This window comes from Maricaulis sp. MIT060901 (genome assembly GCF_047123815.1).
GTDB lineage: Bacteria > Pseudomonadota > Alphaproteobacteria > Caulobacterales > Maricaulaceae > Maricaulis.
The window spans coordinates 1,766,761-1,880,206 of sequence record NZ_CP138920.1; the positions used below are offsets into that span (position 1 = coordinate 1,766,761).

Annotated in this window: 109 protein-coding genes, 3 tRNA genes and 2 pseudogenes (1 of these 114 cut by a window edge); 57 read left to right on the plus strand and 57 right to left on the minus strand. The window is 60.5% G+C overall.

The genetic code is table 11. The features are described 5' to 3' along the window. Positions 1-41 precede the first annotated feature (41 nt). Entirely contained in the window at positions 42-371 is a 330-nt protein-coding gene (locus tag SIC17_RS08745; protein WP_412545115.1) for a GIY-YIG nuclease family protein, read from the minus strand. Between the two features lie 219 nt (positions 372-590). Between SIC17_RS08745 and trmD the strand changes: the two genes are divergently transcribed. Then, complete coding sequence (gene trmD / locus SIC17_RS08750; RefSeq protein ID WP_412545116.1) at positions 591-1,328, plus strand: tRNA (guanosine(37)-N1)-methyltransferase TrmD; 738 nt, start codon at positions 591-593, stop codon at positions 1,326-1,328. Next, positions 1,325-1,720 (plus strand): 50S ribosomal protein L19, encoded by a 396-nt coding sequence (gene rplS / locus SIC17_RS08755; protein WP_291891049.1) that lies wholly within the window; start codon positions 1,325-1,327, stop codon positions 1,718-1,720. Before trmD ends, rplS begins: the two co-directional genes overlap by 4 nt. 67 nt (positions 1,721-1,787) lie before the next feature. Here rplS and SIC17_RS08760 read toward each other — a convergent pair whose 3' ends face one another. Continuing rightward, the gene (locus tag SIC17_RS08760) at positions 1,788-2,357 is read right to left on the minus strand and encodes a hypothetical protein (protein WP_412545117.1); all 570 of its coding nucleotides are present in this window, start codon (positions 2,355-2,357) and stop codon (positions 1,788-1,790) included. Between the two features lie 227 nt (positions 2,358-2,584). Between SIC17_RS08760 and SIC17_RS08765 the strand changes: the two genes are divergently transcribed. Beyond that, positions 2,585-3,289 (plus strand): NAD-dependent deacylase, encoded by a 705-nt coding sequence (locus SIC17_RS08765; RefSeq protein WP_412545118.1) that lies wholly within the window; start codon positions 2,585-2,587, stop codon positions 3,287-3,289. Between the two features lie 133 nt (positions 3,290-3,422). Here the strand turns inward: SIC17_RS08765 and SIC17_RS08770 are convergent, their stop codons facing one another. Next, a complete protein-coding gene (locus SIC17_RS08770) occupies positions 3,423-3,839 on the minus strand; it encodes a metallopeptidase family protein (RefSeq protein WP_412545119.1) in 417 nt (138 codons plus the stop codon). 78 nt (positions 3,840-3,917) lie between these two features. Between SIC17_RS08770 and SIC17_RS08775 the strand changes: the two genes are divergently transcribed. Next, positions 3,918-4,370, plus strand: coding sequence for an MmcB family DNA repair protein (locus SIC17_RS08775; protein WP_291891052.1), 453 nt, complete (start codon positions 3,918-3,920; stop codon positions 4,368-4,370). Here SIC17_RS08775 and SIC17_RS08780 read toward each other — a convergent pair. Next, the gene (locus tag SIC17_RS08780; RefSeq protein WP_291891053.1) at positions 4,367-5,050 is read right to left on the minus strand and encodes a DJ-1/PfpI family protein; all 684 of its coding nucleotides are present in this window, start codon (positions 5,048-5,050) and stop codon (positions 4,367-4,369) included. The two genes, SIC17_RS08775 and SIC17_RS08780, sit on opposite strands and share 4 nt — an antisense overlap. Then, entirely contained in the window at positions 5,047-6,036 is a 990-nt protein-coding gene (locus SIC17_RS08785; protein ID WP_291891054.1) for a GlxA family transcriptional regulator, read from the minus strand. The genes SIC17_RS08780 and SIC17_RS08785 overlap by 4 nt, the downstream gene beginning before the upstream one ends. 412 nt (positions 6,037-6,448) lie before the next feature. Here SIC17_RS08785 and SIC17_RS08790 point away from each other — a divergent pair, with 412 nt between their 5' ends. Further along, entirely contained in the window at positions 6,449-7,090 is a 642-nt protein-coding gene (locus tag SIC17_RS08790; RefSeq protein ID WP_291891055.1) for a TetR/AcrR family transcriptional regulator, read from the plus strand. A gap of 6 nt (positions 7,091-7,096) precedes the next feature. Here the strand turns inward: SIC17_RS08790 and SIC17_RS08795 are convergent, their stop codons facing one another. The 10 genes from SIC17_RS08795 to SIC17_RS08840 form a co-directional block, all read right to left on the minus strand. Continuing rightward, positions 7,097-8,239: an SO2930 family diheme c-type cytochrome gene (locus tag SIC17_RS08795; protein WP_412545120.1), complete on the minus strand. Its 1,143-nt coding sequence runs from the start codon at positions 8,237-8,239 to the stop codon at positions 7,097-7,099. A 9-nt stretch (positions 8,240-8,248) separates the two neighbouring features. After that, on the minus strand, positions 8,249-9,481 hold the full coding sequence (locus SIC17_RS08800; RefSeq protein ID WP_412545121.1) for a parallel beta-helix domain-containing protein: 1,233 nt from the start codon (positions 9,479-9,481) through the stop codon (positions 8,249-8,251). A 163-nt stretch (positions 9,482-9,644) separates the two neighbouring features. Further along, a complete protein-coding gene (locus SIC17_RS08805; protein ID WP_412545122.1) occupies positions 9,645-10,823 on the minus strand; it encodes a hypothetical protein in 1,179 nt (392 codons plus the stop codon). Between the two features lie 235 nt (positions 10,824-11,058). Continuing rightward, positions 11,059-11,616, minus strand: coding sequence for a hypothetical protein (locus tag SIC17_RS08810; protein WP_291891059.1), 558 nt, complete (start codon positions 11,614-11,616; stop codon positions 11,059-11,061). Then, the gene (locus SIC17_RS08815) at positions 11,606-12,889 is read right to left on the minus strand and encodes an O-antigen ligase family protein (RefSeq protein WP_412545123.1); all 1,284 of its coding nucleotides are present in this window, start codon (positions 12,887-12,889) and stop codon (positions 11,606-11,608) included. Before SIC17_RS08815 ends, SIC17_RS08810 begins: the two co-directional genes overlap by 11 nt. A 23-nt stretch (positions 12,890-12,912) precedes the next feature. Beyond that, complete coding sequence (locus SIC17_RS08820; RefSeq protein ID WP_291891061.1) at positions 12,913-13,470, minus strand: polysaccharide biosynthesis/export family protein; 558 nt, start codon at positions 13,468-13,470, stop codon at positions 12,913-12,915. A 42-nt stretch (positions 13,471-13,512) separates the two neighbouring features. Next, positions 13,513-14,727, minus strand: coding sequence for a hypothetical protein (locus SIC17_RS08825; RefSeq protein ID WP_412545124.1), 1,215 nt, complete (start codon positions 14,725-14,727; stop codon positions 13,513-13,515). After that, a complete protein-coding gene (locus SIC17_RS08830) occupies positions 14,724-15,998 on the minus strand; it encodes a lipopolysaccharide biosynthesis protein (RefSeq protein ID WP_412545125.1) in 1,275 nt (424 codons plus the stop codon). The genes SIC17_RS08825 and SIC17_RS08830 overlap by 4 nt, the downstream gene beginning before the upstream one ends. Positions 15,999-16,011: 13 nt before the next feature. Next, positions 16,012-16,845 carry a WecB/TagA/CpsF family glycosyltransferase gene (locus SIC17_RS08835; RefSeq protein ID WP_412545126.1) on the minus strand — a complete coding sequence of 278 codons (834 nt, stop codon included), beginning with the start codon at positions 16,843-16,845 and terminating at the stop codon, positions 16,012-16,014. A gap of 118 nt (positions 16,846-16,963) precedes the next feature. Then, on the minus strand, positions 16,964-17,707 hold the full coding sequence (locus SIC17_RS08840; protein WP_412545127.1) for a metallophosphoesterase family protein: 744 nt from the start codon (positions 17,705-17,707) through the stop codon (positions 16,964-16,966). Between the two features lie 277 nt (positions 17,708-17,984). On the opposite strand from SIC17_RS08840, the gene SIC17_RS08845 reads away from it, so the two are divergent. The 6 genes from SIC17_RS08845 to SIC17_RS08870 all read left to right on the plus strand — a co-directional run bounded on the left by SIC17_RS08845 (position 17,985) and on the right by SIC17_RS08870 (position 36,365). Further along, positions 17,985-18,929, plus strand: a complete 945-nt coding sequence (locus SIC17_RS08845) for a hypothetical protein (protein ID WP_291891066.1) — start codon at positions 17,985-17,987, stop codon at positions 18,927-18,929. Between the two features lie 48 nt (positions 18,930-18,977). Next, on the plus strand, positions 18,978-20,261 hold the full coding sequence (locus tag SIC17_RS08850) for an outer membrane beta-barrel protein (RefSeq protein ID WP_291891067.1): 1,284 nt from the start codon (positions 18,978-18,980) through the stop codon (positions 20,259-20,261). A gap of 75 nt (positions 20,262-20,336) precedes the next feature. Then, positions 20,337-22,568: a GumC family protein gene (locus tag SIC17_RS08855; RefSeq protein ID WP_412545128.1), complete on the plus strand. Its 2,232-nt coding sequence runs from the start codon at positions 20,337-20,339 to the stop codon at positions 22,566-22,568. Between the two features lie 71 nt (positions 22,569-22,639). Then, the gene (locus tag SIC17_RS08860; RefSeq protein WP_412545129.1) at positions 22,640-23,377 is read left to right on the plus strand and encodes a sugar transferase; all 738 of its coding nucleotides are present in this window, start codon (positions 22,640-22,642) and stop codon (positions 23,375-23,377) included. A 293-nt stretch (positions 23,378-23,670) separates the two neighbouring features. Then, a complete protein-coding gene (locus SIC17_RS08865; protein WP_412545130.1) occupies positions 23,671-29,766 on the plus strand; it encodes a hypothetical protein in 6,096 nt (2,031 codons plus the stop codon). A 6,035-nt stretch (positions 29,767-35,801) separates the two neighbouring features. Beyond that, positions 35,802-36,365, plus strand: coding sequence for a hypothetical protein (locus SIC17_RS08870; protein ID WP_412545131.1), 564 nt, complete (start codon positions 35,802-35,804; stop codon positions 36,363-36,365). Between the two features lie 380 nt (positions 36,366-36,745). On the opposite strand, the gene SIC17_RS08875 is transcribed toward SIC17_RS08870, so the two are convergent. From SIC17_RS08875 to SIC17_RS08885, 3 genes are read right to left on the minus strand one after another with little or no spacing between them, the layout of a single operon-like run. Continuing rightward, positions 36,746-37,825: a lipocalin-like domain-containing protein gene (locus tag SIC17_RS08875; RefSeq protein ID WP_291891072.1), complete on the minus strand. Its 1,080-nt coding sequence runs from the start codon at positions 37,823-37,825 to the stop codon at positions 36,746-36,748. A gap of 3 nt (positions 37,826-37,828) precedes the next feature. After that, on the minus strand, positions 37,829-40,225 hold the full coding sequence (locus tag SIC17_RS08880; protein WP_412545132.1) for an ABC transporter permease: 2,397 nt from the start codon (positions 40,223-40,225) through the stop codon (positions 37,829-37,831). Between the two features lie 14 nt (positions 40,226-40,239). Further along, positions 40,240-40,896 carry an ABC transporter ATP-binding protein gene (locus SIC17_RS08885; RefSeq protein WP_412545133.1) on the minus strand — a complete coding sequence of 219 codons (657 nt, stop codon included), beginning with the start codon at positions 40,894-40,896 and terminating at the stop codon, positions 40,240-40,242. 139 nt (positions 40,897-41,035) lie between these two features. Here SIC17_RS08885 and SIC17_RS08890 point away from each other — a divergent pair, with 139 nt between their 5' ends. The 6 genes and pseudogenes from SIC17_RS08890 to SIC17_RS08915 all read left to right on the plus strand — a co-directional run bounded on the left by SIC17_RS08890 (position 41,036) and on the right by SIC17_RS08915 (position 45,529). After that, on the plus strand, positions 41,036-41,419 hold the full coding sequence (locus SIC17_RS08890; protein ID WP_412545134.1) for a dihydroneopterin aldolase: 384 nt from the start codon (positions 41,036-41,038) through the stop codon (positions 41,417-41,419). Positions 41,420-41,442: 23 nt separating this feature from the next. After that, a pseudogene (locus SIC17_RS08895) lies at positions 41,443-41,640 on the plus strand (IS6 family transposase); the annotation flags it as partial. 289 nt (positions 41,641-41,929) lie between these two features. After that, a complete protein-coding gene (locus SIC17_RS08900; protein ID WP_412545135.1) occupies positions 41,930-42,859 on the plus strand; it encodes an SGNH/GDSL hydrolase family protein in 930 nt (309 codons plus the stop codon). Beyond that, positions 42,856-43,737 (plus strand): autotransporter outer membrane beta-barrel domain-containing protein, encoded by an 882-nt coding sequence (locus SIC17_RS08905; RefSeq protein ID WP_412545136.1) that lies wholly within the window; start codon positions 42,856-42,858, stop codon positions 43,735-43,737. Before SIC17_RS08900 ends, SIC17_RS08905 begins: the two co-directional genes overlap by 4 nt. A gap of 838 nt (positions 43,738-44,575) precedes the next feature. After that, on the plus strand, positions 44,576-44,794 hold the full coding sequence (locus SIC17_RS08910) for a hypothetical protein (RefSeq protein ID WP_412545137.1): 219 nt from the start codon (positions 44,576-44,578) through the stop codon (positions 44,792-44,794). Between the two features lie 201 nt (positions 44,795-44,995). Beyond that, a complete protein-coding gene (locus tag SIC17_RS08915) occupies positions 44,996-45,529 on the plus strand; it encodes a sensor histidine kinase (RefSeq protein ID WP_412545138.1) in 534 nt (177 codons plus the stop codon). 333 nt (positions 45,530-45,862) lie between these two features. Here SIC17_RS08915 and SIC17_RS08920 read toward each other — a convergent pair whose 3' ends face one another. The 3 genes from SIC17_RS08920 to SIC17_RS08930 all read right to left on the minus strand — a co-directional run bounded on the left by SIC17_RS08920 (position 45,863) and on the right by SIC17_RS08930 (position 50,482). Further along, positions 45,863-48,106: a DVUA0089 family protein gene (locus SIC17_RS08920; protein ID WP_412545139.1), complete on the minus strand. Its 2,244-nt coding sequence runs from the start codon at positions 48,104-48,106 to the stop codon at positions 45,863-45,865. Positions 48,107-48,301: 195 nt separating this feature from the next. After that, a complete protein-coding gene (locus tag SIC17_RS08925) occupies positions 48,302-50,209 on the minus strand; it encodes a sodium:solute symporter family protein (protein ID WP_291891095.1) in 1,908 nt (635 codons plus the stop codon). 9 nt (positions 50,210-50,218) lie between these two features. Then, positions 50,219-50,482: a DUF4212 domain-containing protein gene (locus tag SIC17_RS08930; protein WP_412546914.1), complete on the minus strand. Its 264-nt coding sequence runs from the start codon at positions 50,480-50,482 to the stop codon at positions 50,219-50,221. 257 nt (positions 50,483-50,739) lie between these two features. Here SIC17_RS08930 and SIC17_RS08935 point away from each other — a divergent pair, with 257 nt between their 5' ends. After that, positions 50,740-51,564 (plus strand): flagellin, encoded by an 825-nt coding sequence (locus tag SIC17_RS08935; protein ID WP_291891097.1) that lies wholly within the window; start codon positions 50,740-50,742, stop codon positions 51,562-51,564. A gap of 69 nt (positions 51,565-51,633) precedes the next feature. Here the strand turns inward: SIC17_RS08935 and SIC17_RS08940 are convergent, their stop codons facing one another. The 4 genes from SIC17_RS08940 to SIC17_RS08955 all read right to left on the minus strand — a co-directional run bounded on the left by SIC17_RS08940 (position 51,634) and on the right by SIC17_RS08955 (position 55,943). Beyond that, entirely contained in the window at positions 51,634-52,797 is a 1,164-nt protein-coding gene (locus SIC17_RS08940; RefSeq protein ID WP_412545140.1) for an iron-containing alcohol dehydrogenase, read from the minus strand. A 3-nt stretch (positions 52,798-52,800) separates the two neighbouring features. Continuing rightward, positions 52,801-53,973 carry a saccharopine dehydrogenase family protein gene (locus SIC17_RS08945; protein ID WP_412545141.1) on the minus strand — a complete coding sequence of 391 codons (1,173 nt, stop codon included), beginning with the start codon at positions 53,971-53,973 and terminating at the stop codon, positions 52,801-52,803. 120 nt (positions 53,974-54,093) lie between these two features. Beyond that, positions 54,094-54,726, minus strand: coding sequence for a DUF1826 domain-containing protein (locus SIC17_RS08950; RefSeq protein WP_412545142.1), 633 nt, complete (start codon positions 54,724-54,726; stop codon positions 54,094-54,096). After that, positions 54,723-55,943, minus strand: a complete 1,221-nt coding sequence (locus SIC17_RS08955) for a GTP-binding protein (protein WP_412545143.1) — start codon at positions 55,941-55,943, stop codon at positions 54,723-54,725. Before SIC17_RS08955 ends, SIC17_RS08950 begins: the two co-directional genes overlap by 4 nt. Before the next feature lie 314 nt (positions 55,944-56,257). Here SIC17_RS08955 and pepF point away from each other — a divergent pair, with 314 nt between their 5' ends. After that, positions 56,258-58,156, plus strand: coding sequence for an oligoendopeptidase F (gene pepF, locus SIC17_RS08960; RefSeq protein WP_412545144.1), 1,899 nt, complete (start codon positions 56,258-56,260; stop codon positions 58,154-58,156). Between the two features lie 110 nt (positions 58,157-58,266). Here pepF and SIC17_RS08965 read toward each other — a convergent pair whose 3' ends face one another. The 3 genes from SIC17_RS08965 to SIC17_RS08975 all read right to left on the minus strand — a co-directional run bounded on the left by SIC17_RS08965 (position 58,267) and on the right by SIC17_RS08975 (position 60,468). Beyond that, the gene (locus SIC17_RS08965) at positions 58,267-59,685 is read right to left on the minus strand and encodes a serine hydrolase domain-containing protein (RefSeq protein WP_412545145.1); all 1,419 of its coding nucleotides are present in this window, start codon (positions 59,683-59,685) and stop codon (positions 58,267-58,269) included. A 163-nt stretch (positions 59,686-59,848) separates the two neighbouring features. Then, a tRNA-Ser gene (locus SIC17_RS08970) sits at positions 59,849-59,938 on the minus strand. A 224-nt stretch (positions 59,939-60,162) separates the two neighbouring features. Then, positions 60,163-60,468 carry a hypothetical protein gene (locus tag SIC17_RS08975; RefSeq protein WP_412545146.1) on the minus strand — a complete coding sequence of 102 codons (306 nt, stop codon included), beginning with the start codon at positions 60,466-60,468 and terminating at the stop codon, positions 60,163-60,165. On the opposite strand from SIC17_RS08975, the gene SIC17_RS08980 reads away from it, so the two are divergent. The 15 genes from SIC17_RS08980 to SIC17_RS09050 all read left to right on the plus strand — a co-directional run bounded on the left by SIC17_RS08980 (position 60,467) and on the right by SIC17_RS09050 (position 73,642). Then, on the plus strand, positions 60,467-61,114 hold the full coding sequence (locus tag SIC17_RS08980) for a 50S ribosomal protein L21 (protein ID WP_412545147.1): 648 nt from the start codon (positions 60,467-60,469) through the stop codon (positions 61,112-61,114). The two genes, SIC17_RS08975 and SIC17_RS08980, sit on opposite strands and share 2 nt — an antisense overlap. Before the next feature lie 12 nt (positions 61,115-61,126). After that, on the plus strand, positions 61,127-61,396 hold the full coding sequence (rpmA, locus tag SIC17_RS08985; protein WP_291891105.1) for a 50S ribosomal protein L27: 270 nt from the start codon (positions 61,127-61,129) through the stop codon (positions 61,394-61,396). 156 nt (positions 61,397-61,552) lie between these two features. Next, a complete protein-coding gene (locus SIC17_RS08990; RefSeq protein WP_412545148.1) occupies positions 61,553-62,062 on the plus strand; it encodes a GNAT family N-acetyltransferase in 510 nt (169 codons plus the stop codon). Between the two features lie 57 nt (positions 62,063-62,119). Continuing rightward, positions 62,120-63,181, plus strand: coding sequence for a GTPase ObgE (gene obgE / locus SIC17_RS08995; RefSeq protein WP_291891107.1), 1,062 nt, complete (start codon positions 62,120-62,122; stop codon positions 63,179-63,181). Beyond that, complete coding sequence (gene proB / locus SIC17_RS09000; protein WP_366940049.1) at positions 63,169-64,284, plus strand: glutamate 5-kinase; 1,116 nt, start codon at positions 63,169-63,171, stop codon at positions 64,282-64,284. Before obgE ends, proB begins: the two co-directional genes overlap by 13 nt. Positions 64,285-64,323: 39 nt before the next feature. Continuing rightward, positions 64,324-65,556: a glutamate-5-semialdehyde dehydrogenase gene (locus SIC17_RS09005; protein WP_412546915.1), complete on the plus strand. Its 1,233-nt coding sequence runs from the start codon at positions 64,324-64,326 to the stop codon at positions 65,554-65,556. After that, positions 65,549-66,202 carry a nicotinate-nucleotide adenylyltransferase gene (locus tag SIC17_RS09010; protein WP_291891110.1) on the plus strand — a complete coding sequence of 218 codons (654 nt, stop codon included), beginning with the start codon at positions 65,549-65,551 and terminating at the stop codon, positions 66,200-66,202. Before SIC17_RS09005 ends, SIC17_RS09010 begins: the two co-directional genes overlap by 8 nt. 37 nt (positions 66,203-66,239) lie before the next feature. Then, positions 66,240-67,244, plus strand: a complete 1,005-nt coding sequence (egtD, locus tag SIC17_RS09015) for an L-histidine N(alpha)-methyltransferase (RefSeq protein ID WP_291891111.1) — start codon at positions 66,240-66,242, stop codon at positions 67,242-67,244. A gap of 47 nt (positions 67,245-67,291) precedes the next feature. Continuing rightward, on the plus strand, positions 67,292-67,696 hold the full coding sequence (gene rsfS / locus SIC17_RS09020; protein ID WP_291891113.1) for a ribosome silencing factor: 405 nt from the start codon (positions 67,292-67,294) through the stop codon (positions 67,694-67,696). Next, complete coding sequence (rlmH, locus tag SIC17_RS09025; RefSeq protein ID WP_291891115.1) at positions 67,697-68,167, plus strand: 23S rRNA (pseudouridine(1915)-N(3))-methyltransferase RlmH; 471 nt, start codon at positions 67,697-67,699, stop codon at positions 68,165-68,167. 31 nt (positions 68,168-68,198) lie between these two features. After that, positions 68,199-69,416, plus strand: coding sequence for a murein hydrolase activator EnvC family protein (locus tag SIC17_RS09030; protein WP_291891117.1), 1,218 nt, complete (start codon positions 68,199-68,201; stop codon positions 69,414-69,416). A 37-nt stretch (positions 69,417-69,453) separates the two neighbouring features. Next, complete coding sequence (locus SIC17_RS09035; RefSeq protein WP_291891119.1) at positions 69,454-70,755, plus strand: S41 family peptidase; 1,302 nt, start codon at positions 69,454-69,456, stop codon at positions 70,753-70,755. Between the two features lie 120 nt (positions 70,756-70,875). Beyond that, positions 70,876-72,186: a divergent polysaccharide deacetylase family protein gene (locus SIC17_RS09040; protein ID WP_291891121.1), complete on the plus strand. Its 1,311-nt coding sequence runs from the start codon at positions 70,876-70,878 to the stop codon at positions 72,184-72,186. A 2-nt stretch (positions 72,187-72,188) separates the two neighbouring features. Then, entirely contained in the window at positions 72,189-72,704 is a 516-nt protein-coding gene (locus SIC17_RS09045) for an RNA pyrophosphohydrolase (RefSeq protein ID WP_291891123.1), read from the plus strand. A 53-nt stretch (positions 72,705-72,757) separates the two neighbouring features. Next, complete coding sequence (locus SIC17_RS09050; RefSeq protein ID WP_412545149.1) at positions 72,758-73,642, plus strand: alpha/beta fold hydrolase; 885 nt, start codon at positions 72,758-72,760, stop codon at positions 73,640-73,642. Here the strand turns inward: SIC17_RS09050 and SIC17_RS09055 are convergent. Further along, complete coding sequence (locus SIC17_RS09055) at positions 73,639-75,141, minus strand: amidohydrolase family protein (protein WP_412545150.1); 1,503 nt, start codon at positions 75,139-75,141, stop codon at positions 73,639-73,641. The two genes, SIC17_RS09050 and SIC17_RS09055, sit on opposite strands and share 4 nt — an antisense overlap. Next, on the minus strand, positions 75,138-76,631 hold the full coding sequence (locus tag SIC17_RS09060; RefSeq protein WP_412545151.1) for an amidohydrolase family protein: 1,494 nt from the start codon (positions 76,629-76,631) through the stop codon (positions 75,138-75,140). The genes SIC17_RS09055 and SIC17_RS09060 overlap by 4 nt, the downstream gene beginning before the upstream one ends. Before the next feature lie 114 nt (positions 76,632-76,745). Between SIC17_RS09060 and SIC17_RS09065 the strand changes: the two genes are divergently transcribed. Then, a complete protein-coding gene (locus tag SIC17_RS09065) occupies positions 76,746-77,774 on the plus strand; it encodes a helix-turn-helix domain-containing protein (RefSeq protein ID WP_412545152.1) in 1,029 nt (342 codons plus the stop codon). Here the strand turns inward: SIC17_RS09065 and SIC17_RS09070 are convergent. Further along, positions 77,765-78,523, minus strand: a complete 759-nt coding sequence (locus tag SIC17_RS09070; RefSeq protein WP_412545153.1) for a hypothetical protein — start codon at positions 78,521-78,523, stop codon at positions 77,765-77,767. The genes SIC17_RS09065 and SIC17_RS09070 overlap by 10 nt on opposite strands. A gap of 25 nt (positions 78,524-78,548) precedes the next feature. Then, positions 78,549-79,166: pseudogene (locus SIC17_RS09075) on the minus strand (serine hydrolase domain-containing protein); the annotation flags it as partial. On the opposite strand from SIC17_RS09075, the gene SIC17_RS09080 reads away from it, so the two are divergent. After that, positions 79,075-79,857 carry a hypothetical protein gene (locus SIC17_RS09080; protein ID WP_412545154.1) on the plus strand — a complete coding sequence of 261 codons (783 nt, stop codon included), beginning with the start codon at positions 79,075-79,077 and terminating at the stop codon, positions 79,855-79,857. The pseudogene SIC17_RS09075 and the gene SIC17_RS09080 sit on opposite strands and share 92 nt — an antisense overlap. A 51-nt stretch (positions 79,858-79,908) precedes the next feature. On the opposite strand, the gene SIC17_RS09085 is transcribed toward SIC17_RS09080, so the two are convergent. From SIC17_RS09085 to SIC17_RS09105, 5 genes are read right to left on the minus strand one after another with little or no spacing between them, the layout of a single operon-like run. Then, positions 79,909-80,310 (minus strand): F0F1 ATP synthase subunit epsilon, encoded by a 402-nt coding sequence (locus SIC17_RS09085; RefSeq protein WP_291891131.1) that lies wholly within the window; start codon positions 80,308-80,310, stop codon positions 79,909-79,911. Between the two features lie 35 nt (positions 80,311-80,345). After that, on the minus strand, positions 80,346-81,785 hold the full coding sequence (gene atpD / locus SIC17_RS09090) for a F0F1 ATP synthase subunit beta (RefSeq protein ID WP_291891132.1): 1,440 nt from the start codon (positions 81,783-81,785) through the stop codon (positions 80,346-80,348). Between the two features lie 16 nt (positions 81,786-81,801). Then, positions 81,802-82,689, minus strand: a complete 888-nt coding sequence (locus SIC17_RS09095; protein WP_291901786.1) for a F0F1 ATP synthase subunit gamma — start codon at positions 82,687-82,689, stop codon at positions 81,802-81,804. A 29-nt stretch (positions 82,690-82,718) separates the two neighbouring features. Further along, positions 82,719-84,254 (minus strand): F0F1 ATP synthase subunit alpha, encoded by a 1,536-nt coding sequence (gene atpA, locus SIC17_RS09100; protein WP_291891134.1) that lies wholly within the window; start codon positions 84,252-84,254, stop codon positions 82,719-82,721. A gap of 4 nt (positions 84,255-84,258) precedes the next feature. Then, the gene (locus SIC17_RS09105) at positions 84,259-84,879 is read right to left on the minus strand and encodes a F0F1 ATP synthase subunit delta (protein WP_291893143.1); all 621 of its coding nucleotides are present in this window, start codon (positions 84,877-84,879) and stop codon (positions 84,259-84,261) included. A gap of 122 nt (positions 84,880-85,001) precedes the next feature. On the opposite strand from SIC17_RS09105, the gene solA reads away from it, so the two are divergent. Continuing rightward, entirely contained in the window at positions 85,002-86,162 is a 1,161-nt protein-coding gene (gene solA / locus SIC17_RS09110; RefSeq protein ID WP_412545155.1) for an N-methyl-L-tryptophan oxidase, read from the plus strand. Here the strand turns inward: solA and SIC17_RS09115 are convergent. Together SIC17_RS09115 and SIC17_RS09120 are read right to left on the minus strand one after the other, a co-directional pair. After that, complete coding sequence (locus tag SIC17_RS09115; protein WP_412545156.1) at positions 86,159-87,649, minus strand: SLC13 family permease; 1,491 nt, start codon at positions 87,647-87,649, stop codon at positions 86,159-86,161. The two genes, solA and SIC17_RS09115, sit on opposite strands and share 4 nt — an antisense overlap. 44 nt (positions 87,650-87,693) lie before the next feature. Continuing rightward, entirely contained in the window at positions 87,694-87,891 is a 198-nt protein-coding gene (locus SIC17_RS09120; protein ID WP_412545157.1) for a zinc-finger domain-containing protein, read from the minus strand. 78 nt (positions 87,892-87,969) lie between these two features. On the opposite strand from SIC17_RS09120, the gene SIC17_RS09125 reads away from it, so the two are divergent. Next, a complete protein-coding gene (locus SIC17_RS09125; RefSeq protein WP_291891138.1) occupies positions 87,970-88,929 on the plus strand; it encodes an ABC transporter ATP-binding protein in 960 nt (319 codons plus the stop codon). Here SIC17_RS09125 and SIC17_RS09130 read toward each other — a convergent pair. Then, positions 88,908-89,150 (minus strand): hypothetical protein, encoded by a 243-nt coding sequence (locus SIC17_RS09130; protein ID WP_412545158.1) that lies wholly within the window; start codon positions 89,148-89,150, stop codon positions 88,908-88,910. The two genes, SIC17_RS09125 and SIC17_RS09130, sit on opposite strands and share 22 nt — an antisense overlap. A gap of 173 nt (positions 89,151-89,323) precedes the next feature. Here SIC17_RS09130 and SIC17_RS09135 point away from each other — a divergent pair, with 173 nt between their 5' ends. From SIC17_RS09135 to SIC17_RS09145, 3 genes are all read left to right on the plus strand, one after another. Next, entirely contained in the window at positions 89,324-89,704 is a 381-nt protein-coding gene (locus tag SIC17_RS09135) for a hypothetical protein (protein ID WP_291891140.1), read from the plus strand. Between the two features lie 82 nt (positions 89,705-89,786). Next, a tRNA-Arg gene (locus SIC17_RS09140) sits at positions 89,787-89,863 on the plus strand. 288 nt (positions 89,864-90,151) lie between these two features. Further along, complete coding sequence (locus SIC17_RS09145) at positions 90,152-90,496, plus strand: energy transducer TonB (protein ID WP_291891141.1); 345 nt, start codon at positions 90,152-90,154, stop codon at positions 90,494-90,496. Positions 90,497-90,571: 75 nt separating this feature from the next. Here the strand turns inward: SIC17_RS09145 and SIC17_RS09150 are convergent, their stop codons facing one another. Then, positions 90,572-90,904, minus strand: coding sequence for a hypothetical protein (locus SIC17_RS09150; RefSeq protein WP_412545159.1), 333 nt, complete (start codon positions 90,902-90,904; stop codon positions 90,572-90,574). Positions 90,905-90,955: 51 nt separating this feature from the next. Then, positions 90,956-91,552: a serine hydrolase domain-containing protein gene (locus SIC17_RS09155; protein ID WP_412545160.1), complete on the minus strand. Its 597-nt coding sequence runs from the start codon at positions 91,550-91,552 to the stop codon at positions 90,956-90,958. A gap of 17 nt (positions 91,553-91,569) precedes the next feature. Here SIC17_RS09155 and SIC17_RS09160 point away from each other — a divergent pair, with 17 nt between their 5' ends. Beyond that, complete coding sequence (locus SIC17_RS09160) at positions 91,570-92,751, plus strand: LytTR family DNA-binding domain-containing protein (protein WP_412545161.1); 1,182 nt, start codon at positions 91,570-91,572, stop codon at positions 92,749-92,751. Here the strand turns inward: SIC17_RS09160 and SIC17_RS09165 are convergent. Beyond that, complete coding sequence (locus SIC17_RS09165; protein WP_291891145.1) at positions 92,748-92,933, minus strand: hypothetical protein; 186 nt, start codon at positions 92,931-92,933, stop codon at positions 92,748-92,750. The two genes, SIC17_RS09160 and SIC17_RS09165, sit on opposite strands and share 4 nt — an antisense overlap. A gap of 42 nt (positions 92,934-92,975) precedes the next feature. Between SIC17_RS09165 and SIC17_RS09170 the strand changes: the two genes are divergently transcribed. Beyond that, positions 92,976-93,899: a lipid II:glycine glycyltransferase FemX gene (locus tag SIC17_RS09170; RefSeq protein WP_412545162.1), complete on the plus strand. Its 924-nt coding sequence runs from the start codon at positions 92,976-92,978 to the stop codon at positions 93,897-93,899. A gap of 8 nt (positions 93,900-93,907) precedes the next feature. Beyond that, the gene (locus tag SIC17_RS09175) at positions 93,908-94,456 is read left to right on the plus strand and encodes a molybdopterin-dependent oxidoreductase (RefSeq protein WP_412545163.1); all 549 of its coding nucleotides are present in this window, start codon (positions 93,908-93,910) and stop codon (positions 94,454-94,456) included. Here SIC17_RS09175 and SIC17_RS09180 read toward each other — a convergent pair. Both SIC17_RS09180 and SIC17_RS09185 read right to left on the minus strand, forming a co-directional pair. After that, entirely contained in the window at positions 94,453-94,737 is a 285-nt protein-coding gene (locus tag SIC17_RS09180; RefSeq protein WP_412545164.1) for a hypothetical protein, read from the minus strand. The two genes, SIC17_RS09175 and SIC17_RS09180, sit on opposite strands and share 4 nt — an antisense overlap. A 9-nt stretch (positions 94,738-94,746) precedes the next feature. After that, the gene (locus SIC17_RS09185; RefSeq protein ID WP_412545165.1) at positions 94,747-95,799 is read right to left on the minus strand and encodes a S41 family peptidase; all 1,053 of its coding nucleotides are present in this window, start codon (positions 95,797-95,799) and stop codon (positions 94,747-94,749) included. A 249-nt stretch (positions 95,800-96,048) separates the two neighbouring features. On the opposite strand from SIC17_RS09185, the gene SIC17_RS09190 reads away from it, so the two are divergent. Then, a complete protein-coding gene (locus SIC17_RS09190) occupies positions 96,049-97,587 on the plus strand; it encodes an alanine/glycine:cation symporter family protein (protein ID WP_412545166.1) in 1,539 nt (512 codons plus the stop codon). Between the two features lie 48 nt (positions 97,588-97,635). Here SIC17_RS09190 and SIC17_RS09195 read toward each other — a convergent pair whose 3' ends face one another. Next, entirely contained in the window at positions 97,636-97,953 is a 318-nt protein-coding gene (locus tag SIC17_RS09195) for a VanZ family protein (protein WP_291891155.1), read from the minus strand. An 88-nt stretch (positions 97,954-98,041) separates the two neighbouring features. Here SIC17_RS09195 and bioB point away from each other — a divergent pair, with 88 nt between their 5' ends. Then, complete coding sequence (gene bioB, locus SIC17_RS09200; protein ID WP_291891157.1) at positions 98,042-99,031, plus strand: biotin synthase BioB; 990 nt, start codon at positions 98,042-98,044, stop codon at positions 99,029-99,031. 9 nt (positions 99,032-99,040) lie between these two features. Continuing rightward, the gene (locus tag SIC17_RS09205; RefSeq protein WP_291891159.1) at positions 99,041-99,316 is read left to right on the plus strand and encodes a 4a-hydroxytetrahydrobiopterin dehydratase; all 276 of its coding nucleotides are present in this window, start codon (positions 99,041-99,043) and stop codon (positions 99,314-99,316) included. A 6-nt stretch (positions 99,317-99,322) separates the two neighbouring features. On the opposite strand, the gene SIC17_RS09210 is transcribed toward SIC17_RS09205, so the two are convergent. Together SIC17_RS09210 and SIC17_RS09215 are read right to left on the minus strand one after the other, a co-directional pair. Then, positions 99,323-99,793, minus strand: a complete 471-nt coding sequence (locus tag SIC17_RS09210) for a hypothetical protein (RefSeq protein ID WP_291891161.1) — start codon at positions 99,791-99,793, stop codon at positions 99,323-99,325. A 50-nt stretch (positions 99,794-99,843) separates the two neighbouring features. Beyond that, positions 99,844-100,443: a helix-turn-helix domain-containing protein gene (locus SIC17_RS09215; protein ID WP_291891163.1), complete on the minus strand. Its 600-nt coding sequence runs from the start codon at positions 100,441-100,443 to the stop codon at positions 99,844-99,846. A 284-nt stretch (positions 100,444-100,727) separates the two neighbouring features. On the opposite strand from SIC17_RS09215, the gene SIC17_RS09220 reads away from it, so the two are divergent. The 9 genes from SIC17_RS09220 to SIC17_RS09260 all read left to right on the plus strand — a co-directional run bounded on the left by SIC17_RS09220 (position 100,728) and on the right by SIC17_RS09260 (position 107,042). After that, the gene (locus tag SIC17_RS09220) at positions 100,728-101,009 is read left to right on the plus strand and encodes a YggT family protein (protein ID WP_412545167.1); all 282 of its coding nucleotides are present in this window, start codon (positions 100,728-100,730) and stop codon (positions 101,007-101,009) included. 81 nt (positions 101,010-101,090) lie between these two features. Then, entirely contained in the window at positions 101,091-101,330 is a 240-nt protein-coding gene (locus SIC17_RS09225; RefSeq protein ID WP_412546916.1) for a DUF167 family protein, read from the plus strand. Then, positions 101,320-102,198, plus strand: coding sequence for a bifunctional methylenetetrahydrofolate dehydrogenase/methenyltetrahydrofolate cyclohydrolase FolD (gene folD / locus SIC17_RS09230; RefSeq protein ID WP_412545168.1), 879 nt, complete (start codon positions 101,320-101,322; stop codon positions 102,196-102,198). The genes SIC17_RS09225 and folD overlap by 11 nt, the downstream gene beginning before the upstream one ends. A gap of 148 nt (positions 102,199-102,346) precedes the next feature. Further along, positions 102,347-102,712: a response regulator gene (locus tag SIC17_RS09235; protein ID WP_412545169.1), complete on the plus strand. Its 366-nt coding sequence runs from the start codon at positions 102,347-102,349 to the stop codon at positions 102,710-102,712. Positions 102,713-102,781: 69 nt separating this feature from the next. After that, entirely contained in the window at positions 102,782-103,573 is a 792-nt protein-coding gene (locus SIC17_RS09240) for a TIGR00266 family protein (RefSeq protein WP_291891171.1), read from the plus strand. 86 nt (positions 103,574-103,659) lie between these two features. Further along, complete coding sequence (locus SIC17_RS09245) at positions 103,660-103,854, plus strand: bacterioferritin-associated ferredoxin (RefSeq protein ID WP_366940027.1); 195 nt, start codon at positions 103,660-103,662, stop codon at positions 103,852-103,854. An 89-nt stretch (positions 103,855-103,943) separates the two neighbouring features. Continuing rightward, on the plus strand, positions 103,944-104,423 hold the full coding sequence (gene bfr, locus SIC17_RS09250) for a bacterioferritin (protein WP_291891173.1): 480 nt from the start codon (positions 103,944-103,946) through the stop codon (positions 104,421-104,423). A gap of 123 nt (positions 104,424-104,546) precedes the next feature. Then, positions 104,547-105,227, plus strand: coding sequence for a DUF305 domain-containing protein (locus SIC17_RS09255; protein WP_412545170.1), 681 nt, complete (start codon positions 104,547-104,549; stop codon positions 105,225-105,227). Between the two features lie 9 nt (positions 105,228-105,236). Continuing rightward, entirely contained in the window at positions 105,237-107,042 is a 1,806-nt protein-coding gene (locus tag SIC17_RS09260) for an LVIVD repeat-containing protein (RefSeq protein ID WP_412545171.1), read from the plus strand. 87 nt (positions 107,043-107,129) lie between these two features. Here the strand turns inward: SIC17_RS09260 and yghU are convergent, their stop codons facing one another. Then, entirely contained in the window at positions 107,130-107,969 is an 840-nt protein-coding gene (gene yghU / locus SIC17_RS09265; RefSeq protein ID WP_412545172.1) for a glutathione-dependent disulfide-bond oxidoreductase, read from the minus strand. A gap of 158 nt (positions 107,970-108,127) precedes the next feature. Here yghU and SIC17_RS09270 point away from each other — a divergent pair, with 158 nt between their 5' ends. Beyond that, positions 108,128-108,856 (plus strand): hypothetical protein, encoded by a 729-nt coding sequence (locus SIC17_RS09270; protein ID WP_412545173.1) that lies wholly within the window; start codon positions 108,128-108,130, stop codon positions 108,854-108,856. Between the two features lie 153 nt (positions 108,857-109,009). On the opposite strand, the gene SIC17_RS09275 is transcribed toward SIC17_RS09270, so the two are convergent. The 8 genes from SIC17_RS09275 to SIC17_RS09310 all read right to left on the minus strand — a co-directional run. Further along, a tRNA-Thr gene (locus SIC17_RS09275) sits at positions 109,010-109,085 on the minus strand. An 81-nt stretch (positions 109,086-109,166) separates the two neighbouring features. Next, entirely contained in the window at positions 109,167-109,910 is a 744-nt protein-coding gene (locus tag SIC17_RS09280) for a LytR/AlgR family response regulator transcription factor (protein WP_412545174.1), read from the minus strand. Further along, on the minus strand, positions 109,907-110,173 hold the full coding sequence (locus SIC17_RS09285; protein WP_412545175.1) for a hypothetical protein: 267 nt from the start codon (positions 110,171-110,173) through the stop codon (positions 109,907-109,909). The genes SIC17_RS09280 and SIC17_RS09285 overlap by 4 nt, the downstream gene beginning before the upstream one ends. 75 nt (positions 110,174-110,248) lie before the next feature. Further along, positions 110,249-110,833, minus strand: a complete 585-nt coding sequence (locus SIC17_RS09290; RefSeq protein ID WP_412545176.1) for a histidine kinase — start codon at positions 110,831-110,833, stop codon at positions 110,249-110,251. A 30-nt stretch (positions 110,834-110,863) separates the two neighbouring features. Further along, complete coding sequence (locus tag SIC17_RS09295; protein ID WP_412545177.1) at positions 110,864-111,007, minus strand: hypothetical protein; 144 nt, start codon at positions 111,005-111,007, stop codon at positions 110,864-110,866. 77 nt (positions 111,008-111,084) lie between these two features. Further along, positions 111,085-111,699, minus strand: a complete 615-nt coding sequence (gene udk / locus SIC17_RS09300) for a uridine kinase (protein WP_291891190.1) — start codon at positions 111,697-111,699, stop codon at positions 111,085-111,087. Then, a complete protein-coding gene (locus SIC17_RS09305; RefSeq protein WP_412545178.1) occupies positions 111,696-113,180 on the minus strand; it encodes a heme biosynthesis protein HemY in 1,485 nt (494 codons plus the stop codon). Before SIC17_RS09305 ends, udk begins: the two co-directional genes overlap by 4 nt. After that, positions 113,177-113,446: the final stretch of a COG4223 family protein gene (locus SIC17_RS09310; protein ID WP_412545179.1), read on the minus strand. 1,041 nt of this gene lie beyond the right edge of the window; the window shows 270 of its 1,311 coding nt (coding positions 1,042-1,311); the start codon falls outside the window, past its right edge; it ends in the stop codon at positions 113,177-113,179. Before SIC17_RS09310 ends, SIC17_RS09305 begins: the two co-directional genes overlap by 4 nt.

Consider the following 113,446-nt stretch of genomic DNA (forward strand, 5'->3'; position numbering starts at 1 on the left):
CCGCATGCCAGATCCCGGGACAAGCCCGGGAGAAAATGACGTTAGTTGATCGGCGGAAATAGTATCTCGGAACTGTCTGTGATCTCGAACCGTAGATCCTTCCAGCCTGGGTTCCCGTCTTCGATCAGGTTGAACTTCCAGGCTCGCCGATAGCGTTTGATCTGTTGCTCTCGTCGCCAGGCCGCTTCCCATCCGTCATGCCATTCGAAATAGACCAGCTTGGTGATCCTGTAGCGCTGTGTATGGCCAGTGAGGAGGCAGTTTCTGTGCTGCCGCCTTCGATAGACGAGGTCCTTCGTGCGTCCTATGTACAGCGCGCCACGCGGCCGGCTGGCCATAATGTAAACCGCTTCCGGGTGCTCCAAGGTCATTATGCTATTTATGATTGAATCTACTTCAAGATCAACTTCCCCCGGAGGAGCGTAGCGAATTCCGTGGTCTGGCATTATTGTGAGGCCAATCGCCTCCTGATGCCGGGCCCCGGCACAAGGCCAGGGTAAGGACAGAGTAAAAGTTGTCGGATAGCGGCCGGTGGTCTCGGGGGTTCCCCTCATTCCCAACCGCCTCCATCCCTGCTAAACCCGCGCGCCATGACTGATCAAGCGCCGCAAAATCCCTGGACCGCATCGGTTCTTACCCTCTTCCCGGGCGCCTTTCCGGGACCCCTGGGTGTATCAATTATTCAGACAGCTGCGAATCATGGGCTATGGGCGCTAGAAACTGTGGACATTCGGGATTTTTCCCGTCATAAGCACCGCTCCGTGGACGACACCCCGGCCGGCGGAGGCGCTGGTATGGTGCTCAGGCCGGATGTCGCAGCGGAAGCGATCGATGCGGTACAGTCTCGCTGGCAAGGTGAGAAACGGCCGTTGATCTATTTGACACCGCGGGGCAAGCCGCTCACCCAGGCCCGGGTTCGGGAATGGGCGGACGGTCCGGGTGTTGTTGTATTTTGCGGACGTTTTGAGGGCCTGGATGAACGGGTCATCGAGGCCCGTGAAATGGAAGAGGTCAGTGTTGGCGATGCCGTACTGGCCGGGGGCGAGGCGCCCGCGCAGCTTCTGATCGAAGCTTGTGTGAGACTGCTCCCCGGCGTGCTTGGCGACCCGGCATCGGCCGAGGATGAAAGTTTCGAGGGTGATCTCCTCGAATATCCTCACTACACCCGTCCGCGGGTTTGGGAGGACAGGGAGATCCCGGAAGTACTGCTCTCGGGGCACCATGGTCGGATTGAGGCCTGGCGTCGGGAACAGTCGGAAGAGATTACGAAGGCGCGTCGGCCGGACCTGTACGAGAGGTTCAAGGGACGCAAGGAGAATGCACGATGAACATGATCGAGCAGCTGGAAAAAGAAGAAGCCGCCCGCGTCCTGGGTGACAAGGAACTGCCGAAGTTCGACGCTGGTGATACCCTGCGCGTACATGTCCGCATTAAAGAGGGCAGCCGCGAGCGTATCCAGGTCTTCGAAGGCGTTTGCATCGCGAAAAACGGCGGTGGCGTGAACGAGAGCTACACGGTTCGCAAGATCTCCTTCGGTGAAGGTGTCGAGCGTGTATTCCCGGTCTACTCGCCGCTGATCGAGCAGATCGAAGTCAAGCGTCGCGGCAAGGTCCGTCGCGCCAAGCTCTACTATCTGCGCGACCGCCGCGGCAAGTCCGCTCGTATCGCTGAGCGTACGACCGGCCACGACATCGAAAAGCGCGCTCCGAAGAAGAAGTAAGCGCCTTTCGCGTCACGCGATTACAAGAACCCGCTGGCTCTGGCCGGCGGGTTTTTTGTGTTTGGCTTTACGAACACTGGCTGGCCAGGCGGGCGGCAACGACACTGCGGGCACCGGACATGGTTGAACGTGCGTCTTCAAAACCGGTGCGCGGGTCATTGTTGTAATCCTGCATGCGGTGCGCATAGTCCCGGCCCTCGGCCTGTTCGGCGATGATGTAGCGGACTTCCTGCAGGGCGGTGCGGCGGTGTTCATAACCTCCGGTCACATCAACCGACGCCAGTGCCAGTGCACAGAAGATCGAGAAGCGCTCATCATCCAGGTCGCAGTCACGATCATCCTCGCGGTCCCAGACATCTTCCGAGGAAAAGCGTTCCAGGGCGCAATCAAGAATATCCAGATCGGTTTGGTTCACCGGCCGTTTGCGATCCCCCAGCAGGGCGAATGTCTCTTCCACCAACGCGCGCTGCTCATCGGTTCGGTCCGTTTCCACCACACTTCGAAAGACCCGCATGCCGTCGCTGATGGTTTCCAGTTCGGCTGCGATCTGCCGGTCGATCTCGCCCTGACAGTCTGCCATGGCTGTCGAGCCCAATGCTGCCAGACCGAGGCTTGCCGAGATGATGTGTCGTTTCATGGCCATCTGCTCCAACTGAACCGCCGGGCAGAAGCCTAGCAGCGAGGTGTTTGGCGGCAAGTTACGGATGGTTTGAGGGCTCTTTAGGGTGTCTCGGCCCGTCTAGGGAAAGGACGACCGAAGAGCTCTCCTCGGGGAAAGGTTGAGCTTCGCGAGGGCGAGGTGCGCAAAGCGAACCGGAACACGCCGTCTTGACGTCTCTGCCAACGCAAGCCCCAACTGGCGGCATGACCCAATCTCTCTTCATACTGACCGGATCCGGCGTCTCTGCTGAATCCGGGCTGGGCACGTTTCGCGATACAGATGGCCTGTGGGCGAAGTTTGACTGGCGAGAACTGGCGACGCCGGAAGCCTTTGCCAGCAAGCCTGAGCAGGTGCATGCGTTTTACAATGCGCGCCGCGCGGGTCTGAAGAAGGCCAGTCCGAATGCGGCGCATCTTGCCCTGGCTGATCTGGAGAGAGCCTGGCTGGCGCGGGGTGGCGAGTTCTTGCTGGTGACCCAGAATGTGGATGACCTGCACGAACAGGCTGGGTCCGAACGTGTTGTGCACATGCATGGCGAGCTGAAAAAGATGCGTTGTGAGCTTTGCGGCGAGGTGCATGAAGCCTTCGACGAGATCACAATGGACCTGCCCTGTCTCAATTGTCGCGAGGCGGGCGGGCTGAGGCCTCATATTGTCTGGTTCGGCGAAATGCCGATGGAGATGGACCTGATCTACGACCAGCTTGAGGCATGTGACCTGTTTGTCGCGATCGGAACCTCGGGAACGGTCTATCCAGCCGCCGGATTCAGCCAGGTCGCGAAACAGGCCGGCGCGCGCTGCCTGGAGATCAATCTGGAGGAAACCGACACCTCTCCCCTGTTTGATGAGGCCCGGAAAGGTCTTGCTTCACAGGCTGTTCCAGCCTGGGTGGCAGACATGGTGGGCTGAGTCCTTAATAGAGGGTTAACGTATTTCGCAGGATTTTCCCGAAAATCCTGGCAGGGGAGTCCGGATATGCGTGTGATTTCACCAGGAACGCGAATCCCCGTTCTCCCTGGAGGGGAGTTGGGGTCTGGTCTCATCAACTCTCCGCACGGTTCTCGATCCGGTGCATGTCTTCGTCCGACAGACCGAAATGATGGCCGATCTCGTGGATGAGGACGTGCTGGATCAGATGGTCCAGCCGCTCGTCACCGCGCTGCACCCATTCAGCCAGAATGGGCAGGCGATAGAGGAAAATGCGATCCGGGAAAGGTTGTGCCCAGCTGATGGATTTCTGCCCCATATCAATGCCCTGGTAGAGGCCGGAGAGCTGATAGGGGTCGCTCATGCCGAAATGGTCGAGAACTTCCTGTTCGGCGAAATCGGAGATGAAAATCGTGATGTCGCTGGCGTTCAGCCTGAACACCTCGGGCAATGCGTCATAGGCCCGTTGGGCCATGATCTCGAAATCGGCGGCACTGATCGCGCGTGGGTCGGAGACTTGGTGCGGGTACATGAGATTCACATAGGGATAGGGGCGCCGGGTTCCAAGAGTGAACTTGTTTTGCGAACAAAGGTAGAACATACTGGCGAGATGGATCTCAACGACGTCGCCTCCGCCTCCAATCCCGATATCGATGACGCCCAGGCCCTGGCACGTGGCGCGGCGCGCCTGTTCTGGCAGCTGGGCTATAGCGCCATTCCCGAATTCATCCTTCCGGACGGACGCCGGGCGGATCTCTTCTGCGTCGGCCGCAAGGGCGAAATCGCCATCCTGGAAATCAAGTCCGGCGTTGCCGACTTTCGTGCCGACAACAAGTGGACGGATTATTCCGAGTATTGCGACAGCTTCTATTTCGCCGTTTCGCAGCGCTTCCCGCACGACCTCATCCCGCCACAATGCGGGCTGGTGATCGCGGACGGTTTTGGCGGCGCGATTGTGCGGGAAAGCCCGCTCGACAAACTCGCCGCCGCCCGGCGCAAGGCCATCACGCTTCGATTTGCGCGTGCAGCCGCTGATCGCGTGATGCGGTCCGGAGAGGACTAGGCCTCCGCCATTGCCTCGTTAAGCGCCGTGTCGAAATCGGCCAGGCGCGGTTCGAAACGCTGGTTCAGCAGTTTCACGATGGCAGGTGGCGCCTTGTGCGGCGAACCGGCATCAACGGGCGGGTGAGGATCATATTCCAGTCCGAGCTGGATGGCCTGGGCCATGCTCTCCCCCGCAATTTCGCGCACAATCGTCAGTGCGAAATCAATGCCGGCGGTTACGCCGCCACCCGTGAAGAGATTGCCATCACGGACCACACGTCCCTCTGTCGGTGTCGCCCCGACCCGGGCCAGCTCGTCATGATAGCTCCAGTGTGTGGTCGCTCGCTTGCCCTGCAAGAGACCGGCGGCGCCCAGGACAAAAGCTCCGGTACAGACCGAGGTGACATATTGGGCCTGGACGGCCTGGCGGCGCACGAAATCGATCAATTCGCGGTCGCGCATGGCATCATCAATCCCGAACCCGCCGGGAATGCAGATCAGATCGAGCCCCGGACAGTCGTCTATGCTGGTGGATGGCATGATGAAGGGGCCGCAGTCGGTCTGGACCGGCTGCATGGTCTTGGCGACCAGATGCACCTCGGCACCGGGCAGCCGGTGCAGCACCTGCAGCGGGCCGGTGAAGTCCAGCTGGGTGAGGTTGTCAAACAGGACAAAGCCGATGCGGAAGGGAGAGGTCATGGCGCGACTCCGGAATAGGGGGAACGAAAACGTTCGCGGAAACGAACAGGACTGACGCCGAGCTGGCGTGCAAAGGCGCGATCGAGGCGTTGGCAGGAACCGAAACCGGCCTCATTCGCGATCAGGGTGACAGACTGGTCGGTTTCAACCAGGGCGCGGCGCGCGGTGTCGATCCGCAGGCGTTCGACCAGTGCCGCGGGACTGATGTTCAGTTCTTCTCGGCACAGGCGCGAGAGGGTGCGCCTCGATATGCCGGCAGTCTCGCTCATGGTGTCGACAGACCAGGCTAGCGACGGTGCCCGGCGAATGGCCTCGCAGAGCTTGCCCAGGCGCGTGCCCGGGCGCATTTGCAGATCAAGCTCGGTGGAGAATTGCGATTGCCCGCCCGAACGCATGCGCGGAACGACCAGGTGCCGGGCGATGGTCAGGGCAATGTCCCGGCCGTGATCCAGTTCCACCAGCGCCAGGGCGAGGTCGATACCCGCCGTGACACCGGCAGACGTCCAGATCTTGCCGCTCTGGATATAGATTGCGTCAGTATCGACAGCGATGTCCGGATGCCGGTTGGCGAGTTTCTGACTGTCCCACCAGTGTGTCGTCACCCGATGCCCGGCCAGAATATCTGCTGCGGCAAGGATGAAGGCGCCGGTGCACACAGAACCAACCCGGCTTGCCTGCGACAGGGATGATTTCACGCGGGCGGTGAGCTGAACATCTTCCAGAGCCAGGTCGATTTCAGGCACCTCGCCTCCGATGGCCAGCAAGGTGTGACCTTCGGGCAGGGCGCAGGAATAGTCACCATCGGCTTCGACGGCGAGACCGGCGGAACTGGTCACTGGGCCGACCTTGCCGGAAAGAATACGCAACGCATAGGCGTCCCGGCCAAGGGCGCGGTTGGCGCCTGCAAACACGCTCACCGGTCCGGCAAGGTCCAGGAGCTGGAAGCCGGGGTAGATCAGAAAGGCAATGGTTTGCGAGCTCGACATGTTGGCAGGTTATCGTGCCGGCGATTTGGCCGAAAGTGCCAGTGACGGTCAATTTGGGCCAACAGGAATGCCTGGGCGCTGCCCCGAAAAAGTGAAGGGCGGCCTGCGTTCGGACCGCCCCTCTCTTGGTCTGTCTGCTTCGTTTCGGGTCGTTCAGACCCGCAGCCCCGGCTTTGTCTCCCCGTCGGGAGAGAGCCGTGATGCTCAAATCCTTGCTGTTGAACGCCTAATGAGATGTTAACGGGGTCGGGTTTGCCCGGTGAAGGGATCGCTACCCGGCATAAGCGGACCCTTTCCACTCATCGTGGCGGGCCAGTTGGTGCAGGACGATCTCGCGATACGGAGAAACTGTGTCACACTTGCCTCGCAGCTGCCGTGCCGACAGATTGCGGGTGATGGAACGAGGTAGAGCGTGAACGAGCGTGCTCCGATAGAGGGTGTAAACCTGCAACGGCGGGTGGCGCCCCAACAGAAACGGTCCCAGCAGCGGATCCGCGAAATCGTCGAGGCAACCAAACGCCTGCTTGAACGCGGCGAAGGGGAGTCGATCACGACCAGCGTTGTCGCGGCTGAAGCCGGCGTGCCTGTCAGTTCCGTCTATCGCTACTTTCCCAATATCTACTCGATCCACCAGACCCTGCTGGAGGAGTACAAGTCCGCGACCGATGACATCATCGGCGAGCGCCTGAATGATCCGGAAGAGACGGAATGGCAGGTCAGCCTAACCGGTATGATTTCGGGGTTGCGAACGCTGGTTGATGAAAACCCGTCCTATGGCGCGGTTTTGCGCCTCACCCTGACAACACACGAGCTGCGCTCGGTGCGGGAGGAATGGAATCTGCGTCTTGCAGACCAGCTCGCCAGCCGTTGGCGTGATGGTGCTGACGGGTTCTCCGGCGGAGATCCGGACCTGGTCGCCCGCATGACTGTCGAGATTTATTCGGCCGCAGAAATCCTGATGTTTGAAAATCGGGAAAACGAGAAGAAGGCAGAAGCCATCTTCAACGAGGCGCTCATCGCGCTCCGGCGTTATCTCGGCAATTACCTGGAATAGCTCAGGTCAGATCTCGCAGGATCCGGTCATCTCCGTGATCCAGCGCTCGACGAGTTCGAGCCCCTCTGCGTGCACGGTTGAGCGGCCGAGTTCCGGCATCATTTCATCCGGTTCCACATTGTCGATACGATAGACCAGGATGGAGTTTTCCGGCTCTCCGGGAACGATGTCATAGGGGCGATTGCCTGTGCCGCTACCCGCCGCGATAGGCAGTTTGCAGACCCCCAGATTCGGGCCGAAAGGTGTATCCGGTTCTAGGAACAGACCGGAGGTATCGGCTGGACCAACCTCGCTGTGGCAATGGGAGCAGTTCACGTCGAGATAGGAGCGGGCCAGCTCATCGAGGCTGGCATGCTCATCTCCCCAGGCTGCATTTCGGGGCACCTGGGCCAAATCTGGAAGGCCTTCCAGGAAACCGACGGTTTCAAGCCGTTCCAGCTGGTTTTGTGGAATGTTCGTATAGGCAAAATCCCGATTGATATGCCGCGGTTTCGGGCCGATGGGCGAGATCGCCCGCGAATTGGAATCTGGTGCATGACAGCCGGCACACTGATTGGTGTTGGGCATCACATAGTTGAAGGCTTCCTCGCCGCCGTCCTCGGCCACCAGAGTCATCGGAATCACTGCACCTACACGATGCAGGCGCGCTTCGGTCTGGTCCTCGTTCCAGCGGTAGGGCAAGGCGACCCAACCGTTCTCGCGGTGCACCAGAATGCGGGTCTCAACCAGGCGAACCTTGTCCATAGCCATGCGCCCATCCTGGAAGTCAGCGCTGGTATCCTCGGTACGAGCAACACGTTCGCCCAGCTCCCCATCTATGCGAGGATAGTAAAAGGTCTTGGTGATCACCGTTCCAACCGGAAAATCCAGTGTATCGCCCTCGCGATAATGGGCCGTGGTTCCATCGGGCATCCAGATCGTGCGCAGCTTGTGTGCATAGTCGGTGAAGAGGGCGGTATTCATGTCATAGGCGACGACATTTCCACCCAGAACCAGATCGCCACCGGACAGACCGACTTGCCCCCAATCCGACAATAGCGGCGGATTGCCCTCTGCAATGTAGCGCGCTTCCGGTTGGCCAGTGCCGCCACAGGCGGCGAGTGCCAGCGCCAGCGAAGACACGGCAAGGGATCGAGGGAGGGTCGTCATGTCGCGGTCCTAGTCGAGCCAGTTGAGGTGACTGGCGGGCAGTGGATCCAGCGTGCAGCGATAATTCTCGGTGTCGACGACCGGGGACCCGAACCCGTTCGGGGCATCCGCGTTGAGGACATCAACCTCGTCGCTGACACAGATACGAAGCTCCGCCGGCATTTCGCCGTTCACGAACTTTCCTTCATCGATATAACCGTCGAACAGCACGTCTGGTAGCCGTCCGGTCAGTCCGAACATCATGACTTTCAGCGCGTTGAGGTCCAGACCGTCAGGGGAGTTGCCGCCACCGGAATAGGTGTTGTCATGGATCCAGATCCCCTCCGGGTAAGCGTCGAAATCCGACTGCACCGCACTGTCTGCATAGCCGGTCGTGTGCAGGCTGGAGATGATGATATTGGCCGTGTTGTTGTCGGCGATGCGATTGTTGAAAATCTCGACCTGGTCGTTGGAGTTGATGACGATACCCGAACCGGCCGGAATACTGGCGACCGGCGTGCCGGCATGCCCGAAATTCTCGGTATTGTTCTCGAAGACGTCATTGTCGTAGACACGCGTCTGGTAGCCCGGTTGGGGCAGGTTGGGCATGTTGAAGACCAGGATGCCGCCCGTATTGTTCGTCGCGACATTGCCATAGACGTCCGCGCCGATGCAGTTCTCGATCTCGATCCCGGCGACATTGTATTCCGCACGGCTGTTGCGCACGGTCACATTGCGCGACTGGCCGACATAGATGCCGGCATCAGACGCACCGATGGCGACCGTGTCCTCGACCAGGACGTTCTCGGACTGAACGGGATAGATGCCATAGGCGCCATTATCGGTGGAATATCCATTTGTCCATTCAACCCGAACGCCTCGGATGACAACATTGGTGCCGCCATTGATCTTCAGGGCGTCGCCTGATGTGTCCTCAATCGCCAGGTTCTCCAGGGTGAAATCATTGGCCGTGACCAGCAGACCTTCGGCACCCGCGACCTGCCCCTGGAAGTTGAGGATGGTTTCGTCCATGCCAGCGCCGCGAATGGTGACGCCGTCAACGGTGAGCATGAGAGAGGAGGTGAAGTGATAGACACCTGCCGGAATCTCGATCACATCGCCTGGCTGTGCGTCGATCAGCTGTTCCAGCAGCGTATCCTGGTAGCTGGCGTCAGCCTGGGAAACATCGCGGCCCTCCTGGCCGGAATTGCCACAGGCAACCAGCGCCAGTGCCATCGCACTCGTCATTAGAAGTCGTTTCATGTCTGCTTGCCTCCCTCGCCGGCAGAACCTGATCATCTCCCATAGGTTCACACAGAGCGAGGGCGGGCACAATCGAAAAAACAGAACAACATTCTGTTTTTGATGGGGTAAAAATCTCATTCCAAGCAGTGACTTGCGAATGAGCCAATCTATTCTGTGGTGTTTATCCGGTAAAGCCTGGCGCGGTAGGTGCACACAGAACCAGCTGGACCAGCTCCGCCTGGGATCGCACTTCGGTCTTCTGGAAGACGGCACGGAGCTGTGTTCGCAGGGTCTCGACACTACGCTTGGTTTTCTGGGCAACGGTTGCCAGGCTATCTCCTGCAGCAATGCGCGATGCCAGCATTTCTTCCTGGGGCGACAGGCCATAGGTCGCTGCGATCTGACGTGAACGAACCGTGGTGATCGGGTCACGGTCCGAGAAGCAGATCACGATCGCGGGGCGCTGGGACGACCAGGCTCTGGCACTTTCCTCGCCCTGGTTTGCCGGACGCGATATTGAGACACTCCACGGCTTCTCATTATCCAGCCCGTAGAGCTTGAGCAGACGCGGTTCGGAGTCTTCCTGTGAGGAGAGCAAGTTCTGCAAAGCGGTCTGGACGGTCTGGTTCTCAGAACTGTCGCATCCATAAAGCCGGTGATCGCGGACGGCGAGAACGCTGTCCAGGTCGATAAGGCGCCGACCTGTTGCATTGGTGTTGATGACCCGGCCAGTCCTGTCCAGAGCAATCAGGCCAAAGGGAAGATGGTCCAGCAAAGAGCCACTGAACAGGAGTTGGCTCTGGATGGCGCAGACGGTTGAATGGGCGACCGCAGCCTGTTCCAGCGCTAGGTGCAGGCGCCGCATCATTTCCGCGGCCGCAATCCGTCCATCTTCGTCCAGATTGCCTACATCCACACCCAGTGCACCCTGGACGCCGCCCATGTCGAGCAAGGCCACGATCGAGCGGCTGACTGGAAATCCGCCGAAGGTTTCGCCTGATGCAAGCAGCGCCCGGACCGAGAGCTTGGCATTGTCCTCAATGAGGCTAACCGGAGTTTTCGGATATTGGGCGTGAACGCCTTTCCAGCCGGCCGTCTTGGGCGTGGTGGCCTTGGTGAAGGTCGACGGGCTGACGGCATTGGTGCGTTGCCAGTCATATTGTTCAAGGTATTCCGAGTTGGCATCGCCCAGGAACAGGCGCAGGCGTAGAGGCCCCTTCATCAGTGCGGAGAGATCGCGCAATGCAATCCGCCAACCACCTTCTTGCAGGGCAGCGGACGCAAGACTGTTAAGCGCTTTGGAAAACAGAGCGCCGTCACCATCAAAATCAGGCGACACGGAACCTCTTCGGTCCAACATGACCGATTACTCCCCCCTCGCACAAAAATATCCAAGCGACGGCGATTACCGTCCGTGCTTACCCCGTGAATTATTGTGCGCAGTGACCAAACTTGAACCAATCATGAGACTGCTAACAGTTTTCGCAACTGGATGCCTTAGAATACAAAAAAATTGTCCAGAGACTACCCCAAATAGGTTAGTCGGGTCGCTTTTCAGGCGAATCCTCATCCGAACGGGTCAGGAAAATAGTCTCTTAGCTTCCTGATTGCATGGCAGAAAGCACGCTTGGGGAGTGATCTTCCAGCCAGCCCACAGGTTGTTGTGCGGCTTCCAGAGCCGCCTGCGCGCGAACGCTGACCGGCAGTTCTGGCCAGGTTGCCTCGACCAGGGTCAGGCGCCAGCGGCGAAACTGCCACTGGCCAATCGGCATGCGCTGATAGGAGCGACCTAGAGCGGTGGATACAGATATCGGGCTGTCTCCAGCGACCAGGCGGGCATAGGCCAGGCGGGCCCAGTTTTCACCATCCCTGTCTTCAAGCCGGAGTGAGCGTTCAAGAGCGAGCACGGCAAATTCCGGATCGTATCCATCTACGCGCAGGGCGCGTTCGCCCACGGCGGCATACCAGCTCGCCGAAGCGCCCTCTGGTAGTCCTCCGGCCATGCGGACTCTGAAGGCGGTGTCCGACATCTCTGCCATCGACGCGCCATCGGCCCGTTCAATGGCAGCGAGACCCGACCAGGCGGCAAAGCCTAACAGGCCAAGCGCGAGACCAGCGCGGGTCACAAGGTTCAGCAGCCGCTCAGTTTTCATGGCTTGCCCCCTTCACCGAAAGTCCGGCGGCAAGTCCGATGATCCAGGCGGACCACCAGGCGACCATCGGGATTTCCAGCGCGTAATCCACCATCCCGTGAGCGCCAACCAGCATTACGATGCACAGTGTCGCGCGCAGATAGGTGGTGCGGCGCCTGCGTCGGAATAGTCCCATGAAAATGCTCAGCAGGATCGGCAGCAGGATGAAGGCCAGCAGGGCCGTGCCGACGATGCCAGCCTGGATCAGCCATTGCAGATAGACATTGTGTGCCGCGCCCTGAGTCTGCAACAGGTCGGCGTTCTCCGGGGTGACGATCAGATCATTGACCCACGCAAAACTGCCCAGGCCGTGACCAAAGACTGGTTCCAGATCAACGGCGCTGGCATAGGCCTGCAGCAACACAATCCTGGTGTCGTCCTCGCCTGCGCTGGCGAGGCGGTCCTGCAGCAAATCACCTGAGGCGAGGAACAGCGCGCCAGCGACCAGGATCAGGATACCGCCAAAACTGCTGACTTTGGCAAGCGACAAGCTCAGACGACCCCGCAGCAGGCGCGACAATACCTCCCATAACACCAGAAACAGCAAGGCCGTGCTTGTGGCCACGAGCCCGGCGCGTGATGCCGACAGGATAACATTGGAGAAGGCAAAGAGCAGGAAAGTGGTCGGGAAAAGTCCGCGAACGACAATGCGCTCCACTGTCTTGAGCGGATGCGCGGCGGGTGCTGAAAGGATGCGGCTGAGCTCTGCGGCGCTCATGACGACAATGATGCCGTAGAATGTTGCCGCAGTGTTCGCCGACAGGAAGGGCGCTGCCAGGCGTTCGGAATGGTAGGGGCGTGGCCGCCCGAAGCTGAACTCGGCGTCCAGTGCGAAATCCAGGAAGGCCGCTACGGCCAGGGCGCCGCCGGCCCACAGGCTCCACTGCCAGAGGCGCTCGACCAACCGCCCGTTATGCCCGGCAAGATAGCCGACCAGGCAGATCGCACCGCACGCGCCCAGCGCTGCGTATTCATGCACGCCGGAGGACAGCCAGCCCTGGTAGCGCGCGAAGCCGATGAAGGCGACATAGAAGAACGCTCCGACCAGCGGCAGCTGCATGGGGCGCTGCGGTGAGAATATCACGGCCAGGGCTGCGAGGAGAAAGGCAATTCCGGACAGGGCCAGTGTGGCGGCCGGTGTGTCACCGCCATAGAGCGGAATTGACGCCAGCGGCACCACCAGGGGTGATGCCCAGACAAGACTGGCTGCCAATGTTGGTGCGCGACGCGACATTCGAGCTCCCCCAGCCCGTTCGCCTAGAAGAAACGTTCTGCGATCCGGATTGTGTCACCAGGCTGTACGCGGGTGGACGCGGAAAGGCGGATCTGCTGAAAATCCTCTTCTCCGGCACGCTTGATGTAAACGGTGTTCTGGCGCGCGCGATAGGTGAAGCCACCTGCTGTGGCAACCGCGTTCAGGACCGTCAGGCCGTCCGTATAGGGGTATTCACCGGCGGTCTGGACTTCGCCGAGAATGTAGTAGGGCCGGTAGTTCAGCACCGCAACATTGACGCGCGGATGATTGAGATATCCGTCCAGAAAAGCTGTTTCGACCGCCTGCTCGAATTCGGGAACCGTCAGGCCCCCCGCCTGGACCTGGCCGATCAGAGGCAGGGAAACCGAACCGGTGCCGTCAACCTGGAACTGGCCGGAAAGCGAGGGCTCGTCATAGACGGTCACGCTGATCTGGTCGCCGGAGCCGAGGACATAGACCGGCTGACCCGCTTGTGCCTGGGCCTGGGCAGTCGGAGAAAACAGCGCGAGGCCGACACTGGTCAGCGAAACAATCAGGAACAATACAAATGCGCGAGCCATTTTCCCCTCCCAGACAATGGAGTTAGCTTGTAATTGAGATTATCAGCCAGCCGCCTGAACCGGCAATGAATTTGTCGATGTCGCGGGTTCAGCTGATCGGGCCGATCTGGCTTCCAGCGCAATGACCTGCATCCAGGCGAGCATCATGGCGCCGCCGAAGATGATGTTGAACGAGTTCAGGACCGGATTGAAGGCTGCAAAGACAATGAAACAACAGGACATGGCGGCATAGGTCTTGCGGCCGATGGCGCTGAGGCCTCGCGGCGCCAGGGCGATGGAGCTGATCCAGGCTGTTGCCAGTAAGATGCCTGGCAGGCCCAGACGAACGGCCATGTCATAGATGGCACTGTGGGAACTCAGATACAGCCGGGAATCGCCGCCTTCCGATACGACGCGCCAATCGCCCACGCCGAGTGCGTAAAACTGGTTGCGGATGTATTCCGTGCCAAAGCCGACACCGAGCCCGTTCGACTGGACCATGGCGTCGACCGCATCGCGCCACATGATCGCTCGTACAGCCGCATTACGGTCGATTTCCCAAAGGTCCGAAGCATAGATGGGTGCCAGGATGAGCATGAGGCCAATGACCGACCCCACGCCGATGACCACCCAGTTTTCCCGTGGTGCCAGGCGCAGCGCCAGCAGCGCCAGGGCGAGGATCTGGTGGGACGAAGAGGCCGCCATCAACAGGTAGATCATGATAAGCGCCAGATCGATCCAGATCGCGCGACGCTCCCTGAACAGGAAGATGATCAGCGTCATCATTGTCGCCATCGACTGGTTCTTGACGTCATACATCAGCCAGTAGAAATCCTCGTCGGTCAGGAAAAGCATCGCCTGTTCGTAGAGGTAGAAGAATATGGTGAGGGCCAGCGCGCGCTTGACGATGAAGTCACGGTACCGCGTAAACAGGCCGACAAACACGGTCGTCGCCAGCGCCAGTGACGGAATGGCCAGCCAGTGACGCAGCGCAGCCTCGGTCTCGAAATAGCGTGTCCAGGCCTCCGGCATCAAACCCATCAGGGACAGGGCCAGGATAAAGAGGCTGTAGCCTACCAGGACAACATAAATCCAGTTCACGAAAACCCGACGCATCAGCACGGTTCCGGCAACGCACAGGCCCAGCACAGCCAGCAGTGGCAAGGACCCGAACGGGCGGAAGGCGTCGAAGCTTTTGGCGTAGAAAAACACCGGGATAGCCAGCAGGGCGACCAGGCTGATCAGGCGAGGTGTATAGCGCAGGGGGAGACCGGTCATGCCGGTGGCTCCTTGCGCATGAGGGCCTTGCGATATCCCGGATAGAGAACAGCGAGGTGGATCAGAGGCACGGCTGCCAATCCAAATACCGCACCGGCCAGCCCGAAATTGAGCAAGAGCGGATAGGCGACGACCGCAAGGATGCCGACGGCCGCGACATAACCTGCGAAAATAGCCTGTGTTTTCCCGAGAATTCGCAACCCGAAGCGGTAGATCAGATTGATGAAGTAGAAGACATAGATCAGACCGTACCAGCGCAGAATGTCCGCGTGAGCGGTGAAATCCTCGCCAAACACCATGCCCAGCCAGAAGGCCGGGGCGACAAAGAAAATCAGGGCAACACCCAGCACGGCTCCGGTGCCATAAAGCAGATAGGACGTCAGCATTTTGTCCAGGCCGACGCTGCCATCGGTCTGCAGCGCCCGGCTGCCGCGAGACGGCAGGAAATTATCAAGTGCAAAAAACGGAATGTGCAGGATACCGAGCAGGGACTGCGTGGCCTTCAGGGCGCCTGCATAGGCTGGCCCCAGCAAGGCGCCGGACAAAAGCGTGAAAATGTTGAGCGCTATCCACTGGAGGATGGCGGTGCCGGCCATCCACTTTCCGAACTCCCAGTGTAAGTCATTGATCGCATTGAACTCGGCTCCAGGCGCCTGGATTTTCGGCAGGGAAAAGAGCGCCGCCAGGCAGCTGAGGCCGGCTGTAAGTGCCGTGATCCACAACACTGTTGTGACAGAGAGGGTTTCCGCTGAGAAGGCCAGCAGAACAAGCAGAAACAGAGGTTGGCCGAGATAGCGCACGCTATCAACCAGGGTCGCGACAAACGGCTTGTCGACGGTGAAGTAGAGGCGCCGGAAAAAATCCTGCCACTGGGTCGTTGCAATGCAGGCAGACAGTGCGGCGGCCATGCCGATATTGGGGATTTCCTGCATGGCCATGGTCGCAACCATGGTGACGAAGGTCAGCAATGTAGAAGCGCCCGAAAACACCAGCTGGCGTATCATGACGGCTCCGAGCTGGGTCGGGCGATCTTCTTCATTGGCTTGGGCGCCATAGGTGAGCAGGGGTGTGTTGATGATTGCGTGCTGGATATTCTGGATGAAGACCGCGATCAGCCAGATCAGGGCAAACATGCCAAAACCTTCCAGGCCGAGCGCGCGGGCAATCAATACACCGGTGAGGAAATTCGAGCCGGATACGAGCGCCTGGTCCATCAGCGACCAGTTGACGTCTCTGTATTCCCGGGCCAGGGCCCACAATCGTGTCAGCACAGTGAGCGACTCCTTAAGGAGCGGTCGTTCTGCGTCGTCGCCAGAGCCGCGCAGCCAGAAGGGTTTCAAGTCCGGCCAACATGACGAATCTCGGAGCAAGGATCAAATAGCGTCGCCACAAGCGTTTCGGTTCGGAGTAGAGGCGGTGTGCCCATTCCAGCATGGATTTCTGCATCCAGCGTGGTGCGCGCTCGACTTCACCGGAGTGAAAGTCAAAGGCGGCGCCCACGCCGATCAGCGTGCAGGGCAGGCGATCGCGATTGCGCGCCATCCAGAATTCCTGCTTCGGGGAGGACAGTCCGACCCAGACAATGTCGGCCCCGGATTCCACGATGCGCTCGATGGTCTCGCTTTCCTCCTGCGGCATTGGCCGGCGGAAGGGCGGGCATTCCGTGCCGACGATCTGCACACCGGGGTATCTCTCCTCCATGCGCGCCTTGAGTTGATCCGCCACACCGTCCTTGCCGCCGTAGAAATAGTGTTTCAGCCCGTTTGCCTGGGCGCGTGACATCATCAGCTCGAACAGGTCGGGGCCACAGGTGCGGCTGACATCATAGCCACGAAGCCAGCCAACGAGTGCCAGGGGTGATCCATCTGGCGTTACCATAGAGGCCTGAGTGTGAAGGGCCTTGAACTCGGGATCATCCTGGGCGTGGACCAGGCTGGGCGTATCGCGAATGCAGACAAAGCGTCCCAGCTTGTCCTCAGACCAGGTTTCCAATTGGTCCGCCGCGCGATCAAGTGAGGTCGCGCTTATGGCTATGCCCAGAATTTTGAAGGCGTTACCGGTCGCGACCTCGCTTTCGCCATCCTGATTGCGTCCGTCTTCGAGATAGATATCAGCCACGCTAAACCGCCCGGGTCCTGTGAGTTAACAGTCCGTAAAAGGTCTAGCAGCGAGCTTGAATGCGGTATTAACCCAATTGGGTGATTTCGGGGCAGGTATGGCGAAAGCGTGGCAGGGTCTAGCTCTGGATCAACCTGGCACCGCGTTTGTCCAGACGGACTGCGGTCAGCGTGTTCGTGATATAGGCGCCGGTATCTATGCCCAGCCTGTATCTTTTACGGGTCGGCTTCTTGTCAGCTGAATGGCCGTGAATGACGAAACGCTCGAAGCGACCATTGAAGCTGAGAAACGGTTCCCGGATCCACATCATGGTCTTGCTGGACTGTTCCCCAAGGGGTGTTTCCGGATCAATACCTGCGTGCACAAACAGATAGGGCTCGCGGTCAGCCATCACCGGAAGACTTTCCAGGAAGGCGAGGTGATGGGCTGGCATGTTCTCACGTAATTGCGCCTGGCACGGCGCCCAGTCGTCCGGATTTGTGCGCCGTTTTGGAAGCGAGACTCCATAGGACGCAAGCGTCTCCACGCCGCCATGTTTGCCCCACTCGGGACCGATTTGGTGATCGTTGAGGAATGTCAGGAGGGTCTGCTCGTGATTGCCGCGAAGACAAGTGAGGCGAATGCTGGCGTCAGGTGCGCCAGCACTCAATGATTCCAGTACATCTCGGGAGTAGGGTCCACGATCGACATAATCCCCCAACAGGATGATTTCAGCCTCGGAATCGCCCTTGTCCTTGCGGATTTTTGTCAGGAGCCGGGTGAGCAGATCGTGGCGCCCGTGGATATCGCCGATTGCGTAGATCAGCCGGTCACAGCGCGGCATGTTCCGGGCTTTGCCTTGCAGGCCTCCTAAACCGAACATCGCGCTCTCCCCTCACGTGTATGCGCGCATCGTGGCCCGTTTTCCCAACCTGACGCAAGTATGAACGCCGCTGCCGAAAACACGTCTCATTCCGGTCGAAATCCGATCTCGTTTCGAAGTTAACGTCTCTTAACCCATTTGGGTGAGGTGAGATGAACGGCCAGTTGATACCTTTTCTTAACTTTTTCGGGACGCGCACACGAGCGGGGGCTTTGGGGTGTGTGCACCGACGGCAGTCGGCTGCAGTCGGCTGGTTCTCTGCAAACGGGGGGTAAGCATGCGCAATTATTCGCATAACACTCGTCATGAGCTGCTTCGTTATCGCAAGGCATTGACGGTTTCCGCGGCAGCCATGGGCGCCGCCTGCCTGTTTGGTGCTCCGGCCTCTGCCGGCGGTGTCGCGACCGTCGACTGGCTGGCGGATCGTATCAAGACCGTGCTCGAGCAATTGCCGTTGGATTCCGCTGAGTGCGAGATCGAGGCGGCCGTCCAGCGTGTGCTGATCGAGGCCGATGTCGATGGCGAGACCGAGTCCCGCGCCCTTGCCCAGGTTCAGGCCGATGGCGTCTGTGACATGGATGAAGAGTGCGGCATGGTCTTTTATGACGCTCTGACCAATGTCGATCTGCTCCAGCCCGATGATATTGATGGTTATGAGTTCGACAGCGATGTTATCACCAGCTGCGAGGCGCCGGACCCGTGTGCATGGGCGCCTGATTACGTGCCGGAGCCCGAGCCTCAGCCGGAACCAGTGCCAGCGCCCGAGCTGACACCAGAGCCAGCCCCTGAGCCGGAACTTGAGCCGGAACCCGAACCTGGGCCCGAACCGGAAGTCGTCTTTATACCCGAGCCCGAACCCGAGCCCGAACCCGTACTGGTGACCGAGTTGCGCGATGTCGTCGACTCGCTGGCCAGAGATGCAACCCAGTGTGAGTATGAGGCCGCCTTGCGGACGGCCCTGCGTACTTCGGGCGCGTCTGCGCCGGAAGAGCGCCATGCGCTGACTGTCGTGCAGGCAACTGCCGCGCCTGTCGTAGCCATTCGCAATGCCCTGACCTATGTCCGCATCCACCAACCGCGCGGCAATGATGGTTATTCATCGGAGACCGGTCTGGGAGATGACGAGATCAATCTGTGTCGTCGTTGGTCGGATCACGAGTGGGGCGGTCGGCGCCCTCGTCCACCGGTCCCGCCGCCAGGCGGCGGGAACTCGGACTATTGATATGCTAAAAGCGTATTCGGTGCTCAGGAAACAACCAGGGGGAGAACCATGAAGTACGGATTTTTCGCAGTCGCGTTGCCCAGCGCTTTGGCAGGCCTTGTGCTGCCCGAAACAGCCTTTGCCCATGACCCGACCGAGGAAGGAAACTTCTTCCGTGCGCGCAATGCCAGTGTCATGGGGCGTTCACGCCCCGATTTTAAATCCGAGGGCGTCCAGTACGGCGCCTGGATCTTTGATCCCGAGCTGACGCTGGGCGTTGATTTCAACGACAACATCTTCGCGGCTTCGACCGGCGAGGAATCCGATACGATCTGGATTATAAATCCGACGATTGATGTCGAGACCACCTGGTCACGTCATGGGCTGCGCGGCTGGGCCCATGGGCTCAAGCGCGAATTCAATGATTTCTCCGACGAGAGCAGCTGGACGACCGATATCGGTCTGGCAGGACATGTCGATCTGACGCGCAGCGTCCTGTTCGAGGCCGGGTATGGCGCTGCCGAGCTGGTTGAGCCCCGCACGGCGGCCGGCGCTGCGTCCATCGCGGCAAAGCCGGTTGAATACAACACCACCAACTGGTGGGTTGGTGGCCAGGCTGATTTCGGCCGGACGCGGGTCATCCTGCGGCGCGACCAGTCGAACTTCAACTTCGATGATGCCGCGCTGATCGGCGGTGGTTTCGCCGACCAGGATTTCCGTGATCGCGACGAGACAATCTACACGATCCGCGGCGATTACGCGGTGTCGCCCTTTACCTCCGTTTTCGCGCGTTACCGCAAGAATGAGCGCGATTACGATCTCGCGCCACCAGCGGTCGCGAGCAATCGTGACTCCGACGGTTACATGATCGATGTCGGTGCCGATTTTGATATTGGCGGTGTGGCGCGTGGTGTTATCGGCGTTGGTTTCAACGAGCAGACTTATGACGATCCCGCTCAGGGCAAGCTCGACGGGTGGGGTCTGGATGGCTTGGTTGAATGGTATCCGACCGAGTTGACGACGGTAACAGTTCGCGGCTCGCGTCACATCGAGGACGCGCCTTTCGAGGCAAGTGGTGGTTTCACCTCGGAAACCTATGCGGCGCGTGTGGACCATGAATTGCTGCGCAATCTGGTCCTGTCCGCAGAGGTTGAGCGGTCCGAACATGATTTCCTGGGCATCGACCGTGTCGATGAGCGCTGGTCGGCTTCGGCCGGCGCGACCTGGTATGTCAATCGCAATTTGGGTGTCGAGGCATCCTTCACACGGATTGACCAGGAGTCCTCTGGCGCGTTCCCGGGGCAGGATTTCGAACAGAACGTAATTGGGTTGAGGGTGGTGCTGAGACCGTAGTTCATCCTGGCGTCATGCCCGGTGTGTTCATCTAGGTGAACATGAAACGGTCACAGCGAGTATTTGAGCAGTGTTATGGACAGGATGTACGCAGCAGCGGATGCACAAAACGAAGATCTGATTGATTTTCTGGGCATCATCAACATCGTCAAGAGACGCCTCTGGACCCTTGTGGGGGTGGCTGTGCTCGTCCTGGCCGCGACGGTGGTCTTCACCGCTCGCTCAACGCCGCTTTATACTGCAACCGCCCAGGTCGCCCTGGATGTCCAGCAGGCGCAGGTCGTCGATTTCGACGCGGTGCTTGCTGGAAGTCCTCCTGATTCCGCTACGGTTGACACCGAGGTTGAAGTCCTGCGCAGCCGCTCCCTGGCTGGCGCGATCGTTGATCGCATGGGCTTGATGGGTGTCAGCGAGTTCAATCCGCAGTTGCGCGATCCGGGCATGATGGACCAGCTGCGGAGCTCGGTTGTTCGTCTCGCCAACGCCATGATGCCGACCCAGGCTATCGGCGCAGCATCAACGGCGACGGTTGATCCGGAAATTGCTCGCGACCGCGTGGTCAGCGAGCTCCTGTCCAGCCTGCATGTCGAGCGCAGCGGTGTCTCCTATCTGATCGATGTCAGTGTGACGTCCGCCAATCCGCGCCTTGCCCGGGAAATCGCTAACATCTATGTCGACCAGTATCTGGTCGCCCAGCTTGAAGAGAAATTTGCCGCAACGCAGCGTGCCAATGAGTGGCTGAATGGTCGTGTCGAGACGCTGCGTGATGATGTGCGGCAAAAAGAGGCAGCCGTTGCGAGCTTCCGTGAGGAGGCGGGCCTGCTGGATGCTGGCGGTGCGACGCTGACCGAGCAACAAATCTCAGACGTCAACGCCCAGCTGGTTATGCAGCGTGCCGCCCTGGCAGAAGCCCAGGCGCGCCTGGGCACGGTCCAGCGAGAGGTTGACCGAGGAGCCAGTGCGGAAACCATTTCCGAGGCGCTGCAGTCGGAAGTCATCCGTGATCTGCGCAGCGCCCATGCAGACGCGATCCGTCGTCGTGGTGATCTGAGTACGCGTTATGGTCCGCGTCACCCGCAAATGCAGACGATCAACCAGGAGATCGAGGACCTCTCCAGCCAGATTTCCCTCGAGGTCGATCGCATCGTTGCCAGCCTCTCCAACGAGGTGGCTGTGGCGCGTGGCCGGGTGAATTCCCTGGAAGGAAGCCTGGCTCGCCTGCGTGACGAGCTGGGAGATAATTACGCGTCTGTTGTTCGCCTGCAGGAGCTGGAGCGCGAGGCTGACGCCAGCCGCACGCTCTTCCAGTCCATCCTGGCGCGTTTCCAGCAAACCTCCGAACAGGAATCCCTGGCCCAGTCCGATGCACGTGTGATTTCGCAGGCCGAATTGCCGACGGCGCCGAGCTCACCGAACCTGAAGCTGAACCTGGCTCTCGGCGCGGCCATGGGGCTGGCTGCTGGTCTGGCCGTGATTTTCCTGATCGAGATGCTGACCAATGTCCTGTTCCTGGATCGGGATGTCGAGAATAAGCTGGGTCTGCCACATATCGCGTCTGTTCCGATGCTGCGCTTCAACTTGCTGTCGCCGCTGACGGTGGGTGCGCGTACGCCGGGTCAATACCTGGTCAAGAAGCCGCTTTCCGGTTTCGCCGAAAGCATTCGCTCGATCCGGTCGACGATTTCCCTGTCGGATGAACCGGGCAAGAACAAGGTCGTTGCCATTACGTCGGCAGTTCCGGGGGAAGGCAAGACGACGAGCTCTGTGTGTCTGGGCCGGATCTCCGCCATGGCGGGTAGCAAGACGCTGGTCATCGATTGCGATATTCGTCGTCGTCGCTTGTCTCATGCCCTGGCCGGGCGCGCCGGCAATGGCTGGCTGGACAGTCTTATGGGGGCGGGCGATTTCAAGACGGCTGTGCACAAGGATAACAAGACCGATCTGGATATCCTGCCGGCTGGCAAGTCGCGCACGACGACCAAGGACGTTTTCGGAACCAAGGCCTTTGCCGAACTGATCGCCTGGGCCAAGCAGGAATATGATCTGGTTGTACTCGATTGCCCACCGGTCCTGGCCGTGGCCGAGACCATGATTATCTCCAGCCGTGCTGATGCCGTCATCTTCAACGCCCTTTGGGGCGAGACCCGCGCGCCGGTCGTCAAGAACGCCATTGCAACGCTTGGCAAGGCTCGCGCCAACATCATTGGTGTCGTGCTGACGGGGGTGAACTTGAAGAAGCAGTCGCGTTACGGCGATGCGAGTTACGGGGCCTATTACCAGGCCTATCGGAAATACTACGCGGAGTAGCCGACTGCGTGCCAGGCGTGGTGGCTGAAACGGGGGTTAAAGTGTACGAGAGACGCGGAAATGAAAGAGGCATGGATCTGGCGGAGACGATCTCCGATCGGATGTCCTATGATCTCGATATTCCCGTCTACGGCGCCGGTGCCTCGCGTGAGGATGTTGCGGACATCGACCGCCGTCCGGCCAACAGCCGCTTCAAGCGTTTTGTCGACCTGGCCCTCGCCATTCCGGCCCTGATTGTTTTGGCACCTTTGCTGGCTCTGGTGGCGTTAGTCATCTGGTGCGCGGATGGGCGCGCGCCGGTCTTTGTTCAGCAGCGCCTGGGTCATAAAGGCAAGGCCTTCCGCTTCTACAAGTTCCGCTCCATGCGGGTCGATGCGGAGGCGCGTCTGGAGCAGCTGCTGCGGGATGATGCCAGGGCTGCGCGCGAATGGGCTGAAACCCGCAAGCTGCGCCACGATCCACGTATCACCGCCTTCGGTGAGTTCATTCGTACCTGGAGCATTGACGAGTTGCCTCAGCTGATCAATGTCGTGCGGGGAGACATGTCACTCGTCGGTCCGCGGCCGATCGTCCACGCGCCGGGCACCGAGCTGGATGATACCCAGCTCTATGGCAGCGATATTGCCTTCTACAAGATGGCCCGCCCCGGGTTGACTGGCCTGTGGCAGGTGTCTGGCCGCGCTGAAACGGATTTCTCGGACCGGGTGGCGATGGATATCCAGTATGTTCGCCAATGGTCTGCGGCCTTGGACATCGAGATCGCTCTGAAAACCATTCCATCGGTGTTGCTCCGCCGCGGTGCTCACTAGATAAAAAATAAATAAATCAATGCCTTGATGCGATTTTTTTGGAGGCGTGGCCACGTGGCCACGTGGCCGTATTGACGAATTTCAGCGGCAGTCGTTAACGAATTTCCTTGGTTTGATGCTGGTATTCGTGCTTAGATCTCACCCATGAGGGGATGTCCGCCTGTTGGCGGACGCGTAGTGTTGGCGCCCTGCGCCACGGGGGGGAATCCAGTGTCCAAGGAAAACCGCGTTTCGGCCGGCAGCGAGCGCACGCGCGCGCGCGCGCGGTTTCTCGTTTGCTTCTGGGCACTTCCATGCACGCGATGGGCATAGCGCTCGCGGGCCTTGGCGCGGCGGCAGTCCTGGCGCCGGCTGCACAGGCGCAGTCCGTCGGTGACCCGGTCACCAACCCCCTCACGGGTGCGACCGAGACAATCGAGGCCGTGCTGGGCTCCAACGTCGTGATGACCAGCAATTACAACATCATCATCATCGCGACCGCGACGGGCCAGACGATTGTCGACCCGACGGCGACTTCGGATACAGCCGGCAGCGCCACGACCTACACCGTCACGGCCATCAACACGAATGCCGGCGGTGACGTCATTTCCTTCACCGCCGAGGATTCAGGCGGCAATTCGGTTACTTTCGCCTCTGTTACCTCTCGTAGTGGCGATGTGTCCGGTGCTTCCTCGGGCATTGCAGGTGCACCCGGTTCTCCCGCCGGCGCAGTCAACCCGGCCATCCCGGCAGGCAATACCAATGTCTTCACGGATCGGCAGCGCGGTTCCGACGGCTCGGATGGCGATGATGCCTGGGGTGCACGTATCTGCATCATCAAGTGCTTCACGATCGGCGCGAATGGCGATCCGGGTGAGGATGGGGGTGACGGCCCTGACGTCGTTCATACGCTCACCGCCGGTAACAACGGCAATATCGACTCGATCAGCAATGATCTGCCTGGCATCAGCGTGGTCTCGATCGGCGGCGATGGCGGTCAGGGTGGCGACGCCTATGGTTTCGGCTTTCAAGGTTACGAGGGCGGCGAAGGCGGTGTTGGCGGCCTGGTCGATCTGACCAGCTATGTCGATGTCACCACGTCCGGCATCAACTCTCACGGTATTTTCGCTATGAGCCGTGCGGGTCGCGGCGGTGATGGTGGTTCCGGCTTCATCTGGTCGGACGGTGGTTCCTCAGGCGAGGCGGCCGAGGGCGGCATTGTCAATGTCACCAATCATGGCGCGATCAGCACGACAGGCGATGGCGCTGTAGGCATCATGGCCATGTCGATGGGTGGCGCATCGGGCAATGCGGGCGACAGTTTCGGCATCGTTGGTGATGCCGACAGCGGCAGCACGGGCGGTAATGGCGCCGCGGTCACGGTCGACAATTACGGCTCCATCATCACGACCGGTGTCGGGGCTGATGGTATTTTCGCGCAGAGCCTGGGTGGGTCCGGCGGTAACTCCGGGTCCTCAGGTGGTATTGTCGCCTTTGGTGGTGGCGGTGGCGGTGCCGGTAATGGCGGCGAGGTCACGGTTACCAACCAGTCCGGCGCGACCATCACCACGCGCGGCGACGAATCCGTCGGTATCACCGCCCAGTCCATTGGCGGCGGTGGTGGCCGCAGCGGTGCGTCCGGTGGTGTTGTGGCCCTGGGTTCAAGCTCAGGCGCCGGCGGCGATGGCGATACCGTTCGTGTTTACAATTATGGTTCCATCTCGACCGGCTTCGATACCCAGAGCAATCTCGGCATTACCGGTGATCGAGCGCACGGCATCCTGGCCCAGTCAATCGGTGGGGGCGGTGGTTCCGCACGCGGCACGGGCGGCCTTGTGGCCGTTGGTGGTGGTGGCGGCTCCGGCGGTGCGGCCAGTAATGTATATGTTCACAATGACGGTCTGATCACGACGATGGGTGAGGGTGCGATGGGCATCCTCATTCAGTCCATCGGCGGCGGTGGCGGCAACGGTTCCAGCTCCGGCGGAATTGCGGCCATCGGCGGCACCGGTGCGGGCGGTGGTTCTGCTTCAGGTGTCTATGTCACCGGTACGGGCACGATTTCGACGACCGGCGTTGATGCACACGGTGTCCTGGCGCAGGCCATCGGTGGTGGCGGCGGTAATGGCGGCACCAGCGGTGGTATCGTTGCCGTGGGCGGCAGCGGTGATGATGGCGGTGATGGCGGTATCGTGAATGTTGCCATGGGCAGTGTCCTCACCGAGGGCGACCGGTCTTTTGGCATCCTCGCCCAGTCGATTGGCGGTGGCGGCGGTAACGGCGCCGCGGGCGGCGGAATTGTCGGTATTGGTGGCTCCGGCACGGGCGGCGGCTTGGGCAATACGGTCACTGTAACGACGTCAGGTCTGATCCAGACGCAGGGCTTCGGAGCAACCGGTATTGTCGCCCAGTCGATCGGCGGCGGCGGTGGTAATGGCGGTGCGGGCGGTGGCATCGTCGCGGTCGGCGGTGGTGGCGGTACGGGCAACCACTCCAATACCGTCACGGTGAACGCCAATGGCAATATCCTGACGACCGGAGAAAACTCCGGCGCCATCCTTGCCCAGTCCGTTGGCGGCGGCGGCGGTAATGGTGGCAGCGCTGTTTCAGGCGGCCTTTTTGCCAGCGTTGCCATCGGCGGCAATGGTGGCGCAGGCGGTGATGGTGGCAGGGTCTCTGTCAATACCGGTGCCGGCTCTGTGATCGAGACGCGTGAAAACGGATCGACGGGTATTTTCGGTCAGTCGGTCGGCGGTGGTGGCGGTAATGGCGGCTATTCCGTATCCGGGTCCATTGGTCTGTTCGGGTCTGTTTCCGTTGCCGTCGGTGGTGATGGCGCGACGGGTGGCGACGGCGGTGTCGTCAGCATGGATATCGACGGGTCGGTCCTGACATTTGGTGACAATGCGCACGCCATTCTCGCCCAGTCCGTGGGCGGCGGCGGCGGTAATGGTGGCCAGAGTTTTGCCGGGTCGGTCAGTGCCGGGCTGGGCGCTTCGGCATCTGTATCCGTTGCGGTCGGCGGCGATGCAGGGTCGGGCGGCGACGGTGACCATGTCATTGTCTACACGTCCGACACGATCCAGACGAGCGGCAATAACTCCTCCGGTTTGCTGGCGCAATCTATCGGCGGCGGCGGTGGTAATGGCGGCTGGACCGGTACGGCGACGCTGGCCATTTCCGATGGCGCTGCCGTTGGTGTTGGTGTGTCCATGGGTGGTGCCGGCGGCGGCGGTGGCTACGGAAACTCGGTTTATGTCGACTCGACCAGCAATACGATCACGGTCGGGAACAACTCTCACGGCCTTGTCGCCCAGTCCATCGGTGGCGGCGGCGGTAATGGCGGCTTCTCCTTCTCCGGATCGCTGACTGCGGGTGGCGCAGCCGGTATCGGTGTTGATGTCGCCATGGGCGGTGATGGCGGCGCGGGCTCCTATTCCGATGCGGTGACGCTGCACAGTGATGGCATCATCCAGACCTCTGGTGACAATTCCCACGGTCTCTTTGCGCAGTCCGTCGGTGGTGGCGGCGGCAATGGTGGCTGGTCGGCGACGGGCAGTCTCTCCATCGGTGGCACCGCGGGCGTCGGTGTTGGAGTTTCCCTGGGCGGCGATGGCGGCTCTGGCGGCACGGTGCTTGCCGACGTCCTGGTCACGTCCGACGGTGGTGTCTTCACCTTTGGTGATATTTCTCACGGCATCCTGGCCCAGTCCATCGGCGGTGGTGGCGGTAATGGCGGTTTCGCCTTCTCCGGCACGCTCGGTGTGGGTGGAACGGCAGGCGGCGCCGTTAATGTGGCGCTTGGCGGTGACGCTGGCGCCGGCGCGTATGCCAATGACGTAACCGTTCAAGCGACGGATGTGGTCGAGACGACCGGTGACGGCTCTCACGGTATCGCAGCACAGTCCATCGGCGGCGGCGGCGGCAATGGTGGCTGGTCCGCGACCGGCAATATCACTGCGGGCGGCACAGGCGGCGTCGGTGTGGGCGTCTCGATTGGCGGCGGCGGCGGTGCCGGTTCCTATTCGGGCACGGTGACGGTCACCCAGACAGAGCATGTCATCACGCAAGGCGCCGAGTCCCATGGTATCTTAGCCCAGTCCATTGGCGGCGGCGGCGGCAATGGTGGTTTCTCCATCGCAGCCGGAGCCGGATTTGGTGGAACGGTCGGCGGTGCGGTCAACGTTTCGCTCGGTGGTAATGGCGCCATTGGTGGGGACGCCAATCATGTGTCCGTAACTGCAGAAGACGTCGCTACGGCGGGCGACGGTTCCGTTGGTGTGCTTGCCCAATCCATTGGTGGCGGCGGCGGTAATGGCGGCTTCTCCATCGCAGCCGGTGTTGGCGGCGGCGGAACAGTCGGCGGCGCGGTCAATGTCACTATTGGCGGCGGAGCGGGCGATGGTGGAGTCGCGCGCAATGTCACGGTGGTCGTCGAAGATGTCGTCACCCTGGGTGACGACGCAATCGGTGTCCTTGCCCAGTCACTCGGCGGCGGTGGTGGTAATGGCGGTTTCTCCATTGCAGCCGGCGCTGGTGCCGGCGGCACGGTCGGCGGCGCGCTCGGCGTGTCCATCGGCGGCGGCGCGGGTGATGGCGGTTCTGCGGGCGATGTCACGGTCACGACCGATGCGGTCACGACCATGGGAGACGGCTCCCATGGTATTTCCGCCCAGTCGATCGGCGGAGGCGGCGGTAATGGCGGCATGTCCATTTCCGGCGGTCTCAGCTTCGGCCAGCAAGCCGCGACGATCGGAGTGACCATCGGTGGTGGCGGTGGCACCGGCGATACGCCTGGCATCGTTCGGGTGACAGCCAATGAACAGGTCTACACAATGGGCGATGACGCCCACGGCATCCTGGCCCAGTCCATCGGTGGCGGCGGCGGTGATGGCGGTCTGGCCATTTCCGGCTCGATCACAGCGGGCAGCTCGAACGCTGCTGGCATCAACGTCGCGCTTGGCGGAGATGGTGGCGCCGGCTCGGATTCCAACGAGGTCTATGTGACCACGCTGGATACGGTCTACACCGAAGGCGATCGCTCTCACGGCATTCTCGCCCAGTCCATTGGCGGCGGCGGCGGTAATGGCGGCATGTCCATTACCGGTTCGATCACGCTGGCGGGTTCTAATGGTGGTTCCATTGGTGTTTCGCTCGGTGGTGGTGCTGGCGCGGCCAGCAACTCCGATGATGTCACGGTCGATGTGCAGGGCCAGGTCGGCACGGAAGGTGACTTCTCGGTCGGCGTTCTCGCGCAGTCCATCGGTGGCGGAGGCGGTAATGGTGGTGCAGCCATCGCGGGTTCCTTCACCGGTTCGGGTTCCACATCCATCGGCCTGAATTTCGGCCTGGGCGCCGAAGGTGCGATCGGCGGCAATGCGGGTGATGTCTCCCTGACCTCACACGATATCGTTGTGACGCTGGGTGACTATTCCCACGGCCTGGAAGCACAATCCATCGGTGGTGGTGGCGGTAGCGGCGGCTTCGCAATTACCGGTGCGATCAATGCCTCGGGCAATCGCGCACTGGGTGGTGTTCTTGGTATTGGTGGTGATGGCGGCAATGGCGGTGATGCCGGCGGCGTGACCATCGACAATACCGGTGCTGTTTCCACTACCGGTCTGGGCTCCCACGCGATTATCGCTCAGTCCCTGGGTGGTGGCGGTGGTGATGCCGGCTTTGCTGTCTCTGCTGCGGCCAGTTTCGGCGGTGGTTCCACGGTCTATGCAGTGCCCTTCTCCATCGGTGGCGTAGCCTCCAATGGTGGTGATGGCGGCACGGCAGATGTCACCAACCGTTCGACGCTGATGACAGTGGGCGATGGATCCTCCGGTCTTCTGGCGCAGTCGATTGGCGGCGGTGGTGGTAACGGCACGTTTGCCGCAACCGGCTCGGCGACAGTCTTTTCCGGTGGTGCAGCAGCCTCCTTTGGTATTGGCGGCCTGGCGGGCGGCAATGGTGGCACGGCTGATGCGGTCACGGTCGATAACTCCGGCACAATCTACACCCAAGGCGACAGTTCCATGGGTATCGGCGCCCAGTCCATCGGTGGCGGCGGCGGTAATGGCCACTACTCGCTGGGCGTCGCGGTTGGCGCAGGCAATACCGGCGTGATCCCGGTCTGGGGCTTCAAGATGGGTGGCAATGGTGGTTCCGGTGGAACTTCCTCCACGGTTGATGTCACCAATTCCGCGCAGATCGGCACGCAGGGTAGCGGTTCTCACGGAATCTTCGCCCAGTCCATCGGTGGCGGCGGCGGTAAATGGCGGTTGGGCGGGCGCAGTGTCTGTCACCGACGGTTCACGTGCTTATACCGCATCGGTCGCGATTGGCGGCGATGGTGGCGACGGAGGTGTTTCCGGCGCTGTCACGGTCGACAACACCGCGGTCATCGGCACGCTGGGCAATGACGCCCACGGCGTCCTCGCCCAGTCTATCGGCGGCGGTGGCGGTAATGGCGGATTCGCATTTGCCATCTCTGGATCTGCGGGCTCGAATGCGGGTGCACTTGGTGTCGCGCTGGGCGGCAATGCTGGCACGGGTAATGATTCCGACACGGTCCAGGTGGACAATACCCAGACCATCACCACGCAGGGTCTTAATGCTTCCGGCATCGTAGCCCAGTCTGTTGGTGGCGGCGGCGGTAATGGTGGATTTGCCGTGTCCGGTGCAATCGCTGTCGGTTCCACCGCGAACACGGCCTCCGTTGCCCTGGGCGGCAATGGCGGCACGGGCGGTGATGCACAGGCGGTCACGGTCAATAATTCCGGCGATATCGGCACGCTGCTTGATGGCGGTCGTGGTATCCTTGCGCAGTCCGTTGGTGGCGGCGGCGGTACGGGTGGTTTCTCGATTACCGGATCCGTTGCGCTTGCGGGCAGCAATAGCCCGCTTGCGGCCAGCGTGGGCGTTGGCGGCACCGGCGGTACAGGCGGAATCGCGCGTGATGTCTCCGTCACCAATGACGGTCTGATTGTCACTTCGGGTGGCCAGGCTCAGGGTATCTTGGCGCAGTCCATCGGTGGTGGCGGCGGTACCGGCGGCTGGACGGGTTCGCTCGCCTTTGCTGTCGGCAATTCGACATATACGGCCTCCGTTGGCGTCGGCGGCGATGGTGGCAGCGGCGGCAATGCCGGCGCGGTCTCGGTCAACAATAACGGCATCATCTCCACGACAGGCAATGACAGTTCCGGCATTACGGCCCAGTCGGTCGGCGGCGGTGGCGGTACGGGCGGGTTTGCCCTGTCCGGGACCGGTGCAGGCGCCAGCCAGGCGGCCAATTCTGCCAATGTCACAGTCGGTGGCCAGGGTGGAGCGGCTGGAGATGCGTCCGATGTGACCATCTCCGGTGCGGCTGCGGTCATGACCCAGGGCGACCGCTCCCACGGTATTCATGGCCAGTCCACTGGTGGTGGCGGCGGTAATGGCGGCTGGACGGGTAATCTGTCCGGAGCCTTCTCCGGCTCCAATGCGCGCACGATCAATGTTGGTATCGGTGGCGATGGTGCAGGCGGCGGTGATGCCGGCAATGTCACAATCAGCCAGTCCGACACGGTCTCCACGAATGGCGCGGGCGCTCACGGCGTCTTTTCCCAGTCGATCGGCGGCGGTGGCGGTGATGGCGGTTTCTCGATCGCGGGTACGCTGACGGGCGGTTCCAACTCCACCACGCTGGGCGTGACACTTGGCGGATCCGGTGGTGCAGCCGGCAGCGCGGGCACGGCATCCGTTACCAGTACGGGGGATGCCGTCGTCACGGTGGGGCACGCTTCGCACGGCCTGTTCGCACAATCTATCGGCGGCGGTGGTGGTAATGGCGGTTTCGCCGGTACCTTCTCCGGTGCACTGACCTCGTCGAACACCGTGTCGCTGGGCGTATCGCTGGGCGGTGCCGGTGCCGGCGGTGGTGCCGGTAATACTGCGACCGTCAACTCGACCTCCGATATCGGCACCAGCGGTAATGCCTCCCACGGCATCATGGCGCAGTCGGTTGGCGGCGGCGGCGGCAATGGCGGCGCGACCTATACGGCGTCCTTCTCCGCAGCGAACTCCAAAAGTCTCAATATATCCCTCGGTGGTACGGGCGGAATCGCCGGCGCCGGCGGTGCTGTCAACGTCACCCAAGACGGTGTCATCCTGACATCAGGTGCCGCTTCCTACGGTATTTTCGCGCAGTCTGTTGGCGGCGGTGGTGGCCAGGGCGGTTATGCGGGCAATCTCTCGCTGACCGGTTCCAATTCCACATCGGTCGACCTGTCGCTTGGCGGTGACGCCGGCGATGGCAGTACTGGCGGAAATGTCTCGGTTGACCTGTCCGGCGTGGTCCAGACCAGCGGCGAGGCCTCGCACGGCGTCTTCGCGCAGTCTGTCGGCGGCGGTGGCGGCCAGGGCGGCATGGTCGGTGTGGATGAAGACACGTTTGGCGCTTTCCTGACCGGTTCGACATCAGGCAGCGTGGGTACCAATTCCAACAGTATCAACGTCTCTGTGGGTGGTGCCGGTGGTGCTGGTAATTCCGGTGGTTCGGTGACGGTCAACTCGGCTGCGACTATCCTGACCATGGGAGACCAGGCGGTCGGCGTATACGCCCAGTCCATTGGTGGCGGTGGCGGTGATGGCGGGGTCGGCTTTGCCACGTCCGGGTCGTTCGGCAAGGGCAATAACGGCGATTACGCCATCGGAATTGGTGGTTCAGGCGGTACCGGTAGTGTCGGTGGCTCGGTTGATGTGACCAATACCGGTACCGTTGTAACACTCGGTGGTGCCGCTCACGGTGTCTTCGCCCAGTCGGTCGGCGGCGGCGGTGGTCGCGGTGGCGATGCCGGCGGCTTTGTCACGTCCTACAATTCCACAGACAATGCGGGCACACGTGATACCCAGGTCTCAGTGTCCATGGGTGGCTCTGGCGGCACCGGTGGTGATGGTGGTTCAGTGACCGTCGACAACCAGGGTGCAATCGGTGTCAGCGGCGAGATGTCTAACGGAATCTTCGCCCAGTCCGTCGGTGGCGGTGGTGGTGAAGGCGGTCTGGTGTCCCAGTCCGGCGAGCTTGTAAAAACCTGGCTTGGCTTCATCTCAAACGATGAAAACCGCGCGGCCTCGATCAATATCGGTGGTTCAGGTGGAGCTGCGGGTGACGGCGGTGATGTTGTTGTCACCAACAGCGGCGTCATCCTCGCGGACAATGCGCGCAGCGGCTATGGCATCTTTGCCCAGTCCGTTGGCGGCGGTGGCGGTGTCGGCGGGTCCGGCCTCGCTGGCAATGTCGCCGTTGGTGGTGCTGGCGGTGCGGCCGGTGATGGCGGCAATGTCACCATCGACAATAGCGGCATGGTCATGACGACCGGCTCCAACGCCTATGGCATTTTCGCCCAGTCCATCGGTGGCGGTGGCGGCGTTGGAGGCGCGACCGATTATGACGACAGCAATGACAGCCGGACGGCTCTCGGCGCGACGATCCAGACGGCTGCCGATCTGACCGAGTTCTACCAGCTGCTCGACAGCTTCAATAATTCGTCTCTGACGCTGAATATCGGCGGTCGGGGTGGTGCAGCCGGTGATGGTGGTGACATCAACATCACCAATTCCGGCTCGATCCACACAACGGGTGATGGAGCGCATGGCATCATGGCCCAGTCGATCGGTGGCGGCGGCGGTGTTGGCGGTGCCGGCTCCGTAGGTGCCTGGGGCGATGTGACGATCTCAGGTATTGGCGGCTCGGCCGGCGATGGCGGTGACATCAACATCACCCATGTCGGCGATATCACTACGGAAGGCTTTGGTGCCTATGGTATCTTTGCTCAGTCTATCGGTGGTGGCGGTGGTGCCGCCGGAGACTATTCCTTCGGCTTTGGAACCTACACGACCAATGTCGGGCTGAACCCGTTCTCTGGCGGTGACGGCGATGGTGGTGACATCACGATCCGCACCAATGGCAATATCAATATCCGCGGCTTTGGCGCGACGGGTATCTTTGCCCAGTCCGTTGGTGGCGGGGGTGGTTTGCTGGGTAATTTCGGCTCACAGCTGGGATCGCTTGGCAGTTTCCTTGGTGCTGGTACGGCCGGTGAAGTGAACATCATCCACACCGGTGATGTGATCGTTCCCGACGTCAATGGTGTGGCTGTCCTTCTGCAGTCGGATGCGCGTGATGGTACGGATGATCTGAGCATCACCCTCGATAGCGATATCCGAGGTGGTTCCGTGTTCGGCCTGGGTGTCTTCTTTGACGGCGGCGCCAACAATGTCCTCAACACGGGCGGTACCCTGTCTGCCGTGTCTGGCCAGGCGATCACGATGACGACAGGCAATGACACGGTGAACAACACCGGCTGGGTCGTCGGCAATATCGATCTGGGGTCGGGGCTGAACGCCTTCAATAACCAGCTCGATTCAACCTTCATGGCCTTCACCACGATCGATCTGGGTGGTCCGCAGCCGAACGCTCCGCAGGAGCCACTGACGGTTGTCACCGGCGACAAGGGTCTGGTCCAGGTTCAAGACACAGTCGCGACAGTTTCCAGCGACAAGCCGCTGTTGATGGTTCAGGACAGCTCCGTGCCAGCCGTTCCGACGTCGGGTCTGCTCATGACCAATAACAAGGGTACGGTCCAGGTTCAGGATATCCAGGGCGTCGCTGCCAGCAACGACAAGGGGTATGTCACGGTTCAGGATGGTCTGACCACAGCGTCCGCGAATGCGATCACGCTTCCGGATACGGTCCAGGTCCAGCGTGAGCTGACCGCGTCTGCTCCGGCAGTCTCGGGTGGTACCTTCACTAACGAAGGCACCTTCCTGATGGGACTTTCGGCGACGACCCGTCCGATTGACCTGCGTGCTGGCGAGACCTTCTACAATCTCGATGCCGACGGCGATCCGCTCTACAACATCTTCTACGGTGCACGGGTGGTGAACCAGGTCGCCCTGAACGGTGACTATGTCCAGACGGCCGACGGTCACCTGGTCTTTGATGTGGCTTATGGTCCGTATGACTATGACCATGTCACACTCACCGGTGATGTGACGGTCGATGGCACCGGTGATGTGACCTTCATCTGGCTGTCCGACAATGATCCGACTCCGCTTTTCACCTCCACGGGTGGAACGGCGACGAATAATGGTCTGGAAATCACCGATACGCTGGCTGTGGACTTCTCGGTCCGCGCAGAAGCCAATCGCATCATGCTCGATATCGAGACGGACTTTGGTGGCGTGGACGGTCTTAACCGCAATGAGCGCTCACTGGGTGCTCACATGGACTCCAATCTGGATGTCGGTGGAGCGGAAGGCACGGGGCGCCTGCTGGCCTGGCTCGGTAATCTCCAGGATCCGGACCTGTACAAATACATCATGACGGAGCTGAACCCGGAGCCGCACATCGCCGTGCTGCAGGGTCTGACCAATACCAGCCTGTCCTTCTCTGATGATCTCATCAATTGCGGCACGCCGTCCTCGATGCGTTCGGAAGAAGAGTGCAACTGGTCGCGCATGGATGTGGGCACGGCGGATCGTGATCGTTCCTTCGAACGCTTCTCGACCCAGGCGGATACCTTCTCTGTCCGCGCAGGCTTCCAGCGTCCGATCAATGATACCTGGAACGCCGGTGCGGCGATCGGGTATGAGTCCGTGAACTATCACGACATTGATGGAACACGTGCCGGAACCAATGGCGAAGGTGTGACGCTTGGTGCCACGATCAATCGCGACTTCCACGGTGGAGGTATTTTCGCAGCCACGCTGAGTGGTGGCTGGATGAAGTATGACACTGTGCGTCTGATCAATGTCTTCGAGCCGCAGATTGCCGAGAGCAATCCGGAAGCCGGTTATGTGGACCTGCGGGTCCGCTCCGGTTTGATGACGGAGTTCGACAACGGCTTCTACATCCTCCCGCGTGCGGATCTGAGCTTCACCAATCTCATCCACAACGGTTTCCACGAGACCGGTGCTGACGGTATCGGCATGCGGTCCGGTGGCGATAGTGACTGGATGATCATCGGTAGCCCGGCCGTGGAGTTCGGCTGGACCCGCGAGTACGAGGATGGTCGTGAATTCCGGGCCAGCGCGACCTTTGGCGGTCGTCTGCATTCGGATGATTATCTCGGACTGCCGATGAGCTTCGCTGAAGCGCCTGCGGGTGTGATCCCGGCGATGATCGAAACCCAGATCGACCAGGAAATGTACACCTTCGATGCGGGTTTCGAGTTTATCCAGGGCGACCGGGTGAACCTCTCCTTCAGCTATCGTGGCGAATACGGAGAGACCAGCGAAAACCACCAAGCCGGCTTCCAGCTCGGCGTACGGTTCTAGGTCCCGGTCCTGGTTCTAAAAAAAGGGGCGGGAGATCAGATCTCTCGCCCCTTTTCAATTGACTGAGTGGCGTCGGTCGAGAATGATCCGCCCATGTCTGACACCACATGACAGGTTCTTGCGCGCCGCGATTTCTTCCATGCGGATGATCGTGGACCGCGAGGACAATCAGGCCGACGCCTCGAAAAGCCAAACAGATGAGCCCCCGGCACAACTTCAGGAAAAGCGGTTTCTAACGGTTCATGAAAATCATGAAGCCGTTGAGTATGGAGCTCTTGTGGAGCTTCTCGACGAGGGCAGGCGTCTACCGTCGCCCCCAGACCTGAGCTCGATGACCTCGACGTTGAAGCCTCACCAGAAAGAAGGTGTGGGCTGGATGAGGTCGGTACTCCATGTCGGCCTCCCTGATGTGTTGCTTGCCGACGATATAGGGCTCAGAAAACCAATCCGCCGCCCTGGCCGAATGACGTCAGCTTGCGGCTTGAATACGAGCCGTTCCGCGTCTGTCGAGACTGCAGTGTCAGAGGAACTTGGCCTTGAGCGCAACGTAGCGGTTTCGTCGCCCCCGCAGATGCGTAACCCGTTCAAATATTTCAAGACTTATCCCGCGATCATCCGCCATGCGATGATGATGTATGTCCCCTCCCGGGATGGCTTGAAACTTCACAGTGCTTCGTTGGCAATGTCGCCGCTCGAGCCCTAACGCGCCTTCACCGCCTCAGACGGCAGGTTTTGCACCTTATCAAGTCCGCAACAGCAAAGCAGCACGCCGCACCCGTGCGCCAGCAGACATGCGGCGCCTTGCCGCGCCTTGTTCGGTGAGCCGATCACCCGAGCGAACCGTAAACCTTGAAAAAGGCAAATTCTCCAAGGGGTACTGCTCGTGAATAGATCTGATCGCGAAATCCTAGCATCTCTTATGAACGCACAGGCCATTGAGCTTTCCGCTGCCGGCGCAGTCGCGCTTGCGAAAGGGCTCCGTCGCCGAGCCCGGCGCGTCGCTGACGATGTCCGCGCGTCGATGGAAACTTGCGGAGCGGCACCGCGGCCGGCTCTGGTTCGCGTAGCTCGCGATACCCGTCGCTAGTCGCCATAGCCGGTCATTTCCAGATAGCCGCCTCCGGCATGGCTGCCGGTCACTGAGACCGGGCCCTCCCAGTAAGAAAACAGGGTCTGCATCCAGCTATGCGAGTTCACGGCGGCGATTTCGACGTCGAGATGTCGTGCGGGCAGTTCGACCCTCCAGCGCACCGGAATTTGCCGGCCGGCGACCTCGGCTGTTTCCAATGCTGTCATCGACAGCGCGCCGTCCTCGAATGCCGTGGGCGTTCCGTCCGGTGTGATCCAGCTTGCGGCGGTGTAGACGCTTCCATCGCTCTGGCGCAGCTGGAAGCCCATGACTTTATCGCCGCTGTCGAGATGAAACGACACCCAGTCCCAACCGAGCTGGGTCTCTGATAGAGGCTGTGAGGAATATTCCCGATCGAGCCAGGCCTGACCGGTCACTTCAACCTCGCCCTCCGGCAAGTCCAGCGTTCCGGTCACCTGATAGAAGGGCTGGGAGTAGTAATAGCTGGCCTGGCCATCTGCCGACTTCACCGAGAAGCCGCTATCGCCTTGGAAGACCAGCGGTCCATTGGCATCCAGGGCGAATGCGTAGGCGAAATCCTCACCGCGCGCGCTCAAATCGAGCGCGGCCAGGGCGTCGGCATTGGCCTCCAACCGGTCCGGCGCGCTGCGCATCGACCATTCATCGATGAAGGCCTGGAAGGGGGTCGCCTCGACGCCTGCCACGCCGAGCCCGCCGCGCGCCAGGCGTTCAGCATAATGGTGTGCGCTGGGGGTGGTGATGGCCGCGTGGCCCATCCAAAGCTGCGGCGTTTCCCAGCCTTGAGCGTCATGCGGCTGTAGAGCCGACCGGAACAGGGTCCATTGTGCGCCGTATTGCGTGCCGTCTGCATCTTCGAGCACGGCGGTGAGATACCACCATTCGATACGGTAAGCGGGATGGGCGCCGTGATCCTCCGGGAAGCGAAAGCGTGGATTTGGCCGCGGTGCCGTAAATCCGTCGACTTCCGTGCCCAAGCCCGCAAAGCCCTGGCCCGCGGCCGGAGCGGATTGAAGCGCTAGAAGTGCGATGAGAATGGCGGCGAGGCGACTCATGGCTCAACGTTCCTGCGCGAAGATCTGAAGGAATTCCCGTGGCGGGCGTTTGAGCAGGCTGCGGGCGGGCAGAAGCGCGGCGATAAAGGCCGCAAGAACGGCCAGCGCAGCGAGGATAAGCCAGTCAAACGGGAAAAGGTGCATTGGCAGGCGCCAGCCAAACGCTTCGACATTCACGACCGACAGCAGGACCCACGCCAGCAGCAGGCCGGTTGGCAATGCGATCAGCCAGGTCATCAGCGCAAGAATGCCGGCGCGAACAACTTCCAAACGGGCCAGGCTTGCCCGGCTCAGACCGAGTGCCCAGACCGGCGCGAGCTGAGGCAGGCGCATCGAGGCCAGAGTTGCGAGGCTCGCGAACATGGCGAAGGCGGCAACAGAAAGCGTCAGCACGTTGAGCGCAGCCGTTACCGCGAAGGTGCGCTCGAAGACGGACAATGAAAACGCTTTGACTTGAGCTTGATCAACGACGCCATTGGTGGGCAGGTCGAACTCGGAACGGATCGCTTGCGCCAGGGCCGGCGCGTCCTCAGGTGGTACGCGAAGCCCGTATCGAAGGCGTGTGACGCGATCGCCATAGCGCGCAGTCAGGGTGTCGAGGCCGATGATCGCTTGCGCATTTGGATTCCCATAGTCGGAGTAGACGCCGACGAGGATCAGCGGCGTACCCGACCCAAGCTGGACAGAGTCGCCCAGCTGTAGACCGAGGTTGCGCCAGGCCTGTTCGTTAACGAGTACCCCGTTACCCGCCTCGACGGCGTCCCAAGCCGCGTTCATAGCCACCAGCAAGGGCCAGTGACCGCGGTAGGTCGAATGGTCGACAACGCCGAAGACTTCGCCGCGCCGGCCGGCGATCTCGGTATCAGCACTCCAGATTGGCAGGATAGCGTCGGTGCGAGGCTCTAGCCATTCGAAGACGCGTTGTGATTGGGCGTCGTCACGGGTCGTCACATAAAGCTCGGCGGCCAGGCGTTGATCGAGCCAACCTTCGAAGGTCAACCGGAAGCTCGATACCATGGTCCCCACGCCGATATTCGTGGCCAAGGCCAGCATCAATGCCATCAAGGCCAGAGACAGGCCGGGTAGTTGTTGGCGGGTGTCGGCCAGGAACCACTCCGCGATCGGTCCGCGCGCGAAGCGTTGGCTGAGGCGCAAAGCGAGGGCGAGCGCTGTCGGAAGGAGCAGTGCAGCGCCAACGAGAAGGCAGGCGAGGAGCGCAAACCCCGCGAGAATGCCCGAGAAAACTTGTGGAATGCTGACCGCTGCGGCGAGCATTCCAAGCGCGGCTACAGCCTGATGAACGAACCGGCGAGCCGACGCCAACGCCCAAGCGCGGGGCTGTGCGGATGCAAGCAAGGGGAGGCGCGCTGCGCGCCGGATAGATAGCGCAGTTGCAGAAAGCGCACCGAGCACGGCGATCGCAAAACCGGAAAGCCACCATTCAGGTCGAATCGCGAGCTCGCCGGACACGCCTGCTCCGTAAAGGCCGCGCAGTGTTGCGGCGACGCCGGGCAAGAGCGCACTTGCAACGAAATAGCCCAGGATCACGCCGGTTGCCCCGGCAAGGAGCGCGAGAACAATCGCCTCAATGATCAATGCAATAACGATAGCCGAGACCGGCGTGCCCAGCGCGCGCAGGGTTCTCAGTGTGGCCCGACGCTGCTCGAACGCGAGTCCGATCGCGGCGTAGACGATGAAAAGTCCCACGGCAAAGGAGAGAAAGCCAAATGCGGTCAGGTTCAGGTGAAAACTACCGGTGAGCTGTGCGACTTCGCCGCCGCCAGAGCTGGTTCCGCGCTCCAGCTCTGGCACGAGCGTGTTGAGCGGTGTTGCTCCCGTTCGCGCGAGTGTGTCAACGAGGATGCGGTCCACCTGATCACCGCGATCCAGAAAGCGTGCAGCAACGGCGATATCCGTGATGATTTCGCCGCGCGGGACCGCGGCGCTGGCGCGAACAGGCGGCAAGTTGTTCGCCGCCGAGTTTAACAGTGCAGCGGTCTCTGGCGCGACGAGCAAAAGGCCTGGCGGCGTTAGAAATTCCAACCCGATCGCCTGATCGTTCGACACGGCGGCCGTATCGCCGCCAGGCGCACTTAGAGGCTCCACTCCGCGAAGCAGAAATCGCTCGCCGGCAGCCTCAAACTCACCCTCGATGACGGGGGATGCCGCCCAACCGTCCCGGCGCAGGCGGGCCCAGGTCGAGGTTGAGATGCCGCCGGTCGGCGATGTGAGCACGATTACGCTTCCGCCGCCGAGCGTTGCGCTGGCCTCATCGTAGCTGGCGCGCGCTTCGGCATTGATGGCCTGAACGCTTGTCCAAAGCGCCGTCGCGAGGCCGAGGCCCATGATGAGCGTCGCGAGCTGGCCCGGCTTGCGGCGCCAGTGCGAAAGCAATGCCATGAGCGCCGTTCCCGTCACGAGAGCTGCCCTCCGGTGAGATGCGCGCGCCTAGAAAGGCGGTCCGCGGCACTTACCGAGTGCGTCGCCATCACGAGCGCCGTGCCAGCATCGGCGCACAGCTCGAGCATGAGATCGAGCACGTCGGCGCTGGTTGCCTCATCCAGATTGCCCGTCGGTTCATCTGCCAGCAGCAGTGCTGGCTTAGCTGCGAGCGCACGGCCGACGGCGACGCGTTGCTGCTGGCCTCCCGAGATTTGCTCAGGGTAGCGTGAAAGGAAATCCGTGAGTCCAAGCCGCGTGGCGAGCATGTCGACCCAGGCAGCATCGTATTTGCCGGCTAGGCGGGCCTGAAGCGCGAGGTTTCCGGCGACCCTCAGGGAAGGAACCAAGTTGAATTGCTGGAAGACGAGGCCGATCGCATCGCGTCGCCGCGCGGCGCGTCCGGTGTCATCAAGGGTTGTAATGGTTTCGCCGTTCAGCGCGATCTCGCCAGCGTCCGGCCTATCCAGAAGGCCGATTAGATGCAGGAGCGTGCTTTTCCCTGAGCCGGACTCCCCGGTGATCGCAAGGCTTTCTCCCTCCGCGAGGCTCAGGCTAACATTCTGAAAGATACGTTGCCGCGATGCGTCGCTTCCATATGATTTTTCAATCCTGTCGACTTTGAGCAGCATGCGCCTTCCTCTTCAGGTCATAACCTAGCATCGCGTGGCGGCTCTGACAGAGCGGGCCTGCCAACTATTTAGCGCTTTGGCTACCCGAAACCATCCCGCCGCCCTAGATGCTGCTCCAAGCGCGAACAGGAGAAGCGACATGTCATCGCTGAGCACAGTCGAGATGACCAATCTGGAGATCAAAACCGACATCGGGACGTACAAAACCGGCGATGTTGTGCCGTCGGCGCATATTCTTGATCTGTTTCTAGTCATCGACTCCCGGCTGGTGCTGATCGAGCAAGACGGTATGGACTACGTTTTTGACTACGATCCGCTGATCGCCGAGATCGATGCCTTGGCTCAGGACGGGCACTACGAAACGCAAGAACGGCTCATCACCCGGATTGTTGGCGCGAGCGCTAAATATCAGGAGATCCAAGCCGTTGAGGTCTGCCTGAGAAAAACCCCGGTCCTGCGCGGGTCGGGGGATCTTGGTGTTCGCATCAAAGTGGACGCAGCAGCACTCGACGCGATGCGTTGATTGGATGGATGTAATCTGCGCGGATGAGCAACCCATTCAAGTATTTCAAAACTTCGCCCGAAATCATTCGACTCGCTGTGATGATGTAGATCCGCTTCCCCCCCTCTCGCTGCGGAACGTGGAGGACCTGCTCCACGCGCGTGGCATATACAATAGCCATGATAAAAATCCGGTATTGGTGGCGCCGTTTCGGTCCGATGTTCGCGGGCGAGATCCGCAGATAGCGGCCTCCAAGGATGCGGGGCTGGCCGAATGGCGTCAGCTCGCAGCCTGCGATGGGGTTAGTTCGGGGCTTTCCGCGACTAGTTAGCGTTAGTCTGACCCCACCTTTTTCTGCGCTCCCACTTCATTCGCGCCATGATTGAGCCCTCGCGTGCGCTGGACTTGCGCGCCTAGAAACCTATAACACATGTGAATGCCCAGAATTCATATGTGTATACAAATAACATAGGCGTTGGAAAAAGCCGGGCGCAAAGACCCGGAATTCCTTGTCGATAAAGGGGAGAGACTATGCGGAACCTTCTTATGGCGGCCAGTGCCGCCTGCGCGCTTGCTGGTGCGCCGGCCATGGCCCAAGACTTCGATCTAACTGGCGGTAATCTTTATATATTCGGTGATAGCCTGTCAGACACAGGCAATATTCTCGCGACACTCGGCTCGGGCGGCCCGCCGGTCTATTTCAATGGCCGCTTCTCCAATGGCCCGGTCTGGCATGAAGCCATAGCCGGCAATCTGGCCCTATCGCCGCTCCTGGGCGGTATTGTTGGTGATCCGAGCAACGGCATTAATTTCGCCCATGGTGGTGCGCGCACCAGCGCCTTCGATATTGCGCCCGGCGTACCGCTGCCCGGTTCGCTGGAGCAGGCTCAGGCCTATGCGAGCCTGGTTAGTGCCGGCGCGATTACGGCGCCCTCTGCCAGTGATGTTTTCGGCGTCTGGATTGGCGGCAACAACTTCCTGTCTGGCCTGAGCACGGGCTCGCTGCCGGATATTCCGCAAGGCGTGGGTGAGGTCCAGGCGACGCTGACGACGCTGGCCGATGCCGGCGCGCAGCAATTCCTGCTCTTCAATCTGCCTCTTCTGGGCAATTCGGTTGATATGCCGGGGGAATTTGTCACTCCGGTCAATATCGCCTCAAGACAATTCAATGAGGGCTTGCGCGAGGTCGATCGCGCCGTCACCGCCTCGCATGGTGTCGACATTCTGTACATCAATATCGAAGCGCTGTTCGAGGATACGCGGCTTAATCCGTCCCTGTACGGTTTCACTGAAAGCGTACTCGACTGTGTCAGCCAAGGGCTGTTGCTGCAGAACTGTCCAGATACCTGGTCGGATTATGACGGTATCCACCCGACCCGGGCCAGCCATGCCCTCATAACCAATTTCGTTTTCGCCAGCGTAACCAATTACAATGAAGGCGCAGCAGCGCTCGTTCGGTGAGTGAAGCCTTTTATGAAACCGGCCTGGCCATCCGGACCTCAGTGCGCGATGGAGCCCGCGACTATCGCCATGCCGGCAGCGCTTATCTGATAGGCCGTACGCTTGATGGTAGTGTCGATCAACCCGGCCGCTCCACCGATTATAATGGTGAGCTTTATGGCATAGGCCTCAGCCAGAAAATCCATGACAGTGCTTTCTATGTCGGCGGCCAGGTCGGCTGGCTTGATGCGGCTTCCACCGGTCAGGGCTTGCTGTCCACGGCGAGCGAGATCGAGCAGATGTTCGCAGCACTTTATGGCGGTTTTGCTGGCGAGCGTGTTTATGTCGCGCTTGCGGCGGGTCAGGGTAATGGTCAGGCAGATACAAACCGCACTACCGCCTTTGCCCAGCGCAGTCAGGTGGAAAGTGAACGGGATCTGGATCTCACCTTCGCATCGCTTGAAGCGGGTTATGGGCTGGATCTGACTGGGCTTGATTTGACGCCCTTTATAGCCATCGCAACGGCTGATTATGAAATGGCGAAGACGAGCGAGATCGGTCCGCTTTTCGCAGGCCATATCAATGCCACATCCTTCACTTCGACCACGGTCAGCTTCGGTGCACAACTTGATTGGGACGCGTCAGAGCGTGTCGGCTTCAATTTCAGCGCAGAGCGTGTGGAAGAAACCGAAGGCGACCGCACGGTCTCACTCCTGCTCAATGATGTCGATTTGTCGAGCGCTGCCATCTCGGTTGCCGATGAGAGCTGGACGGAAGTCTCCGCAGGCCTTGATGCCCAGCTGACTGAACGTCTCGGCCTGGCCGTCGAGGTTGGTGGTCAGTTCGGCGACAATACCGACAATTCATACGCTCAGCTCATGTTGCGCTGGCGCCGCTAGAGCGTTTTCGGGGCCTGTTAGACGAAAATGGGCGGGTCTCCAGAGACCGGGATTGAACCTCTCTCAAGCCGCGAGCTGACGCCGTACTGGTGGAATGGCGTCAACTCGCGGCCTGCGTGGACCTCAAACTTGGACTTTGGAGACCCGTCCGGTTTTGTCTGACAGCACCGCCACTCAGACCGGCAGGTCTCGTCTCTTTCCATAAACTGGCAATTTCTTCCCCAAGTTTCCGGGGCTTGCGAAGCCGTGTCTGGAACCGAGACCGATCCAACTCACCGCAATACTCCCGAAAACCCCGAAAGTCTCAAACCGCCATGTTCGGTGATCCGGGTGCTGGAGTCGCCGCATGATAGGCAATGTGGATTATTGCCGTGTGCGGACAAGCATTTCGAACGCGGCGGTACCATTGCCGACAATGGAAATCGATTATGCAGCTGCCACCCATTCACCGTCTTAGTGGTCGATTCCAGGATCGCGCGCAGGAGCGGGCATTTGTTCGGGCCAACTGGTCTGGCATTCAATTACAAAGTGCTCTGACCCTGATCGGATTTTCGCTGGCCTGGCTTATATCGCTGGCGACGGACGTGACGTATCTGAGCAATAGTGATTGGTTCGTTCCCGTCGCCGGGTCACGAATCTGGTCGGGAATATTTGGGCTTATCTCCGGGATTTGGTTGTTGCGGGCCAAGCTCGAGCCCGGCGCAGATCTCGCAGCGATATTGGTCAACACCTGGGCTTTGCTGTCGATTGTGACCGCTGCAACTGTGGCCTCGATTTACCCGCTTGTTGAATCAGATGCGGGGGGATTTCCAGTGTTCTGGTCTTTACGAGTTTCTGGATGTCTATACAGGTGCTTGGGCTTGCCATCGCTTTGGCCCATTGGAACCGCGCGATCGTCGTTACAGCGTTAGCCTATCTGATTATCTATACCAGTTTGGCACTTTATTGGTCTCCTCGCCTGCCGGAGCCCATGCTCGGGACGGGTATTCTTGTGCTGACGGCGTGTGTGTTTGCGGTCATTCTTTCCGCCCTGTTTCCTTATCGGGCGCGGCATTGACACTATCTGACCCGGCTCTATGAGGAGGCCAAGCAGGAGGCTGAAAGAGCACAGGAATTCGCGACGTTTCTCCTGGCTGCAACGGGACATGACATTCGTCAGCCGGTCTATGCGCTTGACCTTAACGCTACGCTGCTGGAAGAGCAGATCGAGAAACGCGATTGGGAGAATGCCCAGAAATTCTCACGAAAGCAGCGTGACATGCTACGAAATGTGGCGCGCATGCTCTCCTCGGTGCTTGAGTTGTCTTATCTGGACCGGGATCGAGGGCGAGTGGAAGGGGAGGACGTTGCGACTGTTGCTCTGTTTAACTCGGTCCGCTCGGCGTTTCAGGACGTCGCGGTCAGTCGCAACATCACTTTGAAAATTGTCGAAAGTTCAGCCGTTGTCCGCGTGGATCCGGGTATCGTCGAACACATTCTCACTAATCTGGTCGCCAATGCCATCTATCATTCAGGTGGCGATCGGATCTTGGTCGGTGCGCGCGCCGGCGCCGAACAGATCGAAATCCTTGTTGCTGACAATGGCAAGGGACTGGGGTCCGCACCGCTTCACATGACCGGGCAGAGTTTACAGAAACTCGTCCAAGATCCATCTCGCCGCCATTCGGGACTGGGATTGGAAATCATCTTCCGGCTCGCCGAGAAAGGCGGGTTGGTGCTGAGTTTGGACGCTGAGCCCGGGCGCGGCGTTGTTGCACGGCTGATATGTCCGCGGGCCGGTCTCGCCGGATAGTCTCTTGTCACAGGGGCGACGCATCTGCCGGTTTTGCGAGAATGGGGGTACACCCCCTTTCTCGCACTGCAGTGATCTCGATCGTCTGACTTCGGTCGCCAGCGGCACCACGTTGGAGTTTGACAGGTTGCAGCGCCCGAGGGCGATGACCTGCTCTGCAACTAGCCGGTTCCAGTGCAACGGTGATCAGCCTATCGCGGAGTACAATGCCTCCATCGCGGCCGTCTGGCCACCCAGCGCTTCCGCAGTCAGCTGGCCCGTCTTACGCTCAGTTTCACTGAGCGTAAGACCTTGGCGAGTTCATCCAACTGTTACGCAGCGCCTTTCGTGGTTCTAGTTGCTCTCGATGCCCACAAGCGGTGTGAAATGCTCGGCGCTGAAACTGTAGGCTGGTGAGGCGATGCCAGCCCGGCTGGACGAGACGGTCAGCGAGTAGCCGGAGCCGGAACATTCTCCCGGCGTTTCCGGAAGGGCGCGGTTGAACACCATCAGGGCGGTGTAGTCATTGCCGGTCGTGTCGATGACACCTTCGCTGCCCAGCGGCGTGACGTGAACCTGGTCGCCGGAATGCGTGAGGGCGACAAGTTCCAGACTGGCATCGCTCTCGAGTGCGATGTTGTAGCGTCCGTCCATAGCCAGCTCGATATAGTTGGCGCCGGTCTGTTCCAGCCCGCCCTTGGTGGTCCAGCGGCCTTCCTCGCTCAGCGTATGCTGCAGGCGAACAGAGGTGTCGAAATGCGAGGCCAGGTCGTAATCACGGGCAAAATTCTGGGCGCGCCAGCGCAGGACGGCATCAAGAAGTGTCGTATCGGCCGTTTCCAGCGCGGCGGACATGGTCTCGAACCCGTCCATGTCGACGGTATTCTCCCAGAAGCGCACGATCATGTTCTCGCCATGCACATCAGCAATGGACTGAAGCAAGGTCCATTGAGCGTAGTCATAACCTTCCTCGTGCGTCGTCCAGCAGATTTCCGGCGCCTCATAGTCGGTCGCGACATAATCCGTGGCATCCTGGTCGGAGCCGACGGTGACGGTTTCAATCCAGGAAGCCGTGGACTCGTAGAGCCAGCCCAGCGCTTCCTCGGAATCATAGCCGAACTGGATGACATGGTTGAATTCGTGCGTTGCGGTCGCGCGCATCAGGCTGAAGGCTGATGCTTCCTTGCCCAGGCCGCGGAAATCATTCTCGATCTGCAAGACTGCGCGCGCTGCAGTGTTTTCGCGCGTGTCGGTATGGGGATTGTCGAAGGTGACCTGTACCGGGTAGGCCACGCCCAATGCGCCATCGGCGTCGGCGATAAAGACGCGATACATGCCATCTTCGTCGCGGACCGGTTCTGCCCAGCCCATCCGGTTGATCTGGATGTCGAGGAGTTCCTGCAGCGCGTCGCCGACCTGAATGGCATATTCCTCTGAAGACGCATCCACGCCGTCCAGCGTGTAGTGAACGACGAAGTCATCCGTGGTGATGATGCGGGTTTCGCCGCTCAGCGTCACCACCCGGTCCAGCAGGTCTTGCAGGACCTGAACGACAGACCGGTCGACATTGAGGATCTGAAGCTGGAATTCACCCGAGCTGTCGCCGCTGCGATAGCGTTCCATGGACACGGTATAGGTGCCACTCTCACGCGCCGTGTGGCCAACGGCTGAGTTCAGCGAGCCGTCGCCACGATCATCATTCAGAGCCACCGGATTGCCTGATGGATCGAGCAGACGCAGGACGGTGTCGAGATCGCCACTTGTTGTCTCCGCGACGGCATAAATCGTCTGGCCTTCAGACACCTCAATCGGATAGGCGATTGTCTGGGTCTCGTTGTCGATCTGGCCGGTATGGGCCTCGATCAACTCGCCCTCAATGGTCGAGAAATCGAATGGCACCGAGGCGTGGGGGTCCGTCGCGAGCGACAGGACGATGTCACCCGAGCCGGTATTGTTGAAGGTGCCTGGCTGAATCTCGACGCGCATGTCTTCCGAAGCCTGGAAGATGATCTGCGAGTTGAGGACACCCGGTTCCATGTCGTCATTGACCGCCAGCACCTCGCCGTCAGCGGCGTAGAGTGTCAGTGTCGTGTCGAGCTCATCGCCAAGCGCGAAGGTTGTCGCGACCAGAATGTCATCTGCGGCCAGATCTACCGGAATGCGGTGGTCATTGCCGCGCCCCAGCGTCAGCTGGTCTTCGGAAATGCGTGTGGCGTCGCCAGAGAGACCAACTTCCAGACCAGCAGTGACGTTCAGTTCAAACGAGCCGGTCGCGTCGCCATAACCGGAGACGGAAGCGGTATAATCGCCGCTTTCACTGGGCATGTAGATGATCTGGGACTGAAGCGAGCCGGACGGCATGTCATCGTTTTCAGCCAGTGGTTTACCGTCTGTGCCCAGCAGACGCAGGATGGTGTCGAAATTCTCGTCTGAATACGTGGTCAGCGTGACCAGTTGGCCGGCTTCCAGCGACACGGTGAACTCGGCGGAACCGCCTTCTTCACTGATGCTGCCGGAGAAATCCTGGCCGATCGCAGGCAATGTGATGGCGGATCCGGCCATCAAGGCAAACATGGATGTAAGAACGGTATGACGCATGCGAGCTTCCCCCTGCTCATGGACCGGCAACGGCCGGTGAATAACGACATTCGGTGTAGCGGTTTGCCATCGCTACAACAAGCCGTGTGACGGACGGCTGAACGATCATTCTGTCGTGGCGAGGTGGGGTTGCAGGCGATTGATCGGGTGCGGCAACAAAGTGCCGGCCAGTCCCGGATCGCGCCTGCGCGGTGGTTATTGCTGTCTTGTCTCCCGCGTGCTCGTTTTTGGGATGCGAATGTCCTCGACAAGGTCCTGGACACCTTGCGGCGGTGCCTGGGTTGTCAGGGCCACGCCGGTTGCTGTCAGGAAACTCACGATCATGCCGACCGTGCCGATGCCTTCCGGTGAAACCCCCATGAACCAGCCTTCGCTTGTACCCGGGGGCAGGTTGGGCAGGGCACCAAACAGGCCGAGCAAGGCGACACCTCCCAGGAGACCCGCAGCAACGAGCAGAGATGGTGTCGATTTGTTCTCGGTTCGTGTCCCCAGGAAGAGGATGCCCGCAGCGATCGCAAGGATCATCGCAAGCACACCTGTGACCAGAGAGGAGAAGCCGATCTTGAAATGGATGATGTAGAGTCCGGTGGTCAAAAGCCCCGTCACCATTCCAGCGATTGCGCCCTCCCGGTTCATGCGTTTCCAGAAGATGCCCATGAAGATCACGGGGAAGAAACTTGCGGCGGCGAGGCCAAAGGCGAAGGCCACAACGGCAGCCACAAAGCCCGGCGGGTAAATGCCGGCCAGGATGGCGATCAGGACCGCCGCAACAGCTGCGCTGCGAGCGACCAGCAACTCCTTCGCCTCGCTGAGGTCCGGCAACAGGACTTTCTTGCAGAGGTCATGCGATACCGCTGATGATATCACCATCAACAGGCCAGCAGCGGTTGAGAGTGCTGCCGCGAGACCGCCGGCGACAACCAGGCCGATGACCCAGGCTGGTAATCCGCCGATTTCGGGATTGGCCAGGACGAATATGTCGCGATCCAGCGTGGTGACTTCGTTTTCATCGGGGTCGGCGCGGTACTGAATCCGGCCATCTCCGTTTCGATCGGTGAAGCCGAGGAGGCCGGTGCGTTCCCAGTTGTAGAACCATTCCGGCGTCGCGCCTTCTGGCAGCTCACTGGCCGAGATGTCTCCCCGGGCGACCTCTTCGGAATAGGCACTCTCATTGACTGTTTCGATGAAGTTGGAGCGGGCGAAGACGGCCACTGCGGGGGCTGTTGTGTAAAGAACGGCGATGAAGACGAGGGCCCATCCGGCAGACTTGCGGGCATCGGAAGCCTTCGGGACCGTGAAAAAGCGAATGATGACGTGCGGCAGGCCGGCTGTGCCCACCATCAGGGCCAGGGCGATGGCAAAGACGTCGAGCTTGCTCTTGAGGCCCTGCGTATAGGGTTGGAAACCCAGATCCACGAGCGTCCGGTCAAGGTTCAGCAGGAGCGGCGTTCCATTCTCCGCATTGCCGATGAAGCCGAGCTGCGGAATGGGTGTGCCGGTGATCTGGAGGGACAGGAAAATCGCCGGAACCATGAACGCGAATATGAGAACGCAATACTGCGCGACCTGGGTGTAGGTGATGCCTTTCATGCCGCCGAGCACGGCGTAGAAGAGCACAATTATCGCGCCGACGATCACGCCGATTTCGATGGGCACGTGCAGGAAGTTGGAGAAGGCGATCCCGACCCCGCGCATCTGGCCGGCGATATAGGTAAAGGAGATGAACAGCGCGCAGATGACTGCTACGATCCGCGCGGCCTGGCTGTAATATCGATCACCGACAAAATCGGGCACGGTGAACTTGCCGAACTTGCGCAGATAGGGCGCCAGCAACAAGGCCAGCAGCACATAGCCGCCGGTCCAGCCCATCAGATAGACCGAACCGTCATAGCCGGAAAACGCAATGATCCCGGCCATGGAGAGGAATGACGCTGCGCTCATCCAGTCTGCCGCCGTCGCCATGCCGTTGAAGACGGGCGGGACGTCGTGTCCTGCGACGTAGAAGTCATTGGTTGATCCGGCCCGGGCCCAGATGGCAATGCCGATGTAAAGACCGAAGGTCGCGATGACGAAGAACGCGGTCCAGAGCAGTGTGGAATCCATCATTGCCCCCTAGTCGTTATCGTCACTGATGCCGTACTTCCGCTCGATCTGCTGCATGCGAAAGGCGTAGACAAAGATCAGGCCGACAAAAACGAGAATCGCGCCCTGTTGTGCGAACCAGAACCCCAGGGGAGCGGCTCCGATCGAGAACTGGTCGAGCCACTCACGCGCCAAAATCCCGGCGCCAAAGGAAACGGCAAACCAGATCGCCAGCAGCACGCCCATCAAGGCGAGGTTTTCACGCCAATAGGCACGTGCGGCATCCTTGGACATGCCTGTCGATTGCTCGGTCACGAATTCCCTCCCCGTGTTCATTTCATCTATATGGTCAGTCGCAGAGCGGGGAAAGGATGCTGGCGAAGGACTTGAATCTATTTGCCCTTTCTCCGGGTTTCCAAAACCTCAATGTGGTGTTTCCGAAAGATTCAGCTTGTTTTGCTAGCGTTTGAACATGGCGGTGAACCTATCAGGAGACAAAGAGCTCCGGCCCATCGTCATTTGTGGATACAGAAAGTGTGGGGAGCCAAGAAATGGCGACTATCAATACCAATGCGGGTGCCATGGTGGCGCTGCAAAATCTCAATGCAACCAATCGCGACATCACCCAGGTCCAGTCTCGTATTAATACGGGCCTGGCAGTAGCGTCCGCCAAGGACAATGGTGGTGTCTATGCTATCGCCCAGAAAATGCGCGCGGACGTAAAGGGTTACGAGGCTGTCGGCAATTCGCTCGACCTGGCCGCGTCGACCGTGGACGTTGCGCTGGCAGCGGGTGAAGCGGTTTCGGATATTCTGGTCGAGATGAAGGAAAAGGCCCTGGCGGCGTCTGATGCCTCGCTGGATACGGCGTCTCGCAACGCGCTGAACGAGGACTTCAAGGCCCTGCGTGACCAGGTTGGCAAGATCGTGTCGAACGCGTCGTTCAACGGCACCAACATGATCAACAACTCGGTGACCTCGATCTCGGCCCTCGCCAATGCATCCGGCTCCTCCACCATTTCTATCCAGGACGAGAACCTCTCCCTGGGCGGCGGTGTTGTAACCCTCGGCGCGACGGCTTCCTTCGAGTCCGCTGGCGCGGCCAGCACGATCGCTGGTACGATCTCGACCTCGATCAACAATCTCAACTCGTCCCTGGCGCGTCTGGGTACGGCGTCCAAGTCCCTGGGCATTCACAAGGACTTCGTTGGCAAGCTGTCTGACTCCCTGGAAAAGGGTATCGGCAACCTCGTCGACGCTGACCTCGCCAAGGAAAGCGCGCGTCTGCAGTCCTTGCAGGTGAAACAGCAATTGGGTGTACAGGCCCTGTCGATTGCCAACAGCGCTCCGGCGACGATCCTGGGTTACTTCCGCTAATTGAAGCGCGAATAGCCAGAACAGATGAGGGCCCGGACCGGCAACGGTTCGGGCCCTTCTCGTTGGAAATCAGGCCCACACTTCCCGGTAAAGCGCGACCATGTCGGCCTGACTGGGCGGGCGCGGATTGTTGGCCGGGGAGCCAGAGGCTGCGGCCTGTTCGGCCATTGTTTCCAGAAGTGCGTGATATCGTTCCTCGTCCAGGCCGTATTCCGACATGGCGGGCACGCAAAGCTCTTCATTAAGAGCCATCAACTCGTCGACCAGCTTCGTGCACGCCGCCTCATCTTCGAGATCGGCTGAAACAACTCCCATCGCGCGGGCGCATTCGGCATAGCGCGCGGGTGCCCCCGGGATCGACCAGCGTGTGATGGCGGGCAGTAACATGGCGTTGGAAAGGCCGTGGGGCACATGGAAAAATGCGCCTATCGGCCGGCTCATTCCGTGAACAAGGGCGACCGAGGCATTGGAAAATGCCATCCCGGCCAGGGTCGCACCCGCCATCATGGCCTCGCGGGCAGCGTGGTTGTCCGGGTTGTGAAAGGCCGTGCGGATATTCGCCGCGATCAAACGCATGGCCCCCAGTGCCTGCTGGTCGGAAAAGGCATTGGCCTTGCGGCTGACATAGGCCTCGATGGCGTGGGTCAGGGAGTCGATGCCCGTATCGGCCGTGGTCCGTAGCGGCACGGTCAGGGTCAGCTCATAGTCGACGATGGCCGCCGCAGGCATGAGGCCGGGTCCCATGCACAGCATTTTCTCATCGGTTGTTCCATCCGTGATCACCGTGACGCGGGTCACTTCCGAGCCCGTGCCCGCCGTTGTCGGTATGGCGAACACAGGCGGCCCCTTGTGGGTGATGATGTGCGGAACCTTGAGCGCATGCATCGGCATATCTGTAGCCAATCGCGCGCTCATGGCCTTGGCGGTGTCGATGGCACTGCCGCCTCCCAGCGCGACCAAGCCGTCGAACTGATCGGTGCGGTAGACTGACAATCCGGCCTCGACACAGGCGACGGTCGGTTCCGGAACCGTGTCGAGGAAAATGCCACTGGCCAGGCCGGCTTGTTCCAGCAGGCCTTTGACCCGTGACAGATAACCCAGCTCGTCCATCACCCGGTCGGTGATGATCAGCGGATGTTTGCAGCCCGTCCGTGCCAGGGCGTCCGGCAATTCAGCCAGGGCGCCGCCCCCGATCCGTAGATCCGGGGTCAGGTCGATGCGGGCTACGGACAAGGGTCAGCCCTCCATGCCGAATTTCAGGCCGGCATGGGTTTCAAGCCGCTCGATCAGGGCTTCACCCATGGCCGGGGCCGGTGTGTAGACACCGCCAGATGTCTGTGAGCGATCCACATTCTGGACCAGGCACAGAGCCGCTTCGGCAATCATCTTGGATGTGGAGCCATAACCGGGGTCCTTGTCGCCGCTGACACCCGCGGTTAGCCGAGCACCGTCGGCGGCAAGACCGGTAAACATGGCGTCGTAGAAGCCGCTTTCCCGCTCTTCCTTGCTCGGGCCCTCACCAGGCTTGGGCGGGTTTTCGGCCATCGATTTGTCATTGGCGATCATGTTGGCAAATTGCTCGCCGTTGTCGCCGGGCCCGGTTGCAAACATCTCGTCATAGACAAAGTCCTCGCCATAACGATGACCCAGCAGGGCGTTTGAGCGATGCACATTCTTGGTGTTGATCGACGCCATGATGAAAGGCGCGGACCAGGTGTTCAGATCTTCCTCGAAAATCACCTTGCTGCCGGAGGGTTGGCGCGGGCCATCGAAATCCGGCACCAGGCTGAACGGATCGCGTAGGCGATTGATAACCTCCGGTTCCTTGGCGGCACGCGCCATGGTCTGGGCAAAGCTTGCTGCTGTGCCGCCGGAGAAAGTGCCCTTCATCTTGCGCACACGGCCCTTCACGCGTTGCAGAGGCGCGCCGGTCTGTTTGATCGCGTGCTGTTGCAGGAAATAGACGCCCAGATCAAACGGGATGGAGTCGAACCCGCATGAAAGCACAATGCGCGCACCGCTTTCGCGGGCCGGCGCATCATAGGTGCGGATGATGTCGTGCATCCAGGCCGGCTCACCGCACAGATCGACATAGTCCGTGCCGGCCGCGACGCAGGCTTTTACGAGCGGTTCGCCATAAAGCTGGTAGGGGCCGACTGTCGTGATGACGGCGGCGGTGTCCTCTGCCATCGCCTGCAGGGAGGCCGGGTCGGAACTGTCCGCAACAATCAGTGGCGTATCTCCCGGGGCGCCAATCTCGTCGCGAACGGCGGCAAGCTTGTCAGCGGAACGTCCCGCCATCGCCCAGCGAACCGAGGATCCGTATTCGGCAACCAGGTATTCGGCCACGAGGCGGCCGGTAAAGCCGGTGGCGCCAAAGATAACGACGTCAAATTTGCGCTGGGTCATGTTCAGTCCTGAGATTTGCGGGGAAGTTTTGCTTTTTTCGGAACCCGCAAGGTGGGGGCTTCGGATCGACAAGTCGAGACAGGCGCGCAGAATTTCTTGTCCTCTCTGGGCCGAGAGAATTCAGGAAGCACTAGTCGGCGCTTCGTTTATGACAACAAGAAACCTGCTTTCACCTCTGGCCTCGATCACAGGGGATCGATGAAGGAGCTCTGTTTCAGCATTGTTGGGCCAGCGCTTGCCCCTGAGGATGATCGGGGCGCCAGTCGGGACGGAACCGGCTGTCAGCGGCTGGTCGTGATCCTGATCCGCAAAGCCATACTCTGTGCCCGGGCCTTTGTAGGTGCAAATCAGGCGCGCTTTGACAACATCCTTGTGAAAACGGCGACAGGCATCGTCTCTAACGGGTTCGACCCGGACCATGAGTGTGTCGGTGGAAAGCAGGCGGGCCATGGCCATGCCGAGCTCTGCGATGTCGGTCGCCAGCCATTCTCGGCTGTTGTGTGAAAGCCCGCTCCAGCTCTCCAGAATCGCATCCACATGGCGCCTGATCCCTCCAGCATCGGAGAGAAACCGTTCTGGCACAGCGCCAGCCATATTCCAGCTTTGCATTTCCACAGCAACGTATGAGGGGAGTTCACGACCCCAGATGAGGCCCTCGGCGCCGCGTTCGAGCAGAGGCGCGAATTCGCCCATGCTTGTCACGGGGAGCAGTGCATCGGCCCGCATTTTCGTATCCGGGGTCGGCGTGCTCACTCGGCCGCTTCGGCGCGCTGCCAAACGGGAAAAGGATCAGCCATGTCTGGAATGTTGTGCGGCGAGTAGGCCTGAATTTCAGGCAGAAGAGCCGAGTCCAGCTGTGCCTTCAGTGCAGGCCAATCAATGCCGGCCCCGATGAAGACGAGTTCCTGGCGACGATCTCCGAACGGCTCCTGCCAGTGGTCGGCCAGATAGGCGTCGACGCCGGCTCCCTGAGGCCAGTTTTCACGCGGAACGCTCGCCCACCATGTGCCAATTGGTTCAACACTTGAGAGCGCGCCTGCCATCGAAAATTCGGCGACCCAGGTGGGACGGGTTGCGAGCCAAAAATGTCCTTTCGCGCGGATGACGCCGGGCAGCGGCCCGTTCAGAACGGCATGGAGTCGATCTGGTTGAAAGGGGCGGCGTGCTCGATAGACGTAGGATGACACACCGTATTCTTCAGTCTCAGGCGTGTGGTCTGCGTAGCCATATAACTCCTTGGCCCACATCGGGTGTTCATGTGCCTTGGCGAAATCGAACAGACCGGTGTTGAGGATCGCTTCTGTTGGGACCTCGGAATAGTTGGTTTCGAGTATTCGGACGTCGGCGTTGAGGCTACGGATGATCTTGCGGGCCGCATCGACTTGATCCGGTCGCGCGTCTTTCACCTTGTTCAGAATGATGATGTCGGCAAACTCGATCTGGTCGGTCAGTAGATGAACCAGGGTGCGGGCATCTTCGTCGCCGAGGGATTCCCCAAGGTCTTTCAGGAAGTCATGACTGGAAAAGTCACGCAGAAGGTTCACGGCATCGACGACCGTCACCATTGTGTCGATACGCGCAACATCTGACAGGCTCTCGCCTTCCTCGGTCCGAAAATCAAACGTCGCGGCGACGGGCAGTGGTTCGGAGATGCCTGTTGATTCAATCAGCAGGTAGTCAAAGCGCTTTTCCTCGGCAAGGCGTCGAACTTCCGCAAGCAGATCATCTCGCAGCGTGCAGCAGATGCACCCGTTGGACATCTCTACGAGCGTCTCATCTGTTCGGCTCAGCTCCGTTCCGTTGCGTACGAGCTCCGCATCGATATTCACTTCGGACATGTCGTTTACGATCACGGCAACCCGCAGCCCTTCCCGATTGTTCAAAACCCGATTGAGAAGGGTTGTTTTGCCGGCGCCGAGAAACCCGGACAGAACGGTGACAGGCAGGCGTTTGTCTGTGGTGGAGGCCATCTGGAAATCCCTTCGGCATCGAGAGTTGACGGGAGTGGTTTCGGAAACGTTATAATATAACATGTTCGTGAACAATATCGGGACTGCTCAGCCCATGCGGGACGCGTTTGCGAGGATTAATGGGTCTGGCGAGGGCACCGTGCTCGGCCGGGATCGGGAAGAGCGGCACAGGATGATTAAGGAAAATCAACCGACCGGAAATGTCGCCGCGGCCTCACGAACGTAAAAGGGTTCAAGCGGCTAGAGCCTACCGAACCACAATTCCCGCATTCAAGTCATTACTGAGGGGTCGAGCGTGTTGCGCTCGGATAATCATGAAAACGATCAAGAAGCTTAATCGCTCCGCCATCAAGTTCGCTGCGGCCAGTACGCTGGTATTCGCGGCACTCGCCGGGCCGGCAATAGCCCAGGACACCGCGCCGGCCGTTGACGAGGCCTATGTCTGGGACCTGACCCCGTTCTACCCGTCCTACGACGACTGGGATGCCGAGCTGGAACGCCTCCAGGGCGAAGTGGCTGGTCTTGCGGCCTATGAGGGTCGCCTGGATGAAGCGCAGACATTGCTCGAAGCACTCGATGCGCAATCCACCTTCTATCGCGAAGTTCTGCGTGTGTGGACCTATGCCTCGAACACCCGGTCCACCAATCTGGGAGATCCGGATGGCCAGGCCATGGTTGGCCGCGTTCAGGCCCTGTTCCAGCAGGCCGCCGCCGCACAGAGCTATATGGCGCCGGAAATTGTGGCCCTGGGCGAACGTCGCATTGAAGGCTTCATTTCGCGTGAAGATGGGCTCGCCAAACATGCCCGCGGCCTGCGAGATACGCTTCGCCAGGGCGAGCATGTCCTGACCCCGGAAGCCGAACAGGTGCTCTCATTGATGGGGATTGCGCTTGGCGCGTCCCAGAATGCGCGCAACCTGCTGGCCAATGCCGAGATCGAATGGCCGACCATCACGCTGAGCGACGGCACCGAGGCGCATCTAACGCCGGCCGGCTATGGCCTCTATCGGGAAGCGCCCAACCGCGCGGACCGGGAAGCGGTCTTTGATGCTTTCTGGGGTCGCTGGTCTGATTATGAAAGCACGTTTGGCGCGACGCTGAACGGCGAGGTCCAGGCCAATGTTGCGACGGCTCGCGCCCGCAATTACGACAATACGCTCCAGTATTTCCTGTCCGGCGACAATATCCCGGAAGAGGTCTATCGGACTCTTGTCCAGGTCACCAATGACCGCATTGATGTCCTGCACCGTTACTTCCGCCTGCGCGCCCGCATGCTGGAGATTGAGGATCTGGGATATCACGACATCTACCCGGCACTGGTCGAGACGGATCTGAGTTTCCCGATCGACGAGACACGTGAACACGTGCTGGCCTCCATGGCTCCGCTGGGGCCGGAATATGTAGACAGTTTTGCAGCGGCCTCCCAAGAGCGCTGGATGCACGTCTACCCGCAGCCTGGCAAGGCATCGGGTGCCTACATGTCAGGCTCGGCCTACGACGTTCATCCGCTGATCCTGCTCAATCACCAGGACACCTATAACAGCGCATCGACCTATGCCCACGAATGGGGCCACGCGATGCACCAGGTCCTGACTAATGAAAACCAGCCCCACGAGCTGTCCAGCTTCTCCATCTTCACCACGGAGATCGCAGCCATTGCCCAGGAGCTGATGCTGCAGGAGCACATGCTCGAACAGGCCGCGAGCGAGAATGAGCGTCTCTTCTATCTCGGTTACGCCCTGGAACAGATGCGTGGCACCTATTTCCGCCAGGTGATGTTCTCGGAGTTCGAAGTCGCCATTCACGAAGCCGTGGAGCGTGGCGAGGCGATGACCGGCGCGCGCATGACCGAGATCTATGGTGAGATCCTGCGCCGATATCACGGCCATGATGAAGGCGTCCTCACCATCACCGATCGGGAGACGATCGAGTGGGCCTATATTCCGCACTTCTATTTCAATTTCTACGTATACCAGTATGCGACCTCGATAGCGGGTGCCGCGTACTTCGTGGATCAGCTGGAAGACGGTGGTGACCAGGCTCGCGAGACCTATCTAGATTTCCTCAAGGCCGGTGGCTCCGATTATCCGGTCGAGATCCTGCGTGATGCAGGTCTCGATATGACGTCGGCCGATCCCTACAATGCCGTGATCGATCGCATGGTGGCGGTGATGGACGAGATCGAGGCCATCCTCGACGCGCGCGAGCAATAAGCCTCGGAGCATTCCCGAACGCAGGCGCGGCGGAGCTCCACTCTGCCGCGCCTTTCTTTTGGTGCAAATAGCTCAGTCTGCTCGGCCGCGATGACAAACGGGGTGGTGGCTCAGGCCTGGATTTGCTCGTTTCGTCCCAGATAGAACACACCGAGCCTGAACACCGCCAGAGCTAGACCGGTCACGGAACTGGCGATCAGCAAGATCACCATGTCCGGCTGATAGAGGCTCAGCGTGTTCAGCGGCACGCTGAACAGGTTGGGAACCAGGCTGAGGAAGGCCCAGCTCATCGTGCCGGTAGTGAGCAGCGGGAACCAGAGGCTGAAATGACCAGACACGCCTGATTTCGCCCGCAAGCCGGCCCTCAGCAGCCAGGCTCCGACAATGCCTGCAACGAAGAAGACCGGCAGGCTCATCAACATGACAAAGAAGAGTTTCGCTGACAGCTGGCTGCCAACGCTGACATACGGATCGTCCAGGGCGATCGCCGGAATGCCGGACAGGAGATCCGCTGTGAGGCCAAACCCCATGCCGCTGCTAGCATTGACCAGAACCACGACGCCCCGACCTTCAGATAGGGACAGCGCCGCAATCGTCTCGACGCCCGGGCTCAGGCCTGTGTGATAGGCATCACCATTCTCGACATCGATGAACCAGCCCAGCCCGTAGAAAGGTGATGCCACGTTTGCGGGTTGCAGCATCAGGGCTTTGCTCTCGGCACTGATCAAATCGTCCTGGCCATTGGTCATGATGGCCAGGTAGCGAGCGACATCGGCAGCACTGGCGATGACACCGCCCGCAGGCGCCATGACACGTGATGTCCTGCGGTCTGCGACTGGCCGACGGCCGGTAAACCAGGGTGGATGCCCGGTCGCGATGGTCTCGTGAACCTCGCCGTCAGCAACAAAACTGCTGTTCATGCCGGCGGGTTCGAGGATTTCGCTTTCGATATAGTCTGCGAAAGTCGCCCCGCTGACCACTTCGACAAGCCGGCCAAGGATCAGGTAGTTGGCGTTTGAGTACCACCAGCGCTGACCCCTCTGCGCTGCCGGAACGAGCTCTGCGAGTCGGTTAACACGGGCAGCAAGCTCGTCCGATCCGCCGGTCTGGTCGGTGTGGGATTGATTGCCCTGCAGGGTCGAGTAACCGCTGGTATGGCTGAGGAGTTCACGCACGGTGATCGCCGCGCCGGCCTGGCCGTTGAATTCCTCGAGATAGGTCGAGATCCCGGCATCCAGGGAAACTTCCCCGGCCTCGACCAGCTGCATGACGGCCATGGCCGTGAAACTCTTGGAAATTGACCCCAGCTGGAAGGGCGTATCCGCTGTGACGGCTCGTCCGCTGCCTAGGAGCATTTCGCCTCGGGCACTGGTCTGGACAGTGCCTCGCTCAACCACCGCATAGGCCAGGCCTGGTGCCGATGATGTCGGCATGGCCTCGTCTACCAGGGCCTCGATGGCCTGCATGGTCTCCCCGGATTGCGCGTTGACGGGGCTGGTCAGGACCAGGGCTGTTAGCAATGAGAGCAAGCGCCACATCTAGCAGGGCCTCCGCGAAAAAAAGGGCGAACAAATCAACTGAGGCCCGAACCTAACCCAGGCCCGTGGCAGTGGCTATTCGGGAACATCCGAACAGGAACGCAGCGCATGTCCCGCGTTTCGTATTCGTTTGAGCGATTGTTGAACGGGATAGTGGCGGAGAGAGAGGGATTCGAACCCTCGGAACGCTTGCGCGCTCAACGGTTTTCGAGACCGCCCCGTTCGACCACTCCGGCACCTCTCCGCGGGGACAGGCGTAATGGCTGAGTGATCGGATAAAATCAAGGGCCGGCGCTGTGCTTGCGTGCTGTCAGCAGTTTGATCTGCCTGTGCAGATCGTAATTTGTGGTTTGCCCTCAGAGGCGGTTCCGTGCCGAGGTGGCGAGTTTTGTTTTGGGGGAGCCGATCGTGCGTGTCCTGTTGAGTTTGATTTTTTCCAGCCTGGTCCTGACCGGGTGTGCGAGTTCATCACTGACCGATGAGGAACGCGCGCAGCGTGCGGAAGAGCGCCGCGTGGAGCGCGATCACCCTGCCGGTGATGTATGCACGGGCCGACGTCTCTGCAGATAGTGTCCAAAAACGCCTGTCGTGATTGACTCTCATGGCTGGCTGCGTATAACGCCCGCTCCTGCCCGCATGGCGCTTGCCTTGCGGGCCGGTTTTATTGCCACAACGCTGCGCCACAAACGCAGTGAAGAAAAAGGACCTGCGGAGCGGTTTGGCCAGGGTGGCCGGCAGCGGACCGACAGGATCGCACAAAAGGAATTCGATCATGTTTGCAGTGATCAAGACCGGCGGCAAGCAATACCGTGTCGCCACCGGAGACGAGATCCGGGTAGAAAAACTTGAAGGCCAGGCTGGCGACACGCTCGATATGGGCGATGTTCTGATGCTTGGCGGCGAAGAAGGTGTGACCGTTGGTGCTCCGACGGTTGAGGGCGCGCAGGTTATCGGCGAAGTGCTGGTGACTGATCGCGACCGCAAGATCATCGTCTTCAAGAAGCGCCGTCGCCAGAACTACCGTCGCACCAAGGGCCACCGCCAGTGGGGCACCACGGTTCGCATCGCGGAAATCGTTGCGCCGGGCTCCAAGGCCAAGACGAAGCTGAAGACCACGACCGCCGCTCCGGTTGTCGAGGACGCCAAGACGGAAGCGCCGAAAGCCAAGGCTGCTCCGAAAAAGGCCGAAGCCAAGAAGGCCGCGCCGAAGAAGGAAGCTGCTGCTCCGGCCGCCAATGATGACCTGACCCAGCTGACCGGCGTTGGCCCGGCCCTGGCGAAGAAACTGAACGAAGCAGGTGTCACGAGCTTTGCACAGATCGCAGCTTGGACCGACGCAGACATGGAAGCCCTCGGCGTAACGGCGAAAGCCGAGAAGGGTGACTGGATTGCTGCTGCCAAAGCTCTGGCAGCGAAGTAGGAGGACTAGTCAATGGCTCACAAAAAAGCAGGCGGCTCATCCCGTAACGGACGCGACTCCGAAGGCCGGCGCCTTGGTGTCAAGAAATCCGGTGGTCAGCACGTGATCCCGGGCAACATCATCATTCGTCAGCGTGGCACCAAGGTAAATCCGGGCGCCAATGTTGGCATGGGTAAAGATCACACGCTCTTCGCACTGACCGAAGGTCGCGTGAAATTCCAGAAAAAGTCTGGCGGCAAATCCTACGTATCCGTAGAGCCGATTGCAGACGCAGCCGAATAGAACGGTTCATGAGATATCGGACCGTTCGCTTGAACAGCGGGGTCCGACGAGCGCAATAGCGCAAAAGGGGAGACGGGCCACCGTCTCCCCTTTTTGTTTCTCCCCGGGTGTTTGATGGAGACGGACATGGGTCCGCAGATAAGAACCGAGAGAACGTTGTTGCGTTTGCCCGAGCTGAGGGATGCCCCGGCCTTGTCGCGTTTTGCCGGAGATATCGATGTGGCGAAGATGACCAGCCGCATCCCCTCGCCCTACCCGCTGATCTCTGCCGAGATCTGGGTGTTGCAAACGCGGGCCGGATGGGCGCCGGGTCGCAATACGTCCATGACGGTCGAGATGGACGGTGAGCTGGCAGGCGGGGGCGGCGTGTTCCGCCGCGCGCCCGACAGCGACTGGGAGATCGGTTACTGGATCGCCAAGCCCTTCTGGGGGCAGGGGCTGGGGACCGAAATCGGCCGGGCCCTTGTGGATTATGCGCGAACCGAACTGGGCGCAGGCCGCGTGGTCGCCGGACACTATGCTGACAACCCCGCTTCGGGGCGTATCCTGCAGAAGCTGGGCTTTGAATACACCGGAGAGGAGCCGCACCTCTTCTCCATGGCACGAATGGGCCGTTATCCCTGCAAGAGCATGACGCTGGTCGGCGAAAAGCAAACGGCAGCGTAGTGAAAAGATGGCTTTTGAAGCGCTTCCGGCTATACAGGCTCAAAGCAAGGTAACAGCATGAAATTCCTCGATCAGGTCAAAGTCTTTGTGAAATCCGGGAACGGAGGAGCCGGTTGTGTCTCCTTCCGACGGGAGGCCTATGTCGAATATGGCGGTCCGGATGGCGGTGATGGCGGCAAGGGTGGCGATGTCTGGGTCGAGGCGGTTGAAGGTCTCAACACGCTGATCGACTATCGCTACCAGCAGCATTTCAAGGCCCAGGTCGGCACGCACGGCATGGGCCGCAACAAGACGGGTGCCGGTGGAGACGATGTTGTCCTGCAAGTGCCTGCGGGTACGCAGGTCCTGGACGAGGATAATGACGAGGTCCTGGCTGACCTCGTAGAGATCGGCCAGCGTGTCATGCTCGCCAAGGGCGGTGATGGCGGCAAGGGCAATGCCCGCTTCAAATCCTCTACCAACCAGGCCCCCCGCAAATCCACCCCGGGCTGGCCGGGCGAGGAGCGCTGGCTCTGGCTGCGCCTCAAGCTAATCGCGGATGTCGGCCTGGTCGGACTGCCCAATGCCGGCAAGTCGACATTCCTGAGCGCGGTCAGCCGCGCCAATCCCAAGATTGCCGCCTATCCCTTCACCACGCTTTATCCCAATCTGGGGGTGGTTGATCTGGGGCCGGGCTCGCGTTTTATCGTGGCTGATATTCCCGGTCTTATCGAGGGTGCGCACGAAGGTGCCGGCATCGGCGATCGTTTCTTGGGTCATATCGAGCGGTGCGCCTCCCTCATCCACTTGATTGATGGCACCCAGGAAGACCCGGTCAGCGCCTATCATACAGTCCGCCAGGAATTGCTGGCCTATGGTGGTGGTCTGGAAGACAAGGCCGAGATCATCGTTCTCAACAAGACCGATGCCATGACAGATGATGACGCAGCAGAGCGCGCCAAGGCGCTTTCCGAGGCGATTGGGCAGCCGGTCGTGCAGATGTCTGGCGTGTCCGGGTCCGGTGTTAAGCAGCTCTGCTCCGCAGCCTGGGACATGGTCAAGCTGGAGCGTGCCGAGGAAGTAGCCGCCGCTGCTGCCGCGGAAGCCGGTGACGACGAAGAGCCAGGCTGGGCGCCGTGACACGGGCTGCGTTCACTTCTGTCCGCAGCCTGGTCGTGAAAGTCGGTTCCGCGCTGCTACAGGAGGGACCGGCCGCTTTCCAGAGAATTGCCGATGATATCGCCGCCTTGCATGCGCAGGGTGTCCGGACGACGATTGTCTCCTCCGGTGCGGTGGCGCTCGGTCGACCCAAGCTGGGGCTACGCAAGGGCGGGCTGACGCTGGAGCAGAAACAGGCTGCCGCCGCCGCGGGGCAGACCCTGCTGGTTGACGCCTGGGCGAGGGCGTTCGAGCCGCACAAGCTACAGACGGCGCAGGCTCTTATCACGCTCGACGTGACTGAAATCCGCCGTCGCTGGCTCAATGCACGCTCCACGCTCAACACCCTTCTGGACCTGGGCGCCGTGCCGGTCGTCAATGAGAATGACACCGTCGCGACCGAAGAAATCCGCTATGGCGACAATGACCGGCTCGCTGCGCGCGTGGCGCAGTTGGTGGGGGCGGATCTGCTGGTCTTGCTGTCGGATATCGATGGTCTCTACACAGTCGACCCGCGCAATGACCCTGGGGCCCGAAAGCTGAGCGAGGTCCCCGAGATCACGGACGAGATCCTGGCCATGGCGGGAGATGGCAATGCCGAGGCCGGGGTCGGGACCGGTGGCATGGTCACCAAGCTGGCGGCTGCCGGCATTGCGGCGCAATCGGGCTGTGCTACGGCGATTACACATGGTGCCCACGACAAGCCTATCCAGTCCCTCGCAGATGCGGGACATGGCAGCTGGTTCTCAGCGCCGGAAGGCATGCGGATTGGTCGGACATCCTGGCTTGCCGGCGCGATCGACCCCAAGGGATCCATCCAGGTGGATGATGGTGCCGGAAAAGCGGTGCGCGACGGCAAGTCGTTGTTGCCGGTGGGGGTGACAGCTGTCTCTGGTCAGTTCGAGCGGGGCGATCCGGTGATGATCGTCTCCGCCCAGGGACAGGTCATTGCGCGGGGCATATCTGCCTACGACGCCAATGATGCGCGCTTGATTGGCGGGCAGAAGACTGATCGAATTGAAGAAATCCTCGGATATAAACGAGCGGCTGCCCTGGTGCATGCCGACGATATCCTGCTCAGCTAGCGGAGTAGTGCTGTGACGGTTGAAAGTCTGGCCCTGGAGATGGCGCAGCGTGCCCAGTCGGCGCGACAGGCGGCTGCAAACCTTCCGGCGGAACAACGGTCTGCCGCTTTAAGCTCGGTCGCGGTCGCGATGGAGGCCGCCTCTGACGCGATCCTCGCGGCCAATGCCCGGGATATGGAGACAGCTCGCGCCAATGACCGACCGGCGGCTTTTCTCGATCGTTTGATGTTGAATGAAGCCCGTTTGGGCGACATTGCCGCCGCTGTGCGCCAGATTGCAGCGCAGAATGATCCTCTGGGTGAGGTGATTGAGGCCTGGGAGGCGCCGAGCGGGGTGAATATCTCCCAGGTTCGGGTGCCGATCGGTGTTCTGGGTGTGATTTTCGAAGCGCGCCCCAATGTAACGGCGGATGCGGCGGCCCTTGCGATCCGCTCGGGTAACGCCGTCCTGCTTCGCTCCGGGTCGGATTCCCTGCAATCCGCGCTGGCGCTTGTTTCCGCGATCCGTCGCGGCCTGGAAGCGGCAGGATTCCCTGCTGACCTGGTTCAGCATCCCGATACGGCAGACCGGGCCTTCGTCGGTGCGATGCTGTCAGGCCTTGAGGGCCAGCTGGACCTGGTAATTCCGCGGGGTGGCAAAGCCCTTGTCGCGCGTGTACAGGCCGAGGCACGGATTCCGGTGCTGGGGCATCTGGACGGGATCTGCCACGCCTATCTGCATCCCAGTGCCGATCGTGACATGGCCCGCGCCATCATCCTCAATGCCAAGCTGCGCCGAACCGGCGTCTGCAATGCGCTGGAATGTCTGTTGATCGATCGCGCTGCAGTCGCCACGCATTGGCCGATGATTGCCGAGGCGCTCAGCGATGCCGGCTGTGAAATCCGGGCTGACGAGAGCTTGCGCGGGGCCTTTTCTTCGGCTGTGGCCGCCAGTGACGGCGACTGGGGGCATGAATTCCTCGATGCCATTATTGCTGCGCGCGTGGTGGACGGGCTGGAAGGGGCAACTGCCCATATCGCCCAATACGGGTCCGGTCACACGGATCTTGTTTTGGCTGGCGATGCGGTGGTTCAGGAGGCCTTCCTCAACACGGTCGACAGCGCCGTGGTCATCGCCAATGCCTCGACAGGTTTTTCAGATGGCGGCGAGTTCGGCTTCGGCGCCGAGATCGGCATCGCCACCTCCCGCCTGCATGCGCGCGGTCCGGTCGGTGCGCGCCAGCTGACGAGTTACAAATACGTCGTTCGTGGTGATGGGCAGACGCGTGGCTAGACGACGCTCGCAACCTGTTACGGGACGCCGGTCCGCACCCGGTCGATGTGGCGCTCGTGTGCTTCAGGGTGAGGCCCTCGCATCGGGTCAGCGTGTCGGTTTGTTCGGGGGCAGTTTCGATCCGGTGCATGGCGGACATATGCATGTCGCCATAGCGGCGATGAGACGGTTGGGTCTGGACCGTATCTGGTGGCTTGTTTCACCTCAGAATCCCATCAAGAACCGCAAGGCTGACGCCTTTGCGGAGCGGTTCCAGGCCGTGCAGGGGACGGTCCAAAAGCCGGGTATGGTGATCAGTGATGTCGAGCGTCGCTGGGGTGTTCAGCATACGATGGCGCTGCTGTCAGAGCTGAAAAAGCGATTTCCAAACAACAGTTTCGTCTGGGTGATGGGGGCGGACAACCTGCGTGGATTTCATCGCTGGTATCGCTGGCGGGATATATTCAACTGCGTACCTGTCGTCGTGGTTTCCAGGCCGCAAGATCCGGTCAGGGCGCGCCTGTCGATTGCGGCAAGTGTCTATCGCAATGCACGAATTCGTGAGTATGACGCGAAAAATCTGGCTCTTAAAACGGCGCCGGCATGGACCTATCTGATTGAACCGTTACAATCGGAGTCCTCGAGCGCGATACGCGCACAACGCTAGATCTCGCCCTTTTCTCCGCAGCAAACTGGAAGTTTACATGACCGACCAAGTGATCGGCCGCCAATCTGCGCATGCCCTGATCAATTTTTTTGACGACCAGCATCCGCCGCTTGGAGATTTCATGCGTGATGTCGAGGAGGGTCTGTCCGCGACGCCGCGTTCCATCCCGCCGGTCTATTTCTACGATCAGGAAGGGTCCGCCCTGTTCGACCAGATCACCGAATTGCCGGAGTATTATGTGACACGCACCGAGCTGGACTTGCTGGGCAAGATCTCCAGCGAGCTCTCGTTGCGGGCCGGTGCCGGCGCCGTGGTGATCGAACCCGGATCAGGGTCGAGCGTGAAGATCCGCACGCTGCTGGATGCGCTGGGCGATGCGTCCGGTTATGTTGGTCTGGATATCTCACGCGATCACCTGATTGCGGCGTGTGAAGACCTGGCGCGGGATTATCCCGATGTGGCCATTGGCGCTGTGTGTGCGAACTTCACGGCTGGTCTGAAGCTGGACCACCTTCCCCTGCCGGACGGGCGTCGCCTGATCTTTTTCCCGGGATCAACCATTGGCAATTTCGAACCGGCCGATGCGCGGGCCGTACTGGCCGGTTTTCGCTCGGGCATGCGAAAGGGGGATGCTGTCCTGATCGGCGCGGACCGGGTCAAGGACGAACAGATCCTGGTTGATGCCTATGACGACGCAGCTGGCGTCACCGCCGCCTTCAATCTCAACCTGCTCGAGCGAATCCGGAGCGAGCTGGGAGCCACTCTCAATGTTGAGGATTTCACCCACAAATCCATCTGGAACACAGAGCTTCAGCGTATCGAGATGCATCTCGTTGCCCAACGCCGCACCGAAATCGAGCTGAACGGCAAGGTCCATGTGTTTGAGGTCGGCGAGACCTTGCACACCGAAAACTCCCACAAATTCACGCCGACGAGCTTTCAGTTGCTGGCGGAGAGCGCCGGATACACGGTCGTCAAGCACTGGTCAGACCAGGCTGAACTCTTCTCGCTCTACTGGCTCGAACCAAACTGGGAAGCGTGATATAGACGTCCCTTGTATTGGTGGTCAGAAAGGACAACCCCCTGTCTATGGAAACAATCCGCCAGGTTGAAGGCGAAGCGGCTGCGGCCGTTCGTGTCACTGGCGAAGATGGACCCGTCGAAGAGCTGGAAACGCTCATTATCGACAGTTTGGAAGACGACAAAGCTGAAGACATCGTCTCGATCGACCTTCGTGGCAAATCGTCCGTTACCGACATCATGATCATCGCATCCGGTCGTTCTGCGCGTCATGTAAACGCGCTGGCGGATCACTTGTTGCGTGGAATCAAGGAGTCGGGACGTTCCGGTGCGCGCGTTGAAGGCCTGCAGACCTGTGACTGGGTGCTGATTGATGCCGGCGATATCGTCATCCACCTGTTCCGACCGGAAGTTCGCAGCTTCTACAATCTGGAGAAGATGTGGTCGGTCGAGCCGGACGATACGGCGTCCTAGGTGAAACTCACAATCGCGGCCTTGGGGCGGCTCAAGGGCGGCCCCGAGCGTGAGCTGGTTGATGATTATCTCAAGCGTGCCACACAAACCGGACGCCCGCTCGGGCTAGGACCGGCCGGCGAGCTCGAGATTGATAACCGCAGCCTGAAAAGCAAAGCCGATGAGAGCCGTGCCCTAGCGGGCGCGCTGCCTTCGGGTGCGCGCATTATCCTGCTGGACGAACGCGGCAAGACGCTGACCTCCCCGCAGCTTGCTCAGCAGCTTGGTCGCTGGCGCGACGATGGCAGTCGTGAGGCGGTTTTCTGTATTGGTGGCGCTGACGGGCATGATCGCGGCGTGCTCCCGCAGCCGGACCTGGTGCTGTCCTTTGGATCGCTGGTCTGGCCGCATATGCTGGTTCGCGTGATGATCGCGGAACAGATCTATCGTGCCGCCTCAATTCTGGCCGGATCGCCATATCATCGTGATTGAGCGTTAACCTTGGCAGAGCTAGCTTGCCTTCATGATCCCGCTCCTTTTCGTCTCGTTTCTGGCTGTTACCCAGCCACCGGACTCGGTTCCGCCCGATCCGGCGGAGGCCGAACGCCTTGAGCAGCAGGAACAGCTAAGCGCTGAAGAGGCCCGCATTGCGCGCGAGCAGGCTGAGGAGATTTCACGCGAAATCTCGGCCCTTCAGCAACAGCTGGTCGCCCTGGGCCGTGAAGTTGATGCCAGTGAGAACGCAGCCTTGCGCTCGGAAGGTGAGCTCGTTCGCCTATCAGCCGAAGAGGCGGAAATCCTTGATCGCCTGGCGGCAAACCGCGAGACATTGATAGACGTGCTCGCAGCGATCCAGCGCATCGAGTCGCAAACACCGCCTGCCCTGATGGCGTCGCCGGATGACGCTGCGGAGGCCGCGCGTGCGGCCAGTCTGATGTCTGAACTGGCTCCGGCGCTTCGAGAGCGGGCGGCTGAACTGGCGGAGGAGCTTGAAGCCCTTCGCGCCGTTCGTGCTTCCATTGAGGCCGAGCAGATCACGATGGCCAGCGCCGAGAATGCCCTGACAGGTCAGCGCCTGGAGTTACAGGTCATGATCGCCGAGCGCCGGGCCCTCGAGGCACGCCGTCGCAACGAAGCTGAGGAATTGCTCACTGAATCCAGCCAAGCCGGAGAGCGCGCGCAATCGATCCGATCACTTCTCGGTGAGATCGCACGCATGTCTGATGTGGTGCCCTCTATCAGTCCAAGGCGTCTGCTGGGCTCTGATGACATTCCCACGCCGCGATTGCGGCCCGTGCGCGGCCTGACCGACGCCCAGGCCCCACTGGTTCCACTGGAGAGTTTGCGCTTCGCTGAAGCGCGAGGACGCCTGCGCCCGCCAGCTGCCGGGGCGATTGCGACTGAATACGGCGATGTGACCGAAGATGGCACACGATCTGAAGGAATTTTCATTCGAACGCGCGGTGGAGCACAGGTAGTGTCTCCTTTCGATGCTCAGGTCGAGTATGCCGGACCGTTCAACACCTACGGCGGTCTCTTGATACTGAATGTCGGAGATGACTACTATATCGTGCTGGCAGGCATGGCCGTGACCTATGCCAGCGCCGGGCAAAGCGTCCTCGCGGGAGAACCCGTTGGTGCAATGCCACAAAACGGCCAAACGGCACCAGAATTGTATCTGGAGCTGAGAAGGAACGGAAATGCTGTTGACCCGGGGCCCTGGCTCCGCAGCAGCCGATAGCCGTTTCAGGAGTTACGCGGAAAGGACGCGCGCTTACATGCGGATCAATATTCTCGCTTCGGTTTCGGCTTTCGCTCTGGGGGCATTTGCGCTCGCGGTTTCTGCAGAAGGCAGCCAGGAAGACCGAACGGAAACATTCCGCCAGCTTGAGCTCTTTGGCGATGTCCTCAGCCGGATCGAGTCCGATTATGTATCAGACACCGAACAGGCCGCCCTGATCGAGGCAGCCATCGAAGGCATGCTCGACTCGCTTGATCCGCACTCGGGTTATCACAATCCGGAAAGTTATCAGGACCTGCAGGTCACCACGCGTGGCGAGTATGGCGGCCTGGGCATGGAAGTTGTCAGCCGCGATGACTACATCACCGTCGTTTCCCCGATCAGTGACACGCCAGCGGAACGTGCGGGCCTGCGCACCAATGACCGAATTGTCGCCGTTGATGGCGAGGATATTCGTGGCGCGTCTGTGACCGACGCGGTTGAGTTGATGCGCGGTGCAGTCGGTGACCCGGTCACCATCACGATTTCCCGTGGCGATGATGTGCCGTTCGACGTCACGCTCGTCCGCGACACCATTCCGCTGCGCACCGTCGTCTCGCGTATCGAGGAGGGGCTGCCCTATCTGCGCATCTCCGGTTTCAACGAGCGTACAACCGAGATGCTGCTGGAGCAGCTGGTCGAGCTCGAGCGTGAAAATGACGGTCCTCTGCCGGGCCTGATCCTGGACCTGCGTTTCAATCCGGGTGGTCTTCTCGACCAGGCGATCGGTGTGACCGATGCCTTCCTGGATGGTGGCGAAGTGGTTTCCACCCGCACGCGCGATCCGCGCGACACCCAGCGCTACAATGCGCGTCCGGGCGACCGCCTCGATGGTTCACCGATCGTGATCCTGATCAATGAGGGTTCTGCCAGTGCTGCGGAGATCGTGGCCGGTGCCCTGCAGGACCGCGAACGCGCCCAGCTGATTGGCATGACCAGCTTCGGCAAAGGGTCGGTCCAGACGATCATCCCGCTGCGAGGTGGACGTGATGGTGCGCTGCGCCTGACGACCGGCAGGTATTACACGCCGGCGGGTCGTTCTATCCAGGCGACGGGCATTATTCCTGATCTCCAGATCAGTTCTTTCCCGATCGAAGATGGCGAAGACGCCGCCATGTCGTCCGAAGCTGATCTCGATGGTGCGCTGGACAATGACACCGGTGCCGAGCGGATCGAGCAGGATCTGGCGGTGATCGAACAGCCGCCAGAAGACTGGAACGAGAACGAGGATTATCAGCTACATCGTGCACGCGAGATCCTGCGCGCCTCGATGGAGCGTCAGCAGGCATCCTTGCAATAGGTCTCGATCCGTCGAAAGCCATTATCAGCGTTAACGCTTTCTGCACAGGAGCCCGCCACTCTGGAGCCGACGATCTGTGCCCGCGATTCGGGCGCCTAATCTGACGCCGAGAGACGGATCATGACTGCTGCCGCCGCTGCTGCCTTGCGCCATGCTGCCCCCTTGTTGAACATTCGCGCCCCGATTTTCGCCGGGCTGGGAGCGGCCGGCGTGTTTGCCCTGGTCATCCTGGGTGTGGCGATTTTCGGCAATGGACAGTTTGATGCGCCGAGCGCAACGGGCCGTGTGGGCCCACTTCCTCAGGCAGCTGTCACCCCAGAGCCCGCAGCAGAGACGCAAAATCCGATCAGTTTTCAGTCTCCCGATGAGGGAGCGGAAGTCAGCCTCAGCGGCGTCAATGAAGGGTTTGAGGCGCCTGCAAGCGAGCCAACAGCGCCCAATGGTCCCGGTTCTGACCCGGCAAGCGCAGAAGTCAGCCATGCTTCAGCCGCCAGCAATCCTGAGGCTCTTGCGCGCGCGCCGTTCTCCGGCCTGACCGAACCGGGTCCGGGTGGCCCCTTGCCGGTAATTGGCCCAAATGATCTTCGCCCTTCTCGCGCCTATGCCCGTCCCTTCCATGGAGACCCCAATACCCCGATGATCGGCATTGTTGTGGGTGGAATGGGCGTCAATCCGACGGTGACGACGGCCGCGATCGAGGAGCTGCCGCCGGAAGTCGCGCTGTCCTTCTCGCCCTATGTCGAGAATCTGCAAGGCTGGATCGACCAGGCGCGCGCCGCTGGTCATGAAGTGCTGATCGAAGCGCCGATGGAGCCGTTCGACTACCCTAATAGCGATACGGGGCCGTACACATTGCTTGCTGACGGCCCGACCGAGGAAAACGAGCGGCGACTGATGTGGATTCTCAGCCGTACGACCGGATATTTTGGTGTAGCCAATTATCAGGGTACACGTTTCTCGACGTCGCGCCCGGCGGTGGAATCACTGATGCACTCGCTGGAACGTCGCGGCGTGGCCTATCTGCATGATGGTGTCGGCCGCCGCAGCCTGATCGATACGGTCGGCGCTGGCACGAACGTCGAATACGCCATTGCGGATCGCATTCTGGACGAAGAGCTGAGCCCCGCCATCATCGATCAGCGCTTGCTGGCGCTTGAGGCGCTCGCGATCCAGAACGGTGCGGCGCTCGGTAGCGGTTTTGCCTATCCCGTTACGGTCGACCAGGTCCAGGCCTGGTCCCTGGGCTTGGAATTGCGCGGCTATCAGCTTGCACCACCATCTGCCGTCATGGCTCGGCGCCGACTCGAGGCCCGCCTCGCTGCAGAGGCGCAGGGCACGAACCAGCATGCGGAGGAAGAAACGCAGCACCGCTGGATGGATGACGCCGAAGGGGGTGACGAATACGGCGCTGCCGCGGATGACGGTCACTGATCGTGTCCGAGGACGCCTACCCCCAGCACAGGCCCAATGTCGGCATCGCCTTGTTCAATTCGCTCGGCGAGGTGTGGATCGGCAAGCGGGATGCCGCCGAGCCGCCCTGGCAGTGGCAATTGCCGCAGGGTGGAATTGATCCGGGTGAAGCACCTGAAGATGCCGCGCTGCGAGAACTGTACGAAGAGACTGGTGTTAAGCCGGAACTGGTCGAGCCCCTGGGCGCGATAGACCGCTGGATTGCCTATGATTATCCGCCGGACGTGCGCGATGATCCCAGATTCGCCCGCAAGCGGCATCTCGGGCAGAAACAGCGATGGTTCGCCTATCGTTTTAACGGCAGCGCAGAGGATTTCGACCTGGAGGCCCATGGTGAAGTCGAGTTCTGCGACTGGCGCTGGGGGCGCCTGGAGGAGTTACCGGACCTGATCATCCCGTGGAAACGCGAGACCTATGTCCAGGTCATGCGGGAATTCTCGCGCTTTGCCATCCCTGCGAGAGCTTCCAAACCCGCCTGACTTGATCGGCGCGCCGAACCGGCAAATGTTCTTCCCTGACCGGAGGGGCAGGCATGCCATTATCCTTTGCAGACTTGGACACCTATCGCCAGAGCGCCCGTCATTTCAACGGGCCGCACGGACGCATAGCCTGGTGGATGCGTGGCCAGGGACGCCCGCTTTTGCTGATTCACGGATTTCCGACCTGTTCCTATGACTGGTCGCGTATCTGGCCGCGTCTGGTCGGTAGCGGCTTCAATCCGATTGCGCTCGACATGCTGGGTTTTGGCCTGTCCGACAAACCGGACATGCACCGCTATGATCTGATGCAGCAGGCGGACCTGCATACCCAGCTGATGCACATTGCCGAGGTCGATGAGTGTGATGTCGTCGCGCATGATTATGGTGTGTCCATCGCCCAGGAGTTATTGGCCAAACAGAACCGAGGGCGCCTGGGCTTTCGCATCAACTCGGTCAGCTTTCTCAATGGTGGGCTGTTTCCGGATCAGCATCGCGCCCGTTTTATCCAGCGGTTGCTTAACAGCCCGCTGGGACCTGTTCTCAGCACCATGCTGACACGCAAGCGTTTCGGTGCGTCATTCGCGGCCGTGTTTGGCGCGGATACCCAGCCGGACGAGGAGGAGCTGGATGCGTTCTGGGAGCTGCTCTGCGAACACAATGGGCATCGCATCGGTCACCTGCTGATCCGGTATATCCGGGATCGCAAACAGCATGCTCGCCGCTGGGCGGATGCATTGCAGGGCGCTGGCGATACGCGACTGCAATTGATCAATGGCAGCCAGGACCCCGTCTCTGGCCGCCATCTTGCGGATGCCTTTGCCGAACGGGTGCAAGAAGCGCAGATCGTTCGGATGGACGGGGCAGGGCACTACCCGCAATGGGAAGCTCCGGACGATGTGTTCGAGGCACTCCGGAGTTTCCTGACCCCGGCCGGCTAGTTGCCGGCCGAAAGGTATTCGCGCTGCACCGGTCGTCCATCCAGGATGACCCAGCGGATCGAACCCATGTCGCTAATTTCATTGCGCGGGTCCTCGCTCAGAAGCAGAAGGTCGGCCTGTTTGCCCACCTCAACGGAACCGATCTCATCTTCCAGGCCGAGCAGGCGAGCATTGTTGATTGTGGCGGCCGCCAGAACCTCGGACGGGATCATGTCCATCTGCTCCATGGTCAGCATCTCCTGATAGCCATGCAGGCCCGGTGCATTGGTGTAGGTCGGGCTGGACGGGGTGTCGGACGCCAGGACAAGCTCGGCGCCATTGGCGTGAAGATAACGGCCGACTGCGATGACCCGGCGCAGTGCTGCACGGGAGGTTTCTCCCGGTTCGCCAGTGGGCGCATGACCGAGAAAATTCTCCACCACGACAGGATTGTCATCGGCTATCCGCTCCAGATTATCCCGGAACCATCCGCCCTGGGGGCCGGAATGCCACGTGATCAACTCACGCGGCAATGTCGCCGCAAGCGCGTCGCTGGTCAGGAAGTCCACGTCATAGAGCGCGACTTCTCCGTGAATAGCGCCGGTGGTCAGCTGTACGGTGATGCCGTTTTCGATTGTGGCATCGAGCAGGTCTTCAATCTGCGCCGGCAGCTCTGTCTCCGGATTGACCTGAGCGCCGTTCAGCTGGTCCCAGTGCCAAAGCCCGTGCGCCATGACGTGGGCACGCGCTTCAACCGCAGTGTGCCAGGACAGAAGCGAGGTCGCGTGCAGCAGGTTGAACAGGCCACGCGTTTCCGCTTCCCGCGCGACCCGGTCGAGAACCTCGGTCGGAGCCGTATTGAAGTCGAAAAGGCCGCCAAACCCCGGTTCATGGAAGGTCTTGATACAGATCGCATCGCCATCATCTGCGATACGCCCAACGACGGCCTCGGGGGTGTGTTCGGCAGGATCATGCTCGGCGGGGATGCTCTGGGCGACATCCGGGTCGTGAATGTAGTAGGGCGCCTCGTAACGATACTCCTCGGGTTCGAACATCATGCCGTAACCATTCGCATACGGCGCTGCACGGCAGGCGTGGAGCTGGGAGGAGAGCTCCAGCCCGTTCCAGTGATCCACAAAAGGCCGAGAACGTGTCAGGTCGAGCAGGGTGGTAAAACCCCAGTAGAGATAGGAGCGAGGCTCCTGGCGCCGATAGGCGCGAACCAGCGCAATATTCTCCTCGACCATGTCGCCACGCAGACCGCCATTGCCCCCGAGATGCACATGGCTGTCGATGAGCCCCGGGGTGAGGTAGAGCCCGGCAGCGTTCAGTTCGGTTTCCGAAGCTAGCGCGACGAGGTCTTCACCGATCGCGGTGATGCGCCCGTTCTCGACCCGGACATCGAGCGGCATTTCCGAGATTGCGACATTGGGTGAAACGATGATGGCGTCGCGGATCAGGAGATCCTGTGAGATGAGCGCGGACGCGAGGGCAAGGCTGGCGAGAATTGGTGAGATCATTGGTCCGTCTCCTCGTAGTGGCGGGCAGAGAGACCGGCGCGGTCCATGGGAGCGCCGTTCAGGATGACGGTGGTGATGGATCGGTAGGCGTCGATCGAACGAAGCGGATTGTCTTGCATCAACAGCAGGTCAGCGCGTTTTCCGACCTCGATCGTGCCGATCTCGTCGGCGAGGTTGAGTGTTTCGGCATTGCGCCGGGTTGCCATGTCCAGGATATCGGCCGGGCTTATCCCGGCTTCGGCCAGTTCGCGCATCTCCCAATGACCGTTGAGACCCGGCGGGTTGCCCCAGCCAAACGTGCCGACAGCTGTATCTGTGCCGAAGACCAGCGCATCAGAATTGGTCGCCAGATAACGGAGAAATTGCTGGTAGCGCCCCTGATATCCGTCCATCAGATGCGGAATTAGCGCCTCATCCAAACGATTGCCGAGAATAACCTCGATAAAGGTGTCGCGCTGGGGTTGGGCGTCGGTGCGTAAAAACTCCACATAGGAGGACGGCACCACGTCGAGCCAGTCGGCGTCTTGCAGGATGTCCGGTTCGAACATGGAGCGGGTCTGGCCCAGCGTCCGGATGGTGGGTTGCAGCTGCAGGCCTGCCTCGGCAATGTCATCGGCAAGCTCAAACATCATCGGCGGAGCTATCGGCTCGAGCAGGTCCACGGGCATGTCCCAGGGACCATGCGCCATAACGTCTACGCCAGCCGCCAGACCCATTCGATGGGCGGCGGGTGTGGTGCCGTGAAGGAAGACTGTCAGACCGCGCTCCCGGGCCTCGCGCACGACTTCGGAGAAGATAGCCTGGCTTGGCAAAGGCCATTCCGGACCATTGGGCATCCAGGGCGCATCCTCGAAATAGATCTTCACGCAGATCCCTCCAGACGCCTGGATGGTCTCCAGTGTCGCTGCCGGTGTGTGCTCAGCCGGGTCGGAGCCCTCGGGAAGTTCGGGGGTGACATGGCGATCATGCAGGAAGTTGGGGAAGGCGTCCTCGACCGGCAGGTGCGCCTGGTGCGCCATGAAACCGTTCGAGGTCACAAGGCCTTCACCGCAATGAAACAGGCGAGGCCGGATGGGTGCGGCCTCGAAGGCGCGATTGGTTTCGAAATCCGCATTCAGCTCGACCAGGGTCGTAAATCCCCAATAGAGATAGCTGCGGGGCATCTGTTCGAAATAGGCTTCCTGAAGGGCCAGCGAGCGTTCGCGTTCGACCAGGCCCGGGCGCAAACCCGTGGCGTGGTAAAGGTGGACATGACTGTCGATCAGGCCGGGGGTGAGATACTGGCGCTCTGCGTCGATAACCCTCTCGGCTTGATGAGGGATACTGGCGGGCTGGATGCCAAGGATGCGGCCATCCCCGACCAGAACGGTCAGGCCTTCAACGGGCGTGTCGCGTTCGGGTGAAACCAGCGTGGCGTTTTCAATGGCGAGATCCTGGGCGAGCAGGGACGAGGTGATCAGCGCGGCGAGAACACTCATAAGAAGTCGCATTTTTCTGTCTTTCGGTTTGTAAAACTGATCCCGAAATTGCAGGTTTGTCTTTGCGTGCGCGTCCTGAAACGCAATCGAGGACGTGCGTTTTCTGGAGTTTCCGCGGAGTGCGCCTTGTCCGCCCTTCTTTATGCCGGTGCGACCCTTGCCTTTGTCTTCGCCCTGTATCTGGCGACGGCGAGCGAAGGCGTGCGCACTTCTCACCGCCTGCTCGCGGCCGGCTTTGCGCTGATGGGGGTGCAGTTTCTGTTGTCCAGGCTGCAATTCGATGTGCCGGAGCACTGGCTGGTGCAGATGCGGCCGGTGTTGGCGATGTTCCTGCCGCCACTTCTTTACCTCCATCTGCTGGTGGCAGAACGCAGCGAAGCCCGCTTGCGTGTGGCAGACGCTGTGTACCTGGCCGGGCCGGTACTCATGTTGGTCGTTCGGCTTGCCGGCGGTGAGGCCTGGTTTATCGACGGCCCCATTCTGGGCGGGCTCGCGTTGTACGCAGCGCTGATATGGTATCGCAGCAGACAACCCGCAGGGGATTTCGCTGTGCGCGGAGTGATTCTGGCCGCCTCTCTGCGTCGCTGGCGGTGGATGGTTCTTTCCTGGCTCCTCTTGACCCTGGCCTCCGACACCTGGATCACATTCGAAATTTCATCACCGCCAGCGCTTGAAGATTCCCTGGGGTTTGGCGTCGCCATGCTCTTTCTGTCCGGCTTTTTTACCTATGCCCTAGTGCTGGTGCTGGTGCTGCATCGGTCCGGCCCTTTGGGTTGGGTTGCGGCGCGCTTCCGAACTGCGGGTTTAACGGCTGATTTGAACGACCGGCTGGCGGCTCATATGCGAGAGCGCCAGCCGCATCTGGACCTGGAGCTGAATATCGCTCGCCTGGCCCGACAGCTTGGCGTGCCGCAGCGCCAGTTGTCGGAGGCCGTGAACACGGCACACGGAGTCAGCTTCAGTGTCTGGGTCAGTCAATGGCGGGTGGAAACCGCCAAGGGCATCATGCGTGCGGAGCCTGAAAAGGGCTTGCTGGACGTGCTCCATGATAGCGGTTTCCAGAGCAAGTCCAGCTTCAACAAGACTTTCAAGGAGCTGACCGGCCAGACGCCCAGCGCCTGGCGGTCCGAGCAGACCGGCCAGCGCTACTCCTGATCCAGCCGCTGGCGCGCTCCGGCGTGAGCGGGCTCAAGCGCCAGGGCCTGTTCAAAAGCAGCTTTGGCCTCTTCATTCAGGCCAACACGCAGATACGCGTCCCCGAGGCCGACCAGCGCGTCTGCCTCATCCGGCAGAATCCGGGAAACCCAGCGCATGCTGGTGACAGCGTCCTGGCCAAAGTTCGCGCGAATGAGTTCATAGCCGAACTGATAGACCTCGATGGCGTGTTGTTGATCCTGTGGCAGCGAGGCGAGGAAGGCTTCGATCTCTGATCCGCTAGCAAGGATTCGCCGCAACATAGGTGGTGACGGGAGGTCCGCAGCTTCGCCCAGGGAGATGCGGGCCAATGCATCAGCCAGCGCCCCGAAATACATGCCTCCTGTATTGGCGAGCAGGGCGATGCTCAGTCCCGCGTTCGGGATGTGGTGGAGTTCTGCGGAGAAGCCGCGTGTAGATCCGGAGGCGGAGAATCGTTGCAGGGCCTGTCCGTTTTCCAGGGTCAGCGTGTCGAAGTGCCAGCCCAAGGGATAGCCTTCCGACGATTGCGCGATTTCGCGCTGGATTGTTTCCGAGGCGATGATGTTGCCGGCAAACAGGGCATCGGCGAAGGCGATGGTGTCGGCTGCGCTGGCATGGACATTGCTGATCGCCAGGCGGTGTTGCCATTGCACGTGAGGCGCATTGACGACGCCATCCCGGCCCGGGGCATAGCCATTGGCGAGGCGTCGCCGGGGGCGGGGTTTCATCAACCAGGCCGGTCTGTTCCAGACCTGATGGTTCAAGAAGGTAGGTGTGCAGGGCTGCGTCATACGTTGTGCCCAAGACCTGTTCGACAACGACCGCACTCAACATGGCACCGACATTTGAGTAGGCGTATCGCTCGCCAGGCTCGCTGGTCAGGTCGAGACACGCCACATAGTCCGCGAATGCAGCGTTCCGGGCCTCTCGTGAGACACCGCGCCCCGCAAAATCTGCAAGCGATTGTGTCTGGGTGAAAATGCCGGGAAGGCCGGCGCCGTGCGCGATCAGATGGCGCAGAGTGATGCCGCTTGTTCCGAACGCGTCGAGATAGGTGCCGATTGGCACGCCCAGATCCAGTCTGCTCAGCTCTGTAAGGCGCAGGATCAGTGCGGCATTATAGGCTTTGGAAATTGACCCCAGCATGTAGTGGGTGTCAGCAGTGTTGGTGATCTGCCAGTCTTCAACGGCGAGCCCGTAACTCTGTTCGAATATCACCTCGCCGTGGCATTCAATGCGAACATTTCCTCGAAAGGCATCGGCTTCGGCAAAGGGCTGAATGGCTGCGCTCAGGCGTGCGGTGTCGACCTGGTCGCAATGGGGCGCGGACGCCTGCGCCAGCGTAATGGCGAGTGCGGTGGCTATGAACATTCCGATAGGTCCCTCCAGGCCCGAGCGTGAGCAGGGTGGAAGGCGTGCGCTCTCCGGGAGGGTTCATGCAGATGACGATTGCGTCACGCCGGAACGACGCATTGCTACATTTGCATTTCTGCAAGGCACTCGCGATCCGATATGCATAAGCCATAACTTTATATTGCAATGCAGCAATGTAGAACGCGCCACTGGCGAAACCGGGGTTTCCCAGCGACGAGTCGCCGAAACGGGACTCGCGCACAATCAGAGGCATCAAGGTTTGTCCGAACGGGATCGCGTCTTCGCGAACACTTTTCTGCTGGCTGTGCTCGGCGCACTTTTGCTGGCTGTACATTCCGCTGTTCGGAGCGGCCTGATCATCGCCCAGTTCCTTGTAGCCAAGCTTGGTGAGTTCATGGGGGTGAATATCAGCGCGGCCTATCTGACGATCGGCCCGGCCCCGATGCTGCTGACGCTATTACTGACGGTGCTGCGGGCGACTCTGCTGATCCAGGTTCTGCGCCGCAGCCTCCAGGCTTTGCCGCTGCAGGCGCTGATTGTGATTGTGCATTCCTGCCTGTTTATCAATCTCGCCTTCGAGACGACCTATGACTTCGCCATCGGGTACATCTTTATCGGCCTTGAGGTTTGTCTGCTCTATCCCTTGTGGATGATGCGGCGACCAATCAGACAGGCCTTTGCCGAATAGAAAAAGCCGCCCCGAAAGGAGCGGCTTTTCTTTTGCGATCTGTTCGCCGGCCTAGGCAGCCAGTGCAGCCTGCATGGCTTCGAACTTGACCACCAGAGCTTCAGCGTGCTCGCGCTCTTCATCGGATTTGGCAGCGGAGATGTCCTCGCGGGCATCGGCCAGATCCTGAGCCAGCTTGTCGGCGTCGATCTCGGACAGCGGAATGGCTTCCTCTGCCAGGATGGTTAGGCCAGCCGGCGTCACCTCGGCGAAACCGCCGTGGATGAAGGTCTTCTCGGTCTCATTTCCGTTCATGACGGTGATCGCACCGGGGCGGATCACGGACATAAAGGGGGCGTGCTCCGGCAGAACGCCGAAATCGCCCTCTTCGCCCGGAACGACAACCTGGTCGACGTCACCGGCAAACAGGCGGCGCTCCGGAGAGACGAGATCGAAATGGAGTTTGTCAGCCATCTTGGCTTCCTCCGCTCAAGGGAGACGGAGACTGCTTACGCAGCCTCTGCCGCCATTTTCTCTGCCTTCTTGATAGCGTCTTCGATCGTACCGACCATGTAGAACGCCTGCTCCGGCAGGTGATCGTATTCACCGTTACAGATGGCCTGGAAGCCCTTCACGGTGTCAGCAACCGGCACCTGGATGCCCGGGAAGCCGGTGAAAACTTCAGCCACGTCGAACGGCTGGGACAGGAAGCGCTCAACCTTACGCGCACGCGCAACGGTCAGTTTGTCTTCCTCGGACAGCTCGTCCATGCCCAGGATCGCGATGATGTCCTGGAGAGCTTTGTAGCGCTGCAGGATTTCCTGAACCTGACGCGCGGTGTTGTAGTGCTCTTCACCGACGATGCGCGGCTCGAGGATACGAGACGTGGAGTCAAGCGGGTCAACGGCCGGGTAGATACCCTTTTCCGAGATCGCACGGTTCAGAACCGTCGTGGCGTCGAGGTGGGCGAAGGTCGTGGCCGGAGCCGGGTCAGTCAGGTCATCCGCCGGAACGTAAACGGCCTGAACCGAGGTGATGGAACCCTTGGTCGTGGAGGTAATACGCTCCTGCAGGGCACCCATGTCGGTGGCCAGTGTCGGCTGATAACCCACGGCAGACGGGATACGGCCGAGCAGGGCCGAAACCTCGGAGCCCGCCTGGGTGAAGCGGAAGATGTTGTCGACGAAGAAGAGCACGTCCTTGCCCTCTTCATCGCGGAAGTATTCCGCCTGTGCCAGACCGGACAGCGCCACACGTGCACGCGCTCCCGGCGGCTCGTTCATCTGGCCGAAGACCAGGGCGCAACGGGAACCTTCGGTGTTGCCGTCGTTTTCTTGCGGGTCCTTGTTCACGCCGGACTCGATCATCTCCCAGTACAGGTCGTTACCCTCACGGGTACGCTCACCAACACCGGCGAAGACAGAGTAACCACCGAACAGCTTGGCGATGTTGTTGATCAGTTCCTGGATGAGAACCGTCTTGCCAACGCCGGCGCCGCCGAACAGGCCGATCTTGCCGCCCTTTGCGTACGGGCAGAGCAGGTCAACGACCTTGATGCCCGTCGGCAGGATTTCAGCTTCCGTTGCCTGTTCGTCAAAGGACGGGGCAGCGCGGTGGATCGGAGCTTTCTGGGTGTGGGCAACATCGCCGGCTTCGTCGATCGCTTCGCCGGTGACGTTCATGATGCGGCCGAGCGTACCCGGGCCAACCGGAACCATGATCGGCTCGCCGGTGTCGGTTACTTCGGTACCACGCTGGAGACCTTCAGTGGCGTCCATGGCGATGGTACGGACCGTGTTCTCACCGAGGTGCTGAGAGACCTCGAGAACAAGCTTCTTGCCATCATTGGTGGTTTCAAGGGCGTTGAGGATGTCCGGCAGACCGCCTTCGAATTCAACGTCCACAACAGCGCCGGTAATCTGGGCGACGCGGCCTTTAAGAGTGCTCATTTCGAATTCCTCTCGACTAGAGAGCCTCGGCGCCGGAGATGATTTCGGTCAACTCCGTGGTGATCTGCGCCTGACGTGTACGGTTGTAGATAATGTTCAGCTTGTCGATCAGCTCGCCAGCATTACGCGTTGCGTTATCCATGGCGGCCATTTTCGATCCCATTTCGCCGGCAACATTCTCAAGCAGGGACGAGAGAATGACGGTGTCGACATAACGCGGCAGCAGGACGTTGAGGATGCTCTCCTCGTCCGGCTCTGCGTCATAGACGGCACCAGCCAGGTCCGGACGCTCGACGCCTTCGTCGATGGCATCCTTGGCCGGGATCAAGACTTTCGCGCGCGGCTTCTGGGAGATGACCGAGACGAATTCCGACGAGATCAGCTCGCAGGTATCGAACTCACCGGCCTCGAACATGTGGCGGATCTTGTCGCCGATCATGATCGCGGTGGAACCGGTGATGGTCTTCTCGCCAGACAGTTCGATCGAGTCGACAATGTAGGAGCCAAACAGACGCTTGAGTTGCTCAGCGCCCTTCTTGCCCACGCACATGATCTTGATCGACTTGCCTTCAGCCTTGAGCGCTTGAACACGCTCGCGGGCTTTCTTGACGATATTGGTGTTGAAGCCGCCGCACAGACCGCGATCGGCGGTCATGACGACGAGCAAACGGGTGTCGTCCGCGCCCGTGCCCACCAGGAGCGGTGAGGCTCCCGGAGTGCCGGACATGGTGGTCGAGAGATTGGCCATTACGCTGCCCATACGCTCGGCGTAGGGACGCGCAGACTCTGCCGCTTCCTGCGCACGGCGCAGTTTTGCGGCAGCGACCATCTGCATCGCCTTGGTGATCTTCTGCGTTGATTTAACGCTGTCGATCCGTGTTTTCAGGTCCTTAAGGCTCGCCATAAGGCTCTCCTAGCAGTCGTTCTGTCCAGTTACGCGACGAAGTTCTTCGTGAACGTGTCCAGAACGCCCTTCAGCTTGCCTTCGCTGTCGTCAGACAGCTTCTTCTCGGTGCGGATCGCGGTGAGAAGGTCAGCATGGTCAGCGTGCAGGTGACGCAGCAGGTCGCCTTCGTAACGCAGCACGTCGGAAACCGGCAGCTTGTCGAGATAACCACGCGTACCCGCGTAGATCACACAAACTTGCTCTTCCATGGCCAGCGGCGAGAACTGCGGCTGCTTGAGCAGCTCGGTCAGGCGCTGACCGCGGTTCAGCAGCTGCTGGGTTGCGGCGTCGAGGTCGGAACCGAACTGGGCAAAGGCCGCCATCTCGCGGTACTGGGCCAGCTCACCCTTCATGGAGCCTGCAACCTGCTTCATGGCCTTCGTCTGGGCGGAGGAACCAACGCGGGATACGGACAGACCGACGTTCACGGCCGGGCGGATGCCCTGGTAGAACAGGTCGGTTTCCAGGAAGATCTGACCGTCGGTAATGGAGATCACGTTGGTCGGGATGTAGGCGGAAACGTCGTTGGCCTGGGTTTCGATGATCGGCAGGGCCGTCATGGAACCGGAACCATTATCTTCGTTCAGCTTGGCAGCACGCTCGAGCAGGCGGGAGTGCAGGTAGAAGACGTCACCCGGATAGGCTTCGCGGCCCGGCGGGCGGCGCAGCAGCAGGGACATCTGGCGGTAAGCAACAGCCTGCTTGGACAGATCATCATAAACGATCAGCGCGTGCATGCCGTTGTCACGGAAGTATTCGCCCATCGCAGATGCGGTGAACGGAGCCAGGAACTGCATCGGAGCCGGGTCGGACGCCGTAGCAGCAACAACGATGGTGTAATCCATCGCGCCGTTTTCCTCGAGCGTCTTCACGATCTGGGCGACCGTGGAACGCTTCTGACCAACAGCGACGTAGATACAGTAGAGCTTGGCGCTCTCGTCATCGCCCTGGTTGATGGCTTTCTGGTTCAGGATGGTGTCGATCGCGATCGCGGTCTTGCCGGTCTGACGGTCACCAATGATCAGCTCGCGCTGGCCACGGCCGACCGGGATCATGGCGTCGATGGCCTTGATGCCCGTCGCCATCGGCTCGTGTACGGATTTACGCGGGATAATGCCCGGCGCTTTCACGTCAACACGGCGACGTTCGGCAACATCCGTCAGCGGACCCTTGCCGTCGATCGGCTCGCCGAGACCGTCACAGACGCGGCCCAGCAGGCCCTTGCCAACAGACGTGTCGACGATGGAGCCGAGACGCTTGACGGTGTCGCCCTCTTTAATGCCACGGTCATCACCGAAGATAACGCAACCGACATTGTCGCGCTCAAGGTTCAGGGCCATGCCCTTGATGCCGCCCGGGAACTCAACGAGCTCACCAGCCTTAACCTCATCGAGGCCGTAGACGCGTGCAATACCGTCACCGACGGAAAGTACGCTACCGACGTCCGAAACCTGAGCTTCGGCACCGTAATTCTTGATCTGATCCTTGAGGATCGCAGAGATTTCTGCTGCCCGGATGTCCATGGACCTACGCCTCTTTCATCGCATTCTTCATCCCGTCCAGCTTGGTGCGGAGGGAGCTGTCGAACATGCGGGAACCGACCTTAACGATCAGTCCGCCGAGTAATTCAGGACGCACTTCAGTGCGAACTTCTACGTCGCGCCCGAGAGCGCTTTTCAGCGAAGCCTGGAGGGCTTCGGTCTGCTTCTTGGTCAGCGCTGCGGCAGTCGCCACATCAGCTGACAGAACGCCACGGTCCGCAGCGGCCAGTGCAGCGTAGGCCGAAGCCATCGCGCCCAGCTCGCCGGCGCGGCCATTGTCAGCCGCGACGCCGAATGCGTTCTTTGTCAATTCATGGAATTTGGCCTTGCCCGCCATAGCGGACAGCACGCCTGCCTTCTCTTCTGCAGAGTACAGGGGAGAGGCAAGAACCTCTGCCAATTCGGACGACTCGCCCAGGGCTGCACGGAAAGCTGACAGGTCAGCTTCGACCGCTTCCGCAGCGCCGGAGGTCTTGGCCAGCTCAAACAGCGCGGTCGCATAGCGGCCCGCAGCGTTTGCTGTATTGGCGTCTTCGCCGGTGTTCACCGTGACGTCGCTCTCTATCCGGATGAGTGCCTTGAAATCGTCTGATCGACGAAAGCACATCAATTTCAACAAGTTATCGAACCAGGCGTATTGTGTTGCACCGCACGCTTATTCGGTTCGGGCGTGCGATAGCACAGGCATGGTCACGCAGCAAGCCGAAGACTCCTACCGATTCAGCAGACGTGATCTTGAGCGTCGGCGAATTCGCGGCAAAACTCCGTGTGATGAAGGTCGATATAGGCATAATCGGTCTGGGGGCCATGGGCAGCGCGGCGGCGTGGTCATTGAGCTTGCGAGGCGCCACGGTTCTGGGCGTTGACCAGCACCCGCTCGGACATGCGCTGGGCTCGTCGCACGGCAAGACGCGGATCATTCGGTCCGTGTATTCCGAGGGCAATATCTATGACGCGCTGGTGGAAGAGGCTTATGCCGGTTGGGACCGTCTCGAACGGGAGTTCGGCCAGGCTTTCTTCCGCAAGACCGGCGGGCTGGACATTTCCGTGCGCGAGGACGGTATCTTCCAGGACGCGCTTGCTGCGGCCGAGGCCAGCGGCAAGGAATACGAGGTGCTCGAAGGCCTGGCGATCGAACAGCGTTTTCCGGCGCTGGAGCTGAACGGGCGTGCTCGTGCCGTCTACAACGCCGATGCCGGTCTGCTCGACAGTGATGATGCCACGGCCTGGATGCGCGTAGAGGCAGGCCGGCTTGGAGCGGATTTGCGCGGTGAAACGCCGGTGTCTGGCTGGCAGCGTGTTGCCGGCGGCTTCCGTCTCGTTACAGGCGATGAAGAGACAACGTGCCGCAAACTGATTATTGCGGCCGGTGCGTGGTGCGGTGAGCTGGTTCCGGCTCTCAGGCCCGTCCTGGTGCCGGAGCGCCAAGTCATCGCCTGGTATCGCGCGGACGGCCCCGCCTATGAACGTCTGCCCATCTTCCAGCTGGAGACCGATACGGCCGAACGCTTCTATGTCTTTCCGCCGCATCGCGACCAGGGCCTGAAGGCGGGACTGTATAATCATCGCCGAGAGCGCGGTGCCGGCCATATCGCTCCCCGTGGCGTGGACGCAGAGGATCTGTCTCTGCTGGCCGCGGGCCTGTCAGATTGCCTGCCGGGGTTGGACCAGACTCCGCTGGAGGCAGCCGAGTGTCGCTTCACGCTGGCGCCGGGCGATCGTTTCATCATGGGGTGCATGCCCGACGACAATGATCTTGTCGTGCTCTCGCCATGTTCCGGGCATGGCTACAAATTCGTTCCGGCCATCGGCGAGATCGCGGCGGATCTCGTTCTGGAGCGGACGCCCACTGTGGATCTGTCTCCGTTCAGCGTGGAACGGGTGCTCTAGCTCGCCGGGAACAGCATCGGACCCAGGACCACGCCAATCGCCGTGATGATCAGGATTGCTGCCAGATTGATGCGGAAGCCGGCCTTGATCATCTGACCCTGGGTCACTGCACCCGACGCATAGACAATTGCATTGGGAGCTGTCGCGACGGGCAGCATGAAGGCGGTCGAGGCAGCAATAGCGACTGGCACGACCAGGTGCTCGGGCGGGATGCCGGCATTGACGGCCAGCACACCCAGCACAGGCAAGAAGGCCGTCGTGGTAGCCACATTCGACGTCAGCTCGGTCAGGAATACGACAACCGCGACCATGGCCAGCACCAGAAGCGGTGTTGGCCAGGCTTCCAGGAAGCCCATCTGGTTGCCGAGCCAGGCGGCCAGTCCGGTTGCAGACAGCGCGGCTGCCAGCGACAAGCCGCCACCAAACAGGATGATCACATTCCAGGGCAGGCGTGCGACGCCTTGCCAGTCCATCAGAGCCTTGCCCTTACCCTTTTCGCCACCGGCCGGGATAAGGAAGGCGGCGAGGGCGCCCATTACGGCGATCTGGGTATTGCCCAGCTGGATGCTGACCGGAAGGGAGAGGCTCTCGCTGATTGAGGCTAACAGGGGGTTCCAGCCAATTCCGCCGGGCAGGGAACGTCCCATCCACAGGATGGCGACCGTGCCGAACAGGGCGGCGACGCGAATTTCGGGTGCGGTCATCTTGCCCAGCTTGGCCAGCTCCGCTTCCAGGTGTTCACGAGCGGCCGAGCTGGCCCCACCGCCGCCGAGTTTGAAGACGAAGCGGGTGAGAATGAACCAGGCAGCCGGGATAACCAGGGCGACGGTGGGAATGCCGAACATCATCCACTGCGCGAAACCAATGGTGCGGCCGAACTCGTTCTCCAGATAGCCGATCCCGATCAGATTGGTCGGCGTTCCAACCGGGGTCGCCATGCCGCCGATCGACGCTGCATAGGCCACGCCCAGCGCCAGTGCTGTCGCGAAGGCCGGAGAGGAGGTGCCTTCCTCCTGAACTTCCTGCGCCACCTTGAGGGCGATCGGTATCATCATCAGCGTCGTCGCCGTGTTGGAGATCCACATGGACAGGAGGGCTGAAGCAACCATGAAGCCGCCGACCAGACCCACCGGGCTGCTGCCGAAGGTTCGCACGACGTTGAGTGCGATACGTGAGTGGAGGTTCCACTTCTCGATGGCCAGGGCGACGATGAACCCGCCCAGCAACAACATGACAATCGGGCTGGCATAGGGCGCGGTGGCTGCGCCTGTGGAGGTAATGCCAAACAATGGGAAGAGCGCGATGGGAACCAGCGCAGTCGCTGCGATGGGCAAGGCTTCCGTCGCCCACCAGCAAGCCATCATCAGGCCCAGCGAGGCGAGCAGCCAGGCCTCAGCCGTCAGTCCTTCCGGGCGTGGCAGCAATTGCAGGCCGATCGCCAGAGCGAGACCCGTGAACAGACCAATGCGTTGCGCTGTACTTCCCACGAAGCGCCTCCCCGCGTTTCAGTGAGATTAAAAAGACGCGTGTGTTACGCGTTCGGGTCCTCGGAGGAACCGGCGCGCACAAAGCGGCGGTCGCAATAGGGACACTCGACAAAATCACTTTCGCCCATCTCCAGGAAAACCTTGGGATGGCCGAGGGCGCCGCCGCCGCCATCACAGGCGATACGGTGGTCTTCGGTCGCGATGATTTCGGACGGTGGAATGGATTTGGCAGCATCAGCCATGCACAGGCCCTCATGGACAGGACGAAAATCGATGCCTAACTATGGCGCTTGACCCATCCTCGTCAATTCCGAGCCGACATGTCCGACACTTCCAGCCTGCCCGAATACGCCATAGAGGCGATTGATCTGAAAAAGACCTATGGCGGAACCAAGAAGGCGCCCCCCAAGGAAGCGCTCAAGGGTGTCGACCTGAAAGTGCGCCGCGGATCCATCTTCGGCCTGCTCGGCCCGAATGGCGCGGGCAAGTCCACCTTCATCAATATCTTTGCCGGCCTGGTCAAAAAATCCTCGGGCACGGCACGGACCTGGGACATCGATATCGATCAGGACAGCCGTGCAGCGCGCGCAGCGATCGGCGTTGTTCCCCAGGAAATCAACATGGACGTGTTTTTCACGCCCTATGAGACGCTGGAACTGATGGCGGGCTTCTACGGCGTGCCGAAAGCAGAGCGCCGCACCGAGGAATTGCTCGAGGCCGTCGGCCTCTCCGACAAACGCAATGCCTATGTTCGACAGCTTTCCGGTGGCATGAAGCGGCGACTGCTCGTCGCCAAGGCCATGGTTCACGCCCCGCCGGTGCTGGTGCTGGACGAGCCCACTGCGGGTGTCGATATCGAGCTGCGCCGCCAGCTCTGGGATTATGTGCGGGAACTGCATGCGCGTGGCACGACCATCGTGTTGACCACGCATTACCTGGAAGAGGCCCAGGAGCTTTGCGACGAGATCGCCATTGTTGACCAGGGCCAGGTCGTGGCCTGTGAGCCCAAGGAGCAATTGCTCCAGCGCATGGACAGGAAGACACTTGTTATCGAGCCCGCCGAGGCCTTGTCAGCCGTGCCGGCGGAGCTGGCCGAATTCGACGCCGAGATCCGCGATGACGGGGCGCTGGCCATTTCCTATCGACGAGGCCAGCAATCGGTTGCCGAGATGATCGAGAAATTCCGTGCGTCTGGCGGCCGCATTGATGACCTGCGCACAGAAGAGCCCGACCTGGAAGATGTCTTCCTGGCGCTCACCTATAATCGAGAAGAGGCCTGATCGTTCGAGTGCGCCTCAGTTTTTGGTGGCTTGATTTTGCGCCCCATCCAGTCGGCGGTCATCCACAACGTAATGCACATGGCGATCTGCCAAGCAATGATGCCCGCGAAGCCCGGCTCTTGCTCCCACGTGCGACCGAGGATCAATAGCGAGGTAACGACTCCCGTGAATATGGACATCAGGCGTGCACCGGTCCGATTTAGTTTCCAGAAGGCATTCATGGCTGACCTCGTGCCGAGCCATCCATTTTCCTTCGCAACTCGCTTGCGTGCAATAGCAATCCGGGCGGGAATATGGGCCGATCAGTCCCGTTACTTGTGCCCGATTTCCGGCACAGTTTCAGCGCAATCTTCTGCTCGTCCGAGATGTATGACGAGCAAGGGAGGAAATCGCGATGGGTAGGACGTTCAAGAGATTCTTTTCACTCCTGGTGGCAGCACCGCTCTTTGTGTCATTGACCTGGTTTTTCGGCATTTACATGCAGCCCCAGGGATCGACCGGAGCAGGCTTTGCCGGAATCCTCATATTCATCTCCGCCATCGCTTCCATCATCGTCTACAGCTGGCTGATGCGGCCCGGACCCAAGGTCCGTTTCCGCAATCGCGGTGTCGACGGCTTCGACAAGGACTGGGGGATAGGCCTCACAGGACTTTCCCAGAAACAGGGGCGAAGACGCAGGGATGATGATGCTGACCCGGACGATCTGGGCGGACGACGATCAAGCGGCGACATGGATGATGCCGACGGTCTCGGCGATGAAGGCCTGGTAGGCTGATCAGGGCCATACGGGGGCTGCAACAACAGCGGCCCCCGACGATTGCACCGACCTGCGGCATGCGTTATGGCTGCAGCCACACGCACCCATAGCTCAGCTGGATAGAGCGCTGCCCTCCGAAGGCAGAGGTCAGAGGTTCGAATCCTCTTGGGTGCGCCATTTTCTTTTCAGTTGTATGTCATATGCCGGGCGCGCGAATGCCGCTTGGCGCTCGCCGTCACCTGCAGTGGTCACAGTCATCAGCAGTCTGATCGAGTTCGAAATCCTCGCGATGATCCCTGTTGGCTTGTGATATTCGTCGCTGTCGAATTTCTATATTCGTCATAAGATGCTGAAAATGCGTTATAAATTTGTTTCGATAAAATTCGAACGACAGAACTAACCGCGTTGAAAGCTGGGTTTGCTAGCCTGCTCCCATAACAAACAAAGTCCCGACGGGAGGAGATGATGCGTGCGGAGTTTCACAAGCGAGTTTTAGGATTGTCACTGGCCCTAGCGGCGTTTGCAGCACCTGCTGCGTTCGCGGTGCAGGAACAGCCAGAGCGGGAAGCGGTGCGGGTCAGCGCGCCGGACTACCCGCGAGCAGCGGAGCGCAGGGGCGTCGAGGGTTATGTGATCATCGCCTATTCGATTGACCCGTCCGGCGATGTGGTCGACGCCACTGTGGCCGAAGCCGAGCCCGCAGGCGTGTTTGATCGCGCAGCACTAAGAGCTGTGGCTTCCTGGCGTTTCAGTGAAGCTGACGTCCAGACCGAAGGGCACCAGACACAGCTGAATTTCCAGCTCAACTGACATTGCTCCCCCCCTTGGCAATGGGCAAGCGACCCGCGTCCTCCCCGGCGCGGGTCGTTTTCCGTTTGTGGCGGGCTATTCCGCGGGTGCGAAGAGCAGAGCGATCTCATGCAGGTCAAGCATGACGACATTTCCGCCCAGCCTGTTGGTGGCAGCGAAACTCGCGACGAGGTCGTATTCGGGATAGACGAAGAGTAAGGCATGCCCGCCGGCGGCGGTTCCACCATGGAACCAGATCGGCGTTTCCGGCAGATAAGGTGTGTTCTCGCGACCGCACTCATTTTCAGCCCAACGCGCTACGCTCTCCATCCAGCTTCGCCCGTCGAAAAAGCCATGGCCATACGCCGGACCCTGGTTGAGCCCGTCATCATAAACATCGGTGAGAAAGGCCGTGCTGCCCGCGGACACGAGCCGACCAGTACTAAGCGCCCAGCCAAACCGGACCAGGTCTTCAGATGTCTACAAGAATCCGCCACCCCCGAACTTGCGGCTTGCATTGATGGACGGGTCCCAATCGACGGTCGCGAACCAGTCGTCCTCCGGATCATTCGGATCGGGCGCGACATAGAAGGTGGCCGTATCAAAACCGCTGACCTCGCGGCCTTCGATCGCGGTGGCCGTCATCCCCGCCGGTGTGAAAACCAGGTCTTGCATGGCTTTCTCATAGAGCTGGCCATAGGCAGCCTCGATGACCACGCTGAGCAAGACATAGCCAAATGTGGAATAGGCCATCGCCGTTCCGGGCTCGTTGTCGAGGGGGTCGTTGATGAAGTCTTCCAGGGCGTCGGTCGGGCTCGCACAGTCGCGATGGCTGACGCTGATCCATTCACCCTGTCGATAATGCCGGATGCCGCTGCGGTGGCCCATCAGCTGGCGCGCGGTGATTCCGTGCACGTGGTCCGGCAAGTCCGACAGATAGGTTTCGACCCGCGTGTCGAGATCAAGTCTCTCCAACTCCACTAACCGCATGGCCGCTGTCGCCGTCATGGCCTTGGCGATGGAATAGACACGATACCGGGTTTGTGGTGTTGCAGGAGCCTGGCTCTCCAGGTCCATCAGGCCGCGGTCCCGATTTGCGCCTGTCCGGACCGTTTGCGGCGACTGTCTATCTCAACGGGCGCCGGGTTGGGTCGGAAGGCGACGCCGCGATTGACGGACTTGAGGGCGAGGCGCTCATCGATTCCTCCCACGATCTGAGTTCGGCAAGGGCGGGCACTAATGAGTTGATGATCCTGGTCTCATCCTCGAAGGCAGGGTTGCACGGGCATCGCCTGTTGCAGGATCTCGCCCTGACCCCGGAACTGCGTCCCGACGCCCGCCAGGCGGGATATTACTGGGCGGGTATTTCCCTGATTGGTCTTTTGATCCTGATTGTGCTGGGCTTTGCTCACGAGCTGATGCGCAATGGCGTGCGTTGGCACACGGGCTGGATGCTGGTCGCGGCGGTGTCGTTGGCGCTTGCCCTTTCCGCCGAGATCAGCCGGGCGATCATCAACTACCCCTACGTATTCCACCTGCCGCGCATGTTTGTGCTCAGCCTGGGCACGCTCTCGGCAGTGCTGACCTGGTGGATCGCGCAACGCAGGGAGGCTGGCTGGCGGGTGCCTGCCGCGATGCTGGGGAGTGCTGGCATGCTGGTGCTGGTCGGGATGGTGCTCGGGATAAACCCGGATACGGTCACCCTTATCGGCCTGGCGCTGATTGCCTTGCTCATCGCCGGTGAAATGATTGTACGAGCCGGACTGCGTTCGGCGCTGATCGATCCGGTGATGGCAGTGCTACTGGCGACAGCAATAATCGCGATCTGGTCTCCCTGGGCATTCCTCGACAATACGGTGTTTCTGGTCCTCGGTCTCGTTCTGATGGTTGAATTAGTTGGTGTTTTCCAACCCGGTACGGCTACCGAAACTGCACCGGTTGCTGTGACAACCTGTCTCCAGACGGAGAGTGGCGAGAAGGCCTTTATCCTCGCGGAGGTCGTCGCGATTCATGCCGCCGGAAACTATGCCGAGTTCGAGATGGAGGATGGCCAGCGGCAACTCACGCGTGGCGCATTCAACAAGCTGATGGAGCAGCTGGCGCCAAGCTTCATGCGGGTGCACCGCTCTCACATCGTCAATATGGACTATGCGACTCGCCTGCAGGTGCGGCCGAGCAGCCGGTATTCACTATTCCTCGGGCAGAGACGGGAAATCCCCGTCAGTCGCAGCCTGGCCGGTGCTGTGCGCGAACGCCTGAAAGACGCCGAGGACTAGCCGGCGAGGCACCACAGCCCGGTGCAGACGCCGAACATGAGCTGCATGGCCAGGTCAAGAAGGCCGGTGAACAGGAGCACCGGAACCCCGACATAGAGGATCAGCAGGATGACGGCCATCGGGGTCAGGCGCGGCGGCGCGATGCGATGACCCATCACGGCTTCGGGGCGACGGCTGAACATGCATTGTGCTCCATGGCGAGGCGTGGATAGTGGGATCAGGCAGTGATTCTGGTTAACCAATCGATGCAGATCTCCACCGACATCTCCCGTGACCAGTGGGATAAGGCCTTGGCGGAAACACCGGCCTCCCTGCAACAGGACTGGAGCTATGGAGACGCGTTGGCGTCCGTTGGTGCGAACGTCGTGCGCGTGGTCATCGAGGATGATGCCGGCCAGCTCGCACTCGCCCAGTTCACGACCCGCAAGATTGGTATGATGGTCAATGTCGGCCTGTGTTCGCGCGGGCCGGTCTGGCTGCGAGAGGTCTCCACCGAGCAGCGCAGGCAGGTGCATCGGGCCCTGAAATCGGCGCTGGGCCTTGGCTGGCCGCGCGTGACCCTCCAGACACCGGATGATGTGGATCCGCCCGGTGGCGCGCGGCGTGTCGTCTCGGGTTATTCCACGGTGATGCTGGACCTCACCCAATCGCTGGCGGATTTACGGGCCGGGTTTGACGGCAAATGGCGCAATAGACTGGTCGCCGCTGAGAAGTCAGCGCTGAAAGTCCAGCAGAACGGGACCAAGCCAGCGCAATATATCTGGCTGCTAGAGACCGAAGAGGGGCAGCGCAAGGACCGCGGCTACACCGCTACCCCGGCAGCTCTGGTACCCGAATTCGTCAAGGCCAAGGGGGATCGCGACAGCCTGCTCATCCTGCGTGGTGATCTTGGCAAACAGAAGGCTGCGGCCATGCTGTTCCTGATCCATGGCTGTGCCGCGACTTATCATATCGGCTGGAACAGCGAGGAAGGCCGCAAGCTGGGCGCTCACAACCTTTTGCTCTGGCAGGCGCTGGACGTTCTCAAGCAGCGCGGCGTGAAACGGCTCGACCTCGGCGGCGTAGAGACGTTGAAGAGCGCGGGTCGGGCTCGTTTCAAACTGGGTACGGGTGGTCAGCTGATCACCTATGCCGGCACATATTTCTAGGGGGCGTCATGCGCAGGTTTGTGGCCGGACTTGTTGTGTCGATGGTGGGCTTGTTCGCGGCATGTTCATCCGAGCCTGCGGCAGAGACCGGGGCCTTGCTGACCCTTTACGGCGATATCCAAGAGAGCAATCGGGGGCCGTTGGATCCCCTGACAGAGCCGCTTTTCAACTCGTTTGGTCTGGAAGTAGGCGAGGGGTTCGCTGTTTCGGCCGCCCAGCTGGCGCGTTTGCCTCAGCATATCGTGCGTACAGATTTTCCGGCGGGCAGCGAGATGCGGGAGTTTCGGGGGCCGCTGCTTCGTGATGTGATTGCGCTGGGAGTGCCCTCAGGTGAGCTGGCTGTGGTCACAGCGTTGGATGGTTACCAGCGCGAGATCGCGCTGGGGCGGATCCAGGCGCATGATGTGATCCTGGCCACGCAGATGAATGGCGAGCCCTTGCCAATGGGTGGCTTCGGACCCGCCATGCTGGTCTGGCCCCGCCAGTCAGATCCGGCACTTGCGGACATGTCGGATGATGACTGGCTGTGGGGCGTGATCGCGATCGAACTGCGTTAGTCTGTTTGCGGGTTGGCCATGACCCGGCCACGGATCATGTGCAGATCCAGCGAGATGACCCGGCCGCGACGATCTCGTTCGAACACCAGGCGCGCCATGTTGTCTCCCGGGAAAGCAAACCGGTCATCACCCAGCGCGATCAATTGGATCGGCGGATTGCCATCACGCTGATAAGTCAGCTGACCATCGTCCATGCGGGTCGAGCGGATGCCGAAAGTGCCGACATAGGCTTCCAGATCCGAGGCGCTGATTTCGATCGGCTCCATCTCCGCCTCGAGCATTTCCTGTCCCTACTCCAGTGAGCGGCGGGCGTTGTCGTCCTCCGTATCCTCGATGAGCTGGGGGTATAGAGACAGCAGGGCCTGGTTGAGCGCATGGTCTGATGCGACCTCGATATCCGGCGTCACACCGATACCTTCCCAGTTGGTGCCGGTGATCGGATTGCGTGCAGAGCCGGTGGAGATGAAAATCTCATAGCCCCGATCCGTCAGCCAGGTGCCGCCCGGATTGCCGGCACCATAGGTGCTTTCACCGATGATTGTACCGCGCTCCAGGGCCTGCAGGTGGTAGGGGAAGGCCTCGCCTGCCGAACCCGTTGCACCGCTGGTCAACACGATGACCGGAACATCCGGGCGGTGTCCCATCGGGTGGTGCGGGATCGACCACATCTGGTTCGGGTAGTCCAGGTCACGGGAAACGAAGGTGTTGATCAGCGTATCGCCGCCATCTTCCAGGAAGTGACTGATCAGGTATTGCACCATTGAAGGCGCTCCGCCGCGGTTCTCACGCAGGTCGAAAATGACCGCATTGGTGCCGGCAACAAAGCCGAGCGCGGCGTTGGCCGTGTCCATTCCGCCCTCGATCGGAGCGAACATGTCTATCTTGATGTAACCGATATTGCCATCGAGGATTTCCACACTGTCAAAGCCGAAATTCTGCTGGCGCAGGCCGGCAAAGCGGTCGCGCGGCGCGCGCTGGGGCTCATTATCGCGATTGGCACGGCGGGCTTCCGCGGCTTCCGCCGCAGCGATCGCTTCGCGAACCGCTTCCATGCCGCGATAGTTGACGGAGAAGTGGCGATCTTCTTCCAGCAGGAGCTGGGTGAGATGGGAGGACAGGCTTTCCGCGTCATCAAAATCGTCGAACGCACCGGAGCTGACCAGTTCTTTGAGCTGGCTTTCAATCGCTGCTGCGCGCGTTGCGTCGAAATATTCATCGCCAATCAGTTCCGCTATTTCACGCAAAGCCGCAGCGCGTTCGTCGGCAGAAATGTTAGTCTGGGCGAAGCCGGCCGACGCCAGCGCGAGGCTGGCCGTGCAGGCCAGCAATACTTTTTTGAACATGAAGGATCCCTTCCGAGCTAAGGTCGCCACAGCTGTAGGGTGCCGGACCGAACCGGTTTTCATCCTCGCAGTTACAATACGGTCATATATTCCGGTTCGTACTATTTGACCTGTCTCCCCTCTCGCGCGAAGTTTGTCCGTGCGATCCACCTGAACTGTCACGAAAACGCACAAAACGCTTTGAGCGTGCGCCCTGACTTCCTATGGTGCGCGCCAAGTGAAATTGTGTCCTGGGAGGGGACGAGTTCCATGTACGAAACAATTGTGGGCGGCATCGAGACGTTCAGTGACTTCCTCTGGGGGGGTAACTGGGGCGATCAGACGATTCTGCCGGTCGGCCCGATTACCATTCTTCTGCTTGGTACCGGCCTTTATCTCATGGTTGGTCTGCGCTTCATGCCGATCCGCCAGCTGCCGCGCGCTTTCCGCTCGCTGTTCGCAAGCTCCGACAAGAAAGAAGACGGCGCGATCTCTCCGTTCCAGGCCCTTGCAACGGCCCTGTCGGGACAGGTCGGCACGGGTAACCTGGCTGGTGTCGCCACCGCGATCACGCTGGGTGGTCCGGCCGCGATCTTCTGGATGTGGGTTACCGCCATGGTCGGTATGGCGTCGGCCTATTCGGAATCCATGCTGGCTGTTCGCTATCGCGAGCACCCGAAGGACGGCAAGTCCTCCGTCGCCGGCGGCCCGATGTATTACATCAAGAACGGTCTCGGAAAATGGTGGATGTGGCTGGCCGTGCTGTTCGCAGCCGGTACGCTTTTCTCCGCTGTTGCGACCGGCAACATGATCCAGTCCAACTCGCTGACGAATGGTATCGTGGGTGCGCTTGGTAATGCGGACATCCTCGATCCCAACAGCATCACCTCCAAGATGATTGTTGGTGCTGTGATCGCGGGTCTGACCTTCATCGTCATTCTCGGTGGTATTAAATCCATCGGTACGGTCGCGGGGCGCGTCGTTCCGCTGATGGCGATCACCTATGTCATCGTTGCCATCGTGACGCTGGTCATGAACGCCAATGAGATCCCGGCTGCATTCGGTCTGATCTTTGGTGGCCTGTTCGAGCCGGCTGCCGCGGCGGGCGGTTTCCTGGGAGCCTCTCTCTCTGCAGGTATTCGTTTCGGTGTTGAGCGTGGTCTTTTCTCCAACGAGGCCGGTCAGGGTTCTGCCCCGATCGCGCACGCTGCCGCGCAGACGAAAGACCCGGTTCAGCAGGGCAAGATCGCCATGGTCGGTACCTTCCTGGACACCATGGTTATCTGTACGATGACGGCCCTGGTCATCCTGACGGTTACCGGCGACTTTGTTTACAACGAGGCGGGTGAAACGATCGGCTATGCATGGCTGGCTGGCCTCGAGGGCATCCAGGTCACGCAGGCCTCCTACCAGGCGGCCTTCCCGTTCGGTGACTGGTATATCGCCATTATCCTGGCCTTCTTTGCCTTCACCACCATTCTGGGCTGGTCCTATTATGGTGAGCGTGCGATCGCCTTCCTGGGTGGCGAGGGGCTTGTTGTCCCGTTCCGCCTGGTCTGGGTTGCCATGGTCTTTGTTGGTTCCTTCCAGCAGGTCGACGTGATCTGGCGTCTGGGCGGTATTGCCAACGCGGCGATGGCAGCTCCGAACCTGATCGCCCTGATCTTCCTGTCCGGCATGGTCTTCAAGATCACCAAGGAACATGATGGCAAGATCGTCGCGGGTGGCCTGGATGTTGATTATGACGCCAGCGCTCACGTTGATGACGCACCGGAGGCTGAAGCCGAAGGTGAGAACAAGCCTAAATAATCTCGGCGACGAGAGACATGAAAAGCCCCGCCTGACCGGCGGGGCTTTTTATTTGCGCGGGGCCAGGAGGCGAATGGCCAGGAAGCCGAGTGCAATGCCGACCACGTCAGCGACAAAATCCGCAACGGATGCTGTGCGACCGACAAAATCCATCGATTGCACGAATTCGATGCCCAGCCCGTAAAGCGCCAGCAGACCACCCAGAAGCCATCGGCTGAGGGTTGGCCAGGCCAATCGTGACAGCATGGCCAGCGTGAGAAACGCGGCGATATGTTCAACCTTGTCGCTGCCCAGAACACTAGCGGGCGTCGCGTAGCTAGGCTGCAGCGCCAGATCGGTGATCAGCGCCGTTGTGGTCAAAAACATGACACGACCCGCCCATCGCAGTCCCATATCTGGACGCCGGGCCGAAGTATTCTTAGGTTCCGCTGACATTCTTCAGGACAGGCTTTCCATGACCCAGTTGCTCAATGATATCGACCGTCTGCTGACCCCGCGTACCGATTGGACCCGCGAGGAGGCTGCCGAAATCTATCGCGCGCCGTTTAACGACCTCATCTTTGCGGCGCAATCTGTGCACAGAAAATGCCATCCGGCCAACCAGGTCCAGACCAGCCAGCTCCTGTCGATCAAGACCGGCGGCTGTGCCGAGGATTGTGGCTACTGCAACCAGTCCGCTCATTTCGATACTGGGCTGAAAGCCTCCAAGTTGATGCCTGTCGACGAGGTTCTGGACGCAGCGCAGAAAGCCAAGGACGGCGGCGCGACCCGGTTCTGTATGGGTGCCGCCTGGCGCGAGCTGAAGTCCCGCGATGAAGATGCGATCTGCGAGATGATCTCCGGCGTCAAGGCGCTGGGCATGGAAACCTGTGTCACGCTGGGCATGCTGGAAGACGAACAGGCGAAAAAACTGCGTGACGCCGGGCTGGATTATTACAATCACAACATCGACACCGCGCCGGAAGATTATGGCCGGGTGATCTCGACGCGCACCTACCAGGACCGCCTCGATACGCTGGATCGTGTTCGTGGCGCCGGCATTCATGTCTGCACGGGCGGTATCATTGGCATGGGCGAACCGGAAACGGCGCGTATCGGCCTGATCGCCGAGCTGGCCAATATGGATCCGCACCCGGAAAGTGTTCCGATCAATCACCTGGTGGCTGTCGAGAATACGCCGCTGGGTGACAGCAAGCCGCTGGACGGGATCGATTTCGTTCGCACGATCGCCACGGCGCGGATCATGATGCCGAAATCCATGGTGCGCCTGTCGGCGGGGCGCGAGGGCATGAGCCGCGAAACCCAGGCGCTGTGTTTCCTGGCCGGCGCCAATTCCATCTTCGTTGGCGAGGAACTCCTGACCACGCCGAACCCGGAAAAACACGAGGATTTCGACCTGTTCAAGACGCTGGGCATCGAACCGATGACCATGCCGGCGGAATAAGAGGTGGATATGAAAAAGCTTGGCGCAGAAGCTGTTGTCGCAAAACTCTCCAGCTGGTCGGTCGTTGAGGGGCGGGATGCGATCCGCAAGGTCTTTGAGTTTTCCGATTTCAACGAGGCCTGGGGGTTCATGAGCCGCGTCGCGGTCAAGGCCGAGCAGATGAACCACCATCCTGAATGGTTCAATGTCTGGAACAAGGTCGATGTGACGCTGGCCACGCATGATGCAGGCGGCGTCACCGAGCTCGATCTGACCCTCGCCGGCTTCATGGACGAGATCGCCTAGGGCGACCTAGTCAGAATGGATGATGATCATGCCCAGGAGGACGTCCGCGCCTTCCTGGCCAAGGGTCATGTTCGTGGCTTCCTGGAGCAGGTCAGCGATGCGGTCGGCATCGGGAACCTCGCCGAACCGATAATACGAGCCCGTATACAGCGTCAGCGCGGAAACATAGGCATTGCGCAGGCGCGGCATATACCGTTCGACCCGGCGACGCAGACGCGGGTCGTCAATCTCGAGCCCGGCTTCGATCTGCAACAGGCCCTGCGATCGGAAATTCGATTGCACAGCCGCCATCAGCGGAGGCAGGGGCATGTAAGTCGAGGACGATGTCAGATTCCTGTGACGGCCATCACTGTCAGAGGATGATGCCCCTTCGGAGGGCGGCGGCGCAGCCGCATGGGCTGCCGGCGCACCGGACAGGGCAATGACACAACCTGCAAGCAGGCTGAAACGCGCGATCTTGGACACGAAACTGGACATGTCCACGGTCTAGCACGCAGACGTAAAGGAAGCGTTTTTCGCGCCCAGGCTTATTGAATCGCGTTTATGACGAGTTGCGTGTCGCGCTGGGCCATTCGCTCGTCGTGCTCGTCTTCGCTCAGCTGTGTCATGGCGCATAGCAGATACCAGACACCATCGCTGGCCCGGACCGGCGTGTTCACCGAGCGCCAGCAATAGGTCTGTCCATCTATCGTTGCCTTCCACACGGCGTCTACCGAGCGGACCTGGCCGGAGAATGCACCACAGGCAAGGATTTCGCGAACGAGGCGATGCCCGTCTGGTGAAGCCTCCCGACGGACTTCCAGGCCTTCCTGGGCGCCGGCGAATTGAGGGTGATCGCGGAAGCCATTGGACAGGGCGACATAACGCACATTGTCTTCAGTCGGCTGGATAACGCAGCTGATCTGCGGGCTGACACGGACGCTGGACAAGACGAAGTCCAGCACGTCGCGATGGGAGCGGTCCGACATCAGGGCGCGGATCCGGTTTTCCAGACCCGGCTTGGGTTCGGTGCGACCGGCTTCCAGGCGCGAGACATAAGCCTGCGAAATCTTGAGCAGGTCCGCGAGTGCTTCCTGTTTCAGTCCCGTGCGAGAACGAAAGGCCCGAAGTTCGGAACTCCAATTCATGTGCAACCCCAAATTATCACCCAAAGCGGAGCAGCTTAGTCCGCGGCGGACAGCATACAAGCTGCGCCCGGCTCCATCTGCTGAATATCTTATGCAAACAATGGGTTGCATTATCGCACCTTATGTTCAGGGCGCTCGGAAGAGCACAGCGACGGGAAGGAGGTTCAGGGCAGAGCGTCGAGGAGATTGATCAGTGTCCTGCTGGACGGGATCAGCCAGTGCGCGTTAGAAAGCCTCTGGCGCTGGGTAAAACGGAAAGCTAAGCCATGTCCCCAATTGACGGTTTGATCATCTATCTCATCCATCCCGCATTAAGCATCCTGGTGTGGATCGTGATTATCGGCATAGTCATGAGCTGGTTGATCAATTTTAATGTGATCAACACGCACAATCAGTTGGTGTCGACCATCTACCGCATCACCCACGCCGTGACAGAGCCACTCCTTCGGCCGATCCGCTCCGTCTTGCCCACCCTTGGCGGTTTGGACTTTTCCCCTATCGTCCTCGTGCTGCTCATTGGTTTCGTGCAAGGGTATGTGCTTGCCGAGCTCGTTCGGCTCTTCTGATAATTGTTCGTCCGAGATGCGACAGGACTGGATGTCTCTGTCCGCGTAAAACCGGCCGCCTCAAGTGACAGTGTTAACGGAGTGGTCGCTACTGCGGACGGGCAGCTGAATTTGGTCCTACGGGTGCGGGCGGTATCAGACAAGGGCAGGGCCAATAAGGCTGTGATTGCCCTTTTCGCCACATGGGCGGGTTGTCCAAAACGGGATATTCACATCATCCGGGGGGCAGCAGCCCGCATCAAGACGCTTCGAGTGACAGGTCCGGCCGATCGGCTGGATCGCACCCGGGCTAAATTGGAGACGTTGACGCATGAGCGCTGAACTGATCGACGGAAAAGCCATTGGCGAGGCTCTGGACCTTGAAGCTAAGGCCGACGGTGAAGAGCTGGCGAAAAAGCTCGGGCGTCCGCCCTGTCTGGCGGTTGTGCTGATTGGCGAAGATCCGGCCAGCCAGGTCTATGTGCGCAACAAGGTCCGCCGGACCGAGGCCGCCGGGCTGCGCTCGGTAGAAGTGCGCAGACCCGCTGATGTGACCCAGGCCGAAGTTGTCGAGATCGTGCGCGGATTGAATGCGGATCCGGAGGTGGATGGCATTCTAGTGCAGTTGCCCTTGCCTGATCATATGGACGCCAATGCCGTTATCGAGACCATCGATCCGAACAAGGATGTGGATGGACTAACCGAAGCCAGCGCGGGGCGCCTGGTTCTGGGCAAGCCCGGGCTACGCCCCTGTACGCCAGCTGGCTGCGTCTATCTCGCAGAGAAGGTGCTGGGAGATCTTTCCGGCAAGTCTGTTGTCGTCGTCGGGCGATCCATCCTGGTTGGCAAGCCTGCAGCACTTCTGTTCCTCGAAAAGAACGCCACGGTCACGATTGCGCATTCGCGGACCAAGGACCTGCCAGCGCTGTGTCGTACGGCAGATATCCTGGTGCCGGCGGTCGGTCGTCCGGAAATGGTGCGCGGTGACTGGGTCAAGCCGGGGGCCTGTGTTCTCGATGTCGGAATTAATCGCATCGATGCGCCGGAACGCGGTGAGGGCAAGACGCGCCTCGTAGGTGACGCGGCCTTTGACGAGATCGTCGGTCATGCGGGCTGGATCACGCCTGTGCCGGGCGGAATCGGTCCGATGACAATCGCTATGCTGCTCCAGAATACAGTGCGGGCAGCATCGCTCAGATTGGGCATCTGAGTGCACTACAATTACTGATTGCGTAGAGAGTAAATCGGGCGTAAACGGTTCGGTAACGCAACACTCATATGATATGAGATGGAAGGAAATGATCGTGCCCAATCAGTCGCTTAGAGTGTTGCATGTAGAAGACGACTTTGCTGATGCAATGCTTGTTCAACATGCTGTCTGTGAAGCGGGTGATTTCGACATCGCATTCGAGGTCGCGGGCACGCTGAAGGACGCCAAGCTCAAACTGGCTAAGGAGGAGTTTGATCTCGTCCTGCTCGATCTCCGCCTTCCTGATTCAGTCCATCCGATCGATACGCTGGAAACGGCCCGCGACTGTATTGGCGAGACACCTTTGCTGGTGCTGTCCGGCTCCATGTCCGTGGACAAGGCTCATCTGCCGGATGACGTCGCCAGCCTGGACAAGAATGAGAGTTTCCGCACGGAAAAAAAGGGTGAAGCCCCGGTGCATCTTGCGCATCTCATCCGCGAGGCGGCGGAAGCGTCGGATATCCAGACCATCTAGGCGTTATTCGCCTATACAAGGCAGACGGGCTCTGGCATGCAACCTGACGGAAGCATGCGGAGGAGCGCCATGAATACTGCCCATGAAGTCGACTACAAGATTTGCGGTGAGGACATCCAGTTCGTCGAAATCGAACTGGACCCGAACGAAAGTGTCATCGCTGAAGCAGGATCGATGATGTACAAGTCGCCGAGCATCTCCATGGATGCGATTTTCGGCGATGGTTCCAACAAACATCAAGGGTTCCTTGGCGCACTCGCTGGCGCGGGTAAACGAATCCTGACTGGCGAAAGCCTGTTCATGACGATCTTTACGCATGAGGGGCAGGGTAAATCTCACGTGGCCTTCGCGGCCCCCTATCCAGGCACGATCATCCCGGTACATTTGCCCGATGTTGGCGGTGAGCTGATCTGTCAGAAGGACAGTTTCCTCGCGGCGGCCAAGGGGGTGTCTGTCGGGATCGCGCTCCAAAAACGCATCATGACCGGCCTGTTTGGTGGAGAAGGCTTCATCATGCAGCGTCTTGAAGGGGATGGCTGGTGCTTCGTTCACGCAGGCGGAACTCTAGTTGAAAAGGAGCTGGCGGCCGGAGAGGAGATTCATGTCGATACTGGTTGCGTGGTGGCCTATACCAGCTCCGTCGATTTCGAGATCGAGCGGGCAGGCAATATCAAGTCGATGATCTTCGGCGGCGAGGGCGTGTTCTTTGCGCATCTCAAAGGGCCTGGCAAAGTCTGGCTCCAGTCCATGCCGTTCTCCCGTCTTGCCGGTCGTATTCTGGCGAATGTCCCGGTTGCGGGCTCTGGTCAGGGTGAAGGTTCTGTGCTCGGTCCTCTCGGCGATATCATGCGGGGCAGCTAGCCACCCTGCATTCTCATAGCTTATGCAGTTGACAATCACTCGCATTAGCACCACATACGGAGGGTCGAAACAAATCGGTCTTCCGTATGTATGTGTGTATCTGCAACGCTCTGAAAGACAGCCAGCTCAAGCAAGCGGCCCAGGACCCGGGTGTCAGCTCGGCGGCCTGTGTCTTCAAGCAGCTGGACGCGCGTCCGCAATGCGGTCGTTGTCTCCCGGATGTGAGAGATATGATTTCCTCGACCGAGATCCGCGCAAACGATTCTCAAGTTGCGCGTTGATTTGAAAGCGCTTATCAGGCGCAAACATTGTTCTTGGCTTTCCGCGAACTTCGCCTAGTTTTTTGTTTAAGACAGCAGGGAGAGAGTTCATGCAGGGCGATTCCAAGATCATCGAATACCTCAATGGTGCGCTCAAGCTCGAGCTCGCGGCCGTAAACCAGTACTTTCTGCATGCCCGTATGTTCAAGGACTGGGGCTTCGCCAAGATCGCCGAGGTCGAGTACGAAGAATCCATCGACGAGATGAAACACGCAGATCAGCTGATCGAGCGCATCCTGTTTCTCGAGGGCCTGCCGAACGTGCAGGATCTGGCCAAGATCTACATCGGCGAGAGCGTAAAGGAATGCCTGGAATGCGACCTCAAGATCGAGCAGCGCGCGCATCCCTACTACAAGGAAGCTATCGCTTATTGCGAGGAAGCCGGTGATTACGTCACGCGCAAGCTGTTCACGGACATCCTGGCCTCCGAGGAAGATCACATCGATTTCCTGGAAACCCAGCTAGGCCTGATCGAGAAGATTGGCGAGGAGCGCTACATGCAGTCCCAGATGAAGCCGGGCGAACACTGATCCAGTTGGTGGGCCTTTCCGCATAGCCTCATTCTCCGAATTGCCAATTCCTCCGCATTGGTCAATGCTCTGCCCGACTATCCGCCTTGACTGGCTCGGGTCGGATACCAGTTGGGGAGAATGATGCAGATTAAACTCGTTCAAAGCCGCGCGATCGGCCTAGGCATGCTTGCCGCAACCGCTCTGTCGGTCAGTGTGGGCCAACCCGCATTCGCCCAGCAGGCGCCGATTGTCCAACCGGGCGCTCCCGGTGAAAATTCACGAGCGCTCACCCGCGAGCAATCCTTGGAACTCGGTCAGAGCAGCTATATTGAGGCAGACGCGAGGTTCATGCAGCACATGATTGTGCACCATGGCCAGGCTGTGGATATGGGAGCGTTGGTCGAGGGGCGAAGCCGTAATGAAGGCGTTCGGCTGATGGCGGAACGCATCGCCCTGACCCAGGAATCCGAAATCGCGATGATGCGGACCTGGTTAACGCGGCGAGGCGAAAGCACCGAGATGCAAGGGCATCACGGTCACCACACGAATCACCAGATGGACCCGAATGTTCCGATAATGCCTGGCATGCTGTCGCCAGTGCAGATGGACGCGCTGGCTGCATCCAGCGGGGCCGAGTTCGACTATCTCTATCTCACCGGAATGATCCTGCACCACCAGGGTGCCATCGACATGGTCAACGAGCTGCTCAGCCAACCCGGAGCCGGTGAAGACCCGGAATTATCCGAATTCCTGTCAGCGGTTGTCGCTGACCAATCAACTGAAATCTTGCGCATGCAGAACATGCTGGCGCGACAGGGTTAGGGGGAGACAATGACCCAGATCAAGACCGGAATATCCATCCTCGCATTGGCGATGCTGGCCACGGCCTGCAGCCAGCCTGCAGCCAATGATGGCAGTGAAGTTGCCAGCAATCCGCCGCCGAGCCGCGAAGGCCTGGCACCGGGGCTCTATGACGCCGAGGAAGTCAGCTGGAATGTTGAGCTCGTCCATGCGGAGCGCACGCCGGAAGCCTTTGCTCCGGACAATGCGATGTGGGCGCCCGCTGTTGAAATGGCCCTGATGCAGGCGATGCAGAATGGCGAGGAAGTCGAGCGTCCGCCGAGCCCGATCTCGTTTGCGAATACCGACCTGGCCTTCTCCGGTGATCGTGTGATCATGGGCAACTGGCATGGTTTCAACGTTTTCGAGACGCAGGATGACAGCTCGGTTGAGCATGTCCTGTCTGTTGTCTGCCCGGGTGGCCAGGGCGATGTGAGTGTGCACGGAAACCTGGTCTTCCGTTCTGTCGAGGACAATCGTGGCCGCCTTGATTGTGGTTCCGGTGGTGTCGAGGGTGAAAGCAGTGCGGAGCGTTTCCGCGGCGTGCAGATCTTTGACATTTCCGACATGAACAATGTGCGCCAGGTCGCTGCCGTCCAGACGTGCCGCGGTTCGCATACGCATACTGTTGTGCCCGATCTCAATGATCCGAGCGTGATCTATATCTACAACTCCGGAACCTCGTCCGTGCGTCCGTCCAGCGAACTGGAAATGTGTTCGGGCGGTGAGCCGGAGCAGAATCCGGATACCGCGCTTTACTCCATCGACGTGATCCGTGTCCCGCTGGCAACGCCGGAAGACGCGGCCATCGTCAATCGTCCGCGCATCTTTGCCGATCACGAAACCGGCGAGATTGCCGGCCTGTGGCGGGGTGGCCAGCTGGAAGAGGAAGCCCAGGAGACCTCGGTCACCAACCAGTGTCACGACATCAATGTCTACCCGGAAATGGGCCTGGCGGCTGGTGCGTGTAGCGGCAACGGCATCCTGCTCGACATTTCCGATCCGGCCAATCCGGCGCGTATCAGCGAGATGTCCGATCCGAACATGGCCTATTGGCATGCGGCGATCTTCAACAACGACGCCAACAAGATCCTCTTCACCGACGAGTGGGGCGGCGGTCTCGGTGCACGTTGCCGTGCCGAGGACCCGGAAACCTGGGGCGCCAATATCATCGCCGACATCACCGAAAACGGTCTGGAAGGGCGGGCGATCTTCAAGATCCCGAACACCCAGTCCGCGGTCGAGAACTGTGTCGCCCACAATGGTTCCCTGGTTCCGGTCCCTGGACGCGATATCATCGTCCAGGGCTGGTATTCAGGCGGTATCTCGGTGATTGATTTCACCGACAGCAACAACCCGTTCGAGATCGCCTTCTTCGATCGAGGTCCGCTGGATTCTGAACAGCTCTTCCTGGGCGGCAACTGGGCAGCCTACTGGCACAATGGGCTGGTCTATGCGCCGGAGATCGTGCGCGGCCTGGACATCTTCCGTCTCCTGCCGAGTGAATACATCTCCGAGAACGAGCTGGCCGCGGCCAATCTCATCCGTTTCGACGAAGCCAATACGCAGACACAGATGCGTTTCGAATGGCCTGACGAACCGGTTGTGGCGCTTGCCTATGTCGACCAGCTGACCCGTTCCGGTGCCATGACTGATGCCATGGCCGATACCGTGCGCAGCGCCGTCAATGCCGGCTCTGCTGGCGATGATCTGTTGAGCTCGCTGTCGGCGGCTGCGGAAGGTGCCGAAGGCGCCGATGCAAGCCGTTTCCGCGCGCTGATGGAGTGGTTCGGCTAAGAGCGTTCCTCAGAGGTTAAAAGGCCGGGCAGCTCCTGCTGTCCGGCCTTTCTAATTTGTGAACTGCGCCTGGTTCCGAATGCGCTGCTAGTCGAAATCAGCGGCGCTGTGTCGTTCGTGCATTTGCGTGTCCTCATCGCCCCAGGACTTGTTGACCCGGATACCGCGCTTGACGGCCGGACGTGCCGCGATCTCGTCGGCCCATCGTTTGACGTTCTTGTATTCGTCGACCGAGAGGAATTCGGCAGCGCTGTAGAGCACGCCGCGCACCAGGGCGCCATACCAGGGCCAGATGGCCATGTCGGCGATGGAGTATTCGTCACCCGCGATGAATTTCCGGTTCGCCAGGGTGCGGTCGAGCACATCGAGCTGGCGTTTGACTTCCATGGCGTAGCGGTTGATCGGATACTCGAATTTTTCCGGTGCATAGGCATAGAAATGCCCGAATCCGCCGCCGAGAAAAGGCGCGGACCCCATCTGCCAGAACAGCCAGTTCATGACTTCCGTGCGCTCCGGGCCGGAGGCCGGCAGGAATTTGCCGAATTTCTCGGCCAGGTGCACCAGCATGGAGCCGGACTCGAAGATGTTCACCTCGGTCTCGCCCGAGCGGTCGACCAGGGCCGGGATCTTGGAGTTCGGGTTGACGCCGACAAAACCACTGGAGAACTGGTCGCCCTCGGTGATCCGGATCAGCCAGGCATCGTATTCCGCTTCGGTGATGCCCTGTTCGAGCAATTCCTCGAACAGGATGGTGACTTTCACGCCATTGGGCGTGGCCAGCGAGTAGAGCTGGAACGGATGCTCGCCGACCGGCAACGCTTTTTCGTGCGTGGAGCCGGCGATTGGGCGGTTGATATTGGCAAAATTGCCACCGCTCTCAGCGTCCCAGGTCCAGACTTTCGGCGGTGTATAGGTGGTATCGTTCACGACAGATCCCCATTGCTTTCGACGCCATACCTAGGAAGGCGCGAGCCCGGTTCAACTCTCTAGGCTGATTTGCCGAGGATCACGATGGTGTGTTGATGGACCAAAGTGACGGCATGGCTTACCACTCGGAGAACGCATCCGGGGAGGGGGCGAGCGAAATGAGCAAAAGCGTCGACTTTGATGATCTGGCCGGGGACTTGTTCAGCCTGAACATTCGTGGCCTTCGGTCGATCGCGGCACTGTGGGCACAACCTGCGCGTTACTTCGAAGCCGCCGAGCAGACAGACTGGCAGGACCAGTACACACCGTCAGTGCGTCTCTGGTTGTCGCTGATCGCCCTGTCATCCCTGTTGCAGGTGATTTCACTCAGCGCTGATTCCCCAATCGTTCTGGCGTATGCCGACGGGTTTCAGGATGCCGGGCTGGCCTTGCCTCCCGAACTGACCTTCCAGGCTCTCGGCGAGGAGGCCACCGTTTGGATCTTCACCGCCTTCCCGATCGTTCAATTGCTCACCTTCCTGTTGATCCTGCCCTTGTTCAATCTGTGGGGAGGCGAAACGACTTTTAGTCTGCGGGTGCGTTATGGTTTCGCGATGATGGTGCCGAGTGCCTCGCTGATGTTGATTATCATGCCCGGGGCAAAGCTTGTCGGCATGCCAGCCGAATGGGCGATTATCTTCGGTGCCATGGTCGGGTTGATCGCCTTCCTGGTCGACGCTTTAACCGTTCACCGTGGAGCCAGGGCCGGATCCGGTCCCACGAGTCGGCTGGTGCGCTCCGCCCTGATCGCGGCAGTCGTATTGCTGCTCAACGTCATCATGCACACGATCACGCAGGTCACGAGCATAATCCTGATCAGCATGAAATACGGCCTGGCCCCGACCTAAGACGGGTCCGGTTCGGGCGTATCGGGAGCAAGGCCGCTATCCGCCCAATACGCCTCGCCAACAGCCCTGAGCGCGCTTCATGTGAGCGCGAACCCAACACCGGCGACAGGTTCAAACTCGGGTTCGGGCGCAGCGGGAGCAAGGAAAGAAGAATGGTGCCGCTTGCGTGACTTGAACACGCGACCTACGCATTACGAATGCGTTGCTCTACCAGCTGAGCTAAAGCGGCCTACCACCCATGTCTCGCGCACGTTTCCGGTCGCGAGGCGGCGGAAACTAACCGTGAAAGCGTGATTTCGCAAGTCCTAGTTCAGCGTGAGAACCAGCGCTTGAAATCGCTGACGCGCTGGCGGCTCACAGTGTGTTCTCCGTCGAGGGTTTTCAGGCGGACCTGCCAGTGGCCGCCGCTGCGGTCGGCCTGGTCGATGGCGGCGATATTGGGCAGGAGAGCGCGGCTGATGCGGAAAAAATCCTGGGGGTTGAGCGCGTCTTCCAGCTCGTTGAGGGTGAAGTCGACAAAATAGCTCTCACCGGAATTGAGATGCGCAAGGACGCCCTTGTCGCGGGCCTGGAAACAGGCGATTTCCCTGATCGGAACGGGACGCAGGCGATTGCCGGTCGAGATCAGCAGGCGTGTCTTGTAGCTATCACCCAGCCCGGCCTTGCGGACGGCCTGTTTCTGTTCCTCTGCGGAGGGACCGCGCAGGCGGTCGAGCTTGTCGAAAGCTGCGGCGAGATCGGTCTCGTCGACGGGTTTGAGCAGATAGGCGATGCCGTTGGAACGGAAGGCTTCGAGCGCGTATTCGTCATGCGCCGTGCAGAAAATTGCCGGGCAGGGAATCTCGCGGATTTCAAACAGGTCGAAACAGGTGCCATCGGCAAGGCGGATGTCGAAAAACACGAGGTCAGGCGGAGGATTGTCGCGAAACCAGGCATCGGCCTCGGCGACGCCTTCGACCACGCCCAGTACGGTGTGATCCGGTCGCACGTTTTGCAGGCGTCTCATCAGGCGTTCGGCAGCGGGGTATTCGTCCTCGACGATGAGGATATTCATGCGGCGCGCTCCGGCAGCCAGGGCAGGGTCACGGTGAACACGTCATCCGTGTTGCTCACAACGACCGTGCCGGCACCGGCGAGCCCGAACCGGGAGCTGAGATTGCTCAGCCCGATCCCGCTTGATTCCACGCTCAATACAGGTCTCACCGGGTTAGTGATGGTGATACCGCTTTCATCGGCGCTGATACGGATGTCCAGCGGCGCATTGCGGGTCGCGACATTATGTTTGAGCGCGTTCTCGACCAGGGTGAGAAGGCTCATGGGAATGAGTTCGCGATCCATTACCTCGTCAGCAATCTCGACGCTCAGATTGAACGTGTCCGGTCGGCGCTGGGCCTAGACCTTGAGGAAGGCAGACGCCGCTTTCCAGTCCTCTTTCAGGCTGGCGCGCTCCCGGCCTTCGGTCTGCAGGACATAACGATAGATATCCGAAAGGGAGCGGACAAAGCGCTCCACCGCTTGCGGCCGTTCCACTGCGGTCTGGGCGAGGGCGCCCAGGCTGTTGAAGAGGAAGTGCGGGGCGAGACGGTTTTTCAGGGCGTCATAACGCGCTTCCGCGGCAGCGCGTCCGGCTTCTTCGCGGGCAAGCCGCTCGTCGGTATAGGCCGAGCGGAAACCGAAACTCTCCGAAATGCCCGAGATCGCGATCGGGATCAGGATGGCGGTAAAGGTCTGGTCGATGGCAAAGGACAGGTTGAAGCCGAAATTATAAACCACAAGGCCGAAGAAGGCGACGAAGGCGGCCGAGCCAAGCGCGCCGTACACGACCGAGCCGGCAAAGATCACGATCTGGCGAGTGGCGTCATGGGTTCCATACGGCCAGCGTTTCAGCCAGAAGGCGCGCCAGCTCTCCTGCATGGCGACGATCATGACGGCAAAATAGAAGCCCATCATCACCTCGCCCCATCCGGCCAGGGTCACGGTGATGAAGTCGAGGTCTTCCCGCGCCGCTTAACGCGCCTTGGCGTAGAGCGGTTCGCCCAGGCCAATCAGCATGACAACAAGAATGGAAACCCAGACCCGGTTGGGGATCCGGGACAGGTGACCGATCAGGGATGGGCGGGTGGCTGGCGCCATTTGGGTCTGAGCACGCATGATGCGATTAGACACCTGATCGACCGGCCTGTCAGCACCGTTCATCCCGGCAAATCAACCACTGATCCGGAAGGCTGTCAGAGCGCTGGCAGTCGCGCGCAGACCATGTCGACCATTTCACCGAAACTCAGCTCGCCCGTATTGCGGATGACCATGTCTGCATGGGGTTTTTGCGGTTCGACATGCAGGTCGTGCATGGGGCGGACATGTGTTTCGAACTGGAAGCGTGCGAACTCCTCGGTGCGCGAGCGTTCGGCTACATCACGGGTGATGCGGCGGTCCAGGCGAATGTCATCGCCTGCGGAGACATAGACCGAGAAATCGAACCGGCTGCGCAGCTGGTCGCTCGCCAGGATGTGCATGCCTTCGACGATCAGGATGCGGCCCGGTGCAAAGGTCTGGTTCTGCGGACGACGGCGATGGGTGGCAAAGTCGTATTGCGGGATATCGACAGACGCGCCCTGTTTCAGCGCGCCCAGATGTGCGGCCAGCAGGCCGTGATCCTTGGCCGCCGGTTCGTCGAAATTGAACGCGCGTTCGTCAAAGCCGGGAATGTCGCCAGCGTCGATATAATAATCATCCTCGGCGAGGATCTGGGCGTCGTGCTGGTTGAAATGTTCAGCCAGCGCGGTGGACAGGCGGGACTTACCGGAGGCCGACCCGCCGGTGATCGCAATCAACAGGCGGCTCATGCGGCTCGGCCCTCATCATCAGGACCTTCGCTCTCAGCCTCGCCCACACCCGGATCATCGGGCTGGCGCGGGGCGTCGTAGAACGCCGTCCCCGTGCCTGGTGTGACACCACCTGTGACCGGTTTCGGGCGCGGAGCTTCCAGCAGCGCGGTTTCCGGAACCGCGTCGGCCGCGCCTTCATAACGTTCGTGGCGCGGATGGATCAGGCGAGCTTCATCGCCATAGACATAGACCATGCGCTTCCAGTCGTCGGACGTGTAGGGGAAGGGGCGGCCTTCCTCGTCCATATCCGTCCAGTCGGCTTCCACCGAGGCATTGGCGGCACGGGTCATCCAGCGGCGGGCATCCTCGTCGCGGTCCTGCAGGCGGTAAAGCCGGGCGACCATGGCACAGACGCGGGCGCTGGGCGTGGTCTCTTCCAGCAGCGGCAGGAGAATGCGCTCGGCGACAGCGCTCTCGCCTTCATCCAGCGCGATCTGGGCCTTCAGCAGCTGGCTTTCGCGGTGTTCCGGCGCCAGCTCGACCAGAGCCTTCAGGCGTTCCAGGCGTTTGGTCGGCGTGTCGGACTTGCGCAAATCCTTGTAGGAGCGGGCCAGGACCGGGTGGGGGGCGGCCTGCCAGGCTGTTTCGAGAACGTCAGAGGCCTTCTTGTGTCGACGGCTCTGGGCGAGGAGCCGGGAGGCCAGCGTTGCGGCCGGTGCGAAACCGGGCGCTGCCTTCGTGGCCGCCTCGGCGAGGTCGCGCGCGCGGTCAGCTTGTTCCTCTTCCAGGCTCATGGCGGCAGCAGTCATGATGACGGCGCGCCGGCGCTGGATCTGGTCCAGCGGCAATTGCTTGCGGCGTTCGCCTTCATTCAGCGTGTCCAGCGCTGCCTCCCAGCGCCCCTGGGCAATCTGGCTGTCCAGCAGGGCCTCGAAGGCCCAGCGTGCGCCCTTGGCCTTGGCGAAGGCGTCCTTGGCATGTTCCTCGGTCGTCTGCTGGTCACCGCGTTCATGCGCCAGCTGGGCCAGGCCGCGATGGGCGACGACCTGGGTGCGCTTGTCTTCCAGCAGGGCTTCGTAGTGGGCTTCAGCGCCTTCCAGATTGCCGGCAGCCTCAGCGGCACGCGCGGCCAGGAGGCGCGACAGGGCCGGACGTTCGAGCAGTGCGTCAGCGCGCGCGGCCTGACGCACGGCGGCTTCGCCATCCCCGGCTGCGGAGGCGATGAGGGCTTTTTCAAGCGCGTCATAGCCCTGCTCGCGCCGACGACGGGAGAGGAAGGCTTTCATTTTGTCAGGCGATGTCCAGGCTAGATAGATGCCCCACCAGAGGACAAGGAACAGGAAGGCAAACAGGATCAGTCCGCCAGCGGCGACCACAAAGGGCAGCTCGGCACGCCAACCTAGGAATTCGAAAGTCGCAGTGCCCGGATTGAGCGCGAAAAACGCGCCGGCAGCGGCGGCGAGGATGGCGGCAGCGACAGCAAGTATCAGTCGTATCATGACGGATCAGTCCCCAGTTCCGCGGCGGTCTCGGCTAGGTTCTGGCGAACCGTTTCCAGACGGGCATCAGTTTCAAGACGGGCGCGTGCACCCAACAGCCATTCCCGGGCAGCTTCAAGAGCGTCACCTTCGAGTTGTTCGGTCAGCGTGACAGCATCGGCCAACTCGCGGTCATTGAGAGCGGCCTCGGCTAGTGATGTCACCGCCAGCGGATCGCGGTCCGCGCTGTCTGCATCAACACGCTGAACCTGGAGCAAGCCCCAAAG

Excerpts from the sequence above, each read along its gene's own strand:
- SIC17_RS08805 (WP_412545122.1), bottom strand. The coding sequence starts at position 10,823 with ATGTTGGACCGAAGAGGTTCCGTGTCGCCTGATTTTGATGGTGACGGC.
- SIC17_RS09255 (WP_412545170.1), top strand. The coding sequence starts at position 104,547 with ATGCAGATTAAACTCGTTCAAAGCCGCGCGATCGGCCTAGGCATGCTT.
- SIC17_RS08815 (WP_412545123.1), bottom strand. The coding sequence starts at position 12,889 with ATGTCGCGTCGCGCACCAACATTGGCAGCCAGTCTTGTCTGGGCATCA.
- atpD (WP_291891132.1), bottom strand. The coding sequence starts at position 81,785 with ATGAGCACTCTTAAAGGCCGCGTCGCCCAGATTACCGGCGCTGTTGTG.
- SIC17_RS09155 (WP_412545160.1), bottom strand. The coding sequence starts at position 91,552 with ATGGACCTGGAGAGCCAGGCTCCTGCAACACCACAAACCCGGTATCGT.
- SIC17_RS09245 (WP_366940027.1), top strand. The coding sequence starts at position 103,660 with ATGTATGTGTGTATCTGCAACGCTCTGAAAGACAGCCAGCTCAAGCAA.
- SIC17_RS09165 (WP_291891145.1), bottom strand. The coding sequence starts at position 92,933 with ATGTTCAGCCGTCGCCCCGAAGCCGTGATGGGTCATCGCATCGCGCCG.
- SIC17_RS09240 (WP_291891171.1), top strand. The coding sequence starts at position 102,782 with ATGAATACTGCCCATGAAGTCGACTACAAGATTTGCGGTGAGGACATC.
- SIC17_RS08865 (WP_412545130.1), top strand. The coding sequence starts at position 23,671 with ATGCACGCGATGGGCATAGCGCTCGCGGGCCTTGGCGCGGCGGCAGTC.
- SIC17_RS08825 (WP_412545124.1), bottom strand. The coding sequence starts at position 14,727 with ATGACCGGTCTCCCCCTGCGCTATACACCTCGCCTGATCAGCCTGGTC.
- SIC17_RS08855 (WP_412545128.1), top strand. The coding sequence starts at position 20,337 with ATGGACAGGATGTACGCAGCAGCGGATGCACAAAACGAAGATCTGATT.
- SIC17_RS09305 (WP_412545178.1), bottom strand. The coding sequence starts at position 113,180 with ATGATACGACTGATACTTGCTGTCGCTGCCGCCATCCTCGCCGCCGCT.
- bioB (WP_291891157.1), top strand. The coding sequence starts at position 98,042 with ATGACCCAGTTGCTCAATGATATCGACCGTCTGCTGACCCCGCGTACC.
- SIC17_RS08765 (WP_412545118.1), top strand. The coding sequence starts at position 2,585 with ATGACCCAATCTCTCTTCATACTGACCGGATCCGGCGTCTCTGCTGAA.
- SIC17_RS08770 (WP_412545119.1), bottom strand. The coding sequence starts at position 3,839 with ATGTACCCGCACCAAGTCTCCGACCCACGCGCGATCAGTGCCGCCGAT.
- SIC17_RS08820 (WP_291891061.1), bottom strand. The coding sequence starts at position 13,470 with ATGGCTCGCGCATTTGTATTGTTCCTGATTGTTTCGCTGACCAGTGTC.
- SIC17_RS09080 (WP_412545154.1), top strand. The coding sequence starts at position 79,075 with ATGGCTGCGCTCAGGCGTGCGGTGTCGACCTGGTCGCAATGGGGCGCG.
- SIC17_RS09095 (WP_291901786.1), bottom strand. The coding sequence starts at position 82,689 with ATGGCGAGCCTTAAGGACCTGAAAACACGGATCGACAGCGTTAAATCA.
- bfr (WP_291891173.1), top strand. The coding sequence starts at position 103,944 with ATGCAGGGCGATTCCAAGATCATCGAATACCTCAATGGTGCGCTCAAG.
- SIC17_RS08760 (WP_412545117.1), bottom strand. The coding sequence starts at position 2,357 with ATGAAACGACACATCATCTCGGCAAGCCTCGGTCTGGCAGCATTGGGC.
- SIC17_RS09050 (WP_412545149.1), top strand. The coding sequence starts at position 72,758 with ATGCCATTATCCTTTGCAGACTTGGACACCTATCGCCAGAGCGCCCGT.
- SIC17_RS08810 (WP_291891059.1), bottom strand. The coding sequence starts at position 11,616 with ATGAAAACTGAGCGGCTGCTGAACCTTGTGACCCGCGCTGGTCTCGCG.
- egtD (WP_291891111.1), top strand. The coding sequence starts at position 66,240 with ATGACCGACCAAGTGATCGGCCGCCAATCTGCGCATGCCCTGATCAAT.
- SIC17_RS09175 (WP_412545163.1), top strand. The coding sequence starts at position 93,908 with ATGCGCAGGTTTGTGGCCGGACTTGTTGTGTCGATGGTGGGCTTGTTC.
- SIC17_RS08860 (WP_412545129.1), top strand. The coding sequence starts at position 22,640 with ATGGATCTGGCGGAGACGATCTCCGATCGGATGTCCTATGATCTCGAT.
- obgE (WP_291891107.1), top strand. The coding sequence starts at position 62,120 with ATGAAATTCCTCGATCAGGTCAAAGTCTTTGTGAAATCCGGGAACGGA.
- SIC17_RS09070 (WP_412545153.1), bottom strand. The coding sequence starts at position 78,523 with ATGAAACCCCGCCCCCGGCGACGCCTCGCCAATGGCTATGCCCCGGGC.
- SIC17_RS09060 (WP_412545151.1), bottom strand. The coding sequence starts at position 76,631 with ATGCGACTTCTTATGAGTGTTCTCGCCGCGCTGATCACCTCGTCCCTG.
- SIC17_RS09205 (WP_291891159.1), top strand. The coding sequence starts at position 99,041 with ATGAAAAAGCTTGGCGCAGAAGCTGTTGTCGCAAAACTCTCCAGCTGG.
- rsfS (WP_291891113.1), top strand. The coding sequence starts at position 67,292 with ATGGAAACAATCCGCCAGGTTGAAGGCGAAGCGGCTGCGGCCGTTCGT.
- folD (WP_412545168.1), top strand. The coding sequence starts at position 101,320 with ATGAGCGCTGAACTGATCGACGGAAAAGCCATTGGCGAGGCTCTGGAC.
- SIC17_RS09040 (WP_291891121.1), top strand. The coding sequence starts at position 70,876 with ATGACTGCTGCCGCCGCTGCTGCCTTGCGCCATGCTGCCCCCTTGTTG.
- SIC17_RS08945 (WP_412545141.1), bottom strand. The coding sequence starts at position 53,973 with ATGACCCAGCGCAAATTTGACGTCGTTATCTTTGGCGCCACCGGCTTT.
- rpmA (WP_291891105.1), top strand. The coding sequence starts at position 61,127 with ATGGCTCACAAAAAAGCAGGCGGCTCATCCCGTAACGGACGCGACTCC.
- SIC17_RS09055 (WP_412545150.1), bottom strand. The coding sequence starts at position 75,141 with ATGATCTCACCAATTCTCGCCAGCCTTGCCCTCGCGTCCGCGCTCATC.
- SIC17_RS08875 (WP_291891072.1), bottom strand. The coding sequence starts at position 37,825 with ATGAGTCGCCTCGCCGCCATTCTCATCGCACTTCTAGCGCTTCAATCC.
- SIC17_RS09260 (WP_412545171.1), top strand. The coding sequence starts at position 105,237 with ATGACCCAGATCAAGACCGGAATATCCATCCTCGCATTGGCGATGCTG.
- SIC17_RS08910 (WP_412545137.1), top strand. The coding sequence starts at position 44,576 with ATGTCTATACAGGTGCTTGGGCTTGCCATCGCTTTGGCCCATTGGAAC.
- SIC17_RS08980 (WP_412545147.1), top strand. The coding sequence starts at position 60,467 with ATGTTTGCAGTGATCAAGACCGGCGGCAAGCAATACCGTGTCGCCACC.
- SIC17_RS08775 (WP_291891052.1), top strand. The coding sequence starts at position 3,918 with ATGGATCTCAACGACGTCGCCTCCGCCTCCAATCCCGATATCGATGAC.
- SIC17_RS09215 (WP_291891163.1), bottom strand. The coding sequence starts at position 100,443 with ATGAATTGGAGTTCCGAACTTCGGGCCTTTCGTTCTCGCACGGGACTG.
- SIC17_RS08840 (WP_412545127.1), bottom strand. The coding sequence starts at position 17,707 with ATGTTCGGTTTAGGAGGCCTGCAAGGCAAAGCCCGGAACATGCCGCGC.
- SIC17_RS09085 (WP_291891131.1), bottom strand. The coding sequence starts at position 80,310 with ATGGCTGACAAACTCCATTTCGATCTCGTCTCTCCGGAGCGCCGCCTG.
- SIC17_RS08800 (WP_412545121.1), bottom strand. The coding sequence starts at position 9,481 with ATGAAACGACTTCTAATGACGAGTGCGATGGCACTGGCGCTGGTTGCC.
- SIC17_RS08955 (WP_412545143.1), bottom strand. The coding sequence starts at position 55,943 with ATGGCCTCCACCACAGACAAACGCCTGCCTGTCACCGTTCTGTCCGGG.
- SIC17_RS09120 (WP_412545157.1), bottom strand. The coding sequence starts at position 87,891 with ATGGCTGATGCTGCCAAATCCATTCCACCGTCCGAAATCATCGCGACC.
- SIC17_RS09195 (WP_291891155.1), bottom strand. The coding sequence starts at position 97,953 with ATGTTTTTGACCACAACGGCGCTGATCACCGATCTGGCGCTGCAGCCT.
- SIC17_RS08920 (WP_412545139.1), bottom strand. The coding sequence starts at position 48,106 with ATGCGTCATACCGTTCTTACATCCATGTTTGCCTTGATGGCCGGATCC.
- SIC17_RS08915 (WP_412545138.1), top strand. The coding sequence starts at position 44,996 with ATGCTACGAAATGTGGCGCGCATGCTCTCCTCGGTGCTTGAGTTGTCT.
- SIC17_RS09035 (WP_291891119.1), top strand. The coding sequence starts at position 69,454 with ATGCGGATCAATATTCTCGCTTCGGTTTCGGCTTTCGCTCTGGGGGCA.
- SIC17_RS09180 (WP_412545164.1), bottom strand. The coding sequence starts at position 94,737 with ATGCTCGAGGCGGAGATGGAGCCGATCGAAATCAGCGCCTCGGATCTG.
- SIC17_RS09210 (WP_291891161.1), bottom strand. The coding sequence starts at position 99,793 with ATGTCCAGTTTCGTGTCCAAGATCGCGCGTTTCAGCCTGCTTGCAGGT.
- SIC17_RS09235 (WP_412545169.1), top strand. The coding sequence starts at position 102,347 with ATGCTTGTTCAACATGCTGTCTGTGAAGCGGGTGATTTCGACATCGCA.
- SIC17_RS08930 (WP_412546914.1), bottom strand. The coding sequence starts at position 50,482 with ATGTCCAAGGATGCCGCACGTGCCTATTGGCGTGAAAACCTCGCCTTG.
- SIC17_RS08780 (WP_291891053.1), bottom strand. The coding sequence starts at position 5,050 with ATGACCTCTCCCTTCCGCATCGGCTTTGTCCTGTTTGACAACCTCACC.
- SIC17_RS08845 (WP_291891066.1), top strand. The coding sequence starts at position 17,985 with ATGCGCAATTATTCGCATAACACTCGTCATGAGCTGCTTCGTTATCGC.
- SIC17_RS09125 (WP_291891138.1), top strand. The coding sequence starts at position 87,970 with ATGTCCGACACTTCCAGCCTGCCCGAATACGCCATAGAGGCGATTGAT.
- SIC17_RS09280 (WP_412545174.1), bottom strand. The coding sequence starts at position 109,910 with ATGAATATCCTCATCGTCGAGGACGAATACCCCGCTGCCGAACGCCTG.
- SIC17_RS09190 (WP_412545166.1), top strand. The coding sequence starts at position 96,049 with ATGTACGAAACAATTGTGGGCGGCATCGAGACGTTCAGTGACTTCCTC.
- SIC17_RS08975 (WP_412545146.1), bottom strand. The coding sequence starts at position 60,468 with ATGATCGAATTCCTTTTGTGCGATCCTGTCGGTCCGCTGCCGGCCACC.
- SIC17_RS08870 (WP_412545131.1), top strand. The coding sequence starts at position 35,802 with ATGCGGATGATCGTGGACCGCGAGGACAATCAGGCCGACGCCTCGAAA.
- udk (WP_291891190.1), bottom strand. The coding sequence starts at position 111,699 with ATGAGCCGCCTGTTGATTGCGATCACCGGCGGGTCGGCCTCCGGTAAG.
- SIC17_RS08745 (WP_412545115.1), bottom strand. The coding sequence starts at position 371 with ATGACCTTGGAGCACCCGGAAGCGGTTTACATTATGGCCAGCCGGCCG.
- SIC17_RS09130 (WP_412545158.1), bottom strand. The coding sequence starts at position 89,150 with ATGAATGCCTTCTGGAAACTAAATCGGACCGGTGCACGCCTGATGTCC.
- SIC17_RS09285 (WP_412545175.1), bottom strand. The coding sequence starts at position 110,173 with ATGAGCCTTCTCACCCTGGTCGAGAACGCGCTCAAACATAATGTCGCG.
- SIC17_RS08850 (WP_291891067.1), top strand. The coding sequence starts at position 18,978 with ATGAAGTACGGATTTTTCGCAGTCGCGTTGCCCAGCGCTTTGGCAGGC.
- SIC17_RS09005 (WP_412546915.1), top strand. The coding sequence starts at position 64,324 with ATGGCGCAGCGTGCCCAGTCGGCGCGACAGGCGGCTGCAAACCTTCCG.
- SIC17_RS09185 (WP_412545165.1), bottom strand. The coding sequence starts at position 95,799 with ATGTTCAAAAAAGTATTGCTGGCCTGCACGGCCAGCCTCGCGCTGGCG.
- SIC17_RS08880 (WP_412545132.1), bottom strand. The coding sequence starts at position 40,225 with ATGGCATTGCTTTCGCACTGGCGCCGCAAGCCGGGCCAGCTCGCGACG.
- SIC17_RS08900 (WP_412545135.1), top strand. The coding sequence starts at position 41,930 with ATGCGGAACCTTCTTATGGCGGCCAGTGCCGCCTGCGCGCTTGCTGGT.
- trmD (WP_412545116.1), top strand. The coding sequence starts at position 591 with ATGACTGATCAAGCGCCGCAAAATCCCTGGACCGCATCGGTTCTTACC.
- SIC17_RS09270 (WP_412545173.1), top strand. The coding sequence starts at position 108,128 with ATGAGCAAAAGCGTCGACTTTGATGATCTGGCCGGGGACTTGTTCAGC.
- atpA (WP_291891134.1), bottom strand. The coding sequence starts at position 84,254 with ATGGACATCCGGGCAGCAGAAATCTCTGCGATCCTCAAGGATCAGATC.
- SIC17_RS08885 (WP_412545133.1), bottom strand. The coding sequence starts at position 40,896 with ATGCTGCTCAAAGTCGACAGGATTGAAAAATCATATGGAAGCGACGCA.
- SIC17_RS09105 (WP_291893143.1), bottom strand. The coding sequence starts at position 84,879 with ATGTGCTTTCGTCGATCAGACGATTTCAAGGCACTCATCCGGATAGAG.
- SIC17_RS08785 (WP_291891054.1), bottom strand. The coding sequence starts at position 6,036 with ATGTCGAGCTCGCAAACCATTGCCTTTCTGATCTACCCCGGCTTCCAG.
- rplS (WP_291891049.1), top strand. The coding sequence starts at position 1,325 with ATGAACATGATCGAGCAGCTGGAAAAAGAAGAAGCCGCCCGCGTCCTG.
- SIC17_RS09135 (WP_291891140.1), top strand. The coding sequence starts at position 89,324 with ATGGGTAGGACGTTCAAGAGATTCTTTTCACTCCTGGTGGCAGCACCG.
- SIC17_RS08935 (WP_291891097.1), top strand. The coding sequence starts at position 50,740 with ATGGCGACTATCAATACCAATGCGGGTGCCATGGTGGCGCTGCAAAAT.
- SIC17_RS09030 (WP_291891117.1), top strand. The coding sequence starts at position 68,199 with ATGATCCCGCTCCTTTTCGTCTCGTTTCTGGCTGTTACCCAGCCACCG.
- pepF (WP_412545144.1), top strand. The coding sequence starts at position 56,258 with ATGAAAACGATCAAGAAGCTTAATCGCTCCGCCATCAAGTTCGCTGCG.
- SIC17_RS08925 (WP_291891095.1), bottom strand. The coding sequence starts at position 50,209 with ATGGATTCCACACTGCTCTGGACCGCGTTCTTCGTCATCGCGACCTTC.
- SIC17_RS09145 (WP_291891141.1), top strand. The coding sequence starts at position 90,152 with ATGCGTGCGGAGTTTCACAAGCGAGTTTTAGGATTGTCACTGGCCCTA.
- SIC17_RS08795 (WP_412545120.1), bottom strand. The coding sequence starts at position 8,239 with ATGACGACCCTCCCTCGATCCCTTGCCGTGTCTTCGCTGGCGCTGGCA.
- SIC17_RS09295 (WP_412545177.1), bottom strand. The coding sequence starts at position 111,007 with ATGCGTGCTCAGACCCAAATGGCGCCAGCCACCCGCCCATCCCTGATC.
- SIC17_RS08890 (WP_412545134.1), top strand. The coding sequence starts at position 41,036 with ATGTCATCGCTGAGCACAGTCGAGATGACCAATCTGGAGATCAAAACC.